Here is a 115343-nt window from a genome sequence, read left to right on the forward strand (position 1 = left end):
AAGGCGAAAGATTGGGATTACTGTCTTTGTTCATGATTTTATTGTAGAAGAATTCATACCGGACAGAAATAAAAAAAGGCTTCCCGAAGGAAGCCGGTAATTGTGAATTTATGCTTCTGTTTTCCAGAGACCGTGCAGATTGCAGTATTCGTAGACGGCGATGACCTTTTCGTTTTCGAAGAACTTGACCTGAGGCTTGTCACCCGGTTTCAGCTCTGCGACGCGGAATCCGTTTTCCGTCTCGAGTACGATCCACTGAATATAGTGCTCCGGCAGCATCGGATGTTCTACGGAGCCAACCGTTACAGTAATGGTGTTGCCTTCACGGGTTACGACCGGAACGTGCTTCTCCTGTGCAGCATCCGTGGTGTTGGGCTCAAGTACGGTCATTTCCTTTCCGCAGCACATCGTAGGGCACGGGCTGTCCTTGAGTACGACGGCAATCTTGCCGCAGGTGTCGCAGCGAACGAACTTTAATGATTTCATGATTATGTCCTCCTAACCAAACTATAGATGGTGGGAGGGATCCTGTACAGAACTTTGCCCCGGCAAATTTGAAAACAGGCAAAATAAAACTCAGCTTACGCTGAGGAATCGATGTATATACAACCAGTGAGATTAACTCACTGATACTTGTAAATGGTGGTTCCTGAGGGGCTCGAACCCTCGACCCACTGATTAAGAGTCAGTTGCTCTACCAACTGAGCTAAGGAACCATGCTCTCTTTCGAGTGCTTCAATATACTAGCGCCACCTATGCCCAAATGCAATAGAAATTTTAAAAAAATCTTGACCAAAATTTGAAAATGGACAAATAGGATGACGACACTGCCGAGCTTTGAGGACAGAAGGCAATTCACTTTCTTATTCATGTATGTCGACGGAACATTCTGCTTTGGAATCACGTTTCAGTTCTGTTTCACGCAGAATGAAAATCCGGCTCGATGACAGGTATCATAGAGGCAGGAAACCATTGTGGTCTGCTATGATTTTAGAATTAATGGAAGAATGATAGAGAGGACAGGGATATGGAAGATCTTGAACTGGAAAACGCAATACACGCAGAAGAAGTGCGGCAGAGTCATAATATCGAGCTGATTGCGTCGGAGAACTTTGTTTCGAAGGAAGTACGGGAAGCCGCCGGGTCTGTTCTGACCAATAAATATGCGGAAGGCTATCCGGGCCATCGCTATTACGGTGGCTGCGCCAATGTTGATGTCGTCGAGAATCTGGCACGTGACAGGGCCTGCCGGCTGTTTGGGGCGGATCATGCGAATGTGCAGCCTCACTCCGGATCACAGGCCAACATGGCTGCCTATTTCTCCCTTCTCAAGACGGGAGATACGATTCTCGGCATGGATCTTGCGGCAGGCGGACATCTGACGCATGGCGCCAAGGTATCATTCTCGGGCAAGTTCTTCAACAGTGTTTCCTATGGCGTTGATCGTGAGACGGAGCGGATCGATTACGATGCGGTCCGTAAGATCGCAAACGAGGTTCATCCGCAGATGATCGTCGCCGGTGCTTCGGCGTATGCGCGTGAAATCGACTTCGCCGAGTTCCGCAGGATTGCGGATGAATGCGGCGCGTACCTGATGGTGGACATGGCGCATATCGCCGGCCTTGTCGCGGCAGGATACCATATGAACCCGGTGCCTTATGCGGATATCGTGACAACGACGACGCATAAGACGCTCCGCGGTCCGCGCGGGGGCATGATCCTTTGCCGTGAGCAGTATGCAAAGGCGGTGGACCATGCTGTGTTCCCGATGCTGCAGGGTGGGCCGCTGTGCCATATCGTTGCGGCCAAGGCGGCATGTCTCTATGAGGCGCTGCAGCCGGAATTCAAGACCTATATCGGCAATGTCGTAGCCAATGCAAAGGCTCTGGGCGGGGCCCTGGAAGAAGAGGGTATGCGTCTTGTAACAGGAGGGACGGACAATCATCTGGTCCTCGTCGATGTACTCAATTCGATCGGTGTCACCGGCGTTGAGGCGGAGAAGGCACTGGATGAAGTGAACATTACGGTAAATAAGAACGCGATTCCGTTTGATACGACGAAGCCGACGGTCGATTCGGGTATTCGCCTTGGTTCGGCGGCGATGACAACCAAAGGCTACAGTGCAGATGATTTCCGCACCATCGGCCATTGGATCGGAACGGTTCTTAAGAATAAGGATAATGCTGGAGTGAAGGCAAAAGTGAAGGAACAGGTGCTGGCCATGACGGCTGCCCATCCCTTTGAATAAGCCGGAAGGAGTCAATTTATGTTCAATTTCAGAAGGAAGGCTGCGCCCAACATCAATGCGATGCTTGAAACCGTTCATCAGACACCGGGTGCTGTGCTGATTGATGTGCGGGAGGTGGATGAATATCAGGAGGGCCATATTCCCGGGGCAGTGAATATTCCTCTTTCGTCGATCGGTGCGATCGAAACAAAGGTCCCGGACCATGATGCGCCGTTGTTCGTCTATTGTCACAGCGGTGCGCGCAGCGAGAAGGCAAAGCAGTATCTGGAGCAGGCAGGGTATCGTTCGGTGGTCAATATCGGCGGTATCATGGCCTATACAGGAAATCTGGAGTGAAGTGTATGGAATTCAAGGCACATCTGATGGATGAGGCGCAGCTGCGTCGTTCCGTTGCCCGCATTTCGCATGAAATCATTGAGAAAAACAACGGCGTGGACGGACTGTGTCTTCTTGGAATCCGGCGGCGCGGCGTTCCGCTTGCCCATATGATTGCGGATAACATTCACGCCTTTGAGGGAAAGGATGTTCCGGTTGGGACGATCGATATTTCCCTTTACCGCGACGATCTTTCCGAGATGGGCGACCAGGCGAGGACCGGCAGCTGCGAAATCCCGATCGATCTGAAGGATCATACGATCATCCTGGTGGATGATGTGATCTATACGGGACGGACAGTTCGTGCCGGCATTGAGGCGGTATTTGCCCATGGGCGGCCGAAGTCGATTCAGCTGGCAGTGCTGGTGGACCGGGGACATCGGGAGCTGCCGCTGCGTCCGGACTATGTTGGCAAGAATGTTCCGACATCGCGTTCGGAACTGGTTGCCGTATGCCTGCCGGAATTCGACGGAAAAATGTGCGTGGATCTGTATTCAATGTAAAACGGGAAAGCAATGTGGTTTTCCCGTTTTTTTTTCTTTGTCCTGTGTGTTTTACAATTTCTTTACATGGATTTGATCGCGGTGCGATGACACTGATTTCACAAGGACTTTACAATGAAAGTGAAATAAGAATATGTAAAACGATGGGGAAGGTGAGAAGATGATTTACATTGTTGAAGATGATGAAGATATTCAGCAGATTGAGCTGTATACCCTGCAGAATACAGGTTTTGAGGCAAAGGGCTTTTCGGATGGGGCAGAGTTCTGGGCCGCAATGCAGGCGAATAAGCCGGATCTTGTGATTCTCGATGTGATGCTGCCGGATGAGGACGGGGTTCAGATTCTGAAGAAGCTCAAGGGAGATACTCAGACCGCCGGCATTCCGGTGATCTTTGCTTCGGCAAAGGGAACGGAGTTTGACAAGATCAAGGGACTCGATCTGGGAGCGGATGATTATCTTGTCAAGCCGTTCGGCATGATGGAAATGGTTTCACGGGTCAAGGCGGTCATGCGCCGTTCTTCGGCACCGGTTTCTCAGGCCCCGGTAAGCGGGCCGATCGAGATCCGTCTTGATCAGCACAAGGTATTCGTCTATGGCAAGGAAGTGGAACTGACGCTGAAGGAGTTTGAGCTGCTTAATCTTCTGCTGTCGCATCCGGGCATTGTCTTTACCCGGGAACAGATGCTGGAGCAGATCTGGGGCTTTCTGTATGATGGCGAAACACGGACGGTGGATGTCCATATCGGAACGCTGCGGCAGAAGCTCGGTGAAGCCGGCAAGCAGATTGAAACGGTACGCGGCGTAGGCTACCGCTATCGGAGGTGATGTTATGAAAAAACGGATCTTTCGCTCTGTATTCATTTCAATGGTTCTGGTTCTGGCGGCGTCGCTTGCGTTGATCACGGTTGTTCTGAACCAGCATTTCATTTCCCTGGAAGAGGAGAGGATGAAGACACAGGCGGATCTCGCTGCCGCCGGCATCGAGACCGAAGGAATGGATTATCTCTCGGCTCTTGACCTCTCCGACTACCGGGTTACCTGGATTGCAAGAGACGGTACGGTGCTCTACGATTCGCAAAGCGATGCGAGTCAGATGGAGAATCATGCGGACCGTGCAGAGTTTCAGGGGGCGGTAGTCAATGGCAGCGCCTATGCGACCCGCAGCTCACATACGTTAATGACGGCGACCATCTATTATGCACAGCTGCTGTCAGATGGCACGGTGGTGCGGATTGCGATTGCGCGCAGTTCCCTGCTGGCAACATTTCTGCAGCTGATCTCGGCATTCCTGTGGATTCTGATCGCGGCGGCATGCGTCAGTGCACTGGTGGCGGTGTACATGAGCCGGAAGCTTGTGAAGCCGATCAATGAAATTGATCTGGATCATCCGCTTGACATGCAGGAATATCCGGAGATGCGGCCGCTGCTGGTGCGGATTGATGATCAGAACAAGGAAATCGCTGCCCAGCTCGAGACGGTGCACCGCCAGGAGAAGGAGTTTTTGACGGTTTCACAGGCAATCCAGGAAGGCCTGGTGCTTGCGGATGCCAATGGAAAGATTCTGAGCATCAATCTTGCCGCAAAGATGCTGCTGGCTCCGGATGGTAGAAATACGGAAAATATCAGTGATCTTGCCTATCCGGATCTGATCGGAAAGCTGTTTGCAAAGGCGAAGAGCTTCAGCCATGCCGAGAATTCCGTCACGATGCCGGATGGACGAATCTTCAATATCAGCTTTGATCCGGTGACGTCGCACAAGCAGCTGACCGGTGTCAGTATTCTTAGCTATGATGCGACGGAAACCTATCAGGCGCAGCAGATGCGGCAGGAATTTACGGCCAATGTTTCGCATGAGCTCAAGACGCCGCTGCAGTCCATCATGGGATCGGCGGAGCTATTGGAAAACGGGATGGTCAAGAAACAGGATGTTCCGGTGTTCCTGAAGCGGATTCATAAGGAAGCGGCCCGGATGCTGCAGCTGATCGATGATATTCTGAGACTTTCGCAGCTCGATGAGCTGGAAGATGCGCGGGAAGAAAAGATGGATCTTGCGCAGTCGGTGAACGAGGCTCTGGAGGCGCTGTCTTCCAGCTTTGCGGAACACGGTATTCACCTGGAAAAACATATTGAGACCGCCACGATCAAGGGTTCGCCGCAGCTGGTCTATGAGATTGCCTACAACCTGATCGATAATGCGATCCGCTACAACAAACCGGATGGATCGCTGACTGTATCGGTATATCCGCACCATGCCTTTGCGGTGCTGCAGGTGGCGGATACGGGCATCGGTATTCCCGAAGCTTCGCAGGAAAGAATCTTTGAACGCTTCTATCGCGTGGATAAGTCGCGCTCCCGCAAAACGGGCGGCACCGGTCTTGGCTTAAGCATCGTGAAGCATGCCGTTGCTCTGTGCGGAGGAACGATCCGCCTTGAAAGCAAGGAAGGCGTGGGCAGTACGTTTACGGTTAACTTCCCTTTGCTTGAGGACGCGAAACAATAACAGAAACATGCCGATCAGGCACAAGAAAGGGCCGCCAGTTCAGGAGCGGCCCTTTCACGGGATTGTACTCATGCAGCCTTTGGAGAACATATTCGAAGGAGTGGTTAGACTGTCATAAGTAGTTAGCTCTAACTAACTGCTTATAGGTTACCGGACAGAGCGACGGGTGTCAAGAGAATTGTTATAATTTTTTTCGTGAATCGGATCGAATGGAACGGTTATCCACTGGAATATGAGGCGCGGAGGATGCGCAGCTTTCGTCTTACCGTGCGCAATGACGGTACCATCGTTCTGCATTATCCTCATGGCTGTTCGCGTCAGGATGCGTTCCGGTTTCTCGAAGAGAAGAAAGACTGGGTCCTGAAGCAGGAGCAGGCGGTCTCCATGCGGGGGCAGAGTGATCGGGAAGATCAAAGTTCCGATGTCATCTACTGGCTTGGGGAAGCAAAGCATGTGCGGACAGAAACATCTGTACGCAGCCATTGTCGGCTGGAGGGGGATACGATTGTCTTTGCGCTGCGGGATCCTGAAGATACGGCAACCGGGGAAGCTGCGTTCCGCCGTCTTGCGGCGAGAAAGCTGATGGAACTGCTGAATGAGGAACGGCCCGTCTGGGACCGGGAAATCTGTGCAGCAAACGGTTTTCCCTATCCTGAGATTCGTCTACGCTGGATGCGTTCCGAGTGGGGCAGCTGTACCTACGGGCGGGGAAGGATTACGATGAATCTGCGGCTGATCCATTATCCGCAGATTTGTCTGCATTATGTTCTGCTGCATGAATATACGCATTTTCTGGTTCATGGCCACGGTCCGGCCTTCTGGCGGGAAGTGGCTGGGCGAATGGCCGATTACAGGGATGCTGAAATGATACTGAAGGAAGGGGTTCAAGATGGAAAATATCTTTGATTTTGGATCGACGGTATTTGATGATGGATTCATTCTGTTTCTGGTGAGAGCCGGTCTGATTCTTCTGTTCTGCAAGATTCTTACCAAAATCATTCATCGCAGCCTCAACCGGACGGCGGAAACACTGACTGCTGAAAAGGTGAATGCAACATCGATGGGCTATCTGGAACAGATCCTGAAGTTCATCCTCTATGTGGTTGCGCTGGTTACGATTCTCAATTCCGTGAAGCCTCTGAAGGGGGCAGGTACGGCGCTGCTTGGCGCGACCGGCGTCATTACGGTATTTGTAGGTCTTGCGGCCCAGGAGACGTTCGGCAACTTCATTGCCGGCCTGACGCTGGCAATCATTCAGCCGATCCATGTGGGTGATGTCATCTACATTCCGGAGAAAAACGTGACCGGTGTCGTGAAGCAGATCACCTTCCGGCATACGGTGCTGACGTCGTGGGACAACCATGCGGAGCTTCTGATTCCAAACAATATGATGAACACTGTGATCGTTCAGAACTATGCGGGGGACGGTTCCTATTACAATACGATGCTCAAGGTCGGGGTGGCATATGATACGGACATCGATCTGGCGCGCCGCATCATTCAGGAGCGTGCCGCTTCCGTTAAGGGTGTTGTTGACCCGCGCAGCGAAAAGGAGAAGGAGGCAGGTGTTCCGATGATTCCGGTACGTCTGACGGATTTCGGGGACAGTGCGCTGATGCTGTCGTTCCGGGTGAGCAGCGAGAATCTTGCAGAGTCGTATGATGTGTGCTCCAGAGTTCGTGAAGAGGTACTGAAGGGATTCCGTGAGAATAACATTTCGATTCCGTATACGACAATTACGATCGATCATTGAAACTGATTACAGAAAGATGTGAAAATAAAAACCTGATTGTTGATTTCTTCGGCTCGTTTATTGAAATGAGACCTTTGGGACGTTAGAATAGGGGTGCAAAGTTTCGATACAGGATTTCTCATTAGAAAGCGAGCACGGTCATGAACAGAATGGGTGGAGTATCCGTTGTTTTCATTGTCATTTCTGAAGTGAATGGCGTGCGTGAGTGTGGGTTTTAAGGTGGACATTATGTGTTCGCCTTTTTTTGAAAATTTGATCTGTTCAATAATGGGAGGTAATCAGATATGGATCAGGTGAATCAGGAATTCTTTGATGCAGCAGCACGCGGTGACTTTGCCAAGGTCTGCGCCATGGTATCCAAGGGTGCCAATGTCAACGTTACCAACGGTGACGGGCGTACGGCACTGATGCGCAGCGCCAAGCGGGGCTATGCGGACATTGTCCGTTATCTGCTCGATAATGGTGCAGATGCACGGGCACGTGACAAGAACAACAAGACAGCTTTGATGGGTGCAGCCAAGAAGGGGCATCTGGATATTGTCAAGATGCTGGTTCATGCAGGTTCAAACATCAACGCTCATGATAATAAGGGACGTACGTCGCTGATGCGCGCAGCATTGCTTGGCGAGACGGATGTAGTGAAGTATCTCATTGAAAAGGGTGCGGATGTCAATGCCCGTGATGAAGAGGGACGTACGGCGTTGATGGAAGCAGTCAATGCCTACAAGGTGGATTCGATTGAGGCGCTGCTGGATGCCGGCGCTGATGTCAATGCGGAGGATCAGCGCGGATGCACGGCTCTGATGCGGGCGGCATATATCGGCTATCCGGAACTCGTGAAGTATCTGCTTTCCAAGGGCGCAGACAAGAACCATACGGACTATGAAGGAAATCTTCCGATTCACTATGTCCGCAAGGAATGCTTTGAGGATCTGAAGACCCTGCTCGCCTGATCACATAATTGAGAAAAAAGAAAAAGGAAAGGAAAACGTGCTTTCAGCAGGCACGAAACACATGGAATGAAAGACTATCTTGCGAATGAAGTACGGAACGTAACCGTTCTGGGCAATAACGGGGCAGGAAAAACGAGTGTCATTGAAGCCTGCCTGTATCATGCCGGTCAGCTGGACCGCTTTGGAAAAGCGGGCGACGGTACGACGGCGCTGAACTTTGATCCGGAGGAGGGCAAGCGCGGCATGAGCTGCTATACCCACCTTGCGCCGGTCGAGTGGAAGAACCATAAGGTCAACTTCATCGATACGCCGGGTTATGTTGACTACGAAGGCGAGGAAACGACGGGCCTGATCGTTGGTGATAATGCGCTGATCGTGGTTTCGGCTAAGGATGGCGTTGAAGCGGGTACGGAACGTGCCTGGAAGACGGCCGTTGTGCAGCGGAAAATGCCGACGATCTTCTTTATCAACAAACTGGATGATGAGAATGCGGATTTCTCGAAGACGGTGGATGAGCTGCGTGAGAAATTCGGCAAGTCGGTATTCCTTTTTGAGCTTCCGATCATTGATGGACGTAAGGTGATCGGATCTGTAAACATTCTGCGCAAGCGGGCATGGTACTACGATAAGCCGGGTGAGCCGCAGCCGGTTCCGGAAGTGATTCAGCCGAAGGTGGATGAATACTACAGTGAGCTGGCAGAAGCGATCGCCATGACGGACGACGATCTGATGGAGAAGTTCTTCTCCGGTGAAGAGTTTGATGAACATGAGATTGCGAAGGGTCTGCGTCTTGGTGTTCGCTCCGGTGAGATTCGTCCGGTATACTGCGGCAGTGCTGCGCTGCAGACAGGCATTGAGCGTCTGCTGGATCTGATTACGGAATACTTCCCGTCCTATGCGGAGAAGGGCCATGTGGATGCGCTGAATGCCAAGGGTCAGGTGATCCAGATGGAGACCAACGAGGAAGAGTCGCTTTCGGCATTTGTCTTCAAGACGATCATCGATCCGTATGTCGGTAAGATTTCCTATCTGAAGGTAATGAGCGGCGTCCTGAATTCGGATTCCCAGGTTTACAATGCTCAGAAGCAGGTGAACGAAAAGGTCGGTCAGGTATATGTCATCAATGGCAAGTATCAGATCGGCGTCGGCAAGCTGTTTACGGGTGATATCGGTGCCGTCGTCAAGCTGGCGGTGACGCAGACGAATGATACGCTGTGCACGCTGAGCAAGGTGGTGCACTATCCGGAAATAAACTTCCCGCGTCCGATGCTTGGCTATGCCATCTGGCCGAAGACAAAGGCAGATGAGGACAAGATGTCGGTCGGTATCCGCAACATGATGGAGGAGGATCGTACGATCCGCTTCGAGCGCAATGCGGAGACCGGGGAACAGGTTCTCTATGGACTTGGTGATCAGCACATCGATCTGATCCTTTCCAAGCTCAAGAGCAAGTACAAGGTGGAAGTCAACACGACTGTTCCGACGGTGCAGTATCGTGAAACCATCAAGGGCAAGGCGGAGGCACAGGGCCGCTACAAGAAGCAGAACGGCGGTGCCGGTCAGTATGGCGATGTTTGGGTACGCTTTGAGCCGTGCGACAGTGAGGATATGGTGTTTGCTGAAGAGGTGTTCGGCGGCGCGGTTCCGAAGCAGTTCTTCCCGCCGACGGAGCAGGGTCTGCGCGACTGCATGAAACACGGTCCGCTGGCCGGCTTCAAGGTCGTCGGTGTTAAGGCGACGCTGTACGATGGCTCCTATCATCCGGTCGATTCGAAGGAAGTTGCCTTCAAGGAAGCGGCATGGCTTGCCTACAATGCCGCGATGCCGAAGGCGAATCCGGTTCTGCTGGAGCCGATCGGCAAGGCTGTCATCACCGTTCCGGAAGCCTATACGGGAACGATCATGGGCGATTTGACGAAGCGCCGCGGCATGATTCTGGACATGACCACCAACGAGTATGGTGATCAGGTGATCACTGCTGAAGTCCCGATGGCCGAGATGCTGACATATGCGATCGACCTTCGTGCAATGAGCCAGGGCCGCGGAAGCTATATCATGGATTTTGACCGCTACCAGCAGGCGCCGAAGGATGTCGAAGCCAAAGTCGTAGCACAGGCAAAGGCAAAGAAAGAAGCGGAACAAAAGTAAAGAACGGAAGTTCGGAAGTATTCAGAACAAAGAAAACCGGAGTGTTTGTACATGATCCGTACAAACGCTCCGGCTTTTTAAGAATCCACCCGAGAATTCTCCCTTACTTGTATGGGAGATGAATCGGGCATATTTTATACTATGTGTAATTGGAAATAATGGCTCTATATACAGATATAAATTCATATATGTGATATACTATATGTATGAGCGATAACTACATTCATGCAAGGACGTGTGTATACAACGTCCATTACCATATTGTTTGGTGTGTCAAATACCGTCGTAAAGTACTGACTCCGGAAATTGAGACCTCTTTGCAAGAACTGCTGAAGGCTGTCGGCGAAGAAAACGGCTTTTCTGTCGATCAGTGCGAAGTTGGTGAAGCGGATCAGGTACATTGTTTTGTGTCTGCACCGCCGAAGCTCTCGATTACGTTTATTGTCAAGCACCTGAAAGGTGTTTCCGGGCTTCGGCTGTTCCGTGAATATCCGGAGTTAAGACAGTCTTTATGGCACGGGCAGTTGTGGAACGGGTCTTATTTTGTTGAAACCATCGGTTCTACAAGCGAAGAAAACGTACGCCGTTACATTGATCGGCAGAAAAATGTTCAGAGGTAACTGCCATGCCGCTCAGAAGGACAAAGCATACATCGAAAACAAAGGACCGCATTGCTTATAAGTTCCGTCTTGGGGCTCTTTCGCCTGCGCAGGAAGGATACTTTGCAAAGACATTCGGTGCAGTTCGCTGGCTTTATAATCGCATGCTGGCTGACAAAATCAATGCCTGGCAGAACTTTGGCGAGAATCTTCAGCTCACGCCGGCATGGTATAAAAAATTGTCCTGCTGTCCATGGCTCAAAGACGTAGACAGTCTTGCCCTTGCAAATGTGCAGCTCAATCTGGATCAGGCGTTTCGTCGCTTCTTCAATAAAGAAGGCGGATATCCGAAATTCAAGAAGAAGGCGGATCATCGTGATTCGTATACAACGAATCATGTGACTGCGCATTGGAAAGATGGAAAGTTATATTTGCCTCTTCCGAAGATGAAAGAAGAAGTGTGCGTCATTAACCATCGCTCCATTAAGAAAGGCGGCGTGCTGAAGAGTGCAACGATTTCACGTGATCCTAGTGGGAAATACTATGTTTCCCTGCTCTATGAGTATGCAAAAGAACCTGTCGCGCATGACATTGATCCTGACAATGCAATCGGACTGGATATGTCAATGCATGGACTGTATGTTGACTCAGAACAGCGTCATGTCGATGCGCCGGAATGGTATAGCAAAGCAGAAGCACGGTTAGCCAGAGAGCAGCGAAAGCTTTCGCACATGAAAAAAGGATCTTCCAATTATCAGAAGCAGCGGCTGAAGGTCGCAAAGCTGTATTCGAAAACCAAGAATCAGCGGACCGACTTTCTGCATAAGCTGTCAAATGATCTGACGAATGCGTATGACATCATCGGAATTGAGGATCTGAATATGCGTGCGATGGCACAGTCGCTGAACTATGGCAAATCGGTTGGTGACAAGGGATGGGGAGCTTTTGCAGTGATGCTCGCATACAAAGCGGAGCGGAAAGGCAAAAAGCTGATCCGCATTGACAAATGGTTCCCCAGCTCTCAGATGTGTCATGAATGCGGAAGCCTCAATAAGAAGACAAAGGACACTTCCATTCGTGACTGGACATGCCCCGTCTGCGGGCATCATCATGATCGTGATGAAAACGCAGCACGGAATATCAAAACTGAAGCAGTGCGAATCTACTGCACATGCTAAACAAGGCATTACAGAACCTCCGGGCCGGAGGGGTTAGCTCGAAATCACTATGCAGGCAAAAGTGCAAGGCTGCATAGAACAACTCCAGCGTGATGGAACGGCATATCCTTCATGGATCTGCAGCGCATCCCTGACAGTCTGGCAACACGAGAAAAGAGAGGAGCGGATGCTCCGAAGCTCGGTTACTTGTAGCCGAGTAGGTCACATCCGAATCGTTACAGGTTGTCTTTCCGATCGCTAATTCCGGCAGTTTCTCTGATACAGGCTTCCAGGTTTTCAGGCATGGAGCGGATTCCGCGCACTGAAGTGATACCGAATGTGCGAAGCAGAGGCCGTGGAAAGAGATCGGAAGAGAACCGGTCGAGAATGGTCATTTCCATTTTTTCGTTCCCATCATTCATTACGGAATGCGCTTTTTCTACACGGCAGCGATAGGTGATCGCACCGACCGGCATGCCAACGTAGATGTAGATGAGATCTCCATCCCGTACAGAAGAGAAGCAGTGCCAGCTGACGTGGATCCTGTTTTTCCAGTGTTCGTCAAGACTGTACATCGTCGGATTGGAGGGAATGATCCAGGAAACAGGCTGATTGAAAGGCCGTACTTTGCCGTGCTGTGACGTCAAAGTACGAGACAGGGCGGCGAGATCGAGGATCACGCCGTCGGCGAGCGTATCATCGAGGACGATCGAGATCCAGTGTTTCCTGTTCATGTGATAGCAGGGGTAGAAGCCGTTTGTTTTAAGGAGGACCGGGATGTCTTCTTCGTTGACTTTGAGGTTGAGGATATCGGCTGTATCTGTTTTTTCCCCGCTTCTTTCTGCTGCGTTGTTCTTTTCCGGGTTCATCCGGTCTTTATCTATCCGCAGGAATACGGCATACCACTTCTGATTTGCGGGATTGCGAAAGACAAGACCCTCATCTTTTTTGAAGGGGCAGGTGAGCGTGTCACCATAGGTTTCCTGAATCTTTTCGGCAATCCGGTTGGCCTGATCACTTACGAAGGGGACGTTCCTGAAACAGGCATCACGGATGGAATACAGAAGGGAAAGGTAGGCTTCCTTTACAGATGCCGCAAAGGCACCGGAACTTTGTTCAAGCCGCAGAGGTGCGTATTCATCCCCTGTTTGAGGATCGACGACATGTCCGTCCACCCTCTTTTCTTTCCCGACTGTAATAGTCGCAAGAAAGACGCCGTCAAGCAAAGGAGCCTGATAGATCAGCGTTCCATTCTCGGCGCGGAATCCGAAGTCTCTAAGACGCTCGGGGATCGGGCGGTATTTTTGGAAGACAGCTTCTTCGATCGTCATAGTCTGGAACCTGTCATTTCTCCCGCCGGCGGCTTTTCATTTCGTACATTTTCTGATCAGCGTCTTGAAAGACATCTTCCACGGTCTGCTTACTTCCGGCTGTATAGACGGTGGTGCCCCAGGAAAGGGAGACATTGCGCAGCTTTGACAGCTGCTCGATTTTTTCTGCGATGGCCGGCATCAGTTTCACTGCTTTTTTTCCAATGAGGACGAAGACAAATTCGTCGCCTTCGATATGTCCTTTTTCATCATTGATCATTTTCAGGTGGTTGAGATCGATGGATACGACGAAAACCTTTTTCAGGGTTTCTTCCTTCATCTGGGCGACAAGAGAGTCGTGCGATGTGCGCCAGGAGGTGCGGTTGCCAAGCCCCGTCAGAGGATCTGTATAGGCCTGGTGGCGGTAGATCTCGGCCTTCATGGATGTAGTGAGACGCCACTTGATCTCATTGACATACTGAATCGTCAGAAGGATCATCAGGAAGATGTATCCGGTGCGGGAGAATGCGGCAGTGTCCTGGAAGCGGATGCCCATAATGTTGTGGCGGAAGTAATCGACGAAGCCGGTACCCATGAAGGTCGCCAGGCCGACGATCATTCAGATGTAGCGCTCCAGAAACTTGGGCTCGGAAGGAAGATCCTTTACAGATACATAGATGAAGTGCACAAAGGATGCGATCAGAATGCTCATGATCAGCGGGCCGCAGTCATGCACGTCATATCCAAACACATTCCAGAGCAGCTGGCTGACGATCGGGATGGTGGTGTAGATCACCGCCAACGGTTCATTGCGTCCATGCGTCTGTACGGCAAGCTGATCCAGCTGCGCCGGCGTTCCATCCTTGAACGTCCAGTCCGAGGAACAGTCGATCAGCTGATCCTGCGTGGAAAAATGAAAGACCTGGGAAAGAAAGGCATTCTTTCGGGTAAAGCCGGCATTTTCCGCAGCCATTACAACAAGAAAAACAGTTGTAAGAATACAGAGGTAAATGGCAGGGGATCGCAATGTGTGGAGCGGTTTCTTCATGGACATATCTCTGCGATTGGTATTATCCTACTTGTCTTATTCTATAGCAGAAATTCCATCCAAATTTTAACCGGTACAATTGATTCCGGGAGGCAATTCTGGAAGAAGAAAAGCGTTTATAATGATAGAAGAAAGCGGAATTTATGGCGTTTACTCTTCCATTTTCAAGAATTCATAAATACAGCGGAAGTGCAGTTGACCTGGTCATAGAACAGGCAATTCCTTTTTTTGGGAACAGTGACGATGTGCGCTCACTGAATTTTGATATCTACCTGCACGATACGGGGATCCGCGCGGGGCTGTGCGATCTTCGCCTTGGGATGAATGAGGAGCTGTATTATGCGGGCAATATCGGCTACCGCATCTTTCCGGGGGAGCGGGGACACGGCTATGCCTATGAGGCGTGCCGGATTCTGTTTGATATTGCCCGTTCACGGGGAATGACGGAGCTGATCATTACCTGTTCGCCAGACAATATTCCTTCGCGCCGTACGCTTGAAAAACTGGGCGGGACCCTGCTGGAAACGGCCAATGTGCCGGAAGACCACTGGCTGTATCAGCGCGGGGAAAAGGTAAAGAACATCTATCGCTATGACCTTCTGGCGCCGGATTCTCCTTCGGCGGAAGCTTTCTGAGGGTACAGTTTTGAAAAATCGTCGAAATGGGGCAGGCGCATGTCTGCAGGTATTTTCAGAATGCCTATAATGGGAATATGCTGCGGAAGGCGCTGAAAATTCTGACGAGCCGGCTGGTTCTGGTCGTTGCACTGATTGCGATCCAGGTTGCTTTCATTGTTTCCTGGTTTTACAGCAGAGTTTCCCAGACGCTGATGCCGTTTATCAATGCGGCGGCCATTGTTCTGATGGTTTATATCATCAATTCCAAGGAGGATCCTGCCTATAAGCTCGGCTGGTGCATTGTGATCCTGGCATTTCCGGTCTTCGGAATTGTGATGTATGTGCTTTGCTTCGGACGCAAGATGCCGGCGAAGCTTGCCCATGGAACAACCGATGCCAACAGCCGGATGGCCAATCTTCTGAGCCAGGATCCTGCGGTGATGGAACGGCTGGCGAAGGAGGATCCGGACGGAGTTCCCATGTTCCGCAATGGACTTAGGATGTCGCGGTTTCCGGTATATCAGAATACCTGTGCGCAGTACTTCGGGTCGGGTGAAGAGTGGTTTCCGGTGTTTCTTGCGAAGCTGAAAGGGGCGAAGCGTTTTATTTTTCTTGAGTACTTCATCATCAATCCCGGCACGATGTGGGATGAAGTTCTTGGCGTACTGAAGCAGAAGGTTGCTGAGGGCGTGCAGGTGAAGCTGATCTATGATGATCTGGGATGTCTAGATTCGGGCCGTAACTTTGCCAGGAAGATGAATGAACTTGGCATTGAGACGTACTGCTTCAATCGGCTGCGGCCGGCCCTTGCCATTCAGATGAACAACCGTGATCACCGCAAGATCTGTGTCATCGATAATACGGTCGGATTTACGGGCGGCGTCAACATTTCGGATGAATATGCCAACCGGATCGTGCGCTTCGGCTACTGGCGGGATTCGGCAATCATGATCGAAGGGGAGGCTGTGTGGTCGCTCACCGTCATGTTCCTGGGAATGTATACCTATCTCAAGAAGGATGATGAGGGCATTGATTATTCAAGATACAAGCTGCCGTATGTGATGCCTGAACAGCCCTCCGGTTATTTTCAGCCGTTTTCAGATACGCCGACGGATGCGGCCAATGCCGGTCTTTCAGTGCATATGAATCTCGTGCTTCAGGCGCGGAAATATGTTTATATTGATACGCCGTATCTGATCCTTGCAGAGCCGATGAAGAATGCGCTGTGTCTGGCGGGGGATAACGGAATCGATGTCCGAATCCTTACGCCGCACATTCCGGACAAGAAGATCGCCTTCACCATGACCCGCAGCAACTATCAGGTTCTTTTGGAACACGGAGTGAAGATCTATGAGTATACGCCGGGCTTCAACCATACCAAGAACATTGTGTCGGATGATCTGCGCGGTACGGTCGGTACGGTAAATACGGACTATCGAAGCTATTATCTGCACTTTGAGAACGGTGTTCTCTTTGAAGACAGTGCGACGGCTGTTGTGCTGCGGGATGCCTTCTTAAAGGGGCTGGAACAGGCGCAGGAAGTGACGCTGGAAGATACGAGGCACATCAATATCTTTGTGCGCATCTTTTCGGCGGTTGCCAATCTGTTTGCGCCGCTATTCTGATGATGAACAGGAATTCAAGAAAGAAAACGAAACCTTCAACGGTTTCGAAACTGCGGAACAAAGGAAAGCACAGGCACAGAAAAGGACCGGTCAGTCTGCTTACGGTGCTGTTGGCGATGATTGCGCTGGTGCTGGCACTTTTTATTATTGCCCTTGCGGAACATGACTGGAATGTGCAGGATGTATTTACGTTTCCGACACCGTCGCCGACTCCTTCCGAGCCCGGCGTGACGGTGAACAGGGAGTTTGATGAGGCCGGCGGCATTGCGGTGGTACAGAACTATATTCCTTACGATTCCCCGCGTCGTCCGGGTGAAATCCGCGAGATCAAGTATGTGACAATCCATGAGACGGACAATCGCAGTGCGGATGCGGACGCTGCGCAGCATGCCCTGTTTCTGACGTCGAATACGACGGATATTACGGCCTGGCACTATACGGTGGACGATCATTCGATCTATCACCATATTCCGGATAATGAGATTGCCTGGAATGCAGGAGATTCCCGGACGGAAGACGGTGGCAATATGAACGGCATCGGCATCGAGATGTGCGTCAACTACGGCAGCGACTTCGAGCAGACGATGAAAAACACCGCCTGGCTGGCGGCGAAGCTGCTGGTGACCTATGATCTGACGCCGGATGATGTGCGGCTTCATGCGGACTTCATGGACAAGGAGTGTCCGCACCGGCTGATCAGTGAGGGCAGGGTGCCGGAGTTTTATCAGATGATCCGGGATTGCTATCACATCCTGAAGGAACAGTCGGGATCCTGATCATTCGTAGTAGGTATAGGTGCTGCTTGAAAGAGAGTAGAGCAGCTCATAGTCTTCGATGAAGTAATGGCGCTTTTCCCTGCGGAGGGCGCCTTTTTCTACGAAATCATTCATGATCCGGATGAGCTGGCGGGTGCTGATGCACAGCTCGGCGGCACATTCTTTCAAGGTGATGGTAAGGCGGCCGTCTCGGCAGTTTTCCAGAAGAAAGGCTGCGGTCCGCTTACTGCTGGAAACGGAGGCGGACAGAGCTTTGTCATTCTGCAGAACCAGGCGATAGGACAGCAGGCTGCAGAGATACTGCAGAAATACTACGTCATTGAGAAGCTGGCTTCGATGTTCCGGCAGGGAAATAGCAAGCACCAGTCCGTCACTGACGGCACGCACGTCATTGGCGGGATTCTTTTTCCAGAGGGAGCTGACTTCTCCAAGGACCGAAAACGAACGTACGGCACCGAGATAGATCGTTCGCCCGGTCTCGGAAGTGGTACAGAAGCACAGTTCGCCGCGCACGAGGAAATAGAGATAGGCAGACGCGGTTCCGGACCGGATCAGAATATCGCCGCAAGAAAAGGACCATAGCTCCGTAATCGGCAGCGGATCGAAGCCGAAGCAGCTGCGGTAGGGGACGGAATCAATGGCCTTTTCAAGTTCTTCTCTGCGTTTGATCTGTTTCATATCCTGTATTTTAGACCGGGAAAGTGACACGTGTCACTTCGTTGGAAAATCCTTTCCATGTATTTTATGTTCGTACCTTATGATTGCCGTATGAAGGAGGATCCGTTTGTTCAAACGGACGATGAGGAAATGAAAACTCTTGGGAAATCGCTTCTGGCATTCAGCATGATTCTTCTTGCGGCATGTGGATCTTCTTCGGGTTCAGCCGCCGCAGCATCTGCGTCTTCTGAAGCTTCCGCTTCTGCACTGACACCTTTGACGGTGCAGTTCGTTCCGACGAACAATGATGGATCCATGGAGGCGAAGGCAAAGCCGTTTGCGGATTATCTGAGCGAGAAACTGGGTCGGGAAGTCACGGTTACGCTGGCAACGGATTATTCGACGATTGTCGAGGCAATGGAATCGGGCAAGGTCGATATCGGCATCATGCCGCCGGCAGCGTATGTACAGGCGAAAAACGCCGGTGCCGCCAAGGCTCTGCTTTCTTCGACACTGGTCGACTACGATCAGACGACGGAACTGCCGATTGAAGGTTCAACTATCGGTACCTTCAAGGGTGAAGTGATCTGCCGCGCGGACAGTGACATGACGCAGCTTTCGGATCTTAAGGGCAGGAAAATTGCGACGCTGAGCCCAAATTCAGCTTCCGGCTATATCTATCCGGTTGCGGAGATGAAGGATATCGGCATTGATCCGACAACGGACTGCACGTTGGTTACGGTCAACGATATTCCTTCGGAAATTACGGCGGTTCTCAATGGACAGGTTGATGCGGCATTTGTCTTTGAGGGGGCGCGCTATGTCTTCAACAGCAAGTTTGAGGATAATGATCTGCTTACGGATCTCAAGGTTCTGTATCTGACAAAGGGCGATATTCCCAATGATGCGATTGCTGTTCTGCCGACGATGGATGAAGCGACCCAGCAGCAGGTCAAGGAAGTCTTCCTGAACATGCCGAATGATGAGGAAGGCAAGGATGCGATGACCCTGTGGGGACATACGGGATATGTTGAGGCAGATGAGTCTGCCTATGACACGATGCAGTCCTACATCGACAAGGCTTCGGAATAACGGTCATGATCGAGTTCCGGGATGTAACGAAAGTATACGGGAACGGGACCGTCGGCCTGGACCATGTCAATCTGACCATCGGTGACGGTGAGTTTGTGGCTGTGATCGGCCTGAGCGGAGCGGGGAAAAGTACCCTGCTCCGTTCTGTTAACCGTCTGATTGATGTGACGACGGGTGAGATCATCGTTGACGATGTTTCGATCACAAAGGCGGACCGGCGGCAGCTGCGGCAGATGCGTACGCGGATCGGCATGATCTCACAGACGTTCAATCTCGTGAAGCGGAATACGGTGCAGCGCAATGTGCTTTCGGGAAAGCTTGGCAGCTACAGTACGCTGAAAAGCGTGTTCGGTCTGTTTTCACAGGAGGACTATGATCTGTGCTCTGAGATGCTGGCGAAGGTTGGTCTGGAAAATAAGCTGCATTCGCGCTGCGATGAACTTTCAGGCGGTCAGCAGCAGCGTGTTTCCATTGCCCGTACACTGTTTCAGGAGGCGGACATCATTCTTGCGGATGAGCCGGTGGCTTCACTGGATCCGGTAACGTCGCAGGCGATTATGGGCGATCTGAAGCGGATCAATACCGAGATGCACAAGACGGTTCTGATCAATATTCATTCCGTTCCGCTGGCGAAGCAGTATGCGTCGAGAATCATCGGCATGCGTGCAGGAAAGATCGTGTTTGACGGCGGCGCGAAAGATCTTACGGAAGAGCAGCTGCAGATGATCTATCAGGGGGAGGCGAAATGATTCTTTCCCGTCAGCGTTCCTTTATAGCGCAGTCGATTCATTACCAGTGGTACAAGCACTTCTTTACGATTGTGCTCATTGTGCTGGTGCTGTATACCTCGATGCATGTTTCTGAGACAAACTTCACTGAGCTGCTGGCGAATACGGATCAGATGGAGGCGTTTCTGCAGAAACTGATTCATCCGGATTTCAGCTATGTGCCGAGCCTGATTGATCCGCTGATCCGTACGTTTCAGATGTCGGTGCTGGCGACGACGGTCGGTGTTCTGCTTGCGATTCCGCTGGCATTTCTCGCGACGACGGTGGCGACGCAGAATGGTATCGTGTCCGGGATTGTGCGCTTTCTTCTGAATGTGATCCGTACGATTCCCAATACGCTGCTTGCGGCAATTCTGGTTTCGATGATCGGTATCGGGGAAGGTACCGGTACGCTGACGCTGACCATCTTTACGGCAGGCATGGTGTCACAGCTTCTGTACGAGTCGATCGAAACGATTGACCGGCAGCCTTTGGAAGCGGCCGAGTCGGTCGGTGCCAATAAGCTGAAGACAGCTGTGTGGGCGATCTGGCCGCAGATCATCCGACCGGTGCTGAGCTACAGCTTCTATGCGCTGGAAGTAAACATCCGTTCTTCGACGGTGCTTGGCTATGTGGGAGCCGGCGGTATCGGCATCATTCTGAATTCGTCGCTGGCTTTGTTCAAATATGATCGGGTTTCGATCATTCTGATCGCGATCTTTCTGATGGTTGTTCTGGTGGACGCTCTGAGTGAATATTTCCGGAGGAAGCTGGCATGAGGAAGACATTTGAGCGTCATCCGGGAATTCCGGTATTCTGTGCGATCGTTCTATTAATCGTAGTGTCACGGTGGGGCCTGGATTTTTCGGCTTTCCATACGTTTACCATGTCGATGATGAAAGAGACGGTTTCGGGTCTTCTGCATCCGGACTGGTCGTATTTCTATGACGGCAGTTCGGAAGACGTCTTCTCCATGATGCTGATGACGATTGCGATCGCGTTGAGCGGTACGGCGATCGGTACGGTGATTGCGTTTCCGCTGAGTCTGCTTTCGGCCGCGAATCTTTGGCCGAAGCATTCGCCTGTTCCGCGGATCGGGAAGGTGATTCTTGATATTCTGCGCAGCTTTCCGGAGCTTGTGTATGCGATCATCTTCGTCAAGATGGTTGGCCCAGGGCCGTTTGCGGGTGTGATGGCAATCGGTGTGCATCAGATCGGCATGCTCGGCAAGCTGTTTGCGGAAGAAATGGAGCGTCTTGATACGGCGCCGGTGGAGGCGATGAAGTCGGTCGGTGCCAATGCGGTTGAGACATTCTTCTATGCGCGTCTTCCGCAGTTGAGTCCGATCTATGTATCATTGATCCTGAACCACTTTGAAATCGGTGTTCGCAGTGCTTCGACGCTGGGTCTTGTCGGCGCCGGCGGCATCGGTGCGCCGCTGATCTTTGCGATCCAGGCACGCAGCTGGGACAAGGTCGGCATCATTCTGCTTGCTGTAATAGTTACGGTATACCTGTTGGATATTTTTACCGGCTGGGTTAGAAAGCAACTTAGATGAAAAAATCGGTCCGTGTTCTGCATTTGTCAGATCTGCATTACTGCAGCTGCTTTGATCGTGGCGGTGCCTATGCAGAGATGCTCGCAAGAGTCAGTGATCCGCTGGCAAAGGCATGCGGTATCATCCGGAAGGAACAGGCCGATGTCATTGTGATTAGCGGGGATCTTACGGATGGCGGCAGTGCGGAAGACTATGCGCATGTGAAACGGGTTCTTTCGGATGCGGCCGGTGATGCGGTAATTCTACCGGTGCTGGGCAATCATGATCGTATTGACAGCTTCCGGAAGGGATGGCTGAGGGAGGCGCAAACGGATGCGCCCTGGCATTGGCGGAAGGAGATCGGGGGCTTTACCTTCATCGGCATCGATAATTCGGTGTTCGGGGTGGAAGATGGATACATCTCTGATCGGGAGATCCTGTGGCTGCAGGATGCTCTGGATGATGCACGGGATGTTATTCTGTGCATGCACCATCCGCTGCGGGGGAAACCCGGCATTCCGCCTCTTGCAAATAAGGAAAAGCTGCTGGAGGTGCTTGGTCCGTACCGCTTTGGGGTCCGGATGGTACTGTGCGGTCATACGCACTGGAGCGATTCCTGTATGGTGGAAGGTGTTGCGTGTTCTACGGCGCCTTCGCTGTCGTTTCGCGGTGTGGATGAGGGGAGTCGTATTCTGTTTTACGACACATGCGGATTCCGTGAGTATCTGCTGGAAGATCATTCGGTTTCCATGTTGAAAGATGTGTCTGAGGGCGGAGCGCTGATCGGTGCGGTGGATTTGGGTCAGCTTCAAAACGAACTGGGGAAGGAAACTGCGTGAAGGGGTTCCTTCCCTTTTTATAGTGACAAAATTGCGACGTTGTGTGGGTTTGGTCGGGAAAGCGTTGCCGGCGGTTTGACGGTGGCTTAAGATAATGCTTGTGAGAAGGAGCGGTCTTTGATGGAGAAGTACGGATTGGTTCTGGAAGGCGGCGGGATGCGCGGCGCCTATACGGCAGGTGCGCTGGCATGGCTGAACGATCAGCATCTGACATTTGATTACGGTGTCGGTGTTTCTTCCGGTGCAGCGTATTTGGCCTGTTATTGGGAGGGCGATAAGCATACGCCTTACAATATGTCGGTCAATTATGCGGCGGATCCGAACAATGTTGGTCTCAAGGCATTCAAGCACTGCGGCTATTATGTGGATTACCAGCAGATCTTTGATAAGGATATTCTTGGCAAAGAACATATGACGATCCGTCCGCTGGTGGAGATGAAGGCGCCGATCGAAATTGGGTGCTATGACATGGAACTGGGCGATACGGTGTTCTTCAACTGGCAGGACCTGGATGATAATCTGACGGTGCTGCGGGCATCGGCGGCGCTGCCGGTCGCTTCGGCCATGGTGAATTACAAGGGACGTGACTATATGGATGGCGGTATCTGTCGTCTCATTCCGATTGAGCGTTCGATTCAGCAGGGTGTTACGAAGCATCTGGTGATTACGACAAAGCCTGCGAGCTATCACCGCAAGCCTGCGAACAAAATCGTCATTCAGCTGATGAAGATGTGCTACAAGAAGTATCCGAAGATCGTGGATAACTATAAGATCCGTCATATTCGCTACTATGAGCAGGTCGGCATCATCGATGAACTGTGCAAGGAAGGCAAGGCCATCAACATTCTTCCTTCAAAGTCGGTCAAGATGGGCCGTTTCAAGGGCTCTGCAGAAAACTGCGATGTCCTTTACAAGCTTGGCTATCAGGATATGGAGGACCGCAAGGAAGAAATCTACCATTTCCTTGGCAGGGAAGTACCGAAGGATGATGACAAACAGTGAGATGCCAGCGATGGTGTCTCTTTTTTTGATTTTCGTTTCGGAACATCTCTCTTTTTTGTCTATGAAAAGGCAGGAGGGAGAATTTATGGAACTCGAAGAAATACTTTCACGCATCGAAGAAAGGGCAGGAAAGTTCGGTGGATCATCGTCTGATGTACATGCCTACTTTGATGCCCGCCGTCGGGTGTATGCAGAACTTGCGCCGCATCTGAAGGATGCCGGTCTCATTTCGGAAGCCAACTGGCTTACGCGGCGAACACTTGGCTCTTCGCAGGAACTTGGCATTCACGTCAGGGCAGGCGACATCTGCTATGTAGATTTCGGAGCGTCTGCCTATCTCTTTGAGTGCGGATTTCAGCACTTCGCGCTGATCGTAAAACTGGTTCAATATAAGGCACTCGTCATTCCAATGACCAGCAATCCGGTCCAGTATGCGCAGGCCTATGACCCTGTCGCTAACCCACATGGCCGCCGTCATCTTTGTTCCATTGGGCAGCCGGAAGGAATGCTCAAGCCATCGGTGCTTTTTCTCAACGATCTTCGCTTCATCAATACGGCGCGAATCATCGAAGTACGCTCACATCTTGACGGTGATGAATTGCAGCGGGTAAGAAAACGGCTGCAGGAGCTGCTGGATTTTTCCAGCAGCCTTGAGGCAGTCAAAGGATGAATGATAAGGGACGGAATATAATTGAATATGGGAAAAATTACATGTAAAGGAGATGTACAGGCATGCTGCTGTATTCAACGATCATTGATATTAAACCGGCCCTGACCGCGGAACAATTCATTCAGCTGGTCATTGAATGGAATCAGACAAGTACCCATAGGGACAATGTGATTCCGAACCTTGTCTGGAATGGTGAACACAATATCCGCTATGGTAATGACAGCCTTTCGCTGGATATTGAGGAGTACCCTGGTCACAATATCATCGCTGTACGCTATGAGAAGAAGGCAGAGGATGGTGCTGTATGGGATACGGACTATGTCATGAATCTTTCTGAAAGTAAGATGGCGATTCGGCTTGATCGAAGCTATTCCCCGGATGCGATGATGGTGAGTATGAAGTTTTCAACGCCGCATTTCATCACTCTGCTGATTGAAAAGGGATATGTCGCGGATGATGGCGATCTTCCCGTTCTGCGCAGGCCGGTTCTGATGGGCCATGAAAATGCTTCTCTGCTGTCCGATGCGATCAGCGGACGAAAGAAATATCGTTTTCCTCTCATCTACATATCGAAGACAAAGAAGAATCGTGATCCGCTGGACTGTGACTTTTTGTGCAGCCGGCTGAAGGGAGTGTCACACATTCTTGTCGAAAGGAGTAAAGACGGATGCTCGGATCTTTGCGATGACAGGATCGAACATCTTGGTGAAGTCGGTATCTATTTTCCCAACGGCAGACATCTCAAATACAAATACAGAGATTACAAAGGCTATGGCGAAGCTCTGTTGACCAGGGTTGTAAATGTGGTTCTGCGCTATATGAACGTTCAGCAGGTTCCGCTTCTCTATACGTGGGCAGGGGTAAATAATCAATTGCTCAAAGAACGCTGGGAAAGCGATCGTAAGGAAAAGCTGCAGGCAGAAGCCAATGTTAGGAAAAAGGAAGATGAACTGACCAGGTTTATTGAAACATTCGACAAAGATAATAAAGATCTGAGGCAGCGGAACGATGAGCTGACCAGAGAGAACAATTCACTTTCTCAGGAAGTTCAGCAGCTGCAGCTGAAGCTGAGCGAAGCAGAGGATGTACCGCTGCTGTTTGAAGGTGACGAGGATGATTTCTATCCGGGTGAGATCCGCGAGATGGTGCTGGATGCGGTTGCAGAAAAGCTGAAAAGCACCAAAGAAGGCTCACGCAGATACGATGTGTACAGCGATATTCTCGCGAAGAATCATTACCGGAAGCTGACCAGGCAGCGGATCGAAGAAATCAAGAATCTTCTCAACGACTACCGGACAATGACTGCGCCATTGCGCAATGCATTGGCTGATCTTGGCTTCAAGATCACGGAAGTTGGTAAGCATTATCGAATGACTTATTATGGCGATGAACGGTATATGACGACCCTGTCCAAGACGGGCTCTGATTTCCGCGAAGGAAAGAATCAGGCGGCCAATATTGCCAGGAATATGTTTTAGAAAGAAAGGTGCTTCGTGCTAGGATACAGCCAATGAGTGAACGCAGAAACTCTGAGACATGGCTGATCGGTGTTTCTGGGGGGCCGGATTCCATGGCCCTTCTTTCCATGTGCCTGGAAGAGGGCGTGCCTGTCGCAGCGGCCCATGTCAATTACCACCATCGGCCAGAAGCAGATCAGGAAGAAGAATATGTGCGCACGTTCTGTGCGGAACATGGCATTGCCTGCTATGTCAGAAATGAGCCGTTTGTTTACAGCGGAAATTTTGAGGCGGCTGCACGGAAGTGGCGCTACGACTTTTTTGGTGAAACTGTGAAGAAGAATGGATACTGCGGCATTCTGATTGCGCATCAGGAAGATGATCTTCTGGAAACCTATCTGATGCAGAGTGAAAAGAAGCTGGAGCCTGACTATTTCGGGCTGCGATCGGACATGATGTACCAGGGGGTGCTTGTAAGGCGGCCTCTTCTTTCCTATACAAAGGCGCAGCTGCAGGCGTATTGCGACTCGCATCAGATCCGATACTTTATCGATGCGACCAACCAGGATGAAACCTATGCGCGTAACCGTATCCGCCATGAGGTGGTTGAGAAGCTGACGCCCATGGAACGGAAAATGCTTCGAGGGGAAATTGATCAGCAGAATGCCGTGTTGCAGGAGCGGCGCTGCCGCGTCAACGCATGGGCCGCCCAAAGCGAATTTCCTCTATCGGCTTATCGGAGCCTTGGAGAAGAAGATCGTATCGCGCTGTTACGGGCAATGATCCCGGGCGGCAACCATCTGCGCCGCCGCCATCTGATTGAAGTGGATGTCATTCTTCTTAAACATGATGATTTCGTCATTTCTCTTGGTGCGCAGCAGATGGCACAGAGTGATGGCCGCTTCTTTTGCATGGATGTTCCGTCGCCTTATTCCTGTTCCTTTTCTTCTCTGGATGAGATGCAGTGCGGTTCTGTATATGAGTGGTTCCGCATTTCTCGAGGAAAACCAGGCGTCAATGCTATCACCTTTCATTCATCGGATTTTCCTGTCACTATCCGCAATGCGATGCCTGGTGATGCGATCTCGATGTGCTTTGGGACAAAAAAGGTAAATCGCTGGATGATTGATCGCAAGATTCCGAAATGGAAGCGGAATGTGTGGCCGGTGGTTGTAAATCATCAGGGAACTGTGATTCTGGTGCCAGGGATCGGCTGTGACGTGGATCATTATTCTTTGGCTCCGGATCTGAATATCGTCGCCGGGAAGCGGGATGGGCAATGGAGTCAATAATGGGCTGTGTATAGGTTCTGCGCCAATTGCTGTTGTGGTACAATGTGAAACTATCAGAAATGATTGGAGAAAGAACCCATGAATAAGGACATGAAGAAGATTCTCTTTTCGGAAGATCAGATTCGTTCGCGCTGTATCGAGCTTGGCAGGCAGATTTCAGATGACTATACGGCTATGGGGAGTTCTCCTCTTCTGGTCGGTCTTCTGCGGGGATCGGTGCCGTTTATGGCGGAGCTGATCAAGCATCTGGATCTGGATGCGCAGTATGACTTTATGGATGTGACAAGCTACGCCGGCACGAAGTCGACCGGTGATATCAAGATCATCAAGGATCTGGATACGTCGATCGAGGGCAAGGATATTCTTTTGGTTGAGGATATCGTTGATACGGGACGTACGATCAAGGCAGTCAAGGAACTGATGCACAACAAGGGTGCCCGTTCGGTCAAAGTTGTGACGCTGCTGGACAAGCCGGAACGTCGCGAGGTTGAGGAAGTGGCTGAATACGTTGGCTTTGAGATCGCCAACGAGTTTGTTGTCGGCTTCGGCATGGACTTTGATCAGAGATATCGCTGCCTGCCGTATGTCGGTGTATTGAAAGATGAAATGTACCAGTAATGTTTCTGACTGGAAGGAGTTAATTCATTAATGCAGAGAAGAAGTTTTCTCGGATATCTTCCGTATCTGTTTCTGCTGGCTGCGGTGCTGGCGCTTCTGGTGATGAATCCTTCATCGTCTTCGGCGCATACGCTTTCCTATACGGAGCTGCAGAGTACGCTCAAAAATCAGGATGTTACGGAAGCGGTTCTAAGGATCGGTACGAATGCAGTCAATGTGCAGGGTACCTACGTCGACGATGATGGCAATACGGTGACCTTTACTTCGACGGCGCCGGCGACGGAAGAGTCGATTCAGGATCTGACGGATCAGCTGGAAGACGGTCGGCTGACCATCGTGGATGCGGAATCCGGCAATGCATTCATGCAGGCGATGTACGAGCTGGTTCCGCTGGTCATTGTTCTGCTGCTGGGCGTGTGGATGATGAACCGGATGGGCGGAAACAATTCTGCCAATGCGAAGGCATTTGATTTCGGCAAATCGCGGGCACGTCTGGAGACCAAGTCGAAGGTACGCTTCAGCGATGTGGCGGGCTGCGATGAGGAAAAGGCAGAGATGGAGGAGATCATCGGATATTTGAAATCTCCTGCCAAATACAAGCGGATGGGTGCGCGGATTCCGAAGGGAATTCTGCTGTGCGGTCATCCGGGCACCGGCAAGACGCTGCTTGCGAAGGCAGTCGCCGGTGAGGCAAATGTTCCGTTCTATTCCATTTCGGGTTCGGACTTCGTTGAGATGTTTGTCGGTGTCGGTGCGAGCCGTGTACGTGACATGTTCAAGAAGGCGCAGGCAACTGCTCCGTGCATCATCTTCATTGATGAAATCGATGCGGTTGGTCGTCAGCGTGGTGCCGGCTTCGGCGGCGGCCATGATGAGCGTGAACAGACGCTGAACCAGCTGCTCGTTGAGATGGACGGTATGGAAGACAACAGCGGCATCGTCGTGATTGCGGCGACGAACCGTCCGGATGTTCTGGATCCGGCTCTGCTGCGTGCGGGCCGTTTCGATCGTCAGATTACGGTTTCGCTTCCGGACCGCAAGGGCAGAGAGGCGATTCTCAATGTTCATGCGCGGAACAAGCGGATGGCGCCGGATGTGGATCTGGGTGCGCTGGCGAAGCGTACGCCGGGATTCTCGGGTGCGGATCTTGAGAATGTTCTGAATGAAGCGGCGATTCTGGCAGTGCGTGATAACAAGGATCAGATCGATACGGGCGAGGTTGATGAGGCCATTGACCGTGTCATGATGGGACCGGCAAAGAAGAGCCGTACCTATGATGAGAAGACGAAGAAGCTTGTCGCCTATCACGAGAGTGGACACGCAATCATCGGTCTCTTCTATGATGGTGCGGAGGTTGTACAGAAGGTGACGATCATTCCGCGCGGTGAAGCGGGCGGATATAACCTGATGACGCCGAAGGAAGAGAAGCTGATGCCGACGAAGAAGGATCTGCTGGGGCAGATTACGTCCTATATGGGCGGCCGTGTGGCAGAGGAGCTGTTCTTCGATGATGTTACGACCGGTGCGAGCAACGATATTGAGCGGGCAACAAACATTGCCAAGGATATGGTTACTCTGTACGGTATGAGCGATCTGGGTCCGATCAAGTACAACTCCGGTTCGACGGAGAATGTGTTCCTTGGACGTGACTACAATTCGCCGAATAACGTGTCGGGTCAGGTTGCCTTTGAAATCGATCAGGAAGTCCGCAAGATCGTCAATGAGTGCCATGATCAGGCGGTTGCGGTGATCAAGGCGCACAAGGATCAGCTTATCAAGATTGCGACAGCCCTGATGGAAGAAGAAACACTAACGGGTGAGCAGATTCAGAAGCTGGTTGAACCGGAGGCAGTAAGTACTCCCGCATTGCCTGAGTAAATGAGAGAAAAGCGGAATTCTATATGAGTTCTGCTTTTTTTGTGCGCCGATAGTCAAATTCCTTCATGGCGAGGGGAAACAGTTTGGCTTTGAAAAGGAAAATAGCGTCACCTATCATACAAGTATGGAAATGACGGAGCTGAATCAGCGACAGATTCAACTGATCCGTCATCTGATGGATCAGAATACATATGTGACGGTGCCTTCGCTGGCATCCAGGTTTTCCGTGAGCACGCGAACCATTCGCAATGATCTGGAAACTGTGCGATTGTTTCTGAACAGTTTTGATGCGGATTTGAAAAGAGAACAACATAAAGGCGTACGGATTGTATGCGTCGAAGAAGAAAAGGCAGCTGTACTCAATGCGCTCAGCGGCCGCAATCTCATTGGACGCCAGTCCCGGGCAGCACGCATCATACTGGAGTTGCTCAGTCGGGATCTGAGCACATACGAATCACTTGCGGGCGTCTGCGGTGTAAGCAGACAGACGGTCATCACATGTTTTCCAGTAGTAGAAACGTATATGAAAGACCAGGGCCTGACTGTCGTGAAAGAAAAAGGGAGCGGCGTTTTCGCAACTGGAAAGGAATGCGCGTTCCGCGAGACATTTGCCAAAGTGATCAGCAGCGGACTGGTGCCTGTGGAAACCGTGGAAGAAATGGAATGGGCACGTAGCCCCTCAGCATCGCTGGCAATCACGCTGCTGAAAAAAGCTCAGGATACTCTGCACGTTTCATATTACGATCCAGAAGAAACCTGTTTGATTTTGAACTACAGCCTGATGCGGATTGCGAATGACCACCGGATTGGGAAGGAAAGGCTTCCCCGGAAGGTTGCGGATCTGGCTGCGCAGGAAGGCTTCTCTGAAGCGTTTGGACTGATTGACCGAGATATTCCTGAACGGGACAGGATCTGGCTTGCGTCAATTCTGATTTCCGGCAATGCACGCTGGTGCGGCGGCACGCACACAACTTCACAGGCAGGTGAACTTGCCCGCGACCTGATGGAACGGCTTCAGGTCCTTCATCCATTAAGCGGGGAAGAACAGAAAAAATTTCTGGACGGCCTGAGTGTACATCTGGAGACGGCACTGTACCGGCTACGCAATCATATCCCGGTCCAAAACAGTATGACTTCGCAGATTCAAATCAGTATTCCATTGATCTATGAATATACCCGCCAGCAGCTGGTGAATTGCGAAAAGAAGTATGATGTGACCTTTGATGAAAATGAGACAGCATATATCTCGATGTATGTTGCCAGTGCCTATGAATCCTCCAGCAAAATGGATCACCGGGTTCAGATCATGGTCGTGTGCTCGTTCGGGACGGCGACCAGCGCGATTCTGGCGGCACGGCTGCGCCAGGTGATGCCGGACTGCTCCATTATCGGTCCCTGTTCCAAAGAGGAAGCGGTGCGGTATCTGCAGGATCATGCGGTCGACATGATTATCTCTACGGATAATGAAAGTTCACTGGAAGGACATCCGGTCGTCACCGTCAGCCCATTGCTGTATCACGACAACGTTGACAGTATCCGTTCACAGGCCTACCAGATTGCCTACGAGAAGATGTGCAACGACTTTCTGAGCAGCTACAGAAATATCCCCGATACAGGGTCCGGAAAGCCGGCGCGAATCAGTGATCTGATGCAGGAAGATGAGATTCAGATTCTTGACGAATGTTCATCCTGGGAAAAAGCGATTCAGATTGCAGCACAGCCGCTGCTGAAGAAAGGAAAACTGGAGCAACGCTATGTTAACCGCATGATCGAAGCGGTGGCCCAGTTGGGAACGTATATGGTCATTGTCCCGGAGACGGCATTTGTACATGCCGGCACGCAGGATGGAATCCGGGAAGAATGCTATGCACTGCTGGTGCTGAAGAAGCCAGTCATTTTTGGCGACCGTGACTGCAAGCGGGTTTCCAGCATTGTGGTGACCGGAATCAAAAACAGGGAAAAATCGTCGCTGCTGGATCTGGTTTATATCTTTTCGAAAGAATCGAACCGGCGGCTTTTGCACGCAAAGGATGTGAGTAAAGAAATTATTTTGAATATGGACAACAGGAAGGAGATTCACAGTGAATCTGATTGAGAAAAGAAATCTGCAGGCACATGTTCATGCGGGTGATTGGCAGCAGGCCATCAGCAAAGCGGGACAGCTTCTGGTCGCAAGCGACGAAATCAAACCTTCATATATTGACCGCATGATCAGCGGTGTAAAGGAACTGGGGCCCTATATTGTGCTTACTCCGCGGTTTGCCCTGGCCCATTCGGCTCCCGGTGATGATGTACTGCAGACTTCGGTATCATTGATAACGCTGGATGAACCGATCGATTTCAACAGTACAAAGGGGCCTGTTGATGTGGTAATGGCCCTTGCCTGCAGAGATAAGGATTCACATATGGCCTATCTGCAGAAAATTGCGGAAATGCTCATGCGGCAGGATATGCTCAGCAGAATTGAAAGCTGCCGCGATGCGGATGAGTTGTATCAACTGATAAACGGGACCGAACAAGAAAGGGGATGATTCCAAATGGTACCTAAGATTCAGTGTGTATGCGGTTTTGGCTGCGGGTCATCATTAATGCTGCGAATGGCGATTGATGATGTCCTCAAAAAGAACAATCTGGAGGCGGACACGTTCACCGGCGACGTGGGGACATGTCTGAGCAACGATTGTGACGTGATCTTCATTTCCCATGAGCTGGCTGACCGGATTCAGGACAGAGCATCTATGCCAATCGTGACAATTGATGACTTTCTCAACTCGAAGGAAATCGAAGAAAAGACACTTGCGTTCATGAAGCAGTATTCGGAAAAGCATTAAGCAGAAATGAAAGGGGATAATTATGGCTGTTTTAAACTTTATTATCAATGAGATTTTTGGCCAGGGTGCGATCTTCCTGGCACTGGTCGCAATGATCGGCCTGATCTTGCAGAAAAAGTCGGCTTCCGAAGTGATTCGCGGAACGCTGATGACGGCGATCGGGTTCTTTGTTCTTAATGCAGGTACCGGACTCATTACCGGAAAATCCATTGACGGTATCTCGGCTGCGTTCAACGCAATTCTGCCTGAGGCGGCTGCACCGGCACAGACCGTGGATATCGGTGGACAGTATGGTACGCAGATCGGCATCGTTATGCTCATTGGGTTTGCGTTCAACCTGCTGATTGCCCGTCTCACGAAATGGAAGTCTATTTTCCTGACCGGCCATATGCTGTACTGGTTCCCGTATGTATTCATTGCAGCGGGCGTAGATGCCGGTCTGACAGGCGGAAAGCTGATTGGTCTGGCAGCCGTGTTTACCGGGCTTTATATGGTCATTGCGCCGAATCTGATGCATCCGCTGGTCAAGAAGGTGACCGGAAAAGATGATTTCACCATCGGCCATCCGACCACGACGCTTTCCGTTCTTTCGGCAGGTATTGCGAAGCTTACCGGAGATCCTTCCCAAAGCTGTGAGGATGTCAAAGTTCCTAAGTCGCTCGGCTTCCTGCGGGAAGTTTCGATTACGGGATCGATTACAATTGCAGTGGTTTATATTGTCCTTTATTTCATCCTCCTGGCAAACGGTCTGACTCCGGGCGAAGTATGGGGCTATGCCGGCGGATCAACGGGGTTCTTTACCTACTGCTTTACGCATGCGATCTACTTCGGTGTCGGCATGACGATCATGCTGCAGGGCGTTCGTATGCTGATTGGTGAAATAGTTCCGGCTTTCAAGGGCATTGCGGAAAAGGTCGTCCCGGGAGCGATTCCGGCGCTGGACTGCCCGGTCATCTTCAACTACGGACCGAATTCATTGATCATCGGCTTCATTACGGCAATGATTACGTCAACAATTACGATTCTTCTGACGGCCGGCCGGTTCCCGACGGTTGTGATTCCACTGGTTGTTACCTGCTTCTTTGAAAACGGCTGCGCTGCCATCATTGCCAACGCCTATGGCGGACGCCGCGGTACGATCATTGCCTGCGCCGTCAACGGTATTGTGATGGTGCTGCTGGTCGGCTTCGGTGCATATTTCTTCAACAATACGATTCAGCCGTGGATGCTGGTGTACGGCGGTCAGGATTTCTCGCTCTGGGGTATTGTTGAAGGCGCGATTGCGCATCTGATCAAGTGATGGAATTTGCCTATTTTGATAAGATCAACGCGCTGATCGACCAGGTCGAAAAAGAGGAGCGTCCGCACATGGAACAGTGCGTTCATTTGCTGGCGGATGCAGTCATCTCGAAACATGCCATCTATGCCTTCGGCGCAAGCCATGCAGGCATATTAAGCCAGGAGCTGTATTATCGGGCGGGTGGACTGATGACGATTACACCGATCTTTGCGCGGGAGGTGCTTGTTGACCGTTCGCCGATTACTTTTACTAGCCGGATGGAACGCTGTGTTGGCTATGGTACTGTCGTTGGTGAAACTGTCGGTTTCCAGCCGGGAGATGTTCTGATAATTCATTCGGTATCGGGGCGCAATCCGGTTACGATTGAGATCGCAATGTGCGCGAAGAAGAACCGTGCTTCCGTAATCGGCATAACGAATCTTGCCTACTCGCACGCGGTATCTTCCAGGCATCCGTCGGGTAAGAAGCTGTATGATTTCTGCGATGTGATTCTCGATAATCATGGTGAAGTGGGCGACGCCTGCGTACCAATTGAGGGGACGGATCAGAAAAGCGGCCCGACGTCGACGGTCATCGGTGCAATCATGCTGGATGCGATTGTGGCAGAAACTGCCAATGAGCTTGTGCGGCGTGGATTGAAACGTCCACCGGTCTTCTACAGTGCAAACATTGACGGCGGCGATGATCTTAACCGTCAGCTGTATGAAGAGTACAAGGATGTGATCCATTACTCGTATTGAGAAAGCTGAAACGGAATTCAGATATCTGGGTTCCGTTTTTCTTGTATCCTTGCCTGGTTTGAGAAAAGTATATGAAAACTGCGGAAAGAAACTGTATTCGTTCTTTCCGCAGCAGTGTTGGTATTTTTGTTTGGGATTGTCTTCCATTACTTCTGATCGAACGAATGATAGAAGGTGATGATGTCGCGGAACCACTTATTGCGGGTCGCATCGTCGGCGGCATACAGCTCATGCTTGGCGCCGGGGTATTTGATCATGGTTGCGTTTCCGGCTTTTTCCATGAATTCGAGCTGGCCCTGGTTGTCGACCATGGTATCGGCGCCGGCCTGAAGAATGAGTACCGGTGTCTTGATTCTGGCGGCGTTATCGATGGCGCGCTGACCGCCTTCGAGCGAAGCCTTGACCCAGCCCCAGGTGCCGCTCCAGGTCTGATAGTTCCTGTTTTCCAGGCGCATCGAGAACTGGTAGTTGTAACGGTCCTCGTCCATGGCGGAGCTGTTTTCGAAGTCGTATTCGCCGGTGAACGGTCCGTTCTTCGGCGCAAATTCGTCGTCGTTCTTGACGATCTTGGAGTAAACCTTGAGAAGGTTGACGGCCGGATCAGGGATGCCGCGGAAATCGATCTTCAGCATCGGCGAAGACAGTACGGCGCAGCGGAAGGTATCCGGATACTTTTCAAGATAAAGAGCTGAGACGCATCCGCCAAGGGAATGGGAGAAGAGATAGAGGCGGCCGGTCCTGGACTGTACCTTGGCTCCCTGTTCGACGAAGGCGGTCAGATCGTCGACATATTCGTCAAGATTCTTGACGCCGACGCGGGAGTCGCTGTAGTTGGTGGCACGTTCGCTGTCGCCATGTCCGCGCAGTTCGCCGAAGAAGATGGAATAGCCTTCCTGATAGAGGCGGTATGCGGTTTCGTGGTATTTGCCGAAGAATTCGCAGAAGCCGTGAACCATGACGATGGCTGCCTTTTCATTCGGATTGACGGCGGAATAAAGACGCAGGCGCAGTCCCTGGGCATTGGTGATGTCCTGTGACTTGACGCAGTTGTTGATCCACGGCTGTACGTCATTCAGAATGAAGTTCTGGAAGATATTGGACTGGTTGACGCCGTTGACAAGGCGGCGTACATAGTCCGGATAGTTGGTGATAATGGCATGAACGCCGGCCTGGACGCAGGCCATGACTTCTTCCTTGGTGTTGACGGTCCAGACGTTGACTTCAAGACCTTTCTGATTGCATTCCTGCATGAAGTCCGGGTAGCGCAGGTTGTATACCCATGGGTGAAGGGCGTTGACGCCGTTCTTTTCGCCATAGGCAGGCATATCCAGGGTTCCGTCACTGTAGAGAAAGGCGGTCTTTGCGGAAGGATCGAGCTGCTGGATCTTCTTGATCGAATAGTGGTTGAAGGAGGAGTAGATGACGCGATCCTCCATTCCCTCTTCTTTGGTGAGAGCAAGGATCTTTTCTTCGATGCCGTCATAGTCATACTGGCCGGTCTTCAGTTCAATGTTGATGGTGAGGGGGCTTGGCTTGATGAGTTCAAATACCTCCTTCATCGTCGGAATGGAGGCGTGGGCATATTCGGGATGTGTCTTGTTGAAGTTGAATTTCTTCAGCTCTGCCAGCGTATAGTCTTTGACGTTGCCGATGCCGTTGGAGGTGCGGTCAATGGTTTCGTCGTGGCAGACGACGATTTCACCGTCCTTTGTCAGCTGGATGTCGAGTTCGACGCCGTCGGCTTTCATGTCGATGGCTTTCTGAAATGCTTCGAGGGTGTTTTCGGGCGCGTGTCCCGAGGCTCCCCGATGGGCCCAGATCAGTGGTTTCATAACCTCTTCCTTTCGTTTCCGCTATTATTCTAGCTGTATTGGGCGCGGAAAACAGACAGGCATATTGTAAAAAATACTGGTTCATGCAGGAAAGGGCATATTATACTGTTTGTAACGGATTTTTCTTTTTTCTTACTTCGTTAATACAAAGGCACGGGATAATAGAGAAAAAGAGGGTAATGTATGTTCAAACAGTTCAATAAGGTGGAGAAGTCGTGGATTTACTATGACATTGGCAACTCTGCCTTTACGATGATGGTCTCGACGCTGATCCCGATCTGGTTTGATACGCTGGCGGGACAGGCCGGATTTACGCAGGCACAGTATCTTCAGTACTGGAGCTATGCAACTTCAATTACGACAATCATTGCGGCCCTCCTGGGACCGATCTGCGGAACAATCGCTGACAACAAAGGATTCAAGAAGCCGATGTTTGTGACTGTGCTGATCATCGGCGTTGTGGGATGTGCGTTTTTGGGCATTGCGCCGAACTGGCTGCTGTATCTTGTGACCTATGTCATTGCCAAAGTGTGCTATCAGGCTTCACTGGTGTTCTATGATTCGATGTTGACGGACGTCACGACGCAGGAGCGGATGGATCTGGTATCGGCACAGGGCTATGCCTGGGGCTATATCGGCTCGTGTATCCCGTTTATCGCGGCGCTGCTTTTCTATCTGATGGGAGATGAGTATCTTGGCATTCTTCCGACGCGCATCGGCATCCTGGTCGGATTTCTGATCGTGGCCGTCTGGTGGCTGTGTGTTTCGCTTCCGCTGATCAGGAACTATGAACAGAAATATTATGTCGAGCAGGCGACGGGGCGGATCAAGGCATCGTTTGCGCGTCTTGGCAATACGCTGAAGGAAATGGTGAAAACGGACAAGAAGGTGTTCTACTTCCTGCTGGCGTTCTTCTTCTATATTGATGGCGTGTATACGATCATTGATGAGTCGGTGGCGATTGGTACGGCACTGGGACTGGATACCGTCGGCCTTTTGGTCATTCTTCTGCTGACGCAGGTTGTTGCGTTTGCGTTTGCGACGCTGTTCGGAAAGCTGTCAGAAAAGTACAGCTCGATTTCGCTGATCTCGGTATGCATTTTGGGCTATCTCTTTGTGGCGATCTTCGCGCTGTTCCTGGATTCGCTGTGGAAATTCGGTATTATGGCCTTCGTTGTCGGCATGTTCCAGGGGGCGATTCAGGCGATTTCCCGTTCCTATTTCGGCAAGATTATTCCTCCGGAGAAGTCGGGCGAATACTTCGGTCTCTATGATATCTGCGGTAAAGGTGCCGCCTTCATGGGAACGACACTGGTTGGCGTTACGGTCGGCCTGACCAATTCGGTCAATATTGCGGTTGCGACGCTTGGCATTCTCTTTGTGGTCGGCTTCATCCTGCTGCGCAAGGCTGCGACGATTCCGGCAAGTCATCATTTGGAAGACTGAATTCATGCAGGTATCAGCGGTGCTGTGGATTTTCCATGACACTGCTTTTTTGATACAAAAAGGGCGGCACAGTGGCCGCCTGCAATTTGTCAGTTTGTTTCGAAGTCTTTTCCCGGGACCATATAGCGGTCGGGGCTTGTGGAATAGGAACCGTCTTTGTTAATGGTGACATAGAGCGTATCCGAACCATCCACCAGCGTCAGATACGCATAACCGTCTTCGCCAAAGTCATTGGTGACGTCAACCTTTTTGTCATGCCAGTACAGGATATACTTCCCGTCACGTTCATCCAGAGTGATACGGTTCGCAATTTCTTCCGCCATCTCACCGGTTGTTAAAGGACGCTCATGGTTCAGCAGACCTTCATATGCGACACCTCCGCCGCTTTCCACTTCGTTGCCTGAAGAATCATGGATTGTGTAACTGCCTTCGTCGCTGAGATCTACGGTCGCAGTGGTTAATTCGCCATCGAGCCAGATCTGCATCTTTCTCTGAATGCCTCCGATATTCTGCGCATATACCGTGGTTCCTGCAAGCAGGACGGCGGCAGCGGCAGGTACCACCAGCCAGCGCCTGTTACGGTTTACTTGTTTGTTGGTCATTGTTTCCTCCTGTGCATGTAAATTGAATTCGTGATCTGTACGAATGGATGAGAACGCGCTCTGATATCTTTTTCTGAACTCTTCTTCACGCATGGACCGGTTCCTCCTTAGTCTCTTTTTCCAGTTGCTCTCTGAGTTTTTCTCTGCCCTTCTGCAGCCGGTGCTTGACGGCACTTTCCGAGATGGACAGGATGCTCGCTATTTCTTTTACGGAATAGTCTTCGTAGTAGTAAAGATGAATCACGGAGCTGTAGTTTCGGGGCAGCTTCAGGACGGCCTCTGCAAGGCATCTGTCTTCCGCGGTCGCAAAAGGAATGTCATTCATCCAGTCTTCCAGAGATGTGCGGCTGCGGTGCCAGAATGCTTTGACGATGTCCTTCGCCTTGTTGGACACGGTTCGAAACAGCCATGCCCTGAGATGATCTTCGCTGTCGAACTGCTGTGTACTTTTGACATACTGCAGATAGGTGTTTTGAACAGCATCTTCCGCATCTGAAACATTGTGCGTAATCGACAGCGCCGCTCTGAACAGGTTCTGCTGATAAACAGCGGCGATATATTCTGGTTCGTATCTCATCGTGTTTCGCTTTCCTTGAGGGATCCTTCACCTATACTACGATTTAACGGACGATTTGGTTCCTGCCCAGAAAAAAATTTGAATCATCCTTCTTCTTCACGGGCAGGCACGCACAGCCTTACGGCGCAAAATGATATGATGGGTGCGTTGACACGGAGGTACATATGAGTGAATTAAAGGAACGCAAGGCAATGGATCCTGCCTTTGAATGGGATCTGAGCACATTGTTTAAAAACGATGAGGAATGGGAAGCCGCATTCGCCGCCCTGGATCCAAAGATTGACGCGGCGGCAGCTTACAAAGGTACACTGAAGGATTCGAAGCATATTCTTGCCTTTCTGAAGGCGGAGATGGATGCGAAGCTTGCGATGGAAAACTGCTTTGCGTATGCCGAGCTGCGCAACAGCGAAGATACGCGTGACCCGAAGGCACAGTCCATGCTTGCAAGGGCGATGAGCCGCTATGCCAAGGCGTCGGCGGCGCTGGCGTTTGCGCAGCCGGAGATGCTGGCTCTGGATGAAGATACGCTGCGTAAGGCTGCGGATGATCCTTCGCTGAAGGATTTCTCCTTCTATCTACATGATCTGCTGCGTCAGAAGCCGCATATGCTGAGCAGCGGTGAGGAGGCGATTCTCGCCAAGCTCTCGGATGCGCTTGGCTCCTGCGGACAGGCGGCAGAAAACCTGATGGATGCGGACATGGTATTTGAACCTGCCGCAGATTCGGAAGGAAAGACGCATGAAGTCAGCGGCTCAAGTTATATTCCGCTGCAGATGAGTACGGACCGGGTGCTGCGCAAGAATGCGTTTGATTCTTATTACAAGTCGTTCCAGCAGCACATTATGACCTTTGCCAGCACCTACAGTGGAACCGTGAAGGCGCATACGGCCGAGGCGGAGATTCGTCACTATGGAAGTTCGCGGGAAATGTCGATGGCTGTCGATAATATTCCTGTTTCGGTTTATGACAATCTGATTGATAGCGTTCACCGCAACATGGACAAGATGTACCGCTATGTGCGTCTGCGCAAGCGGATCCTCGGCATTGATGAGCTTCACTACTACGATGTCTATGCGCCGCTGGCAGGGGATGTGTCAAAGACCTACACCTATGCGGAAGCGCAGCAGATGGTACTTGACGCGGTGAAGCCGCTGGGTGAGGCGTATGTGAACCGTGTGAAGGAAGCCTACGAGAACCACTGGATCGACGTATATCCCAATAAGGGCAAGCGCGGCGGCGCCTTCTCGAGCGGTACCTATACGAGTAATCCGGTGATTTTGACCAACTTCTCGGGGACGCTGGATTCGGTTTCAACGATTGCCCACGAAATGGGGCACAGCCAGCATACATGGCTTACCAATCATACGCAGCCGTATCAGTACAGCGGCTATACGATGTTCGTTGCCGAAATTGCTTCGACCGTCAATGAGAATCTTCTGATTGAGCAGCTTTTGGCAAAGGAGACGGATCCGAAGAACCGTCTGGCTCTGCTGAATGAGTATCTGGAAGGCTTCAAGGGAACCGTCTACCGTCAGACGATGTTTGCGGAATTTGAGAAGGAAGCACATGCGATGGCAGAACGCGGTGAGTCGCTGGACAGTGCGTCGCTCAATGCGCTGTACAAGAAACTGATTCAGCTTTATTTCGGCCCGGAACTGGTATGGGATGATGCGGTGCAGTATGAGTGGGCACGCATCCCGCACTTCTACAATCCGTTCTATGTCTATGTATATGCGACGGGCTATTCCAGCGCTTCGGCTCTTTCTTCGATGATTCTCAGCGAAGGTCAGCCGGCAGTGAAGCGGTATCTGGAATTCCTTTCCATGGGCAGTTCGCAGTATCCGCTCGATGAGCTGAAACATGCGGGCGTCGATCTGACGACGCCGAAGCCGATCGATGAGGCGCTGAAGAAATTTGAATCCGTTCTGGTCGATGCCGAGAAGACGGCGGATCAGCTTGGACTGTAATGAAAAGGGCTGGGGAATTGTTATCCTCAGTCCTTTTTGTACTTTGTTTTGTTTTCTGCGTTATATGAGTCAGGTCATCTGACCTGTTCCTGGAGCTTCTCTTTGTAGGTATCGACAATAATATTCAGCTCATTCAGACTGGTGATGCGTGACAGGCCAGCCTTTACTCTGGCCGAATCAGGCATGCCGGTCAGATACCATGCGGCCATGCCGCGCATCATGGCGATGCCGGTATGTTCCCCTTCGTAGACCGTCAGCTTTTTGGCGTAGTCTTTGAGCTGATCGAGCCGTTCCATATAAGAAGGCTCTTGGAACGGTGTGCCTTCCATGGCACATTTCAATTCCTGCATGAACCATGGCCGCCCCAGCAGTCCCCGTCCGATCATGAGTCCGTCACAGCCTGTTTCCTGCTTCATGCGGAAGGCATCTTCAACGGTCTGAATGTCTCCGTTGCCGATGACGGGGATTTTAACGGCTTCCTTTACCGCTTTGATGTAGAGATTACTGGATCTGCCGCTGTACATCTGTGCTTTCGTGCGGCCGTGGACGGCGATGGCACTGGCACCGGCTGCTTCAAGCTGCTGCGCAAGTTCGGCGCAGTTGATGTGTTCACTGTCCCAGCCGGCCCGCATCTTGACGGTGACCGGTTTTTTCGTATTGTCCACCGCAGCTTTGACGAGATCCACAGCCACATCGGGATGGGCCATGAGCCAGCTGCCACTGTGGGCTTTTAGTACCTTTGTTACGGGGCAGCCCATGTTGATGTCAATCATGTCGCAGTCTGTGTTCTGATCCAGAAAGCGGACGGCTTCTGCCATCGTGACGGGATCTCCTGAAAACAACTGCAGCGAAACCGGATGTTCGTCGGGAAATACGCGGCACATCTCTTTGGTTTTGGCGTTGTTGTAGTGCAGCGCCTTGTCTGAGATCATCTCCGATACACAAAGATCCGCACCGTACTGGTGCATGATGGTGCGGTAGACAGGATTGGAGATGCCGGCCAGAGGAGCGGCAATCAGACCGTTTTTCAGGGTGACGTTTCCAATGTTAAGCACGGTGCTTGCCCTCGAGAATCTGCTGCAGCTCTGCTTCGGTAAATTGATAGGCTTTGTGGCAATAGTCGCAGACGATCTCGGCGCCGTGATCTTCTTCGATCATGTCCTTGAGATCCTTGTCATGAAGCGTTGCCAGCGCATCGGCGAAGTGATCCTTGGAGCAGTCGCAGTGCCACTGAACCGGCTTATGGGAAAGAATCGCGGCATCGGGGAACAGCTCCTTGACAATGTCGTCGACACTTCTTTCTTCCTTCATGTATTCCGATACATGCTTCATTTCGCGGGCGACTTTTTCAACGGCTTCAATGACTTCTTCTTCGGCGTTCGGAAGCAGCTGGAAGATCAGTCCGCCGGCTGAGTTCACGGAAAGATCCGTGTCGATCAGAACACCGACGGCTACGACCGAAGGCGTCTGCTCACTGACTGCGTAGTAATAGGCGAAGTCATCCCCGATTTCACCGGTCTGAAGGGGGACGATGCCGGTGAAGGGCTCCTTGAGGCCCATATCGCGGCTGACGGTCAATGAACCGTTGATGCCGACCGCCTGTCCGACCGCAAGATGGCCGTCACTGCGTACCATGTGGACGCCAGGATTGCCGATCAGGCCGCGCACATTGCCGGCTCCGTCTGCCTGTACATTGATGGCGCCGCAGGGACCCTTGCCGTCGATGCGTACCTTTACATGTTCATTGGGATTTTTGAGATCGCTTGCCATCAGGGCGGCGACCGTCATCGTGCGTCCAAGTGCTGCGGCACTGGTCGGTGCGCAGTTATGGATCTTCTGTGCTTCCGATACCATGGCAGTGGTGCGGGCAGCGTGGATGCGTACCTGACCCTGCAGTGCTTCTGCAATTACAATTTCATCATTCATCAGTTTCTGACTCTCCGTATACATTTTTCATTCATGCGGCGCATCCGCTTCTCGTCAATCTTGACGATTTCGCGGTCGGCAGTGAACAGTCCGTTGCATTCGTCTTCAACGTCCGCTAGCTGCGTGTAGATACAGCCGGACAGGCCTTTGGAAATGTTCTGATACACCATGTGTTCATAGAGCCGGAAGACGGCGTCGTTCATCTGCAGCTTGTCCTTGAACTTTTTATACCCGTAGGGACGGGATGGGAAGCTGTGGCCGAATTCTACATAGGTATAGCCGCCGAATTCGCTCAGAAGGACGATGCGGCCATCCGACGAAGGCACATGGAGGGGGAAGAAGTAGTCATGGATGCTCAAAAAATCGCCGGCCCCCTGATCGAACCATCCCGATGCGCTGTCGACGAGGCGCGTATTGTCATAATCCTTGATCTTTTCCGTGATCTCTTTGGAATCGAACTGGCCCCATCCTTCGTTGAACGGTACCCAGGCAAAGATGCAGGGGCAGTTGTAAAGCGTATCGAGCATTGCATACAGTTCTTCCATGTACATGTCTCTGGAAGCCTGGCCGGCGCGCCCATTGAGGGCATAGCTTTCTTTGCCATCGGACATTTTTCTTCGGCCCAGGGTCGGCCATAGACCGACCCGCTTGAAATTATACGGTCCTCCGCCGCTCGGCATGTCCTGCATGACCAGAATTCCCAGCTCGTCGCACAGGGAGTACCACCGGCGGTTTTCAACCTTGACATGCTTGCGGATCATGTTGAAGCCCATGCCCTTGATCTTTTTCAGTTCAAACTCCATCGCTTCCTGGGATGGATAGGTCAGCAGGCCGTCCATCGTATAGCCCTGATCCAGCAGGCCGCTGAGAAAGAGCGGTTTTCCATTGAGGGCGAAGCGCAGATGGCCGCTGCTGTCCGGCAGACTGGAGAAGCTGCGCATCGCGAAGTAGGAGCGTACTGTTTCATCTTCCGTCTGCAGATAGAGGCGGTAAAGGAACGGATCCGATGGTGACCAGAGATGGAGATCATTTTCCGACAGTGTGATCGTGTAGTCCATTTCATTGGTGATGCCGCGATGGACCAGCTTATTTCCGGCAAAGACGGTGATGACGGTCTGGGTCATCTGACCGGCGAAGCGGAGATAGACGCTGCCGTGCTGCGGGTCGGGTGTGATCTTGAGATCCTCGATCGCATATTCGGGGAGACTTTCCATCCATACGGTGCCATAGATACCGCTGGAGGGTGTATACCACATGCCGCCGTGTTTCAGAACCTGCTTGCCATAGGCATAGATGCCCTGATCCGAGGCGTCTTTGATTTTGACAAGCAGTTCGTTTTCTTCCTTGACGGCGTTTGTGACATTCAGCGAGAAAGGGGAATAGCCGCCTTCATGGTGGCCGACGTTCAGGCCGTTGAGAAACACTTCGCATTCCTGGTCGACGGCTTCGAAGTTGAGCATGATCCGACGCTGAGAGTCGACGGGATAGGTGAAACTGCGCCGGCACCAGAGAATCTGATGGGGCAGCAGCCGGTCGTCGCTGCCGGACAGCAGGCTGCCCAGGGCAAAGGGGACGAGGATGGTTTTCCAGCCGGATTTGAGGGCCGGCTCCTCATTTTCTTTGGTGATCTGATATTCCCATGGGCCGTTGAGGTTGAGCCAGTTGTCCCTTACGAGCATGGGGCGTGGATATTCCGGAAGGATGTGCTGATAGTCCAGCTTTTTTCCAAAACGTGTGAGCGGAGTCATTGGCTGTCTCCTTTCCCGTGACGCAGGGCATTGATTATGGCACCGGCCATTGCCGCAATTGTCATCAGCAGGAATGCGATGCCCATGGAGAAGAGCGTAGCCTGGCTGCGGGCGGTCGTGAATGCATAGAGCGCTTCAACAAGGGCGCTGACAATGCACATGGTGATGCCGGCGTAAAGAAGGGGTTTCCGCTGGCTGTAGAGGATGTTCAGCAGCCAGGAGAAAAAGAAGCTGATCAGAAGAAAGAGAATCAACGATGCGTTAAAGATCTGATAGCTGCGGCTGCGCAGCAGAACAATCACCAGCAGGGACATGCCAAAACCCAACGCGGCGCCGGTTAAAACGATGCTGACGATGTTCCGGTTGTTTTTGTTTTCTGCGTTCTTCTGCCTCATTCTGCTATTCTAGCATCATTCCATGCAGGCACGAAAAGGCATAGAATGGTGAGAAAAAGAGGGAAGCGAAGATGACAGTAAGAAGAGCAGAGGCAAAGGATATTCCGGTTTTGAAGACACTGCTGATGGAGGTGCTCAACATCCATGCCCAGGGGCGACCGGATATTTTTGTGCCGAATACGACGAAGTATACGGATGAAGAACTGGTGAAAATGATCAGTGATCCAAGGACGCCGATCTTTGTCTATGACGAAGATGGAACGGTTCTTGGCTATGCCTTCTGCATTTATAAGGAGCGTGCGCATTCCAACAACATGACGGACATCAGGACGCTGTTCATTGATGATCTGTGCGTGGACGCGGCTGCGCGTGGGAAACATGTCGGTGAATCGCTGTATCACTATGTAAAGGACTATGCCCGTGCCAATGGCTTCTATCATGTGACGCTCAATGTGTGGTCCTTCAACGAAAAAGCCATCGGCTTTTATGAGGCCATGGGCCTGAAGCCGATGGAATATGTGATGGAAGAAGTTCTGAAGTAATTATTCTGCATTTGAATCCGATCACTGGTCATATTGGACAGAGGTAATCCGGATTTATCCCGGCTTCCATGCTGCAGGTTTTCATGAACGGGCTGCAATAATTCACATCATTTGAATCAAACTCTTATGATTGGTCCCGGAACGCAAATGGTTTCCGGACACATCTTTTACATTTCTGTTTTTTCAAATGAGACGTGATTTTCAGCGGGCCTAGTCGAGAGAAAATGACAAGCAAAAATAACACAATGATGAATGAAAAGTGGTATTTTTAATGGGAATAAAAAGGTACCAAAAAATACCTAGAGGTATACTATGGCAAAACAGGTTCATATCAGGATGGAAGATGCAGTTTATTCTGATCTGCAGGATTATTCGAAAGCAACCAGACAGTCAATGCAGGATGCCATCAACTCTGCAATTATGGAAATGCTGGTGAAATATAATCGGGAAAAAGCTGAGCATAGACATTATAAGTTCACTTTTATTGATCTTTTTGCCGGCATTGGCGGAATGCGTCTAGCATATGAGAGCGTGGGCGGCAAATGTGTTTATTCAAATGAATGGAATAAGTTCTGCCAGCAGACCTACTATGCAAATTTTGGCGAGACTCCGGATGGAGATATTACCAAAGTCAATGCGGAGGATATCCCGGATCATGATATTCTTGTTGCAGGTTTTCCGTGCCAGCCGTTTTCCATCGCAGGTGTTTCCAAGAAGAACAGCCTTGGCAGAGCAACAGGATTTGAAGACAAGACGCAGGGTACCTTGTTTTTTGATGTATGCCGTGTACTCAAAGCAAAGCGTCCGAAAGCGTTCATGCTGGAAAATGTTAAGAACTTGAAATCTCATGATCACGGCAGAACGTTCCAGGTCATTTTGGAGTCTTTGGAGGAACTTGATTATGAGGTTTTCTGCCAGGTGATTGATGGGCAGAACTATGTGCCGCAACATCGTGAACGTATCCTGATCGTCGGTTTTGATCGCAAAAGATACGGGAAGGATATCAGTTTCGAATTTTCAATTACTCCGAAGAAACCTAAGCCTGTATTGAAAGATATTCTTGAAGAAAACGTTGATGAGAAATTTACGCTTTCCGACAAGCTGTGGAATTACCTGCAGGCATATGCTCAGAAACATAAAGCAGAGGGAAATGGCTTCGGATATGGTCTTGCCAGTCCGGAAGGGATTTCCCGCACATTAAGTGCCAGGTATTATAAAGACGGGTCTGAAATACTGATTCCCCAGGAGGGAAAAAATCCAAGAAGATTAACTCCGAGAGAATGTGCCCGTCTTCAGGGTTTTCCTGACACATTCCGAATTGTGGTTTCTGATACGCAGGCATACAGGCAGTTTGGCAATTCGGTTGTTGTTCCGTTGATGGCGGATGTAGCTTCATTGGTTTTTAAAAAGGTAAATTATCTGGATCAAATCAAAGAAAGGAATTGTGAATAATGAGAGATCTGGTAGGGGAAGCAGCTTTAATTGCGAAAAGTGCCGGGCGAGTCTACTGCAAGTTTCTGGCAGCAAATGATACGGGCAAAACGGGCGGTCATCAGTCTGGTATTTACATTGCCAAGAAAAGCGCGTCAATTTTGATGGGGAAAGAAGGACAGCGCGGAGATAATAAAGACCTTGATGTGAAGATTACATGGCACGGTAACCCTGACATAACAACTGAGTCGAAATTCCGCTACTATGGGAACAAGACTCGAAATGAATACCGAATTACAGCTTTTGGCCGCGGATTTCCTTATCTTCAGGAAGAGTATACAGGCGCATTGTTTGTTCTGTTTCAAATGACGATGGAGCAATACGATGCGTTTGTATTCAATGATGAAGAAACAATTAATGAATTTCTGGATATTTTCAATATCAGTTCAACTGAAACAAACGAACTCATCGACAATGACAAGCTTACGGCGGCAGGGGCAGAGCATGATGAGATCATGAATTTTATTCATTCTCTCGATGTTGAATTCCCGACGTCTGAAGACATGTCTGCAGAAGCTCGAAGAATTGAGGATGAGATTCATGACCCGACCGGGAAGGGCGACAAGGATGTGGATCGAAAACTGATTCAGTGGACCAATGAGGAGTATCGGATCTTCAGAGCGTTGGAGAAAGAAAGATACGGTGCAAAAATCAGCAATGGTTTTTCAAACTTTGAAGATTTCATTCTGACAGCCAATAAAGTACTGAACAGGCGGAAAAGCAGAGCGGGAAAGAGTCTGGAGAATCACCTGGAAGCCTTGTTCAAACGTAACAACCTGCAATTTACACCTCAGGGAGAAACCGAAGGACATAAGAGACCGGATTTCATTTTCCCTTCTGTGGAAGCTTACCATAATCCTGACTTTCCGGCCGATAAACTGATAACTCTGGCGGCAAAGACAACGTGTAAGGACCGGTGGCGGCAGATTTTGAATGAAGCAGACAGAAGAAAAGGAAAGGATATTTTTCTATGTACGCTCCAGCAGAGTATTTCTGCTGATCAGCTGAAAGAGATGGAAGAGGAACATGTGATTCTTGTTGTACCTGAGCCTTATATCCGCAAATATCCCTCAGAATACAAGGAGAAAATCTGGTCTCTTGAAAAGTTTATTTCTTATGTGAAAAACATAGAAAGTCTTTGTGATCAGTGATGGTAAGGCAGGGTTATGGATGTTCTGACTTCTGAACAGCGCAGAAAAAACATGCAGAACATTCGATCAAAGAACACTGAGATCGAATTGATACTGCGAAAGGCGTTGTGGGCAAAAGGGTATCGATATCGTTTGAATGTCAAGAGCCTGCCCGGGAAACCGGATATCGTGCTTCCCCGGTATAAACTCGCCATTTTCTGCGACAGCGAATTCTTTCATGGGAAGGACTGGGATATGCTGAAGGTCCATCTGCAGAATTCGAACAATTCGAAATTCTGGATCGAAAAGATCTACGGAAACATTAAACACGATAAAATCGTTAATGAGGAATTAAAGCAGGCGGGATGGACAGTGATCCGTTTTTGGGGAGAAGATATCAGGAAGAAAACGTCGCAATGCGTTGAAACAATTGAATGCGAAATAAAAAAACAATCAGCATCTGAATTGCAGAAATAACGGTCACAGACGGACGGGGAGAGGCTGCTGAAATGAATCATCAGGTCGATCATTGGTGATTTCTTCAGGGAGCCCCTGCTGGAAGTTTGTGCCGTTTTTTGGGCTGCAGCAAAGCACAACGTGCAGTTACGTAAATGGTGAAAAGGATCATGAAACCGAGAGGAGAAACTTTTCATGATCCGGGGTGGAATTGATAAAAGCGGATGGATGCGGGGGATTTGATGGTTTTGCCGTTTATTTCCTGTTCTTTGGCCGGTTGACGCAGGTTCATTTCGGCGTTAAATTCATTTTGAAATTGATTGGATTTCCAACTAATCGCACAAGGATGCGGGAAAGGAGCTGTTCGATGGGGGACAAAAGTCTGATGCTCGGTCTGTCGGTTCTGACCCGTAATCTGCAGAAATATTACGATCATGCACTGGAGCAGTATGGGATCGGTTCGGGTCAGCTGCAGTATCTGTTTGCCATTTATGAGCAGGAAGGCATCACGATGCAGGAAGTGTCGAGACTTGGCGAAGTAGACAAGGGGACGACGACCAAAAGCATTCAGAAACTGATGGAACAGGGCTACGCCGAACAGAGAACGGATGAAAATGATCGCCGCGTCAAGCGGCTGTATACGACGAAGAAGGCGGCGGACATCATGAATGATCTCTACGATATCCGCAATACGGCGCAGAAAAGTCTGTCACAGAATGTGGATATGGATGCCTTCACGGCGATGCTTGACAAGGTCTGCGATAATTCACGAAGCATTGATCCGGGTTCGGCATATGAGAGTCTGAGAATCGGCGGTCTGCAGAAGGTGACGCTGCTGGATTATCCGGACAAGGTTGCCTGCACGGTATTCACCTGCGGCTGCAATCTGAAGTGTCCGTTCTGCCACAATCGGGAGCTTGTCTTTGTGCCGGAGGGCTATGAGTTCATTTCTCCGGATGCGGTGCTGGAATATCTTTCGCACCGGAAAGGAATCCTCGATGGCGTGTGCATCAGCGGCGGGGAACCGCTGTTACAGGATGGGCTTGAGGAATTCATGCGCGAGATCCGGAGAATGGGATTTGCGATCAAGCTGGATACCAACGGCCTTTCGCCCGAGCGTCTGGAAAATCTTCTGAGCGAGAAGCTGCTGGATTATGTGGCGATGGACGTAAAAAATACGCTGGCGAAATATCCGGTGACGACAGGCTTGAATCCGGAAGTGTTCGATTGTGAGGCGATTGAGCGGTCCGTCGAGCTGCTGAAGGAGTCGGATATTGACTACGAATTCCGTACGACGGTGGTCAAGCCGCTGCATACGGAAGAAGACCTGAAAGAAATCGCAAAATGGCTGCAGGGAGCGAAGCACTACTATCTGCAGCAGTATCAGAATTCGGGAAATGTGATCGCTCCGGCGGGACTGGCATCTTATTCCGCCAGTGAGATGGCTACATTATTAAAAGCTGTACAGGAATTTATTCCGCAGGCAGAGCTGCGGGGAGTGAAATAAGGGGAAGGTGAAGCAGATGTACAAGGTAGTCAAGAGAGATGGGAAAATCGCGGATTTCGACATTCATAAGATTTCTTCCGCGATTCAGAAGGCATTTGATGCGTGCGGCCGCAACTATGATTCTTCGGTTCTGGATCTGATTGCGCTGCGGGTGACGAGTGACTTTGAGCCGAAGGCGAAGGATGGCTTCATTGGTGTTGAGGACATTCAGGATTCGGCGGAGAAGGTGCTTTCGGAAGCGGGTTACTCTGATGTGGCGAAGGCCTATATTCTTTATCGCAAGCAGCGGGAGAATCTGCGCAATATTAAGGCGACGACGCTGGACTACAAGAAGCTGGTCGACAACTATCTGAAGGCTCTGGACTGGCGTGTGAAGGAGAATTCGACGGTTACCTATTCGATCGGCGGCCTGATTCTTTCCAACTCCGGCGCAATTACGGCCAACTACTGGCTGAGTGAAGTGTACGATCAGGAGATTGCGGATGCGCATCGCTCGGGTGACATTCACATTCATGATCTGAGCATGCTCAGCGGGTATTGTGCGGGATGGTCTTTGAAACAGCTGATCCAGGAGGGCCTGGGCGGTGTGGAAGGAAAAATCTCTTCGGCGCCGGCAAAGCATCTGAGCACGCTGTGCAATCAGATGGTCAACTTTCTCGGCATCATGCAGAATGAGTGGGCTGGTGCGCAGGCTTTCTCGTCGTTTGATACGTATCTGGCTCCGTTCGTGAAGGTGGACAACCTTTCCTATAAGGAAGTGAAGCAGTGCATCCAGAGCTTTGTGTATGGCGTCAATACGCCGAGCCGCTGGGGTACGCAGGCTCCGTTCACCAACATTACGCTGGACTGGACGGTTCCGGAGGATCTGGCGGAGCTGCCGGCAATCGTTGGCGGCAGGAACATGGACTTCAAGTACAAGGACTGCAAGAAGGAAATGGACATGGTCAACAAGGCGTTCATCGAGACCATGATCGAGGGCGACTGCAACGGCCGCGGGTTCCAGTATCCGATTCCAACGTACTCGATTACGAAGGACTTTGACTGGTCTGATACGGAAAACAACCGTCTTCTGTTTGAGATGACGGCCAAGTACGGTACGCCGTATTTCTCCAACTATGTGAATTCCGATATGAAGCCGAGCGACGTACGTTCAATGTGCTGCCGTCTGCGTCTGGATCTTCGTGAGCTGCGCAAGAAGAGCGGCGGCTACTTCGGATCCGGTGAGTCGACGGGTTCGGTCGGCGTTGTGACGATCAATCTGCCGCGGATTGCCTATCTTTCCAAGACGCCGGAAGAGTTCTATCAGCGCCTCGACAGGATCATGGACATCTCGGCACGTTCGCTGAAGATCAAGCGTGACGTGATTACGCGTCTTCTGGATGCGGGCCTCTATCCGTATACGAAGCGCTATCTTGGCACGTTCAACAATCATTTCAGCACGATCGGTCTCATCGGCATGAATGAGGTATGTCTGAATGCGAACTGGATCCGCAAGGATCTTTCGGCTCCGGAGTCGCAGAAGTTTGCCGTCGAGGTTCTGAATCATATGCGCAGCCGTCTGGCGGACTATCAGGAACAGTATGGAGATCTCTACAACTTGGAGGCGACGCCGGCGGAAAGCACGACCTATCGTCTTGCCAAGCATGATGTGGAACGTTATCCGGACATCATTACGGCGAACCGCAACGGTACGCCGTACTACACCAACAGCAGCCATCTGCCGGTCGGCTATACGGATGATATCTTCACGGCGCTTGACATCGAGGATCCGATGCAGGTGCTCTATACGTCGGGAACGGTTTTCCATGCCTTCCTTGGCGAGCGGTTGAGCAACTGGAAGGCCGCGGCAACACTGGTACGCAAGATTGCCGAGAACTACAGACTGCCGTACTATACGATTTCGCCGACCTATTCGGTATGCCCGAATGATGGATATATTTCCGGCGAAGTATGGAAGTGCCCGAAGTGCGGTGCTGCGACTGAGGTGTATTCCCGTATCACCGGCTATTATCGTCCGGTAAAGAACTGGAACGCCGGCAAGGCACAGGAATTCAAGGATCGCAAGACCTATCGCGTTGACGGTCTTGCATCGCAGCCGGTGTCCGCATTCCATGAGGAGAAGAAGGAGGCGGTGCCTGTGAGTGATGCGGTTTCGCCGTCTGCTCCGGAAGGCGAGGCACGTGCCCTGCTCTTCACTACCAAGACATGCCCCAACTGCAAGATGATTGAAGGGATGCTGGATCGGGCAGGATTCCATTATGAGGTGATTGATGCCGAGGAGAATCCGGATCTTTCCAGAAAGTATGACATCATGCAGGCGCCGACGCTTGTGATGGTGCATGGCAATGCGGCGGACAGCTACGTCAATGCAAGCAATATTCTGAAGTATGTGAACCGTGACGGAGCGGCAGCCTGATATGCAGACATGGGCGATCGTTGCGATCATTGCGGTCATTGCGGCGGATGTGATTTTTGAACTGTATTCCCGCAATCGGCAGAACAGCCTTTCAAAGAAGGCGATGGAACTGATGATGGAGGGAAAGTACAGCGAAGTGGAGGAACTGGCGGATTCGAAGGAGATGATGCGCAGCTTTCCTCCCTACAACCGTCTGTATCTGAAGCTGAACTGCGCCATGATGCAGCAGAAGAACAAGGAGACGGAAGCGCTTCTCAAAGAGTTTGAAACGATCCGTATGAATGACAGCCAGAGGACGGCTCTCTACAGCATGGCGTTTCAGTACTATCTTCCTTTGGAGGAACAGTCGCTCTGTGCCGATTACAAGCTCAAGATCGACGGCCTCAAGGGCAGCGAGAAGCTGAAGAAGTATGCGGATCGTGCCTATGACGTTGTGTATAAGAAAGATACATCGCATCTTGAGGAACTGAAGGCGGAAACGGCGGCACTGCCGATTGAGCAGCGCGGCTCAAATGATTATCTGATTGCCCAGATCTATAAGAATCTGGGGGATCAGGACAATCAGCAGGCATGGATGATGCAGATGCAGAAAGATCTTGCGGCGGCTGTGGATTCGAGCCGGAATCAGTCGCAGCAGCAGAATCAATAAATAGTACAGGAAGAGGATCTGTCCGCGGGCAGGTCCTTTCGTTTTGAACGGGAAGAAGAAATATAAGAAAAGCCCGGGAATTCGATTACTCCCGGGCAGAATTGCAGTGTGTGATCAGTCGCTGTTTCCGCTTACCTGTCCGAAGTCGGGTAGGGGGTTGCCAGGATCGTCGGCAGACAGTTTTCCTTCAATGAAATGCTTGCGGCACAGGGCAATGTAGCTGTCATTGGCGCCGAGCATAATCTGCTGGCCGGCACGAACGATGCCGCGTTCATTGTAGCGGGCGTTGCAGATGGCTTTCTTTCCGCACCAGCATACGGTTTTGACTTCGCGGATTTCGTCGGCGATTTCCATCAGCCGCAGAGAACCGGGGAAGAAATGGAGCTGAAAGTCTGTGCGCAGACCGTAGCACAGTACAGGAACATTAAGCTGATCAACGATGCGGGCAAGAAAGTCGATTTCTTCCGGCCTGGCAAACTGGATTTCATCGACGATGATCGCATCATAGGTGGAAAGCTCCGCGTCACTTTTGGCGCATACATCCGTTAAGAGGAGGCACTCTTTCTGTAAGCCGATGCGGGAGCGGATGATGTTCTGTCCGTCGCGTGAGTCGATGTTGGTTTTGGCGAGCAGAACCTTCTGCCCGCGTTCGCGGTAATTATATTCGGCCATGAGGGCGTTGGCACTTTTGCTGGAGCCCATGGCGCCATAATAAAAATAGAGTTTTGCCATATGATGAATCCTTCCTGTTTTCGCTGGAAAGATTCTACCATGCCGTAAGCCGCCAGACACATGGAGATGGAAACAATCGATCCAACTCAATTCCTGATGGTGCTGCCTGATAAGGATTGCGGTTCTCTTTGCGTCTTGACAAGGGTCTTCTGCGCGGCTGAGAAATACCTAAACTATTCAAAACAAGGTGCTTATACTTTTGACCTCCATGCATAGCGGATGAAATAACAGGGGCGACGTATGGATGATAAATGGAATGGATTTGAGTTGCTGGACTGCGATTTTGCTCAGTGGTATTTTGTCCGTCAGTGCCGTGCTGAAAATGATGATGAAGGAGGTTCTGAGGGTATCACATCCTGATTATGGATACGTTTATGATCTGCCTCCGGCGATAAAAGAGTACCTTGCCGAGATCCAGGGAAAAGCCGGTAAATAAACTTCACAGATACAAAAATGCACCGTGTACCTGCATCAGAGATGGGTGTACACGGTGCATGGAAACGCGGGTCAGCCGATCTTGCGGGCAAGCCAGATAACGAGGCAGGCACCGGTAATGGAAATCAGTACGGAACCGATGATATTGATGGATTTGATGCCGATCAGGGTGCCGAGAAAACCGCCGAGAAAAGAGCCGGCGACTCCGAGCAGAAGATTCTTCTTCCAGTCGGATGTGTCCATGTGATTGAGCTTTGCGGCTGCGTAGCCGGCAAGCAGGCCGACAATCAGTGTACGGATGATAAACCAGAGCATTGTTATTTCCTCCATTCATTTTTGTTTATGCGTAAACTATAGCACCTGTGAGAGCGCGTGTTGATTTTCGGCAGGTGTATTGAATTTGAGGCATAAGTCCGTTAAAATGAGGCCGCTTGACAGTGATGGAGAAGGGAATGTTTCATGAGCCCGGGTAGCGAGTCCGGATGGTGAAAGCGGACGGGGCGGGAAGCGTTCAGAAGGCCTCCGGAGTTGGCCGCAGTCCTGCGATAGAGGCGCAATGAGGCGGATGGATTGAGCATCCGTAAATAAGGGTGGTACCACGACGAGCGCTCGTCCCTTTGGGAGGCGCTTTTTTGTGAGGAGAGAGATCATGAGTGAAGAAGAAATGACCAAGGAAGAAAAGCAGCGTTTGAAGGAAGAACGGCGCAAGGCATTCGAAGCGGCGCATCCGGAACTTGCCGCAAAGCGCAAGGAAGCGGCCGAGAAGCGTGACAAGGTAAAGGAAAAGATTACGGCTGCGGTGCAGAATGCGCATGAAATGGATCTGTCGGATCAGGAGGCGGCACGCCGTCAGAAGATGGAGCAGCTGCGTGCCCAGGGAATTGATCCGTTTGGACAGGCCTATGATCAGACGGACCATGCAGCAGATCTGCGTGCAAAGTATGGCGATGATTCTGCGGAAGATCTGGTGAAGGAAGATGTTCATGTTTCGATCGCCGGCCGCATCATGACGAAGCGGCGGATGGGCAAGCTTGGCTTTGTGACGCTGCTGGACCGTTCGGGCCGCATTCAGGTTGTAATCAATCAGCGGATTGTCGGTGATGCGGTATATGAGCTGTTCAAGTCGGCAGACCTGGGCGATATCATCGGCGTCAAGGGTGTCGTGATCAAGACGCAGACCGGAGAGCTTTCGGTGGAGGCGCATGATTATACGCATCTTTGCAAGGCGCTGCGTCCGCTGCCGGAGAAGTTCCATGGTCTACAGGATAAGGAAGAACGCTACCGCCGCCGTTACCTCGATCTGATCATGAACGATCGTTCGCGTGAGATCGCAATGCTGAGGCCGCGGATCATTCGTGCCATTCAGCACTATATGGACAGCCAGGGCTATATTGAAGTTGAGACGCCGGTGCTGCAGCCGATTCTAGGCGGTGCCAATGCGCGTCCGTTTGTGACGCATCATAATGCGCTGGACAAGGATTTCTATCTGCGAATTGCGACGGAGCTTCCTTTGAAGCGTCTGGTTGTCGGTGATCTGGAACGTGTCTATGAAATTGGCCGCGTGTTCCGCAATGAGGGCATGGATCTGAAGCATAATCCGGAATTTACGACGATGGAGGCATACTGTGCCTATTCGGATCTGGAAGGGATGATGAAGCTGAACGAAGGTCTCTTCGAGAGCGTTGCCAATGAAGTGTTCCATCGTACAACATTCGAGTTCATGGGTAAGACCGTGAACCTGGCGGGACCTTACAAGCGCTGGAACATGGTCGATGCGGTCAAGGAAGTGACGGGTGTTGACTTCTGGCAGCCGATGAGTGTCGAAGATGCGCTGAAGCTGGCAAAGGAGCATAACGTTGAGGTTGCGCCGCATCAGCATACGGTTGGCAACATCATTTCGCTGTTCTTTGATCAGTTCTGCGAGGACAAGATCGAGCAGCCGACCTTTGTCTGGGGTCATCCGATTGAGATTTCGCCGCTGGCCAAGAAGAATCCAAAGGATCCGCGGTTTACGCAGCGCTTTGAGCTTGAGATCATGGGCGTCGAATTCGATAACGCGTTCTCGGAGCTCAATGATCCGATTGACCAGCGCAAGCGGTTTGAAGATCAGCTGAAGGCAAAGGCAATGGGCGATGAAGAAGCTGCCGAAATGGATGAGGATTACGTCGAAGCTCTGGAGTATGGTCTGGCGCCGACGGGCGGTATCGGTTTCGGCATTGACCGGCTTGTGATGTTACTGTGCGGATGCGACAGTATCCGTGATGTTCTCCTGTTCCCGACGATGAAGCCAAGAAGCGAATAAACCGCATAACAAAGCCTGTTTTCTAAGATAATTGTAAAGATTTACCAATTATTTACCAATTACTTGAAGAAGAGGTGTTGACGGAGATGATCTACAAGTGGTCATCTTCGTTTTTGTGTGGGATACATGGTAGCTTCGGTTATGGTATTTCGTCTGCTTGGGTTTGCTAGCAGTTGCGATTTGTAGGAAAATAAAAAATAATGTTGTATTAATGCGATCAATGGATGGAGATGGGGGAATTCAAATGGCAGTGTTGGATGATCTAATAAATCAGATAGAAGATAAGAAGCTGCGAGATCGTATCCGGTACGAAGTTGCCAGAGTGACAAAACAGAGAAAATTCGGCCTTGTTTTCGAAAATCATATTCCTGAATGTACACCGTTGTATGGAACTGAAATCAAAAAAGGACGGACTGTTGCCCTGAAAAACGGAGAACTTAATGATTTGTATAACGTTGTCAGCATAGATGGCGACAATGTTCTGTGTCAGAACAGAAAGAGCGGTGAAACAAGGCTGATGTCGGCTAACGACATTGTTGCTGTTGCAAAATTTGGTGATCCGATCTATCCATATTTACAGAAAATTGACAGTGTTGAAAATGCACCGGATAGCGATCTATGGCATACGCTGATCGAAGCAGACAACTACCATGCTCTGCAACTACTGGAGTATCTGTATGCCGGAAAGGTTGACTGTATTTATATTGATCCTCCATATAACACTGGAGCTCGCGACTGGAAATATAACAACAACTATGTGGATAGTAATGATGCTTACAGACACAGTAAGTGGCTGTCGTTCATGGAAAAGCGTTTGAAGTTGGCGAAGAAGCTGTTGAATCCGAAAGACTCCGTGCTGATTGTTACAATCGATGAAAAGGAATATCTGCATCTAGGAATGCTGCTGGAACAAATGTTTCCGGAAGCAAGGATTCAGATGATTTCAAGTGTCATTAACCCTAAAGGGACTGCAAGAAAGAATGAATTCAGTCGTGTAAACGAGTTCATTTATTTTGTGATGATCGGCAATTGTGAAATCTGCAAGACTGGTTCAGATATGCTCACCAAGGATATTTCTAATGATACCAATGTGCGCTGGAGAGGCTTTTTGAGAAACGGAAAAAAAGGTATCAGATCAGCAAATCCTGGATCATGGTATCCAATATATTTCAATGTCAGCGACGATACGTTTAATTCTGTCGGTGATACTGTTTATGAAAATGATCCTGTCCCAAAAGCGCCTGACGGAACATATGCTGTTTGGCCGCCTGTAAGACACGGTCAGGAATATAGCTGGGCAATGGTTCCGTCTACTTTTAGAGAACTATATAGGATCGGAGCTATCAAATTCGGTAAACCTGGTAAAGGCAAAGGTTGTTCGATTTCATATCTTACAAGTAATCAGCTTCAAGCAATAAAAGATGGGAAAATTATAGTTGCAGGTCATGATAATAACGGTTCGATGATCGTTAAATATTCTGATACATCGAAGACGACGGCACCAAAGACTATATGGAATTTATCGACACATGACGCCGGAACATTTGGTACTAATGTTGTAAATGATATTATTTCTTCGAGAAATTTCACATTTCCGAAGTCATTATATGCAGTGCACGATTGCATAAGGTTTTATACAGCAAATAAGCCCGACGCGTTGATTGTTGATTTCTTTGCCGGTAGTGGTACGACGCTTCATGCTGTCAACTTGCTGAACGCAGAAGATGGAGGCCATCGCAGGTGTATTATGGTGACAAATAATGAAGTCTCTGACGCAGAAGCTAAGGTGCTTACAAATAATGGCTATCACCCGGGCGACGAAGAATGGGAAAAGCTTGGTATTGCGAGATATGTTACATGGCCTCGCACGGTCTGCTCCATTAGAGGCCATAATGTAGACGGGAATCCGTTGAAAGGCAATTATATTGGTCTAGACGGTCAGAAAGTTTCCGGGCAACCTATGTCTGATGGTTTCAAAGCTAACTGCATTTACTTCAAGCTTGGCTTCCTTGATAAGAACACTGTTGCTCTTGGAAGGCAGTTCTGTGAACTTGTTCCGATTCTCTGGATGAAGGCTGGTGCTATCGGACCATGTCCAGAACTAGACCCCAAGACGGTTCCTTCTATGCTGATGAGGCCAGGAAATCATTTTGCAATTCTTGTCAGGACTTCACATTTTGCGGATTTCAAAGAAAAATTGGCAGAACACCCTGAGATCAATACGGTATTTATTGTCACTGATTCACACGAGGAATATAGGGCGATCACATGCAATCTGAATGTTCCTCATATCTATCAGCTGTACAGAGACTATCTTGATAATTTCAAGATCAATGGAAGGATTGATGAAGAATGAAAAATGTAAATCTATTTGATTTTCAGCTCAGTGCAGTTGATAACCTCCGCACGAAGATTGATATGGCTCATGCTGCGTGGACGATAGGACAGACACCGCAGGTTATTTCGTTCTCCGCACCGACAGGTTCGGGTAAAACAATAATCATGACAGCCTTGTTTGAGCAGATTCTGTTTGGCGATGCAACCCACGAAGCGGATCCTGCAGCCCGGTTCCTCTGGCTTTCCGATAGTCCTGATCTGAATGAACAGACAAGACTGAAAATTGAAAGCAAGTCTGATATGATCCGCATCAATCAGCTGGTTGATGTGGATCCCAGCTTTGCCGAGGACGAACTGGAAGCTGGGTGCGTGTATTTCATCAACACGCAGAAGCTCGGCAAGGATAAGCAACTTACGACGGTATCCGATATGCGTCAGCACACGTTCTGGGAGATTGTTGATCATACGGCAAAGGAACACCCTGGGCACTTGTATCTTGTCATTGATGAAGCACATAAAGGCACGAAGAATGACCGTGAAGCAAAGCAGGCCCAGTCTATTATGCAGAAGTTTGTGCTTGGCAGTGACGAAGACGGGATCGATGCACTTCCACTTATTATCGGCATATCGGCAACATCACGGCGCTTTGAACGTCTTGTCAACAATTCACTGTCCACGCTGAGCCGTGTGACTGTTTCGGCCGCAGAAGTCAGAGAATCCGGGTTGCTGAAGGATGATGTCGTCATGAATTATCCTGATCTTGCTTTCACTCCGGATATGGCAATGATGGAAGCCGCTGCGGATGACTGGGCGGAGAAGAGATATCACTGGTATATCCATAACAAGAATAATAATGAACCGTATGTTGAACCGATTCTGATTGTGCAGGTTGAAGACGGCGATAAGATGAATCCAACAGACACGCCTCTTGACGAATGCCTGAAAATCATTGAAAAGCATTCCGGTCTTAAGTTCCAGCCTGGGAATGTTGCACATACCTTCAATGGCTTTGGCACCCTTACTGTCAATGGGCTTCCGATCTATTACATTGATCCGGCACGTATTGAAGAAAACAAGTCGATTAAGGTTGTGTTCTTCAAAATGAATCTTTCCACTGGGTGGGACTGCCCTCGAGCAGAGTCCATTATGTCTTTCCGCAGAGCAACAGATGCTACATACATCGCTCAGCTTCTCGGGCGGATGGAACGCACACCAATGGCAAAACGGATTCCCGGTGATATGGTTCTTAACAATGTTCAGTTGTTCCTGCCGCATTTTGATGATAATACCGTCGAATCTGTCATTGCCGCATTAAAGGATAACGATGATGACGGTGAAACAGTAGCGAATATCACAACGGCGAAAGCAACAAGCGTTTATTACGCTGAAGACCCACAGACTGAAGACGGCACAGGAACTCCAAAAAAGCCCGAATCAGAGCAAACCGTATCTACCGCTATGAATCAGCCACATGAACAGGAAAAGCCTCAGAACATGACTGGAAATGAGCCATACAACGTCATGAGTGATGACTTTGGCAATCAGGATAAGAAAGATGACAAACATGATCCAGAAAGAACAGAAACGGCACCTGATATTCCTGCTGATCCGAAGACATTGCCGCATGTACAGCATACTTCACCTGTTCCAAACGGGAAGACAGAAGGAGTGCGAAGCGGAAGCAGTGCAGAGACAACATCGGTTATGGTACCGGGCGGCGCTTCTTTCCAGGCAGTATCTGCACCAGCAGGGAAGACGATCAATCGGAAAGAGATTCTCAAAGCTGTCGCTAATGCAAACCTCACTTCTTACAGTGTTACGGTATCTAGAAAGAGACCATATCTGAAATCTCTACTCATGCTGGCCCGAATGCTTATGATGTCGAAAATCTATACGGAGGCTTCTGTAGACGCCCGGACTATGGTTATAGAGGAAATCCATAGCTTCGTTGAAAAGCTGAAGGCAGAAGGAAGCTATGATGAAGCGGCAAACAAGTTCCGCACGTTTGAGCTGAAGTCTACCGTTATTGATGCATTCGGTGAAAAGCATGACGATACTATAAACACGAAGTCAATGCTTACAACGGATGCGGATATTGAAAAACAGTTTGATATTGCAAACAGCAAACTCGGTGAAGGGCTTGGGCATGCATATCTGGCAAAATATGCTGACTTCGATGATATCAATGCTTCCAGGCTTGAAGTTGTCGTGTTTGTAAACAACGTTGCTGGAATGACAGAACTTGAGAAAAAAGCCGAAAACATGTTCAACTCAATGTTCAACACGTATCGCCCGGCTATCGTATCCTCTCATAACGAAAAACTGATCGGTGAGTTCAACAGTATCAGCATCCAGTCTTCATACGCTGCTCCGACCGTATTTATGCTGCCGGAATCAGCAGACTTCCCTGAGAGCCATAATGGGAAAATATACACTGATCACCTTTACGGAAAGAACGGTGTGATTCGTATTGATCTGAATCCATGGGAAGCCGGAGTAGTTGCTGAAGAGGAAAAGCGCTCGGACTTTGTCGGCTGGCTTCGCAATGTGGACCGCAAATCCTGGGCATTGTGCATCCCTTACAAGATGGATGGTGTTGCGCATGCTTCATACCCGGACATCATTGTATTCCGCAAAAATGGTTTTTCTGACTACCTGATTGATATTCTTGAACCGCATCTTGCTTCAGATAAAGACAACGTGTATAAAGCAATCGGATTTGCTGAGTACGCTGATCTCCATTGGAATTCTGCGTTGGGTCGCATGCAGCTGATTCGCCAGGACAAGGCGGTAGACGGAAAAAACCACTTCAAGCGTCTGGATATGGGGGATATCGGTGTTCGCAACAAGGTGCTGCAGATTACGACTAATGCAGAGTTAGATAATCTTTTTGACCAATATGGGTATTTTGAAAATTGATTGTTTTTTGCTTGTTGCATCATGAAGATAAAATACAAAATGCAGCTATCTGTGGGAATTCTTGCAGGGTTTGTAATTATGATATAATTAAGATGTCTGATAAAGGCGATGCTGAAAACAGACGATTGGGGCATATTCAAATTTTTGATTTCTGAATTCTATTGTAGTGTGTTGTAAGAGCAGAGCCCCTGCACATCCGAGTGCCTGCCAGCACATGATATCTGGTGAACGGATTCCTCATCAGTGTTCTAGAGACCACACTCGTTCCCGATTACGGAGATCGGTAATAGAGAGGGCGGTATTTACTACAGAGTTCCGACCTGGCAATCTATTTTTAACGGAGACAGCATATGCTGTCTTTTTGTGTTCTCGGGTCAGTAAATGTTCCGAGAAGACCTAATAAATGGAATTCCTGCCGGAGCGATGTCATTTGCATGCATGTATTATAGGAAGGAGGGATTGTATGAAGTTTAGTATTGCTTCAACTTGCATCACTGACTGCTTCGCTTCATATCCAACTTGTTCAATCCATCATCCTTCCGCGCAGGAGCATCCTTTTTAGTCGATCGACATGAGCAGACAGCGGCCAGAAATGACGCCGCAGCTCAGGATTGAATTGAAAAATATCATGGATCAACATACAGCACAGTATGTCCGAATGAATATGTTGTTCGAAACATTGAAATCTGCTGGCTTTACGCAGCAGTATATTGCAAATCAGAGCGGTGTATCTAAGCAATCCATTTCACGGCTAAAAATCCCCTGCGGAATTTCTGGTAACCCTAAGGTTGATACTCTTGTTTATATTGCTGAGGCACTTCAGTTTGATAAGGATTTGACCAGATCGTTAGTCAATATGTACTATCCGTCTGTTATTGATTCATTGGAGAAAATCGAAAGAAACAGGTTTGCAGATTAAGAAGTTGTAGTCCTATTTTCTCTAAATTGTAATGACTATGTTTTCGCCTATTATTGAATGTGCAGATAGTGATTGATTAATGCGCTATCAGTGAAGAATGCTGATGGCGCTTTTATTTTGCTTTTTCCTTCCCTGATGAGTCTAAGAAAAGTCCCGTGCATTGGACAAATGGCCTTTCTGGCAGTGGTGAAATATAAGCAGAAAGGAGGTAATCCTATGGAAATCAGAAAAGTGTTGAAGGATCCGGCTGAGATGGGTGAGATGTGGCTGACCCGCGTGCGTGGGGTCTACTCGTATGAGAATGGCAGTCGTACGGATAAGGTTATCGGCTACAAGTATACCATCGTCTTCATTGATCAGGATGGCGATGCAGCAGATTTCAAGATCCTGGGCGAGAAGCAGATGGAGAATCCCGATGGGCACGTCGAGGTTGAGCTGATCGAGCCGGAGTGGGTTCCGTACACCATGAACAATCGGGTTCAGCTCGCTGCGCGGGCCAAAGGCATCAGGCCTGTCAAGGGCTGATCAATAACCGCCGGGCCGCCAGGATTAGGAATCAACCCGTTCAAGGGTTATTCCCCTGGCGATGCCCAGGCGGCTTTTCTTCAGGGGGCTAGTATTACCCCCTGAAGATGTTATGTAGCATGTAGCGGAAATGAAGAGAGGAGATAAATGGGAAACAATACACAGTCTAGAAAATATCTGCTGACGATTAATAATCCGGTGGATCATCATGTGACGCATGAGACGCTGAAGGATACCCTGAATGCCATGAACTGCACCTACTGGGCTATGTGTGATGAGGTTGGGGAAAAAGGGACACCGCATACGCATGTATATCTGGTAAGAAAGTCACCGATTCGGTTTGATACGATGAAGAGAAAATTTCCGGCAGCACACATTGATACTGCCTACGGAACTTCAACGGAAAACCGCGATTACCTTTTGAAGCAGGGAAAGTGGACTGAAACGAAGAAGAGTGAAACATCTGTTGAGGGGTCGTTCGAAGAATTTGGGGAGCTTCCTAATGAAGCACTTGATGATCTTAGCGTTCATGAAAAGTTGATTGACTTGATCGATCAGGGAAGGTCAAATGCGGAGATCATTAAGGAGCTGCCGCAGAGTGTATATCACGTCAAGGATATGGATATGATCCGTCAGTCGTTGCTTGCTGAAAAGTATCGTAGGGAATTCCGGGAGCTGAACGTTACGTACATCTTTGGGCCGTCAACTGTGGATATCACTGGTTTGATCTATAGCAGGCATGATCCAGGGGGAATTTTCCGAATCACAAACTACCGCAACGGGCATGGGTTGAGCTTTGACCAGTATTTTGGCGAGGATGTGGTTGTCTTCGAAGAATTCCATAGTGAAGTGCCGATCACTACGATGCTGCCGATGATTGACAGGTATCCGCTTTATCTTCCAGCGCGGTATGCAGATAAGGTCGCCTGTTACTCATATGTGTATTTTGCGTCTGATATTCCGCCGGAGCTCCAGTATCAGGATCAGGCGTTTCGCAATACCGAGATGTATCAGCTCTTCCTGGCAAGGATTAACAATATCGTCAAGATTGATAAAGAAGGAGAGATGCAGGTTCTGAAGGGAACATGGGAGGTAAAAAATGAGTAGATTTTTGATTTGGGCATGGCATGGCTTGCTGAAAGCTACCCATGATATTAAAAAAGCCGGAGGGCTGGCTGGGTACCTTACCCTCATGGCTTGGCTTGTGACACACTCGGATAAAGTGTTCCACATCGACAATCATAACACGATCGAGCTGACCGGTCTCCTCATTGTGGAGTATCGGCTTATGCTTATCATGGCAATGATCATCGGCGCATTTGTGATTTTGATCCTGTATGGGATGCCAATACAAGCAATCGGAAAGACGAAAGCACTGGAACGAATTGGAATGAAAAATCACAGAGGCGAGATTCCGTGTTTAGTTGGATATAAACGAGAAGGAAGAATCGAGCAGTACGAGTTCACATCGTGTGGAATTCCACTTGAAGACTGGGAAAAACATCAGGTTGACTTGGAAGCGATTCTGAACTTGATGATTGATCAGTTCAAATATACTCATGGTACACGGCACGTAGTAATCACCGCTGTATCTGCGGTAAATGCCCTCCCCGATATGATCAGATGGACTGACTGGAATATTCCGCCTGGAGACTTCTTACTTGCCCTTGGAGAGGGAATTGCAGGAAAGAAAACAGTAGACCTAGCTATTTCTAATTCAATCTTAATCGGAGGCAGCACCGGCTCTGGAAAATCAGTACTTCTGAGATCGCTGCTATATCAGGCTTATCGAAAGGGTGCAGATATCATATTAGCGGATTTCAAGGGAGGCGTAGATTATACAGACGTATGGAGCAAGATCTGTACGATCATCGTTGATCCTGACACGTTGGAAACGCAACTCCAGTTGATGGTAAAAGAGCTTGAAGAACGCAAGATACTGTTCAAAAAGGAACAGGTCAGAAATATCAGAGAATACAATAAAGTGCACCCTGAGAAACGAATAAAGCGTGTAATCTTCGCTTGTGATGAGGTAGCTGAGCTTCTAGACAAAACCGGAGCAGATAAATCAAGGAAAGAACAGATCACACGCATTGAAGGATATTTGTCAACAATTGCTCGCCAGGGTCGTGCGTTTGGCCTGCATCTGATACTAGCAACACAGAGACCGGATGCGAACATTCTGACCGGCCAGATCAAAAACAACATCGACTGCCGCATTTGCGGGACAGCGGATAATGTCCTCTCCATGATCATTCTAGACAATACTGAAGCTGCGGATAAAGTTCCGAGAGACGTTCAGGGACGATTTATTACCCGAGAGGGGATTATCTTCCAGGGATATTATCTGACTGATGAGGACGTCGAAAACGGGTCCTACTGAGGTCTGGAGGCACTAAATGGCGCAGGATGAACTTGAGAATATTGATCGGATCATTGAAGCGCTGGATCGTTCCTGTTATGTTCCACCATGGCGGAAAATGAATCTGACTATCGAGGAAGCGGCTGAATACTCTGGAATTGGCCGCAATAAACTTCGCGAGTTGACGGATGATGAAAGCTGTGATTTCGTGCTCTGGGTTGGATCGAAGCGAATGATCAAGCGTGTGCAATTCGAAGAATACATGCGCAAGCAATACTCAATTTAACGGTAAAGAGAAGAGGAATGTACTCACTATGTTATCATATGGGTACACCTCTTCTTCTGTTAGAAAGGAGAAATATGAATCGAAAAGAAAGAAGAAGAGATAGTAAAAACCGTGTACTGAAAACCGGTGAGTATCAGCGTGCAAATGGAACATATGAGTATCGGTGGACAGATAAGATTGGACGTAGACATGCTGTCTATGCCCCATCATTGACAGAACTGCGGGATAAAGAAGAAGAGATCGTTAAGAGCAGCATCGAAGGTAAGAGAGTTGATGCAAATAAGCTGACTGTCGATGATGTATATCAGATGTGGTGTGATCTTAAGCGGGGGCTGAAAGAAAATACCTTTTCAAACTACCGCTATATGTATGAGATGTTTGTTAAGGATACGCTGGGGAGGTGCAGAATCGTCGACCTGAAGCGTTCCGATATCAGAGGATTCTACAATTCCTTGCATGATGTGAGAGGACTGAAGCCGGCAACTATCGATTGTGTGCATACGGTTCTGCATCAGGTCTTAGACATCGCAGTAGATGATGAGTATATCCGTTACAACCCTTGTGACAAAGCACTGAAAGAGCTTAAAAAGGCGTATTCAAACGAGAACGGAAAAAAAACTGCACTGACCGTTCCCCAGATGACATTGCTGCTAAGATACCTGAAGAACAGCAATCAGTACCGCCATTGGTATCCAATCATCGTTACCATGATCTACACGGGTATGCGGATTGGAGAAATCACCGGCTTGCGTTGGGAAGATGTTGACATGGAAAACGGGCTGATCCATGTAACACATACCCTGGTATATTACAGCAAGCGAGAGAAAGGAAAAGACAATCACCAGATATTTGCCATCAATTCCCCGAAGACACCAGCTGGATATCGCACTATTCCGATGCTTCCGATTGTAAAGGAGGCGTTGAATATGCAACGGGAATATCTGGATGAAGCAGGCATTTCGTGTAAGGTTACAATCGATGGATACACCAACTTTGTCTTCTTGAATAGATTCGGTGAAACATTGCACCAGGGCACGGTAAATAAGGCGCTGAGAAGGATTATTCGTGACTGCAATTTTGAAGTAATGGATAAAGAGGAACTTTGCGACAAGACAGTACTGCTCCCACAATTTTCATGTCATACGCTAAGACATACAATGTCGACCAGAATGAATGAAGCGGGAATTAACGACAAGGTACGAATGGCTGTAATGGGGCATACGGATATCAAAGTGACGCAAGATATTTATACTGATGTATTCGATGATTATGCAGCGTCGGAGCTGGCAAAGATGGATAAGTTTGCTAAAGAATAGTGGTTTACCACAACCTTACCAAATAAATATGACACATATGGAAACATATAAGAAGATATAAATGTGTGCATGTTTAGAAAGGGCAGAGATAATAACCTATAACAGTATATAATAAGTTATGGGAAAGGGAATTGTTATTCCCGACAATGAAGCCAAGAGAAGGCGACAAGAAGGCGGCTTCGGCAGAACCGGCTGAAAGCAATGTTGCTGCAGAAACTGAGAGCGCCGAAGAAAAGACGCAGGAGAATTGCTTCTTTACGCCGAACGAGAAGATTGACTTCTCCGGTGTGACGATTGAACCGCTGTTTGCGGATCAGGTGGATTTCGATACCTTCAGCAGGTCGGATTTCCGGGCTGTGAAGGTCAAGGAATGCACAGCAGTACCGAAGTCAAAGAAGCTGCTGAAGTTTGTGCTCGATGATGGTACGGGGACAGACCGTGTCATTCTCTCTGGCATTCATGCATATTATGAGCCGGAGGAACTGGTGGGGAAGACATTGATTGCGATCGTCAACCTGCCGGCGCGTTCCATGATGGGCATCGACTCCTGCGGCATGCTCCTGTCTGCGGTGAACGAGAAAAACGGTGAGGAAGAGCTCCATCTTCTGATGGTGGACAACCACATCCCGGCAGGCGCGAAGCTGTATTGATCCAAAAAATAAAGAGGTGCTTCTTTCCCGGTGCTGATGGGAAAGAGGCACTTCTTTTATTGTTGGCCGGTATTGTTTCTGCTTCGGTTTCTGTATTCCTTAGAAGGCGATGTGCAGCAGCTCAAACAGCAGTCCCCAGGCTGCGCCGAGGACATACAGCATGATGACGATCTTGATGTTTTCTTTCGGGTGACGGTTTGTACGGAACAGGACGAGGAGGCCGACGCCTGCGCTGACCAGAAGGCCGGACATCATCTGACCGGGTGTGATCATTCCGTCAAGGTACAGCTGTGTAATGGCTACGGAGGCGCCGCAGTTGGGAATCAGGCCGATCAGAGATGTCAGAAAGACGCCGATGATCTTTCGCCTGGAAAGAAAGGCAGTGATATAGGCTTCGCCGACATTTTCGACAATGATTCCGAGAACCAGGGAAATGATGAAAACGAAGAGGGCGATATGGATCGTATGAATGAGGGCGGAGAGGAAGATACTGTCTTCTTCATCTTCGCAATGGCAGTGCTCGGCTTCACAAAGGTCGTGTATGCGCTTCTGCGTCTTGTATTTGTATTTTGTAAAGCGCAGGAAGAAGTCGATGGCGATGCCCGTGACGATGCCGATGGCGGCCTTGGTGAATACGATCTTCAGGATTGTATTCATGTTTGTCTGGCTCGAAATCAGCAGCGGCAGCATTTCATCGCTGGTTGAAAAGAAGACGGAAATCAGTGTTCCGATTGTCAGAAGTCCTCCGGCATACAGAGATGCGGCGGCGGCAGAGAAGCCGCATTGCGGAACCATGCCTACGATGCCTCCGAAGAGAGGTCCAAGTCTGCCGACTTTTGAGAGGACGCTGATCTGCTTTTCCTGCGTCTTTCGCTCGAGCCATTCCATGACCAGGTATGTGATAAACAGGAACGGGAGCAGTTTAGCTGTATCGATTGCGGCATCAACAATGCCATCCAGTAACCAGTTCATTTGATTTCTCCTTCTTCTTTGGCACACGTTTCACACAGGCCCACGAGCATACTGTGGGCGCATTCGAGCCGGAATCCATGCGTTTTGATGAGAAAGCTGCTCAGATCCTGCATCTCACTGTCACTGAGGTGGATGATGCGTCCGCACCGGCGGCAGTAGAGATGAATGTGATTCATGCATGCGTGATCTTTGCGGGCATACTGATAAAGAGCTTCTTCGCCTGTGATGTCCATGGTCTTGATGAGGGCATTTTCTTCGCACAGTTTTTCAAGATTTCTGTATACCGTGACGAGATTGATATTGATCTGATCGTTCTGCATCTGCTGGTAGATCCGGGAGGCGCTGAAGCGTTGATCCCTATCTTCTTCGAAGTAATGCAGAATCTGCTGTTTGTATTTCGAGCTTTTCATAGTTCTATCCTGCAAATAATTTGCGTTATCAAGTATACACTGCATGAAGGGTAATGCAAATAATTTGCACATAAGTATTCTCCGGTTCCGTTGTGTCTGCGGGTCTCTATCACTCGCCCGCCGGCATATCGGCTGAATCAGATAAGGTGCTACAATGACTGAAAAACAGGGGCAGCAGCCATGATGGAAAAAGACAGAGCGACAATTGAGTATTACAACGCCAACGCCGGCGCATTTGCGGCTTCTACGAAGGATGTTGCCTTTGCGTCGATGCAACAGAGATTTCTGAAGCATATTCCACAGCATGGAAGAATACTTGACTTTGGAGGCGGATCCGGAAGAGATACGAAGTATTTTCTGGAACATGGATATTCTGTGGATGCGATCGATGGCTCTGAAGAAATGTGTCGCAATGCCTCTGCCTATACAGGCATCACCGTCAGACATATGTACTTTGAGGAACTGAATGAAACCGGTGTCTATGATGGGATCTGGGCCTGTGCTTCGATTCTGCATGTACATAAAGAAGATCTGCCGGACATCTTTCAAAAGATGTGCAGAGCACTGAAAGAAAACGGAACCCTGTATGTTTCGTTTAAATATGGAACGTTTGAAGGGGAAAGGAACGGAAGATACTTCACAGATCTCAATGAAGACGGTTTGAGGAAAGTGATCAGGGAGATTCCTGAACTTGTCATTGCCGAGACATGGGTCACGGGTGATGCGCGTCCCGGAAGAGAAAACGAGAAGTGGCTCAATGCTTTGCTGGTGCGGAGATAATTGATATAGTGGCGGCGCATACCCCGTCTATAGCAGCTCAAGCTGTTTAGGCGGGGTTAGCCGCCTTTCTTCTTCCTGCCTGACGGCGATATCCTTCGTTATCGCGTTTTCCCTGTTCCTGGATATAGATTCTGACAGCCTCTTCGGTGGTTTCAGATACGGTGCTCAGGAAGTAGCTGTCAGACCAGAAAAGGTCTTTCCAGTAATACTTTTCCAATGCAGAAGAAAACTCTTTCCTCAGCAGCCGGGAAGTAACCGTTTTATAATTGTTCACCAGTTTAGAGAGCTGCGTCTGTGGAGAGGCTTCGAAAAGAAGATGCACATGATCTTTGTCAGTAGTAATCTCCAGAATTCGGCACTTCCAGTCGCCTTCTATCACTTCGCGACTGATCTGAATCAGCCGATTGGCGAGCTCCCCTGTAAGCACCGGATGTCTGTATTTAGTGACTACAACCAAATTGTACTGAAGCTTATAAATAGAATGCCTGTTCCTATGATATTCAGCGTAATAGTCCATATCTATGCCTCCATCTATTTAATCGTACCACTAAAAATGTTATACTGTATTTAGGAGATAGGAAATGCAGGTTGTTGGAAGCTATGGTATACGCATTCGAGACAGCCATGATGCGCTGAAAAGAACAGCGGATCTCTTTTCAGATGCCGTCGCCCATCTTGTCCGCCCTGCACTTGAAAACTGGGATGCCTTATGCGAAGCAGGGGGAGCACAAATGCGGCAGAGAATGCTTGAGCGCATGATCCATTCTGCTAAGGGTTTCTCTTCATCTGACGCCTTCGATCAGAAGTTTCCAAAATTTCCTTCCTATTATCGCAGAGCCGCTATTATGCAGGCTCTTGGTATCGTTTCTGCTTATCAGTCATCTCTGAAGAACTGGAAGGCGAACGGCTGTACGGGAGAACCACCAAAGCTGGATTCCTGTAAGCACCGGATGCCTGCACTGTATCGCGGCAACACTTATAAGCCTGTGATCGATGAACAGACAGGCAAAGTGCTGCCTTATGCGGCAAAGATCAAGGTGCTCCGCAAAAACGATTGGGTATGGGATACCGTTCGCCTATCTAAGACGGATGTTGACTACCTTGACAAGAGAGGCAGAAACGGAGATATCTCTGCTCCCGTGCTGGAGAAGAAGCACGGATGCTGGAAGCTGAGATTTGCAGTAACGGAAACTGTAGAATTGTCCGCAAAACCTGTATCGGAGCAGAAGATCTGTGCTGTCGACCTGGGGATTCGTACAGATGCGGTATGCAGTATCATGGACTCGAAGGGTACTGTCCTGGCGCGTAAGTTCATTATGCGCGGAAGAGAAGACTCTTTGAGCAATGCCCTGCATCGGGTGTCTGTATTCCAGTCTCTGCATGGATCACATGACTCCGGACGGCTCTGGAATATTGCAAAGCGAAGAAACAGGAATCTTGCACATCAGATTGCGCGGGAGATTGTGAACTTTGCCATTGCGAATGAGTGCGATGCCATTGTCATGGAGCATCTTGATACGAAAGGCAGAAAGTGCGGCAGTAAGAAGCAGAAACTTGCCATGTGGAAGCACGCTGACATTCAGAAAACCGTAGAAAGCCTTGCCCATCATTATGGGATTCGCATCTCACGTGTCAATGCATGGGGAACCAGCCGTCTTGCGTATGACGGAACCGGACGTGTCAGACGGGGAAGAGAAGTGTCCGAAGACACGCCTTATGACGTCTGTGTATTCAAAAGCGGAAAGATCTACAATTGCGACCTTTCCGCCAGCTACAACATCGGTGCCCGTTATTTTATCCGCGGGCTGTTAATGGAATCACCCGATCTTATGACAAAAGTCTCTGGGATCGGGAGTGGAACCCAAAGGACGTTAGCTGACCTATGGAAGATCAACAGGGTTTTGTACCCTCTGCTTCCAGCGGCAGTCTGACGATCCCGACATAAGTCTGAGAAACGTTAGTACAGATGGGTGCATAAGCTTCGGCTTGTGTGCTGTGCTGTTACCGTATCGTTTGTGCAGACGGAAGTCTGAGGGCACACAAGCCCTTGGAAGCCCCGTCTATAGTGCGTTAGCACTTAGGAGGGGAGGTTCACCTTTCGATTGCCCAGGAAAATATGTGGCTGCGCGCGGACGAGCTTGGACTTGGCGGCGTGTGGCTGGCCATCGCTCCGGAGCAGGAGCGGATGGACAATGTTCGCAGGATTCTGAATCTTCCGGACAATGTTGAGGCTTTTTCGCTGTTCCCGCTGGGCTGGCCTGGGGAATCACGGCCGCAGCAGAACCGTTTCCACGAAGAACGGATTCATTGGGTTGACTGAGAGAAATACAGGAGGCAGACATGCGGCGCGAAATTGTAAAGGATGAACTGTTTCTGCGGCAGAAGGCTGAGCCGGCGGGGGAATCAGATCTCTGGATTGCGCAGGATCTGAAAGATACGCTGGACGCGAACCACAGCATCTGTGCAGGCATGGCTGCGAATATGATCGGTTTTGCCAGAGCAATCATCATCGTTGCGATCGGTGATTTTGACCTTGTGATGATCAATCCAAAGATTGTCAAAAAAAGCGGCCCTTATACGGCCAAAGAGGGATGTCTGAGTCTTGATGGTGTGCGGAGTGCGAAGCGGTGGCAGAAGATCACGGTGCGCTATCAGGATCTCTCACTGCAGTGGCATACGGAGGATTTTTCTTCGATGACGGCTGAAGTCATTCAGCATGAGTGCGATCATCTGCAGGGCATCCTCATATAAAAAAGACGGGCAGGAACTGCCTGCCCGTCAGTCATCGAGAATCTGATACAGAATGCGGTAGAGGGAGCGTGCATCTTCCTGATTCAGGTGGATGCAGGCTCCTATTTTCGCTGGAATATCCTCTGCCTGTTTCTTTAATGCTTTGCCTTTTTCGGTGAGCTGAATCGTTACCCTGCGCTCATCTTCCTTACTGCGAAGGCGTTTAACAATACCTTCTGTCTCCATCTTCTTGAGTAGGGGCGTCAGGGTACCGTTATCGAGATGAAGCAGATCGCCGATCGCTCCGACCGTCTGACCGTCCTTTTCCCACAGAACAAGAAGAACAATGTACTGGGTATAGGTGATGCCAAGCGGCTTCAGAAGCGGCGTATAGGCGCCGGTAACTTTGCGTGCCGCAGCATAGAGAGGAAAGCACAGCTGATTCTCCAGTTTCAGTGCATCCTCCGGTTTCATGGTTTCGACGCTCATCAGATCAGTGCCGCAACTGCGTCACGGACCGCCTTCATGTCTGCCGTCGGCTCGAAGCGTGCAACGACATTGCCCTGCCGGTCGATCAGGAACTTGGTGAAGTTCCACTTGATCTCGGAGTTGTGCTCGTAGTCCTTGTCAATCTTCTTGAGCATGACATTCATCGCAAGTGCCTTGGGACCCTTGCCGAATCCTTCAAACGTCTTCTGGCTCTTCAGATACTTGTAGAGATCCAGCGCGTTTTCACCATTGACTTCGCTCTTCTTCATCTGATCGAACTGCGTATTGTACTTGAGTGTGCAGAACTCATGGACCTCTTCATCGGTACCCGGTGTCTGACCTGCAAACTGGTTGCACGGAATATCGAGAATCTCCAGTCCTTTGTCATGGAACTCTTCATAGATGCTTTCGAGATCCTTGTACTGCGGCGTAAATCCGCAGCCGGTTGCGGTATTGACGACAAGAACGACCTTGCCCTCGAATTCTTTCATCGACAGTTCAGAACCATCACGCTTTGTTACAGAATAATCATAGAAAGTGCTCATCACTTTAACCTCCGTTCATTTATATTTGAAGCAATTAGATTGTATCAAATATAAAATTGGAATCAATAGTCACGCGCACCGAAAATTGCCGTGCCGATCCGAACCATCGTCGCACCTTCCTTGATCGCGGCTTCATAGTCCTGCGTCATCCCCATGGACAGTTCATGGACCGGAGCGTCCGGAATCTCAATCTCCAGACGATCCCTCAGCCTGCGCAGCTGTTCAAAATAGGGACGGTTGGCCTGTGGATCGTCTGACTTTGGCGCCGAGGTCATCAGGCCGCAGATCCGGATGTGGCTCAGTCGGCTGATTTCCCCGGCGATGGCGGGTACATCTTCTGCTTTGAAACCGAACTTTGTATCTTCTTCTGCAACATTGACTTCCAGAAGAATGTTCATGGTTGTATCGGCTTTGGCCGCCTGCCTGTCGATTTCCTCTGCTAGAGCGAGCGAGTCGACAGAATGAATCATCACTGTTTTGCCAATGAGGTACTTCACTTTGTTGCGCTGCAGGTGACCGATCATGTGCCAGGCAGTTGTTTCGGGAAGCTGACTGTACTTCTCCATGAGCTCCTGAACATAGTTTTCTCCAAAGGAGGTCTGGCCAAGCTCCTGCAGGGTCTCAATATCCCTCACCGGTTTCTTCTTACTGACGGCGATGAGCCGGACGTCCTGAGGGTTTCTGCCCGCCTGCCGGCAGGCTTGTGTGATCTTATCCTTCACTGTCTGATAGTTATCCTTTAATTGTTCTGCACTCAGCTGCATTTTTTTCTGCCTCTTCCACTATCTTACGCATTTTTTCTGCCGATGATCAGGCACAGCGAAGCTAAGATAATGAATAGGATTACTGCAATATCACTTGAATAGCAATGACTGCAGGGGGATGAAATTGACGCTCTTGGCAGCCAGGAGGGGAATGCGCTGGCGGATGCGGTGCTGAGTGCTGTCAAATACAATCGGACAGGATCCGGGATGGGCGATGCCTATGGCCTTTCGATCTACTTTCCGTATCAGAATCTGAACCGGGTTAATACGATGACTTCGACCTATGCCGATATCGGCATGGATGATTCCTACAGTGACTGCGTCAGGGCGTTTGCCAAGATGGAGGCATCGGGTCAGGCGGCTTCCGGAGGAATCAGTTCGCCATTCTCCATGCTCAGTTCGGGTTCCTATTCTTCACTGGACGCAGATGCCATCAATGATCTGCTCAATGTGTTCCTGGGTGGCGATCTTTCCTCGATTGGTCTTTCATCCGGACGCTTTATGGAAGAGGCACCGCTGTCGGATGATGCGGTACGAACAGCGGTCCTGGACAACCGCTTCGATCCATCACAGCTGGTCTGGGATCAGGGGGAAGATGGATCCTGCCTCCTTTCGCTGAGCGAAGAAACATGGAAGAATGTTACACGTCTTGAGAAAAACCTCTATGTCGATGATGGTGGCGGCTATATCGATCTCGGCCTGGATAACCAGTTTGATTTCGATGATTCCGGCGCTCTGGTGGTGGACGGGGAAGGAACGTGCCTCGCGGTTAATAATCAGCCGGTCGCCTACTATCACATTTCAACGACGGAAACTTCAGGGGAAACCGTGATCCGCGGCCGCATTCCTGCATTGCTCAACGTGGAATATGTGAATCTCATGGTTGTCTTTGACAAAATTTCCGCCGCCGCAAGCCAACGTATTTCAATCGTTGGCCAGGTGGCATAAAAAATGTTGAAAATTTAGCCTTCGATAAAATATTACAGCTACATGGTATGCTATACTGCGTATATGGAAAAAGACGCATACAGACGCACAAATACGACGGTTTCGCTGCTGAATTATCATTTCGTTTTCTGCCCCCGCTACCGCAGAAAAATATTCGACGTTCTGGGCGTAGATGAATACTTCAAAAAACTGGTGGAAGAAGTGTGCGGGCAGCACGATCTTCAGATCCTTGCGATGGAGTGCGATCACGATCATGTGCATCTGTTTGTTTCTGCTCCGCCCACAACGGCGCCTTATGAAATCATGAAATGGATCAAGGGTGCGACTTCCCGTAAAATCAGAATGCAGTTTTCTGCATTGAACTCGATGTCCGCCTTATGGACGCGAAGCTATTTTGTCTCAACGGCAGGGAAGGTGAGTTCTGCCACGATACGGCATTATGTAGAGACGCAGAAGACAAGACCTTAAGAGAAAGGTGAAAGCATTTATGTTCACGGTACGGCTTCCAATTGATACAGATAAATCTGCAGAAGCGTATTTCAATAAATGCTTTTTCTATGCCTGGAAATCCAGCAATCTCATGGTCTGTTGTGCGCAGCAGAGGATGAATGCGCTGAATTGTGATCGTGCCTATCGGAATGCAAGAGAAGAATACGGGCGCAGATTCTCAGGGAAGAAGACAGAAGACCTGAACAAAGATCAGAAACGCCGGAAGAAAGAACTTTCTGCGCTAATGCAGGAGAAGCAGAAAGCCTATGGCCTCTCCAAAACGGATTTTGAAAAATACCTTTCTGTTCAGCAGCACAAATACCGTGCATGGCTTACTTCCCATCAGATGCAGGCGATTGCCGATCAGGTATGGAAAGGGGCTGAATCCGTTCTCTATGGCAAAGGCAGATCTCTGCATTTTAAGAGGCTTACGGAGATGGATACCATTCCCCAGAAAGACAATAATGGGATTCGCCTGAACGGATGGAATGATCTTGTGTTTATGAAACGTCACTATGCACTGAAGACTCCGGATTCTGCATATATGCAGTCTGTCAGGGACGGAGATGCCCGTGTGCGCTACTGTTATCTGAAGCGGATCGAGTTCAGCAGCGGATGGAAATATTATGCCGTCATTGTATTGGAAGGTGACCCTCCGCATAATGAAAAATCCAGACAAGGGCACAGAGTCGGCATTGACCTTGGGACTTCAACGGTTGCCGCAGAATCGGAAGACCAGGTGATGCTGGAAAATCTGGCACCGGATTCCATCCGCTATGAGAAAGCGGTCCGGCATCTGCAGGCTCTTCTTGATCATAAGATGCGAATGGCAAATCCGGATAACTATGCAGAAGACGGGACAGTCCGAAAAGGTAAAAAGAAACAGGCCGGATTTGCACACGGGTGCTATCGGCCCCCTGATCTTGCCTTTTTTCCGGCAAACAATGTTCTGTATCTAAGCGTTTCAGGCGTTTCAAATCCTAGATTTAACAGAAAGTCGATCTTTTCGTAGATGTCATTTGGTGCGTTATAGATCAGTGCGAACAAGTTCAGATAGTCTGGCAGATCGTCCCTCTCGAAACCACTGTGGGCTTTCAAGAATTTTTGGAGGAGGTTGTGTACCCAATGGCGTTAAGTTAAGGGCTTGAAAAGCCCTGATATCTGTTGCAGTTGGCATTCTGAGCCACACTGATGATTGAGATGATCAACGGTGTGGCTTTTCTTCCGGATCGTGTGATCAAAACTGACACATTTTGCCAAAACGAAAAGGACAGAGCGATTGCCTGTCACGAAAATCGGTGGATTTAGGTTTGCGGATGTTTTATACTCTGATCGTTAGGCAGATCTATACGTAAACAACTTTGCGGATTGAGAACGTATATTTCTAACAAACGATCTTCCTGGTCTGATTGGGATCAGGAACTTTTTTATTCTGAGTATCAGCTTCTCCTCATCAATATGGCCTGCAAGATACTGCCTGATATTTGTCACAGCAGAGCTGAAATTGAATCTGTACTCATGTATGGTGGCTGACTTTTCTGACGGCACGGCTGCCACAATGAACTGGCAGAGGTTATACAGAATTGTCCGCGCATAGATTTCCTGATAAAGAAACTGTATGTTTCTGCCATGAAATTCGGTAAGCCCGATAGTATATTTCAACTCGCGAAAACTTCCTTCAATGCCCCATCTTTGGTGATACAGCTCTTTCATTACGCTGATCGGGAACTGATCTCCTGGCAGGTTGGTAATCAGGCATTCATAAGTATCGTCGGTGATTTTGAATCGTACTGCCCGAAAATTCAGATAATACGATTCTTCTTCGATGGGAAGAAATCGGAAGAGCTGATTATTCATGATACGGACATATTTTTCCGGATGCCGCTTTACTTCATTGGTCTGCAGTCTGGTAATTTCTTTTCCCAGATCAAGGTCGAACTCCTCATCCTTCAAATTCATGGTGCTGAGAATCCCATTGCTTGAGATATCTTTGACGCGAATGATGTATTTTATCTGGTTCTCAGTGAGAAATGCCAGCAGCTGATATTTCTCATAACCGCGATCGGCAATATAAATGAACTTTCCATATTTCTCTGCATTCTTTTCAAGCATTTCTTCTGCGGCATTGGGCTCATTTGATTTGGCTGCTGTATCAATCTCAATGTCGGCATAACAGCGATTCAAAACATCGTATAACGCATTCAGATGAAGCTGATTAAAGCCTCGTGCCATTCCGTTCTGGATATGATAAGTCTCACTGTCTTCCGGATTATATGGAATATTGATATCGGATCCGTCGGAAGCCAGAAGTCGATATCCCTGAAACCGATTGTTGACGTTAATACTGTCAGTGAATAAAGTGAATACCCGATACAGCGCCCGGGGATCCAATTTCCGCCGCTGTTGAATGACAGCAGAAACAGATGGAGGGACCTCCATATCAGTGAAATAATCTCCGATCTCAGAAGATAATGATTTGGATTGGAACTGGATCAGGAATTTCATGAGCTCTTCCGGCGGCAGTTTACGCTTGCGGGTGAAATCAAACCCGGGAGATTTGCAGTAGCAGCCAATAGAAGAAGACACATAGTTGATCGCATCATTGAGATGCTTATGAACAGCGCCCAGCGAATAGAGATAGGAAACCATAGTCGAAAAATACCCCCTACAATTTCCTTCGGATTGTCTAAAAATTCCTGTGCTCAGCCTGTCAAGTGCCTTTTTGAAAAAAGTGCATGTTTATGCATTTTCTGATGCTTTTATGTAAGTGGTGAAAACGTCTTGGCATAGCACTTTGCAAAATAAAAAACACTCGCCATATTTTGAAACGAGTGTTTCTTGTCAGAAGTCAGTGTTTCCTGTTAACTTACTGACATTGGTTGTGTACCTGGTTAATTTCATTTAACGGGTTCTTGTTATCCGGGAGTTTTTTTATCTTCTTGGAGTCGTACTCAATGTTTTCTAAATCGAGCTTTCGAACCAGCATTTTGTGACAAACATCTTTATCGGTGATTAATGTTGATTCCGGCTTAATATGATCCTTCAAAACTTCATATACATCCTTCTGCGTTGGCTGTCCAAGGCCAATGAATTTGACGAATACAGGTTCGCCGTCCGTAATTGTCTCAATGCACATCTGGTTTCTGGAATGCCCACGCAGCTTATGATTATTTTCTTTGCGAATGATATCTTCACTGCGTACAGGGAGATAGGTTTCATCACAGTAGATATTCCCGTCTAAGAGTATAGGATCCTGAATGTTCCGCAGCAGCAGGCAAGTCTTCTTGAACCAGTATTTTGCGGTTGTAAAAGCGTTTCTGTTATTCCATGAGTCTGCCGTCAGGCTAAGATATTCAAGAAGATTTCGCCAGTATTCGATCCACTCGGTAATTGATATCTTATGGTCGGCAAAAATCGTTCCTGTAATTACAGTGAACTTTCGATGGCAAGCATTGCAGCGATAGATCTGAATGCCGTTTGAAGAATGACCATCTTTCTTAAAATCAGTAGAACCGCAGTACCTGCATGAATGCGGTTGATAGGAGTTAACAAGACGTATCTCATCAGAACTGCTAATTTGCGGATGACGCTGGCTGTAATGGGTTATGACGTCATTCCGAATAAAGTCTTCGGAAGAAGTGCGGACAGGTAAAAAATCCCAGGGCGTTTTACGCCGGGATTTAAAACGATTCGACTTTGATTTCATTAAGGTGGTGGCCCTAGACTTAGGCAGACAGCAGTGCAGGGCCACCACGCACCAAGTACACAGCTGCCTGCCTAAGCATACTTTCTAAGTTCCTTTCGGAACTGCCTCAATCGTATGCCAATTAGCACCCGTGTGCAAATCCGGCCTTAAAAGAAATGGCACATCTCCCGGCAGGCAAAGCGTCTGAAAAAGAGAATTCGTGTTCTGCACAGAAAAGAAGCCGCTTATGTTCTCTGTTCTCATCGGCGGCAGATCAACCGCATCCTGAGCAGCGCGGACGAAGTGATCGTTGAACCGGTCCGTCTGAAGGCAATGCAGAAAAGATCAAAAAAGACCGAACGGAGCGGCAAGGAAACTGTAATCAACGGAAAGATTGTCCATAAGTACAAGCGGAAGAAGCGATACGGTCATTCGATTAAGAATCACGCTCCGGGCAGATTCCTTCTGGAGCTGAAGAGAAAAGCAGAAGTGATGGATATACCATACTTTGAGATACAGACTTCTGCATACAAAGCATCTCAATTCCATCACGACACCGGAGAATACATTCCGTCCAGGGTGAACGAGCGATACAAAGTAATTTCCAATATCACGGTACAGAGGGATCTGTACTCTGCATTCCTGATCCGGCATACGCTTGATACGCTGAATGCGCCGGACATCGATGCATGTATTAATGATTTTGAGAAGTTCGCAGACATTTCCAACCGTGAGCTGGCGGCTATGAAAGCGGCCGGCATCAGCAATCAAGCCTGCTGGGGCTTCTGAATCCAGAAAGATCAACCGTTCCAGACATCGGACGGGCCATACGAAAGTACGCACAGTGTGCGGAAATCCGGCGAAGCCGACTGTCTGCGGAGCCTATATGCGACCGGGCGAATGCGAGGTATCAAGTGCATACAAGCGGCGCTGAATACTCTGTAAGACAAGACTGTGCAATCTTCATCTGCACAGCAGGAATCCCACGAATTCTATTCGTGGGAGGATGTCAAACGTGGACCGTCAGTGATGTGATCGTTCCCGAAAAGCTGTCGCTGTCCTATCAGTTTACGGACCTTTACGGCAATGTTTCCTGGGCCCCGGCACTGGAAATTGACAACGATTGAAAAACACCTCACCTGAGAGGGTGAAAAAGAAAAGATGGTGATTGACGGCAGGTGATTTATAGTAATCCCACGATGTCTGAAGTCTCCTATGATCGCAGGGAATTGTTGAAGGAAAGTATCTCCATTGCCTGGCCGGCGGTACTGGAGTCTTTCTTTGTGGCTCTTGCCGGAATGATCGATACATTGATGGTTTCGTCGCTGGGTACGTATGCTGTGGCGGCGGTCGGTCTGACAGTGCAGCCAAAATACATCTGTCTCTCGGTATTCTTTGCGATCAACGTTGCCGTATCCGCACTGGTGGCACGCCGCCGCGGTCAGGACGATTCCAAAGGTGCCAACCGCGTTCTGGTGACGGCAGTGGTACTGTCCGTTCTTGTATGTGCTTTGATCAGCGTCCTTTCGGTGGCACTGGCGGATCCGATCATTCGTCTTTGCGGATCGGCGGCAGATACACATACGCCCGCCGTGGAATACTTTACAGTCATACAGGGCGGCATGATCTTCAATGTACTGACGATGCTGATCAACGCTGCCCAGAGAGGAGCGGGAAATACATTGATCGCGATGCAGACGAATGTCGTCTCGTCACTGGTCAACATCTGCTTCAACTATCTTCTGATCGGAGGAAACTTTGGGTTTCCGGCACTGGGACTGTATGGCGCAGCGATTGCGACCGTACTTGGCACCGCCGTATCGGCCATCATGGCAATCATCTCCCTGTTACGGAAGAACGGCTATCTGTCCCTTGGGCGGATCGTGAAGGAAAAGATTGCTCCGTCTGTCGAGGTTCTGAAGTCCATTTATCACCTGGCAGGGAATCTTCTTGTTGAAAATGTTGCGATGCGGGTTGGCTTCATGGCAACTTCGATCATGGCGGCACGCCTGGGGACGGACGCCTTTGCGGCCCATCAGGTCGGCATGAACTTTCTGAGTCTTGGTTTTTCGTTCGGCGATGGTATGCAGGCGGCGGCCGTTGCCCTGATCGGAAGGTCGCTTGGGGAACAGAAGCCGGATAAGGCAAAGGTATACGGTTCTATCTGCCAGCATGTCGGCCTTGCGCTGTCGATAGCGCTTGGCCTGGTATGTCTGATCTTCGGCAGAGATCTATTCAGGATCTTCTTCAGCGCCGATGATGTGCTTGCAATGGGCGTCATCATCATGCGCTATACCAGCGTCATCGTTCTCTTCCAGATTTCCCAGGTCATTTACAGCGGCTGCCTGCGGGGCGCGGGAGATGTGCGCTATTGTCTCTATGTGGCACTGATCAGTGTGACATTGATCCGGACGATTGTGACCTGGCTGCTGACCGGTGTATTCTCGTTTGGCCTTCACGGGATCTGGACCGGCGTTCTGTCAGATCAGTTGTCGCGCCTGATTCTGCTGCGGATCCGGTTTGCGCAGGGAAACTGGACAAAGATCCGGATCTGAGTATGTTGAAGAGGGAGGTGAGACAATGATCTATCGAACAATGGGTGACACGGTTGTGGTGCGGCTTCAGCCGGGTGAGGAAATTCTTGACAGTATCAAGGCAATTGCCGCAAAGGAACATATTACGGCCGGCTATATCAATGGACTTGGGGCAAGCGATGACTTTGATGTCTGCGTCTATGACCTGAAAGAGAAGAAGTATTTCCCGGTTCATGTCGGTGTGCAGAGCGAGATTACCAGTCTTTTCGGCATCGTGTCGAAGAAGGACGGCAGTCCGTTTCTGCATGTACATATGCAGGCAATGACAAAGGACGGTACGGCGGCAGGAGGACATCTGCAGCGCTGCGTCATCAATGCGACCGCCGAGATTGTGATTCATGTTCTGCCGGGAGAAATCGGCAGAATGGTGGATCCGGCGACGGGATTGACGGTCATGGAGCTTTGATCGCAGTTACATCTGCAAAGTAAAACGCAGTGCCGGCACAGATCTGTGTCTGACACTGCGTTTTTCTGATCATTGAATCTTTGCTTTCTTTTCGTTGGCGGAGGCGATGATGTCGTAATCCTGTACGAAGTTGAGATCGAACTCCTTGACGATGCTGAGAGCCCGGTTGAGATACTCATCTGTCAGGAACATCCTGGGATCATGAATGTCCATGCCGATGATGACAGGGACATGGCGCTCTGAAAACACCTTAAAGAAGGGCTTCGAAGGGTAGGCATAACGCTCTCCGTCTTCATATTTGTGGAAGCCGTAGTCACGCACGCCGCTGCCGCAGTTGAGTTCGACAGGAACGCCGTATTTGAGCGCCGTGTCGGCAATCCGACGGGCCGTTTCCGTGACCGCCTCATCATAGCGGGGATAACTCCAGAGACATACATCCGGATGGCAGATGTAATCAACGAGATTTTCACTGCACGCCTGTTCGATGCGGTCGCAATAGCGCATCAGTGCGTCCGGCGTCCTGATCTCGTAGGTGTTTTCATCTTCGAGCGTGATCCAGTGCTGCCCGAGAATCATATAATCCAGTTCCTTGCGTACTTTGCGGAGATAATCGATCTGTTCGGGGTAGTATTCTGCTTCGATGCCGGTATAGATCGTTATCTGATCGCGGTATTTTTCTTTCAGCCGGCGGATCGAGGCGACATAGCCCGGGTACTCCTCCATGCTCATATGGAGGGTTGGGGCCGGCTTTTCAAAAGGAATATGGTCCGAAAAGCCAAGGACTTCGACGCCTGCCTGAATTGCGGCCTGAACGTACTCTTCATCTTCCCCAACCGCGTGGCCGCAGCGCTTGGTGTGGGTGTGCCAGTTTTTCCTGATCATAACGAAATGGGTTATACCACGGAAACGTAAATTCCGCATCACAATCACGTCAGCATTTTCCATGGGAAAAATCAAGACTGGAATGCGGCGAAGGTTTTGGCTAGGATACACATCAGAATCAGGAGAGCGGTATGGCAAAGAAGACGGAATCACTGGATGAACTTGTAAAGCGGCTTGATGAAGCCGAGAAGGAATATGCCGAGAAGGCGAGCCGGATAGATCTTGATAAGCTTCTTGAAGAAACGAAAAAGATGACCGGAATCAACTGATTCATGGATCCTGCTGAGAGGCAGGATTTTTTTTGCATTCGGGATATTGACGTTGGAAAGGTACGGGCATATATTATACATGTACATTTGAGCAACTGTTCATATGTTAAAGGGAGAAGCTATGACCTATACATATAAAATCTCAAGCATTGACTGCGCTGCCTGCGCCAAGGAGCTTGAGGAAGAAATCGGAAAGCTCGACGGCGTATCCAACTGCCACATCGAATTCGGCGTCGCCTCGGTTTTGTCCTATGATTGCGACCCCGCAAAGGCGGAAGAAGTAGGAAAGCAGGCTGCCAGGATCATCCGTGAAGATCAGGGCGAAGGAACACAGATCAATGAAGTACGGGATGATGTTCATTCCGTTGCCTATTCCGTTGAATCGATCGACTGTGCCGCCTGTGCTCAGGAGCTGGAGGAAGAGATCGGAAAGCTCGACGGCGTATCCAACTGTCACATCGAGTTCGGCATCAAGAGCCGTCTTACCTATGATGTCCTCGCGTCCCGTGAAAAAGCCGTGGAAGAAGCGATGCGCAACATCATCATCGAAGATCAGGGTGCCGGTACAAAGATTACGCCGGTGTCCCAGTCCCTGAAGGGCTATGTGTATACGGTCCATGGCCTTGCGGACGGGGAGGAGGCTTCACGTCTGCGCAATCAGGTTGCTAAAATTTCCGGCGTCCAGGATTGTGCGATTGATTTTGGCATGACATCTTCGCTGCGCTTTCGCTCTTCTCCGCAGGATGCGGCCAGGATTGAGCAGGAAATCCGTTCGCTGCTGAGCAGAGACCAGACCCTGAAACGGGTGTATGAGAAAAAAGAGGCTTCCGTCGATGACGAAGACAGAGAGAAAAAGGAAGCCGCTCTGATGCTCGGCCGGATCATTGCCGGTGCTGTTCTGTTTGTGCTCGGCATGGTCCTGGAGGGGACAGGAAGCGTCATCTTTGCGCTGGCGGCTTATATCGTGCTTGGCTATGACGTCATTGGCAAGGCATTCCGCAGTATCGGCCACGGTCAGCTGTTTGATGAACATTTCCTGATGATGGTTGCGACCTTTGCGGCGCTGTACATGCGCGACTTCAAGGAAGCGGCCGGGGTTATGCTGTTCTATCAGATCGGTGAATATTTCCAGGACCGGGCGGTTGCCCGCTCGCGCCGCTCAATCGGCGATCTGATGAATCTGCGTGCTGACTATGCCGAAGTGGAGCGTGATGGCGAATTCGTCAAGGTGGATCCGGAAGAAGTTCTGGTTCATGAGCGTGTACGTGTCAAGCCGGGCGAGAGGATTCCGCTGGATGGCGTCGTGGTGGAAGGCGCTTCTTCGCTGGATACTTCTTCATTAACCGGTGAATCAAAGGTTCAGGATGTGGACGCTGGCGACGAGGTGCTCAGCGGCTGCGTCAACCAGACCGGCGTCATCATCATTGAAGTAACGAAGGAATATGGTGATTCTACGGCAGCACGGATTCTTGATCTTGTGGAAAACAGCGAGTCGAAGAAGGCTTCGCCCGAGAAGTTCATAACGAAATTCAGCCGCTGGTATACGCCGGCCGTCGTGTTTGCGGCCATTGTGACTGCCATCATTACGGCGATTGTGCTGGGTGATGTCAATGAAGGCATTCGTCGTGCCTGCACGTTCCTTGTCATTTCGTGCCCGTGTGCTCTGGTCATTTCGATTCCGCTGAGCTTCTTTGCCGGCATCGGCGGCCTCTCGTCGCGCGGTGTTCTTGTTAAGGGAGCTTCCGTTGTTGAGACACTGTCAAAGGTGAAGAATGTTGTTTTCGACAAGACCGGTACGCTGACCAACGGTACCTTTGCAGTGGAGCATGTCTGCTCGCCGCAGGTGACTGAGAAGCAGCTCATTCACGATGCGGCGGCTGCGGAGCACTTTTCCAATCATCCGATTGCGCAGGGAATCCGGGCAAAGGATGGTGGAACGGTGGATGAAACTCTTCTCAGCGATGCTCAGGAAATCGCCGGCCGCGGTATTTCGATCAAGGAAAACGGCGTTGAGATTCTTGCCGGCAACTATAAGCTGATGCAGGAACACGGCATTACCTGCAGGGAAGAAACAGAGGCAGGTACGCTTGTCTATGTGGCACGGGGAGGAAAGTATGAAGGATGCCTGGTTCTTCTTGATCAGGTGAAGAACGGTGCCGAAGCTGCTGTCAATGGACTGAAGAAGGCCGGCTGTGCCATGACGATCGTATCCGGAGACAATCAGCAGCTGGTACGCAAGGTTGCGGATGATCTGGGCATTGAACACGCCATCGGTCAGTGCCTGCCGGAAGACAAGGTCGCAGCCGTCAGGAAAATCTGTGAGGCAGGGACGACCGCCTTTGTTGGCGACGGCGTTAACGACGCGCCGGTACTTGCGATGGCAGATGTGGGCTTTGCGATGGGCGCCCTTGGATCGGATGCGGCCATCGAGGCGGCAGACGTTGTCCTGATGGATGACGATCTGGCCAAGATTCCGCTGGCCATTTCGAGCAGTCAGAGAATTCAGAGAGTCGCCAGTGAGAACATCTGGTTTGCAATTGCGATCAAGCTGATTACGCTGGTGCTTGGTGCGATGGGCATTGCGAATATGTGGATGGCAATCTTCGCCGATACCGGTGTCGCCATGCTGTGTGTCTTAAATTCGCTGCGGCTGCTCAGAATCCGCAGAAAATAAGCATTGAATGTTTCAGGGGACAGATGCTTGGCATCTGTCCTTTTGCGTTTTTGACCGCTCATCCCGCGTTTTGTATTTCTGTATAATAAGGAGTATGTTCAGACGGATAGTTACGGTAGGTCTGGCTGTATGTTTCCTGGTGTGCGGGAATGTTCCGGTACAGGCGGAAGAGACGGCAGGGGCCGATGAAACTGCGGATTCCACTCCTGTATTGCAGGGTCCGGAAGCGGTGCTGGTCGATCAGGACAGCGGCAATGTTCTGTATGATTTCAACAGCGCTGTGCATCGGGATCCTTCTTCGCTGAGCGATCTGATGACGGTCTATCTTGCGGCTTCGTCGCTGAACCAGAATCAGTCGCTGACGATGAGTGAAACAGCCTCTGCAACCTATGATCACAGCAGCGGTGTCCTGTGGATTGAGACCGGTGAGACGCTGAGCGCCCTTGACTGCATGGCGGCGACTTTACTGGCCGGGGCCAACGATACGGCTGCGATGCTTGCGGAAGGTGTGTCCGGCAGCAACGATGCGTTTCTTTCGGCAATGAATAAGCAGGTAGAAGACTGGAACCTTGCGGATACGCATTTTGACAATCTCTTCGGCCTTGCGTCGGATAACAATTATTCTTCGGCGGCCGATATCGCTGAAATTACGCGGCGTGCTCTTTCGAATGCGTCCTTTTCCAGCGTCTTCTCTTTGACTTCCTATACGATTGCGGCCAATAACAAGCATGTGCAGGTACGTGATATTCCCAATGACTGCCAGCTGGTGCGCAGCGGTGACAATTTCTATGAAGGCATTACCGGCGGCAAGCTTGGCTACAGCGAAAGCGGCGGCTACGGTATCAGCGCAAGTGCCGAGAAGGACGGGACACGTCTGATTGCGGTCGTGCTTGGTGAGGAAAGTGCGGATGCGGCCTACGCTGATATCAAGGCACTGTTTGATTACGGCTTCAGCAGCTACCAGACGGTTACGATCCGGAAGGATGACATTCCTTCGCAGACGATTGCGATCCGTGATGGTACGCGCAAGTCGGCAGATGTCATTCTGTCGGCGGACAGCGATTTCTCGATTCTGATGAAAGTAACTGATACAACCCCGGAGCTGACGGCGGAAATTCAGGTGGAAAACTCCGACAGCAACGATCCGGATGCGATAACGGGAAAGGTTGTGTTCTATCTCAACGGACAGGAAGCCGGATCCGTCGATGCGGCGAAGGAAGTCGTTACCTATGAGCGCAATACCCAATCAGGCATTGACAGTATGACGATCTATGACTGGGTATGTATCGTTGTGCTGGCGCTGACGATGCTGTATCCGGTATTGAAGCGGTTCTCGGATTTCCTGAAGCCGCCGGGAGAATAAAAAACAAGGAGAAGAGAAAATGAAACGACTGTTTAGTGGCTGGCTGATCAATGTAATCTGCCTGTGGGTTCTGGACCTGCTGTTTGATTCGATCGCCTTTCCTTCGACGGGGCCGCTGTTGTTGGCGGCTCTGGTACTCGGTATTCTGAATGCGACCCTGAAGCCTTTGCTGAAGCTGCTGTCGCTGCCGGCGACGATTTTGACGCTGGGCCTGTTTTCGATTGTCATTGATGGTCTGATTCTTCATATTGCCCTGCGTCTTGGCGGGGCAGCTTCGGTTCCGGGGTTCTGGACGACGCTGCTGGCGGCGGTGTTTCTGAGCATTCTCAATGGCGCCGTGTCGCGCCTGATTAAGGACGAGTGATGGCAGACCATATTTGTTTCTTTGATCTGGATGGGACGCTGTTTTCCCATGCGTCGGACTCGATTCCTTCTTCGACGCTGCGTTCGCTTTCACTGCTGCAGAAAAACGGGATTCCGATTGTTCTGGCAACGGGCCGTCACTTTGCGGAGCTTGGGCAGCTGGAGCCGTCGGCTTCGATTCCCTTTGATGCATGGATCATGTTGACGGGGGCATATATCACCGATGCAGGTAAACGCTGCATCGCGTCGGCGGAAATCGGTGAAGAAAACATGGTTGTTCTGACTGACTGGCTCAACGGTCATGGCTATTCCTATATCGTTGTTGAGGAAGAGGTGAACTACATGAATTCGCACTCTGCGCTTGCCAGGCAGGTTCAGGCTTCGATTCATACGGCACTGTTTCCGGTGATGGATGTGAGCCGGATCCATTCGCATCCCGTCTATCAGCTGACGGTTTTTGCGCCATGGAGTGTGGCGGAGGAACTGATGCGGCTGGTGCCTTCGGTGCGTGCGAGTCAATGGCATTCCAGCGCGTTCGACCTGTCTTCCGTAAAAGCGGGCAAGGGCGATGCGCTGCGGAAGGTGTGTGATTATTTCCATGTGCCGGTTTCAGGGTCCTTTGCCTTTGGCGATAACAACAATGATCTCGACATGCTCAGAGCGGCCGGTACCGGGATTGCGATGGGTAATGGTTCACCTGGTGCCAAGCAGGCTGCGGATTATGTGACGGATGATATTGATGCAGACGGCATTGAGCATGCGCTGCTGCATTTTGGTTTGATATGAGAGGATGATGAACGATGCGTACAGTAATTCAAAGGGTATCTGAGGCTTCGGTGACGATTGATGGCCATGTGCATGGCGATATCGGCAGGGGTTATATGATTCTGGTCGGCTTTGAGGATGCGGATACGGAAGAAATCGTACGTGCCATGTGTGCCAAGATATCGAAGCTGCGCATTTTTGATGATGATGCTGGAAAGATGAACCGTTCGATTCTTGATGTGCAGGGGGCGATTCTTTCGATTTCGCAGTTTACGCTCTACGCCGACTGCCGCAAAGGCAACCGCCCGAGCTTTTCCGGTTCCGGATCCCCTGTGCATGCCGAGGCGCTGTATCATTACTTCAATGATCAGCTGCGGTATCTGACAATTCCGGTGGAAGAAGGCATCTTCGGGGCGGATATGAAGGTGCGGCTGCTGAATGATGGGCCGGTGACGATCGTACTCGACTCGAAGGAGATTGTGCATGGGTGAAATTATTTACGGAGACGAGCTTTCCCGTGAACTGAAAGCCGCAATGAAAGTGAAGATTGAAGGCCTGGTGAAGGATGGAAAACGGGTTCCGTGTCTTGCCGTGATCCTGGTTGGCGATAATCCTGCTTCACTTTCCTATGTGCGGGGCAAGGAGAAGGCGTGCCGGGAAGTCGGCATTGAAAGCCGCATGCTTCATCTTCCGCAAACGGCGAGCCAGCAGGAAGTGGAAGAGGCAGTATTGTCCTGCAGTGAAGATCCCGGTGTGGACGGGATTCTGGTTCAACTGCCGTTACCGAAGGGGCTGAATCCGCAGGCGGTCATTCATAAAGTGGACCCGAGCAAGGATGTGGATGGGCTTCATCCCCTCAATCTCGCGGCACTTTACGATAATGAACGGGGCTTTCGGCCCTGTACGCCGCTTGGCGTGATGGAGCTGCTGAAACGGATGGGCTGCGATCCCGATGGGAAACATGCCGTCGTTCTGGGACGCAGCAGTCTGGTCGGTACACCGGTTGCGCGGCTGCTGCTGAATGCCAATGCGACGGTAACGATGTGCCACAGTCATACGCATGATCTTGCCGCAATTACGCGCCAGGCCGATATTCTTGTCGCGGCCATCGGGAGAGAAAAGTTCGTGAAGGCGGACATGGTCAAGGAAGGTGCATACGTCATTGATGTGGGCATCAATCGGATGGCCGACGGACATCTGTGCGGCGATGTTGACTTTGATGCGGTGCTTCCGAAAGCGGCGGCCATTACGCCGGTTCCCAGGGGCGTAGGTCCGATGACGATTGCGATGCTGCTGCACAATACGCTGCAGGCATATCAGTGGAGGTTGGCTGATGAATACGTGGGATTATGATCTTGGCTCCATTGTTGAAATGAAAAAGGAACATCCCTGCCACAAGTCTAAATACTGGAAGGTGATCCGCATGGGCGGCGACATCAAGATCAAATGCGAAGGCTGCGGCGCCATCGTCATGTTTCCGAGACATGAGTTTGAACATAAGCTGAAGAAGGTTATTATCAAAGGCGATGCTTCAAATCAAAGTGATATATAATAGGCCGGGTTTGAGAGAGGAAGAAGTATGTCATTAACTGCAGGTATTGTCGGACTTCCGAATGTCGGCAAGTCGACGCTGTTCAACGCGATTACAAACAGTCAGGTTCTGGCGGAAAACTATCCGTTTGCGACGATCCAGCCGAACGTCGGTGTCGTTGAAGTTCCGGATGAGCGGATGACGAATCTGGTGAAGATTTTTCAGCCGCAGAGAACGATCTATACGACATTTGAATTTACAGATATCGCCGGCCTTGTCAAAGGTGCGTCCAAGGGTGAGGGTCTTGGCAACCAGTTCCTTGCCAATATCCGTGAGACGAATGCGATCATCCATGTTGTCCGCTGCTTCGATGATCCGGACATTGAGCACGTCGAGGGATCGGTCGATCCGGTCCGCGACATTGAGGAAATCAATCTGGAGCTGTGTCTGGCCGATCTGGAGACGGTAGAGAACCGGATTGCCAAGGTCATGCGCAAGGCGCAGACCAAGGAAAAGGATGCGGTCAGTGAGTATGAGACGCTGAAGAAGCTGAAGACGGCTCTGGAAGCCGGTACGCCGGTCCGTCTGCTGGAACTCAGCGACAAGGATCGGGAATATATCCGCAACTATTCGCTGCTGACAGCGAAGCCGGTTATCTACGTTGCCAATATGAGCGATGAAGAGGTTACGGATCCCTCCAGCAACAAATACTTCAATGCCGTCAAGGCATTTGCGGACAAGGAAGGCAGCGCCTGCATCGCGATCTGTGCCAAGATGGAAGAAGAACTTTCTGGCATGAGCCGCGAAGAGAAGGAAGCATTCCTGGAGGATCTTGGCGTCAAGACTTCGGGCCTGGATCAGATCATTCAGGCAGCCTACCATCTGCTCGGTCTGCGTACGTTCTTTACGGTCGGCGGGCCGGAGTGCAGAGCCTGGACATTCCATGAAGGAATGAAGGCGCCGCAGTGTGCCGGCATTATTCATACCGACTTTGAGAAGGGGTTCATCCGGGCCGAAGTGTACAGCTATGACGATCTGATGCAGTACGGTACGGAGCAGAGCGTCAAGGAGCACGGAAAGATGCGTCTGGAAGGCAAGGACTATCTGATGCAGGATGGCGATATTGTGTTCTTCCGTTTCAATGTCTGAGCGACAATTTGAGCCATTTGCCTGTATTGTGAAAGACGGATGATGCTACAATAAAATCAGAAAAGCAGTGACGGAGGCATAATTTATGAAATTGATTCTTGCCATTGTTTCCAATGATGACGCATCCAATGTTTCCTCGGCTCTGACGGCGGAGAACTTCTCGGTGACGCGTCTGGCGACGACCGGCGGCTTCCTGCGTGCAGGAAATACGACGATGATTGTCGGTACCGATGACGATAAGGTGGATCATTGCATTGAGCTGATCGGTTCGGAATCTAAGCGCCGGACGGAAATCGTTCCATCTACTGCCAGCTACGATATCGGCCGCTATGCAAGCTTCCCCGTAGAAGTTCAGGTTGGCGGTGCGACGATCTTCGTTCTGGATGTGGAACAGTTCCGCAAGTTATAAGACACCAGTCAAAAACACAAGCAATAAAGAATTGAACAAAAAAGATGCCTTCCTGCAGGTTCGGGAAGGCATTTGTTATTCACGGGGAAGCGCGTTGATCAGCAGCGGCAGTGCCCTTTCAAACTCGGTGCCAAACAGAGGCTCACCATGATCCAGAAGTGTAATATGAATCGCTTCCTTCACGAACCGGCTCGCAAGATTCATGGCATCCATTGCCGGCATGCCGCGCATGCAGGCACCGATGAAGGCTGATGCCCAAAGGTCCCCGGTCCCGTGAAAGGATGCCGGTTCCTTTGCTATGGCACACTTTTCATATCCGCCATCCCCGGAAGATAGAAGGGTCGCGATTTCACCGTTTTCCGTATCGATGCCGGTAAGAATCACTGTGCCGTCGCAGATGGAAGCGAGCTTTTTCAGAAGCTGCTGATACTGCGGATCACTGAAATCTTCGCGATAGGACGTACCGGTAAGAAAGCACGCCTCCGTGAGGTTGGGACAGATGATCGTCGCTTTTGTAAGAATGGTGCAGAGTGTTTTCGGAAAGTCTTCATCAATGCCCCGGTACAGCCTTCCATGATCGCCGAAGGCCGGGTCAATGAGGATTGGGATCTTGTTTCCAAAGGCAACGATGACTTCCTGCGCAACGTTGACTGCGGCTGTGCTGCCAAGATACCCAATGTAGATGGCATCGAAAGTGATGCCGTTTTCTTTCCAGCTGCGAAGGATCTCACGGTCCATATCGAGCAGATCCGTGCCGTAGACATTCTTGAATGCGGTATGAGAAGAGAGAACGGCGGTCGGAAGAACAGCTGCCTCCAGTCCCATGGCTGAAAGAACCGGCAGCGCCTCGGTCAAAGAACATCTGCCTGCACAGGAAAGATCCTGCATCGTAAGTATTCGTTTCATGACTTTACTTTAAGACAGATCTGGTCCTGAGAAAAGTCGGAAATACAGTAAAATGACAGGGTCAGATGAAGAAAGAAGAAGAAAAAGCGTATCTCAGAGTGTACCGCCAGCTGAAGCAGGCCATCGTTTCCGGCGTATACAAAGAAGAGGAACGTCTGCCGGGGAAACGGGTGCTGAGCGATCAGGAAGGCGTATCCCTGATCACCATCGAACATGCCCTTCGCATTCTGCAGGAAGAAGGCTATGTCGAAAGCAGGCAGCGCAGCGGAAGCTTCGTAATCTATCGTGCCGATGACTTCTACGGTACACAGGATGAGGAACCTCTGCCCAGCTGGCATGAAGTTCCCTTCCGGAAGGAAGTGTTTCCGCAGTCCGCCTACAATCAGACGCTGCGGCGGGTACTGGCAGATGATCCCGGCTTTCTTCTTCGCAAGCCGGAGGGACAGGGTCTCATTGAGCTGCGCCAGGAGCTGGTGCGCTATCTTGCCCGCAGCCGCGGCATGCATGTGACGATGGATCAGATCGTGATCGGCTCGGGTGCCGAGTATCTTTATGCGCTGATCGTTCAGCTGCTTGGAAGAGACAGGATCTATGCCATCGAGGATCCTTCCTATGAAAAGATAGCGAAAATCTATGAAGCCAACGGCGTCACGATCGAGCGGCTTCCGATGGGAAGAGACGGCATCGTCTCGGAAGCTCTGAAAAACGCAAAGGCATCCGTTCTTCATATCACTCCGTATGACAGCTATCCCTCAGGCGTTACGGCACTGGCGGGAAAACGGCAGGAATATGTGCGCTGGGCAATGGAACGTGGCGGCTATCTTGTCGAGGATGACTATGAAAGTGAATTTACCATCTCCTCGAAGCCGGTCGATACGCTGTTTTCCATGGAGCCGGAACACTCGGTGATCTACATCAATACGTTCAATCGGACCATTTCCCCGTCTCTTCGTGTCGGCTATATGATTCTTCCGCATGACATGGTGGACGAGTTTCAAAAAAAAGCAGGCTTTTATGCCTGCACGGTTTCCACATTGTCGCAGCTTGTCATTGCCCGGCTGTTAAGCAGCGGTGCCTTTGAGCGTCATATCAATCGCGTGCGGCGGGAGCGTCGGAAGAACCAGAAGGTTCCGGAATCATCTGAAGCCACTTTCCCCGCAGCAGCCGGATCAGAAACAGGACGCCGCGGGCACTGATTTCCGCCGCCATCGCATACCATGCGCCGGGCAGCCCCATCCACTGCACCAGGAACCAGGCCAGCGTCAGACGGATTCCCCACATCGATACCAGGTTCATAAGGAACGGCACCATCGTATCGCCGACACCGCGCAGAGCACCTGCCGTAACGATGCTTGCCGCAAAGAGCGCTTCCACATGAAGCTCAATGCGCAGACACTGAACACCCAGTGCCTGTACTTCCGGATCCTGGGTCAGGAATGCAAATACCTGAGGAGCCGCCGCGTACATTACCAGTCCACACGCCGCCATCAGTGCCATTCCGAGAATGGCTGCTGTCCAGGCAAAGCGCTTGGCAAGATCACGCCGCCTTGCCCCGGCTGCCTGACCGACGAGTGTCGTCGCCGCGGATCCGATGCCGTAGCCCGGCAGATAGCAGAAACTTTCCGCCGTGACGGCAAAGCTGTGAGCCGCGATCGAGGCAGCTCCGAGTGGCGATATGATTCTTGTATAGAGAATTTGGGCAAAGGAGAGCACCGCCTGTTCCGCCGCCATGGGAACGCCGATATCGAGTGCTTTCTTCAGCGTCTTCTTTTCTACCTTCCAGGAACCTTTTTCTCTGAGATTCAGAAGCGGCGATTTCACGGCAGCCGCATAGAACATCCCAACTGCCGCAGTGAGATACGCCAGGGCCGTGCCCAGGGCGGCGCCGGTGACGCCAAGCCCTGCGCCCGGAAGGCGAAGGGAGCCGATCGAAAAACCGGGGAAGATCAGGAACGCATTGAAGACAACGTCGAGGGCACACATCAGGATGCCGAGGAACGAAGGCGTCTTCATATTTCCTGAGCATTCCAGCATGCTGGCGGCGAGCAGGTACAGCAGACGAACCGGAATGAAGAGTGAAAAGATCAGAAAGTAGCGGGTCGCATCGGGACGGATGTCCATGTCAGCCTTCATCCATGCCGGAAGATAAAAGGCACACAGGCAGCCGATCGCCGTAAGAATGACGGCAAACAGCATGGAGGCGGCAATCGACTGGCGGAAGATGTTTTTGGCACGCTGCGTATCTTTTGCGCCGATGCTCTGGGCAACCTGCACTGAGAAACCAAAGCAGCAGGCGGTCATCAGACCGCCGAACAGCCAGGTGGAACTTGCGACCAGACCAATGGATGCGGACGCATTGCGCCCCATCTGTCCGACCATGGCACTGTCAATGTACTGCATCACGGTTTCTGCGATCTGGGCCAGAATGGCTGGAAGCGCGAGGCGGAAGACAGCGCTCAGCACTTCTTTTTCGGATGGATTTTCAACGTCGAGGAGTTCGGCAGCAGATTTTTTCATGGATTGCATTATAGTAGGAATAAAGACAAAAAGGGAGGTTATCCTTTCGATGAATCTAAGAATCATTACCCCGGAAGGCAGAGAATATTTCCGCACAGATACGGGAAGTGCAAGGCTCAAGGACATTGCCGATTCGCTGCAGAGCGAGTGCAGATACGAGATCCTTTGCGCAAGAGTCAATCACGAAACACGCCGTCTTACCGACAGCGTTGAGAGTGACTGCACGATCGAACTGCTGGATCTGAGAACCAATGAAGCCAATCTGATCTACCAGTTTTCTTTGACGCTGCTGTTTACGCTCGCCGTGCACGAGGTGCTTGGTCGCGACGTTTCCGTCATCGTGCATAACAGTCTTTCCAAGGGGCTGTTCATTACGCTGAAGCCCGCAGTATTTACGGAAGAGGACTGTCAGAAAATAGAGGCGGCGATGCGCGATGCCGTAAAGAAGGAGCTTCCGTTTACCGATCTTTCGCTGAACCGCGAACAGATGATCGATTATGCCAAAACAATGAACAGGCAGGATCAGGTACGTCTGCTATCTTCCAGTCCTGACATTCAGCAGGCTCACCTGTTTCAGGTAGGGCAGGAGGCGGAGATCTTCTATGATGAACTTCTTCCGGACACATCCTATCTGAAGTACTTTGAAGTGCGCCGCTATAAGAACGGCATCCTGCTGCGGTTTCCGCATCCTTCCAGGCCGGATGAAGTACCCGCCTTTGAGAATCAGCCGCTGCTGTACTCTGCTTTTTCCGAAGAGACACGCTGGGATCGTCTGATGGGCATCGAGACGGCTGCCGACCTTAATGAAATCATGGAAGATTCCGAAGCCACCAGGGAACTTGTGCTGCTGTCGGAAGCGCTGCATGAAAAGAAGATTTCGCAGCTGGCACAGCGCATTCATGATGAAAAAAAGCGGATCATCCTGATTGCCGGTCCCTCGTCTTCGGGCAAGACAACCTTTGCCAAGCGGCTGTGCATTCAGCTGCGGGTGACGGGATTACGGCCGGTATACCTGGGGACAGACGATTATTTCCTTGAGCGCAGCGAGACGCCGCTGCTGGAAAACGGGAAGCCGGACTTCGAGTCGCTGCGGGCACTGGATCGGGAACTGTTCAATACGCAGATGAATGACCTGCTGGCGGGGAAGAAGGTTGATATTCCGTATTTCAACTTTGTCAGCGGGAAAAAGGAATACGGGAAACGGATCATCCGGATCACGGACACGCAGCCGCTGGTCATTGAAGGTCTGCACTGTCTCAATCCGGCTCTGACCGAACAAATTCCGGATGATGTGAAGTTCCGCATCTACATTTCGCCTTTGACCCAGCTGAACATCGATGCGCATAACCGCATTCCCACGACGGATGCACGCATGCTCAGAAGGATTGTCCGCGATGCCCAGTTCCGCAGCCGGGATGCGCGGCTGACCATCAATACCTGGGAAGAAGTGCGCCAGGGTGAGGATCAGAATATTTTTCCGTTCTGTGATGAAGCAGATGCCTTCTTCAACAGCACCTGTCTATATGAGCTGAGCGTGCTCAAGAAGTATGCCCGGCCGCAGTTGGAGGCGATTGACTCTTCGATGCCCGAGTATCCGGAGGCACAGCGGATGCTGCGGTTTCTTGCCTTCTTCAAGACGATGCATGATGATTCGATTATTCCGAACAATTCGATCCTGCGGGAATTTATCGGCGGATCGGTCATTGCCCTTTGAAAACTGATTGACAGATTTCAAAAGAGTGATATTATCAGTGCGTTATCAAATACCAGAGACAGTAACGGCGCAAGCTCAATAAGGTTACCGAGGTAGAAAAGGTAGAAAAAGATTTGAACCTTTCGGCCCTTGTTTTGCGCAGGGGCCTTTTTATAAACAGGTAGGCGATAACAGAAAGGTGAAGGTGAATCAATGAATCAGGCGGTTTTAGAGTCAAAAAAGAACGTTGTTTCTGAAATTCAGAACAAGTTCACCGGCTCTTCTTCCACGGTTGTCGCTGAGTACCGCGGCCTGAGCGTTGCTGAAGTCACCGAGCTGCGCAGAGCGCTGATGAAGGAGAATGTAGAGCTCAAGGTCTACAAGAACACTCTCGCTTCAAAGGCTGCTGACGCTGCAGGCTATGGTGAACTGAGCAATGTCCTGACAGGCCCGAACGCAATGGCATTCGGTGGAGATGAGACGGGGGCAGCCCGCGTCATGGCAAAGTTTGCCAAGAAGCACAAGAATCTGGTTCTCAAGGGCGGCATTGTTGAAGGAAAGGTTGTTGACCTGGATACCATCAATGCATTAGCTGCTCTGCCGAACAGAGAAGGAATGCTTTCGATGCTGCTGTCTGTCCTGCAGGCTCCGGTTTCTTCGTTCGCACGTGTCGTCAAGGCAGTTGCAGATGCGAAGCCGGCGGATGGTGCTGCGGCACCGGCAGAAAGTGCTCCGGCAGCAGAAGCTGCAGAAGCGAAGTGAGTTTCAAAGCCAGAAATAGGAAAAAACTAGAAAAGGAGAAAACATATCATGGCTATTACAAAGGAAGATATTCTTGCTTATCTTGATACTGCTACAATTCTTGATCTCAACGATCTCGTAAAGTCCATTGAGGAGAAGTACGGCGTTACGGCTGCTGCTCCGGTTGCGGCTGCTGCTGCTCCGGCTGAGGATGCCGCTGCTGCTGCTCCGAAGAACGTTACGGTTGTTATGACGAGCTTCGGCGAGTCCAAGGTTGCTGTCATCAAGGTCGTTCGTACAATCACGGGTCTTGGCCTGGTTGAGGCTAAGAAGCTGGTTGATACGGTTCCGGCTGAGATCAAGAAGGATGTACCGGCTGAAGAGGCTGAGAACATCAAGAAGCAGCTGACCGATGCTGGCGCTACTGTTGAACTGAAGTAATTTCATTCAACACAGGCTTCAGGCAATTGAAAAATACAAGGAAAAGCCGAGGAGAAGGTTCCTCGGCCTTTCGCCCCTGAAAGGAAAGGAGGAGGGTTCCATGGAGGACAGGCATTATTTTACGGATAATTCCGATCTGCCTGCAGACCGTCGTGAACACTCCTTCTTTTTTTCAAATCAGGTCTTCACATTTACAACCGACCTGGGTGTCTTTTCCAAGAGCGGCGTAGATCAGGGTACGGAACTGCTGTTGAATGCAGTATGCCGGAATCCTGTTTCCGGATCCGTACTGGATCTTGGCTGCGGCTATGGGACGGTTGGCGTTGTTGTAAAAACTCTGTTTCCGGAATGTGCAGTGACGTGCGTGGACATTAATCCGCGTGCCGTTGAGCTGGCGCAGCTGAATGCGCAGAGGGCTCATGTGGAAGTCGATGCTCTGGTATCCGATGGATTCAGCGCCATCGGGGACAGGAGCTTTGATCTTGTCATTACCAATCCCCCGATCCGGGCCGGAAAGATGATCGTATATACATTCTTCGAAGATGCATATATGCATCTGCATGAAGGCGGGCGGCTGTATGCCGTTGTACGCCGCAAGCAGGGAGCTGACAGCGCGCAGAAAAAACTGTCCAGTCTGTTCGGAAACTGTGAAATCGCTCTGAGCAAGAAGGGATATCGGATTTTTTGCTGTGTGAAGCATTGACGGGGTAAAAAGTCAATGCTAAAATTTTTGATTGCTTAAATACATTTGGGAAGGGGTCAGTGTACCCTTTTCGGCATTTCCTGACATGACAGGCGAAAGGATGGCATACATGGAAAACAAGCAGCAGGCATACCGCTTAACGAATTTCGGCCCAAAGAGTGTCCGGCGCGACTATTCCAAGGTCTCGGCCGGCCTTGATCTTCCGGATCTTACGGAAATTCAGACGGCCTCATTCGAGTGGTTCGTGAAAGAGGGAATTCAGGAGGTTTTTGACGATGTTTTCCCGATTTCTAACTATGCCGGCAATATCAAGCTGAAATTTCTGAATTACGAGTTCGGTGAGCCGAAGTACGACATTGCTGAGTGCAAGTATCGTGAAGTGAACTACTGTGCACCGCTCAAGGCGAATATGGAACTCGAGATCGTCGATCAGGAGACCGGCGAAATCATTCAGAAACACGATGAAATCTTCCTCGGCGACTTCCCGATGATGACGCCGGGCGGAACTTTCATCATCAATGGTGCAGAACGGGTTATCGTTTCTCAGATCGTCCGTTCTCCGGGTGCCTACTTCTCGATTGAGAATGAGGAGCACACGGGTGCAGATACCTACGCATGCGAACTGATTCCGAGCCGCGGCACGTGGCTGGAGTTCATGACCGATGAAAAGAAGGCTGCCCTCGGCCGCCTGGTCAACGTTTCCATCGACCGGCGCCGGAAGATCCTTTCGACGATTCTTTTCAAGGCCATTGGTATGTCGCTTGATAAGATTTCCGGCGACAATGCATTTGATACGACAGAGATTCAGAAGTTCCTTAAGGCTCTGCGTTTTGAACTGTATCCGGATGTTGTCGTTGACGACGAGCAGCGTGAATATCTGAATGATTATATGCTGCTGTATACCAGCGTCTTCGGAAACTACGAAGAGATCCGTAACACGCTGGCAGCTGATAAGACTGCTACGACGCGTGATGCTCTGCTGACGGTTTATGAGAACCAGCGTGCAGATGACATTGCGACGATCGATGGCGCCATTACGACGATGGATCAGAAGTTCTTTGACTATCGCCGCTATGACATGCTCAAGGTCGGCCGCTACAAGGTCAACAAGAAGCTCGGTGTTCTTGATCGTCTGGTCGGATACCGTCTGAAGTCGGATCTGGCCGGTGCCGACGGCAGTGTTGTCTTCAAGAAGAACCGCAAGATCACCAAGGCAGATCGTTCTCTGCTCCGTGATGAGTTCAACAAGGGCATTTCCTGCCGCGCACTGCCGTTCAAGCATGAATTCTCGCATCCTACGGTTGCCGAGATGCAGACGTCCTGGACGAAGGCTCTGGTCGGCCGTGTTCTTGCCGAAGATGTGGAAGGCAAGAAGCACTCCTGGCAGAAGGGGACGGTCATTACGCCGGAAGATGCCAAGCTGCTTGCCAAGGAAGCAGACAGCGTCAAGGTATGGTCCTGCGTATACGCAGACGGCATCGAAGTTACCAATGACAATGTCAGCGCTGTTCTCAACTACGGCAGCCGTCTCTATGTAATCGGCCGTGCAACCGTCGGCGGCGAAGATATCACCCGTGAAGACGGTACGGTTCTGGTTGGCCGTTACATCGTTGATGAGCCGGTCATGACGCTGACCGCGGATGATAAGAGTGCGATCGTCAATGCCGTCATGGATGGCAGAAAGGTTACGATCTGGCTTGTTGGCGCCTGTGTTCAGGAAGTGACGATCCTCAATGACGACGATACTCCTGTCAAGGTGATCGGCACCGATCCGCTGGGCGACAAGCACACGATCACGATGAGCGATATGTATGCGCTCTATGACTATCAGCTGACAATGCTGGACGGCATCGGTTCCGTTGATGATATTGATATGCTGGGCAACCGTCGTATTCGTACGGTTGGCGAACTGCTGCAGAACCAGTTCCGTGTCGGTCTTTCCCGCATGGAGCGCAACGTCAAGGAAAAGATGTCCATTGCGGATGCGTCCGGCATGACACCGAAGCAACTGACCAATACCAATCCGCTGAAGGCAGCGATGAAGGAATTCTTCTCTTCTTCGCAGCTGTCCCAGTTCATGGATCAGGAAAATCCGCTGGCCATGCTGTCGAACAAGCGCCGTATCTCTGCACTTGGTCCGGGCGGTCTGACGCGTGAGCGTGCAGGCTTCGAAGTCCGTGATATTCATAACTCGCACTATGGCCGTATCTGCCCGATTGAGACACCGGAAGGTCCGAACATCGGTCTGATCAACTATCTGGCAAGCTATGCCCGCATTGATGAGTACGGCTTCATCGAGACGCCGTACCGCCGTGTCGTCAATGGCTGCGTTACGAATGACATCGTGTACATGCCGGCTGATGAAGAGGCGGATCACGTTATTGCCCAGGCAATCAAGCTGGATGGTGATAAGATCGTCCCGGATGAAAACGGTACTGTTGTTGCCCGTATTGCCGGTGAAACCGTGAACGCAGATCTCAAGGATGTTGACTTCTGCGACGTTACGCCTATGCAGGTTGTTTCAGTCGCTACGGCCTGCGTTCCGTTCCTCGAAAACGATGATGGTCACCGTGCCCTCATGGGCGCGAACATGCAGCGGCAGGCAGTTCCTCTGCTGGATCCGCACTCCCCGTATGTCGGAACGGGTGTTGAGTACCGGATCGCACACGATTCCGGTGCCGCATGCCTCTCCACGACGGATGGTACCGTCACCTACGTCGATGCGGGCAAGATTGTCGTTACGGATGATCAGGGTGTGGAGCATACGTACGATCTGACGAAGTTCCGCCGCTCCAATGCAAGCACCTGCATCAATCAGCGTCCGATTGTTGAAGATGGCGAACATGTGACCCGCGGCGAGATTCTCGCCGATGGTCCGGCCATGAACAACGGTGAACTGGCGCTTGGTCAGAACGTTCTCGTCGCCTTCATGACATGGCATGGCTACAACTACGAGGATGCCATCATCATGAGTGAGCGCATGGTCCGTGATGATATCTATACGTCGGTTCATATTGAAGAATATGATCTGGAGTGCCGTGATACGAAGCTCGGCGCCGAAGAGATTACCCGTGATATTCCGAATGTCGCTGAGTCGGCATGCCGCAACCTGGATACGCGCGGCATCGTCATGGTCGGTGCGGAAGTCAAGGAAGGCGATATTCTCGTCGGTAAGGTGACGCCGAAGGGACAGAGCGAAGTGACGCCGGAAGAGAAGCTGCTGCTGGCGATCTTCGGTGAGAAGAGCCGCGAAGTCCGCGACAATTCCCTCAAGGTTCCGCACGGCGGCGCCGGCATTGTCCACAGTGTCCGCGTCTTCAACCGCAAGGAAGATCATGAGCTGGCTCCGGGTGTCAACGAGGTCGTCAAGGTATATGTCGCTCAGAAGCGTAAGATTACTGAGGGCGATAAGATGGCCGGCCGTCATGGCAACAAGGGTGTCATTTCAAGAATCAATCCGATCGAGGATATGCCGTTCATGGAAGACGGTACGCCGATCGACATTATGCTGAACCCGTTCGGTGTTCCTTCCCGTATGAACATTGGACAGGTGCTTGAGCTGCATCTGGGAATGGCTGCTTCGCGTCTTGGTGTGAAGTTTGCCGGTCCGGTCTTTGATGGCATCACAAGTGATGAACTGGATGACGTTATGAAGGAAGCAGGCGTCAAGTACAAGTATCTGCTCCGCGATGGTCAGACTGGTGAAGTGTTCGATGAGCCGATTTCCGTCGGTGTCATGTACATGATCAAGCTGGCGCACATGGTTGACGATAAGCTCCATGCACGTGCGACGGGTCCGTACTCTCTGGTTACGCAGCAGCCTCTCGGCGGTAAGGCGCAGAACGGCGGCCAGCGTTTCGGTGAAATGGAAGTCTGGGCTCTGGAAGCCTATGGCGCTGCCCATACGCTGCAGGAAATGATGACGGTCAAGTCCGACGATATCATGGGCCGTACAAAGACCTATGAAGCAATTGAAAAGGGCAGGGATCTGCCGGAGCCGGGTGTTCCGGAGTCGTTCCGTGTCATGGTCCATGAGCTGCAGGCTTTGGCTCTCGATGTTGAGATGATGGATGACGAAGGCAACATGATGGATCTGAAGCATCTGGAACAGGAAGAGCTCAAGGAAGAGACGACGCTTGATATGAGTCATCAGCGCATTGTAAACGATGTTCAGGAAAATCCGGGTGACCTTACGGTTCAGGATCAGAAGAATATCGAAGACAATCCGGAGGAAGCGGCTGTCGTCGGTTTAGGAGAAGAGGAATCCAGCAAGGAGGATAACGAATGAATATCAATAACTTCAGTGCGATTCGGATTGGCCTCGCTTCCCCGGAAAAAATCCGGGAATGGTCCTATGGCGAAGTAAAGAAGCCTGAGACGATTAACTATCGTACGCAGAAGCCGGAGCGTGACGGTCTGTTCTGCGAGCGCATCTTCGGTCCGACAAAGGACTGGGAGTGCGCCTGCGGCAAGTACAAGAAGATCCGCTATCAGGGTGTTGTCTGCGATCGCTGCGGCGTCGAAGTCACGAAGGCTTCCGTTCGCCGTGAAAGAATGGGCCACATTGAGCTGGCAGCTCCGGTTGCGCATATCTGGTATCTGCGCGGTACACCGAGCCGTATTTCTCTGCTGCTGAATGTTCCTCCCAAGCAGCTGGAAGAAGTTGTTTACTTTGTCAGCTGGATCGTTACAGACAAGGGCAGCACCAAGTTGGCTGACAAGCAGATTCTTTCCGAGAAGGAGTTCCGTGAAAATACAGCTCTCTATGGTCCGGATGCCTTTACGGCAAAGACCGGCGCAGAGGCGCTGAAGGATCTTCTCGAAAAGGTTGACATTGAGAAGGAATACAAGGAGATCAAGGATGAGCTGGAGAAGGCTTCTGGCGATAAGCGCAAGAAGCTGATCAAACGCCTTGAGACCGTTGAAGCGTTCCGTGATTCCGGCAACAAGCCGGAGTGGATGATTCTAACTGCTCTGCCGGTTATTCCGCCTGATCTGCGTCCGATGCTGCAGCTGGATGGCGGCCGCTTTGCGACCAGCGATCTGAATGATCTGTATCGCCGTGTCATTACGCGTAACAATCGTCTCAAGAAGTTGCTGGAGCTCGGTACGCCGGCAATCATCGTGCAGAATGAGAAGCGTATGCTGCAGGAAGCTGTGGATGCGCTCATTGATAACGGCCGCCGTTCGAAGCCGATTACAGGTGCGGGCGGACGTGCTCTGAAGTCTCTGTCGCATTCCCTCAAGGGTAAGCAGGGACGTTTCCGTCAGAACCTCCTTGGTAAGCGTGTCGACTTCTCGGGCCGTTCCGTTATTGCAATCGGACCGACGCTGAAGATGTGGCAGTGCGGTCTTCCGAAGGAAATGGCAGTCAATCTGTACAAGCCGTTTGTAATCAACGAACTTGTCAATGAGCAGATTGCCAGCAATCCGAGGATGGCTGAAAAGCTTATTGATCGTCAGGATGCGCGTGTATGGGATGCGGTTGATAAGGTCATTGAGAATCATCCGGTATTCCTGAACCGTGCGCCGACACTGCACCGTCTGGGTATTCAGTCGTTCTTCCCGCGTCTGGTTGAGGGGCATGCGATCCGTGTCCATCCGCTGGTATGTCCGGCATTCAACGCGGACTTCGATGGTGACCAGATGGCTGTCCATCTGCCGCTGTCGGAAGAAGCACGTGCTGAGACCGAAGTGCTGATGCTCGGGGCCAACAGTATTCTTGGCCCGAAGGATGGTAAGCCGATTGTTACGCCTGGCCAGGACCTTGTGCTTGGCAACTTCTATCTGAACATGGAAGAGACGGCAGAAGAGTTCTATGCACAGGCGGATGCGCTGGAAGCCATGGGCTACAGTGCAGAAGCGGACCGCTGGAGAAGATACGGCGACAATGAGGGCCATGTCTTCATGAGCCCGGAGGAAGTGCTGGTTGCGGAACAGATGGGCATGGTTCATCTGCATACGCGTATTGCGCTTCCGGGTGCTTCGCTGCACAAGACATGCCTGACGGAACATCAGAAGGAATGCTATCTGCTGACGTCGGTCGGCAAGATCATCTTCAACAATGCGTTCCCGGAAGATTTCCCGTACATGAACGAGTTTGACGGGACGAAGATGAAGGTGACGCCGGATGATGACTTTGTTCCGGCAGGTACGGATATCAAGAAGGAGATTGCGTCGCGTCCGGTAACCAAGGAATTCAAGAAGAAGGACCTTGGCAACCTGATTGCCGCGGTCTTCGACAAGTATCACACAACCGGTTCATCGGATATTCTTGATGAACTGAAGGACATGGGCTACTACTACTCGACGGTTGCCGGTATGACCGTTGCGCTGTCGGATATTCCGATTGCACCGGGTAAGGATGAAAAGGTTGCCGAAGGCAAGAAGAAGGCCGATGTTCTGAACAACCTGCGTGACCGCGGTATGCTGACGGGACCGGAGTGGGAAGCTGCGTTCTCGCGTCTGTGGGACAATGTGAAGAACGACGTCGGTGATACACTGATGGCTTCGTTCCCGCGCAAGAACCCGCTGAACATGATGTTTGTCTCGGGTGCTCGTGGTAACAAGAACCACTTTACACAGCTGTCCGGTATGCGTGGTGTCATGGCGCGTCCGACGCAGATCAAGTCGCGTACATATCAGCCTTCCATCATTGAGGTACCTATCTATTCGTGCTTCCGTGAAGGAATGACTGTATCGGAGTTCTTTAACGCCTCCCATGGTGTTCGTAAGGGTCTGACCGATACGGCTCTGAAGACGGCTGAATCCGGTTATCTGACAAGACGTCTCGTTGATGTCAGCCATGAGGTTGTCATTACCGAGGATGACTGCGGAACGGATCGCGGCTACATGGTTGAGGAGCTGCGCGATGAGAAGGACAACTCGATCATCGAGTCGCTCTATGAGCGTATTGAAGGTCGTTATACGGCACGGGCAGTGACGAATCCGGAAACGGGTGAAATCATTGTCGGCGAGAATACCTATGTTACGGAGGATCTTGCGGAGGCGGTCATCAAGGCCGGTGTGAAGCAGGTCTGGATCCGCAACATCTTCACCTGCGACAGCACAAAGGGTATCTGCGCAAAGTGCTATGGCAAGAACATGGCAACAGGCAATCCGGTTGAAGCAGGCGAAGCCATCGGTGTTATGGCGGCACAGGCAATCGGTGAACCGGGCACACAGCTGACCATGCGTAACTTCCATGCCGGCGGTGCTGCTACCCAGAGCGGTGATATTACACAGGGTCTTCCGCGTGTTGAGGAGCTCTTTGAAGCCCGTACGCCGAAGCGTGTCGCTGTCATCGCAAAGATTGACGGTGAAATTACAGATATCAAGGGTGCGGATAACCATGCAGGAAACATCATCACGGTTTCCAATGCCAAGGAATCCATCGAGCATAAGTGTGATTTGACGCAGCCGCTTCTGGGCTGGATCAAGGTCGGTGTCAAGGTCACAGCCGGCCAGGCAATGACCGAAGGCTCCATCGCTCCGAAGGAACTGCTGCAGGTTGCCGGTGTACGTGCCGTTGAAGAGTACATCCTCAAGGAAGTCAAGAAGGTGTATGCTTCGCAGTCCATCGATATTTCCGATAAGCATCTGGAAGTTATGATTCGTCAGATGCTGCGGAAGGTCATGATCACCGATGGCGGCGATTCCGGCTATGTTGCTGGACAGTCGCTGTCCATTGCCCGCATGAACGAAATCAACAACGATCTGCTGGATGAGGGCAAGACGCCGGCACAGTATGCGCCGATTCTGCTCGGTATTTCGAAGGCAGCCGTCGAGACGGATTCGTTCCTGTCCGCTGCATCGTTCCAGGAGACGACACGTGTTCTCACAGATGCGGCCGTTCATGGAAAGGTCGACCATCTGGAAGGTCTGAAGGAGAATGTCATTATCGGCAAGCTCATTCCGGCCGGTACCGGACGTCCTTCCTACAACCGTGAAACGACGAAGCGTATTCTCGCCAAGGCGGAATATCTCAAGGAACATCGCCGTGAGCGTCAGGCAGCAGCTGCTGAAGCAGCCCGCCCGCAGCTCCCTGAGAGTATGACGCGCGGTGGCGAAAGTGACGATGACGACTTCAACACAGAAGCTGCACCGGCACCGGAGACACCGGCAGAAAACACTTCCACGGAAGAGTAAGCATCAAAGGGAATCAATTAAAAATGCGGCACGTATGAAACGTGACCGCATTTTTTTGATTCTGATTGTAAAGGATTACTGCTGTTCGTCTTCGTTGATGTTCATGTGCATGATGTTCCGGTACTTGGAGCCGATGGTACGTTCCAGTTTGAACGGCTCTCCATCCAGCGTGGGATAGGCGCTGATGAAGTCATCCAGCTGCTTCTTTTCCTCATCACTCAGATCAAAGGAGAAAATCCGGGCATTGTCATAGACGTGACGGCTGTTGCGAACGCCGATGATGACGGCTGCTACCGCTGGTCTGTCCAGTACCCAGCGGGAGGAGATCTGTGATAGACCGACACTATGATGATCGGCCATTGTCTTCATCATTTTCAAAAGCTTCTGATAGCCATCCCATCCAAGCGAATCTTCAATGACCTGCAGATACTTGACCTGCGACCGTGTTTCGGGCCTGATCGCTTCCCGGGGAACACCGATATAGCGCTCGGCGAAGAATCCGCCCGCAAGCGTTCCATAGCAGATCAGGGAAATGCCATGATCAAGGCAGTACTTCTCCATCTGCTTTTCCGGACGGCGGTCAAAGAGGGAATACTGCGTCTGCATGGATACGATGGGAATGCCCGCATCCACGAGCATCGCAAGATGCTTTGTGTCGAAATTGGTTCCTGAAACGCAGCGGATCTTTCCCTTTCTACGCAGTTCATCGAGATAGCCGGCGGTACGGATCATTCCGTCCACATCGTAATCCCACCAGTGAAACTGAACGACGTCGAGAATGTCCTTGTGCAGCCGCATCAGGGAGCGGTCGATGATCTTTTCGGTGAATGCGAAGTCGACCTTGTCCAGATATTCAAGATCGGGAACGAATTTGGTATGGACCTGGATGTCTTCCTCATGGAAGGCCGGGTCCTTTTTCAGTTCAGCGATGAAGCTACCGATGAATTCTTCGGCACCGGTATAGATGTCGGCGCAGTCAAAAGTTGTAAATCCAAGATCCTTCAGCTCATAAAATGCCTTCTTTACATCGCTCATGTCGAGAGGGCCGTTGAGGCTGTGACCCTGCGACAGCTGCCAGCAGCCGTTCAGTACGCGGCTGATCGAATAATCCGGCGCAAGTTCAAAGCGCTGTGCTTTTGGTTCCATTGTTCTCTTCCTCCATTTTTACGACGGTTGTTTCGCTGTGATGAAAGGTGCGGATTCCGATCCGCGTAATGCGGAAGCGGGCACCGCAATTTGGATCCGGGCAGGCGATTTCGCTGTCCGTATACATCCAGTCATTATGGTCCGTGACTCTTTGTTTCGCCGGCAATATTGGAATCAGGGCAGCCAGTGCATACATGGAAAAAGAAGGGTTTGCGGGGAAGATGAGATTCTCTCCCTGAACCAGGAAATAATCCCCGGCATGATGGCTGCACACCATCGGCTTATCGCCTGCGACAACTTCCACCTTGAGGTCATAAAGCTGAAACGTATCGTCCATTGCGGTTCTCCTGTGTTCTGCGTTTTCGTAATTTTAGCACTGCGATGAAATACTGCATCAGAAGAGATCGAGCGTATTGCTCAGATAGATTTCCTCCCGGACATTGATCTGATATTCAGGCCTGGTGAGATAGTACAGAAGGAATTCAAGAATCAGTGCCGATCCGAGACTTCTTCCTTCGATCTTGAAGTGGGAAAACCCCAGCGGGAGGTAGACATTCAAAATGTCATCAACACTGATGAAGGAGGGATTGTGCATCGCGCGTGAAAAACGGTAGCCTTCTGCACCATGAGGAGCATGGCACACATGCACAGGACCATCGATGCCCAGTACGTCGCGGCTGACAGCTTCGTAGCATTCTCGTCTCTGGCGGCAATGGATGTCACAGCATTCGTTGACAAGAAAAGCGGTTTTATCTTTCTGTATCTGTGTCAATGTCTGCAGGTCGGCAATGTCTTTGTTAAGACGAAAATCAGGAACGACAAAGGAAAACGCGGGAAGGTTCAGCTCTTCCTTAAACTGAGAAAACTGGGTTAGCACCTTCGTGGTGGATGATACGAGATAAAGAGAGGGATAGCTTCTATGAAGATACTCCGTCAGAAGATCAGAGGATACGATGACGCCGCTGCCCGGGCAGGCGCTTGAGAAAAGACAGCAGAGATCGTTGCAGAGAGGATCCTTCAGATGCTCGGGTGTTAAAAGAGAGTTGCTGAAGGTAAGGCAGGCAGAGATGCAATATCGCCCGGTTAATTGAAGAACTTCTTCGGGATTGCAGGTTTCGGCACCGGTGCGTCCGCCGCCCCAGATACAGGCGGCCGGGGCTCCATAGATGGATCCGATCCGGCACCAGTCATGAAAATACTCCCGATGATCATGAAACAGCGGCAGGAACACCCGATAAAGATCATAGTATTCAAACAGACCGGGAAGATGAAAGACGGCGGTTTTCATTCGCTGTACTGTCCTTTCACTGTGGTTTATCAGTCTTCGGCATCATCCAGCAGGCCCAGATGCATGCAGGCATAGAGAATGCCGTCATCCGCCGCATCTTTTGTGACAAAGTCAGCTTTTGCCTTTAACTGCGGGACGGCGTTTCCCATGGCAACACAGGTCCATTCCTTTGTGAACATGGAAAGATCATTGAGGCCATCACCGAAGACGATAACATCCTTCGTCTCTGCGCCAATCATTGTTACCATCCTGCGGATGCCGTATGCCTTATCCGTCGGCTCGACAAAGAAATAGGAATCGTGGTAGCGGCAGTAGGGCAGATTCTGCAAAGAGACAAGTGTATTTTCAACCGGGTAGGGACCGGCAACGAAGAGCTTGTAAATATCCTTGTACTGGTGGGGATCCAGGCCTTTGACGACTTTCGTCTCCATATAGATATCATGGCTTACTTCCGAGAATTGATTATCCGGAGCCAGACGTACCTTCGAGTCATCCACCTGGATGGCCCAGGGAATATTCTTTGCCTTGCATTCTTCAACAAGCGCAAGACACGCCTCATAGGGAAGGGGACGCAGCTCACGCAGAACGCCGTCAATCGTGAGGCCGTAGCCGCCGTCGCTGACCATGTTTTCAAAGCCAAGCTTCCTGCGGTAGTCTTCTGCCATGGCGTGAGCACGGCCGGTGGCAATGGCGGTAAAGTGGCCGGACCTGCGAAGTCCATTAATCGCTCTGACGGCGGAGTCGGGGATATACTGTCTGCCTGGCGTACCAACAGCCAGGGTGTTGTCGATATCGAAAAAGATATAGCGTTTTCTGTTTTTCATCCCGTTTTTCATATCCACAAAAGGATAGCACAAACATCCCTGAGCATGATTCAGATTACGGAATCCGGGGCGATTTATAATGAGACCGGTGAAGGAGAAAATGATTATGGTTACAGTCTATGGAATGCCTACCTGCCCTCATTGCAGCTTCGTTGAAAAGCAGATCGAAGGAAATGAGAACTTCCGTTTCGTCGATATCGGTGCCCATGTTAAGAATCTGAAGGAATTCCTTCGGATCCGCGATAATTCACCGGTTTTCGATGATGCTAAGAAGAACGGTTATGCCGGAATTCCGTGCTTTGTTCTGGAAGACGGAACTGTGACGCTGAAGCCGGAAGATGCCGGACTCAAGTCAGGACTCGAAGAAGTGAAAGAAGTGAAAGCCTGCCGGATTGACGGTTCCGGCTGCTGAACAGGGATGCGGCTTCCAATGGAGCCGTTTTCTTTTGGAAATGTTGGCTGCGCAACCGCATTGTATCTGTGCAATGTCTACGATAGGTGTTGTAAGGACTGGTCAATCGAATGAACCTGTTTACATTAAGTGCCTATGAGACAACAGCTGAGCAGTTTTTCGAAACGCTGAAGAAACAGAATGCAGATCTTGTACTCGATGTGCGGCTGCGCAATACGAATCAGCTGTGCGGATTTACGAAGGAAAAGGATCTTGCCTATTTCGTACATAACATCGTTGGTGCTCAGTATGTGCATGATCTGCGGTTTGCGCCTGACTCGGATCTCTTGGATGCCTATACGAAACATGTCGTTGACTGGAACGGATACCGTCAGGCGTACCTGAGCGAGATGGAAGAGCGCAATGCGCGCCGCATCTTCACAGAGGATTATCGCAGATATGCGAGCATATGTATTCTCGGGACCGCTACCGTCCACCGCCGCAGTCACAGCGAAGCACTGCTGGAGTATCTGAATAAGGAAGCAGGGTAATCCCTTCACTCGTCCCGTTTGGGCGGGACGCGAAGATAGAAGTGGTTCTTCTGATAATCGATGATTCCTTCAGACTTGAGCCTGGAAAGTTCGCTGGACAGTGCGCTGCGATCGGCATTGAGATAGTCTGCCAGCTGCTGGCGGTCGAAGGGAATATCAAAATAGGAACGGTGCTGGCGTAGGGATTCTGCCGAAAGATAGGACAGAATCTTGTCACGAAGCGAATGCTGCGTGATGTACGTCAGCTTTTCGTTAAGGTGCAGATTCCGCTGGGCCAGCAGGGCAACAAGATTCTCAATCAGACGTGTATGGAAGGGACAGGCGGATGCGCACATCTGCAGCATTTTTTTGAGATCAAGCCGCAGAATGGATGTTTCTTCATCGGCCTGTACGCTGACATTCAGGACACTGTCATTGACGGCCGCATAGCTTTCACCGAAGAGATCACCCGGCTCCAGAGCGGAAACGATGTGACGCGTACCCCAGTAATCCCAGCGCTCCACATGGGCGCTTCCGGAAAGGATGAGGCCGGAGGAATCAATCGGATTGCCTGCCCGTAAGATCCAGTCCCCCTTGTCATAGAACTGTTTGTGGGCATTGAGACAGGGCAGAAGAGTCTCGAGCTGTGCTTCTGTGATGCCTTTAAAGAGGCGGGACTGATGAAGAACCGCAATATCCCGCTTGGTGATTGTCTTTGGATCCTCGTGGACTGTGTCGTTCTTCTTCATCGCTGTCAGCTTTCGTCTTTCTTTATGCATTATAGCCGATGACCCTGGTGGTGGCTGCTACACAAGCAGAGACGGGAAACCAAAACGGCGGGGAGTATTTGCCGCAATGAAGATGTTATTGATGCGATGGTGGATGCTAAGATGAGGAAAATTCAAAAGAATGCGGGAGGCTGAATATGGCTAGAGAATTTCTTGTTCCGGGACACATCATCACGGGGGCGGGAGCGCTGGATGCGGCAGAGAAGATCTTCCCAACGATGGGGAAGAAGGCACTGGTTGTCACAGATCCGGTAATGATCAAGCTTGGCAACTGTGCAAAGGTGGAAGCGGCACTGAAGCAGAAACACGTTCCGTATGCTGTTTATTCCGATATCGTCGGTGAACCGAACAATATCATGATTGAAAACGGACTCCGGAAGTATCGGGAAGAAGGCTGCGACTTCCTCATTGCGATCGGTGGAGGCAGCTGCCTGGATTCGATGAAGGCCATCGGTGCCCTGGCTGTGAACGGCGGGGATATCGCTGACTTCTTTGGGAAGACGATCGATGTTGAGATGCCGCCGATGGCTGCGATCCCGACGACGGCAGGAACCGGGTCGGAAGCGACGCAGTTCACGATCATCACCGATACGCGCAAAGATATAAAGATGCTGCTGAAGGGACCGAAGCTGATACCTTCGCTGGCTGTCATTGATCCGCAGTTTACGATGACCGCGCCGCCCGCGGTGACGGCCAATACGGGCCTGGATGCGCTGTGCCATTGTGTTGAGGCCTATACGTCGCGCAAGGCGCAGACACTGTCTGATACCTTCGCTGTTTCGGCGGTAAAGCGTATCTTCGCCAATCTTCCGACAGCCTATCATGACGGCTCCAACCAGGAGGCACGCATTCAGATGTCGGTTGCGGCTTTGGAGGCGGGCATTGCCTTCAACAATTCTTCCGTTACTCTCATTCATGGCATGAGCCGTCCGATCGGAGCCCTCTTCCATGTGGCACACGGACTTTCCAATGCGATGCTGATGAACGTATGTCTGACATTTGCTCTGCCGGGTACGTATGATCGCTTCGGTGATCTTGGCCGTGCAATCGGTGTGGCCGATGCTTCGGATACGGATCAGGCGGCAGCGGAAAAGTTCCTGGATGCGTTGAAGAAGCTGGTCGCCGAGATGGAAATTCCGACGCCGGAAGCGTATGGCATTGATCGTGAAACCTTCATGAATGCCATCCCGAAGATGGCACATGATGCGATGGAAAGCGGCAGTCCGCAGAATACGATCCGTGATATCACAGTTGAGCAGGTCTCAGATCTCTACCGTCAGCTGTGGTAGGATTGGTTTATGCAGGAAGAGATCAAAGTTACGGGCACGGTGCTGAAGACGCCGCGCCTGATCCTGCGGCCCTTTGAACAGGGGGACCTGCAGGATTTTTATTCCTATGCCAGCGTTGACGGTGTGGGACAGCCGGCCGGCTGGAGTCCGCATCAGAGTCTGGAAGAAACCCGCCGCATTTTGGATATTTTTCTTGCGCAGAAAATTGATTTTGCGATTGAGGAGAAGGGCAGAGTGATCGGCTCCTTTGGACTTCATTCGTATCCGGAGGATAAGTTTCCGCAATTCGATGCTCTGCGTGTAACCAGTATCGGCTATGTGCTGGCAAAGGACCGCTGGGGAAACGGGCTGATGACCGAAGCTGGCAGAGCCGTGCTGCAGTGGCTGTTTGAAGAAAAGAATATCGATGTGGTTGTTTGTGGCCATTTCCTGTCGAACCCGCGCTCAGGAAGAGTGAAAGAAAAACTCGGATTTCGTCCGGCCGTAACCTATCCGATGCATACACGTGCAGGACGGGATGAGATGTGCGAAGAGGGAATTTTGACCCGCGACGAATGGGAGAAGGCGAACCACTGATGGCGGAAAAAGGGAAAACAAGCCGCCAGCTGCAGGCGGAGCCAGTCTTGCAGCTGCGGTATCCGCGGTTCAAAGTGGTGCAGAGTCGGTCATCATCGTTGAAAAACGGATATTCTTGGCGGCGATACCAACGTCAATGGCGGCATCTACAATACACTGGATGAAGATCTGCAGTCGAAGGCGGAAATGACGGATGGCAACAAGCAGCTGATTGAAACTGCTCTTGCAGAGACACCGGGCATCGATGAGCATGCGGCTCAGCAGGCAAAGGTAAAGGAAGAGTATGAAGATTACCTTGCCAGCGGTGATACGGGCATCTTCGATTCGGCAGACTGGTATGCGCAGCAGACATAGAATGGCGGCGACAAGGTAGCCAGCCTGTCGCTGGTGGAGTATCTTGCGAACAATGCCTATGCCGGCTATCAGTGGCTGGAGGATCTCGGTGCGACGTTCAAGGATGCGATTTCCCAGGGCCCGGGTTCCCTGTATCCGCGTACGCATGATACGACGACCGGTCTTGGTGCGGAGTTCGTCGATACCTATGCGTATCTGCAGAACAACTATGGAGACAACTGGAAAGTCTACTACGGTGTGACGGCCGATGAGCTGATCGTTGATACGGTCGTCTATGGCAAGACGGCAGGGGAACAGGCGTCGGCCTATAACCGCGACTGAGTTTCTGTTGACAAAGTAAATATGAATGGAGCTGTTGACTACTATTACGTTGCGGCTCCATTTTGTTTTGGGTCTGATATAATCGAGTGCGAGTTTGTGAAAAAAGGAGGAGATTATGCGTAAATCGGAAACGATGGATATGGTACACGGACCATTGCTCAAGAATCTGTTTATCTTCTCCCTTCCATTGATCGCAAGCTATACGCTTCAGATTGCGTTCAACGCAGCCGATACCATAGTCGTTGGAAAGTTCAGCGGTGCTGACGGACTGGCTGCCGTCGGCGCGACAACGCCGCTGGTAAATCTGCTGATTTCTTTGTTTAACGGCATCGCGGTAGGAGCGAATATTGTGATTGCCAATATGATCGGCCGCCAGGATCAGAACAATATCCCGCGGGCAGTTCATACCTCATACTGGCTTGCGCTTGCCGGGGGCATTCTTTTGACGGCGCTGGGCTTTTTTTTGAGCGAACCGATGCTCGCAGCAATTTCCACCCCGGCCGATATCATTGACCAGAGCGTGCTGTATATGCGTATTTACTTTGCCGGTTCGCTTCCGCTGCTGATCTATGATTTTGGTTCGGCAATTCTGCGTTCCAAAGGTGATACCGTCAGACCGACCGTCTATCTGACGGTAGCCGGAATCCTGAATATCATCCTGAATCTGTACACCGTCATTGTGCTGAAGATGGGCGTTGCCGGCGTAGCGA

Annotated in this window: 116 protein-coding genes, 1 tRNA gene, 1 pseudogene and 1 other annotated feature (2 of these 119 only partly in view); of the genes and pseudogenes, 86 read left to right on the top strand and 32 right to left on the bottom strand. The window is 50.6% G+C overall.

Annotated features, from left to right (window positions below):
• From tsaA to C1714_RS06875, 3 genes are all read right to left on the bottom strand, one after another.
• Window positions 1-34 carry the 5' portion of a tRNA (N6-threonylcarbamoyladenosine(37)-N6)-methyltransferase TrmO gene (tsaA, locus tag C1714_RS06865; protein WP_102342487.1) on the bottom strand. 677 nt of this gene lie to the left of the window's left edge, so 34 of the gene's 711 nt are visible here — the first part of the coding sequence; the start codon lies at window positions 32-34; its stop codon lies off the left edge, out of view.
• A gap of 74 nt (window positions 35-108) precedes the next feature.
• The gene (locus tag C1714_RS06870) at window positions 109-486 is read right to left on the bottom strand and encodes a desulfoferrodoxin family protein (protein ID WP_102342488.1); all 378 of its coding nucleotides are present in this window, start codon (window positions 484-486) and stop codon (window positions 109-111) included.
• 154 nt (window positions 487-640) lie between these two features.
• Window positions 641-716 (bottom strand) — tRNA-Lys (locus C1714_RS06875).
• A 311-nt stretch (window positions 717-1027) separates the two neighbouring features.
• Between C1714_RS06875 and C1714_RS06880 the strand changes: the two genes are divergently transcribed.
• The 11 genes from C1714_RS06880 (at window position 1028) to C1714_RS06930 (ending at window position 12258) form a co-directional block, all read left to right on the top strand.
• A complete protein-coding gene (locus tag C1714_RS06880) occupies window positions 1028-2248 on the top strand; it encodes a serine hydroxymethyltransferase (RefSeq protein ID WP_102342489.1) in 1221 nt (406 codons plus the stop codon).
• A gap of 18 nt (window positions 2249-2266) precedes the next feature.
• The gene (locus C1714_RS06885; RefSeq protein WP_102342490.1) at window positions 2267-2584 is read left to right on the top strand and encodes a rhodanese-like domain-containing protein; all 318 of its coding nucleotides are present in this window, start codon (window positions 2267-2269) and stop codon (window positions 2582-2584) included.
• Between the two features lie 5 nt (window positions 2585-2589).
• On the top strand, window positions 2590-3126 hold the full coding sequence (gene pyrR, locus C1714_RS06890) for a bifunctional pyr operon transcriptional regulator/uracil phosphoribosyltransferase PyrR (RefSeq protein WP_102342491.1): 537 nt from the start codon (window positions 2590-2592) through the stop codon (window positions 3124-3126).
• 160 nt (window positions 3127-3286) lie between these two features.
• Entirely contained in the window at window positions 3287-3952 is a 666-nt protein-coding gene (locus C1714_RS06895) for a response regulator transcription factor (protein ID WP_102342492.1), read from the top strand.
• Between the two features lie 4 nt (window positions 3953-3956).
• A complete protein-coding gene (locus C1714_RS06900; RefSeq protein WP_102342493.1) occupies window positions 3957-5627 on the top strand; it encodes an ATP-binding protein in 1671 nt (556 codons plus the stop codon).
• A 195-nt stretch (window positions 5628-5822) separates the two neighbouring features.
• Complete coding sequence (locus tag C1714_RS06905) at window positions 5823-6533, top strand: M48 family metallopeptidase (RefSeq protein ID WP_135567912.1); 711 nt, start codon at window positions 5823-5825, stop codon at window positions 6531-6533.
• Window positions 6517-7380 carry a mechanosensitive ion channel family protein gene (locus tag C1714_RS06910; protein ID WP_102342495.1) on the top strand — a complete coding sequence of 288 codons (864 nt, stop codon included), beginning with the start codon at window positions 6517-6519 and terminating at the stop codon, window positions 7378-7380. Before C1714_RS06905 ends, C1714_RS06910 begins: the two co-directional genes overlap by 17 nt.
• A 284-nt stretch (window positions 7381-7664) precedes the next feature.
• Entirely contained in the window at window positions 7665-8333 is a 669-nt protein-coding gene (locus tag C1714_RS06915; RefSeq protein WP_102342496.1) for an ankyrin repeat domain-containing protein, read from the top strand.
• 66 nt (window positions 8334-8399) lie between these two features.
• Window positions 8400-10481 carry an elongation factor G gene (locus C1714_RS06920; protein WP_102342497.1) on the top strand — a complete coding sequence of 694 codons (2082 nt, stop codon included), beginning with the start codon at window positions 8400-8402 and terminating at the stop codon, window positions 10479-10481.
• Between the two features lie 206 nt (window positions 10482-10687).
• Window positions 10688-11101, top strand: coding sequence for an IS200/IS605 family transposase (gene tnpA, locus C1714_RS06925; protein WP_102342498.1), 414 nt, complete (start codon window positions 10688-10690; stop codon window positions 11099-11101).
• Window positions 11102-11106: 5 nt separating this feature from the next.
• On the top strand, window positions 11107-12258 hold the full coding sequence (locus tag C1714_RS06930) for an RNA-guided endonuclease TnpB family protein (protein ID WP_102342499.1): 1152 nt from the start codon (window positions 11107-11109) through the stop codon (window positions 12256-12258).
• Window positions 12259-12473: 215 nt separating this feature from the next.
• On the opposite strand, the gene C1714_RS06935 is transcribed toward C1714_RS06930, so the two are convergent.
• Genes C1714_RS06935 through C1714_RS06945 form a run of 3 tightly spaced genes read right to left on the bottom strand, consistent with a single transcriptional unit; the run spans window position 12474 to window position 14595 of the window.
• Complete coding sequence (locus C1714_RS06935; RefSeq protein ID WP_102342500.1) at window positions 12474-13568, bottom strand: MmcQ/YjbR family DNA-binding protein; 1095 nt, start codon at window positions 13566-13568, stop codon at window positions 12474-12476.
• 13 nt (window positions 13569-13581) lie between these two features.
• Window positions 13582-14166, bottom strand: a complete 585-nt coding sequence (locus tag C1714_RS06940) for a GGDEF domain-containing protein (protein WP_102342501.1) — start codon at window positions 14164-14166, stop codon at window positions 13582-13584.
• Window positions 14167-14595, bottom strand: a complete 429-nt coding sequence (locus C1714_RS06945) for a hypothetical protein (protein WP_102342502.1) — start codon at window positions 14593-14595, stop codon at window positions 14167-14169.
• Between the two features lie 143 nt (window positions 14596-14738).
• On the opposite strand from C1714_RS06945, the gene C1714_RS06950 reads away from it, so the two are divergent.
• The 3 genes from C1714_RS06950 to C1714_RS06960 all read left to right on the top strand — a co-directional run bounded on the left by C1714_RS06950 (window position 14739) and on the right by C1714_RS06960 (window position 17613).
• Entirely contained in the window at window positions 14739-15230 is a 492-nt protein-coding gene (locus tag C1714_RS06950) for a GNAT family N-acetyltransferase (protein ID WP_102342503.1), read from the top strand.
• 77 nt (window positions 15231-15307) lie between these two features.
• Complete coding sequence (gene cls, locus C1714_RS06955) at window positions 15308-16837, top strand: cardiolipin synthase (RefSeq protein WP_245305070.1); 1530 nt, start codon at window positions 15308-15310, stop codon at window positions 16835-16837.
• Window positions 16838-16839: 2 nt separating this feature from the next.
• Entirely contained in the window at window positions 16840-17613 is a 774-nt protein-coding gene (locus C1714_RS06960) for a peptidoglycan recognition protein family protein (RefSeq protein ID WP_167849963.1), read from the top strand.
• Here the strand turns inward: C1714_RS06960 and C1714_RS06965 are convergent, their stop codons facing one another.
• Complete coding sequence (locus C1714_RS06965; RefSeq protein WP_102342505.1) at window positions 17614-18291, bottom strand: cyclic nucleotide-binding domain-containing protein; 678 nt, start codon at window positions 18289-18291, stop codon at window positions 17614-17616.
• Between the two features lie 90 nt (window positions 18292-18381).
• On the opposite strand from C1714_RS06965, the gene C1714_RS06970 reads away from it, so the two are divergent.
• From C1714_RS06970 to C1714_RS07045, 16 genes are all read left to right on the top strand, one after another.
• Window positions 18382-19362, top strand: a complete 981-nt coding sequence (locus C1714_RS06970; RefSeq protein WP_245305071.1) for a phosphate/phosphite/phosphonate ABC transporter substrate-binding protein — start codon at window positions 18382-18384, stop codon at window positions 19360-19362.
• Between the two features lie 5 nt (window positions 19363-19367).
• A complete protein-coding gene (gene phnC, locus C1714_RS06975) occupies window positions 19368-20111 on the top strand; it encodes a phosphonate ABC transporter ATP-binding protein (RefSeq protein WP_102342506.1) in 744 nt (247 codons plus the stop codon).
• A complete protein-coding gene (gene phnE, locus C1714_RS06980; RefSeq protein ID WP_102342507.1) occupies window positions 20108-20908 on the top strand; it encodes a phosphonate ABC transporter, permease protein PhnE in 801 nt (266 codons plus the stop codon). Before phnC ends, phnE (C1714_RS06980) begins: the two co-directional genes overlap by 4 nt.
• Window positions 20905-21687: a phosphonate ABC transporter, permease protein PhnE gene (gene phnE, locus C1714_RS06985; RefSeq protein WP_102342508.1), complete on the top strand. Its 783-nt coding sequence runs from the start codon at window positions 20905-20907 to the stop codon at window positions 21685-21687. Before phnE (C1714_RS06980) ends, phnE (C1714_RS06985) begins: the two co-directional genes overlap by 4 nt.
• Window positions 21684-22505, top strand: coding sequence for a metallophosphoesterase family protein (locus tag C1714_RS06990; protein ID WP_102342509.1), 822 nt, complete (start codon window positions 21684-21686; stop codon window positions 22503-22505). Before phnE (C1714_RS06985) ends, C1714_RS06990 begins: the two co-directional genes overlap by 4 nt.
• 120 nt (window positions 22506-22625) lie before the next feature.
• Window positions 22626-23507, top strand: coding sequence for a patatin-like phospholipase family protein (locus C1714_RS06995; RefSeq protein ID WP_102342510.1), 882 nt, complete (start codon window positions 22626-22628; stop codon window positions 23505-23507).
• An 85-nt stretch (window positions 23508-23592) separates the two neighbouring features.
• The gene (locus C1714_RS07000; protein WP_102342511.1) at window positions 23593-24177 is read left to right on the top strand and encodes a type II toxin-antitoxin system PemK/MazF family toxin; all 585 of its coding nucleotides are present in this window, start codon (window positions 23593-23595) and stop codon (window positions 24175-24177) included.
• Between the two features lie 62 nt (window positions 24178-24239).
• Window positions 24240-25655 carry a coiled-coil domain-containing protein gene (locus tag C1714_RS07005; RefSeq protein WP_102342512.1) on the top strand — a complete coding sequence of 472 codons (1416 nt, stop codon included), beginning with the start codon at window positions 24240-24242 and terminating at the stop codon, window positions 25653-25655.
• A gap of 32 nt (window positions 25656-25687) precedes the next feature.
• Complete coding sequence (tilS, locus tag C1714_RS07010; RefSeq protein WP_102342513.1) at window positions 25688-26926, top strand: tRNA lysidine(34) synthetase TilS; 1239 nt, start codon at window positions 25688-25690, stop codon at window positions 26924-26926.
• A gap of 78 nt (window positions 26927-27004) precedes the next feature.
• Window positions 27005-27544, top strand: coding sequence for a hypoxanthine phosphoribosyltransferase (gene hpt / locus C1714_RS07015; RefSeq protein ID WP_102342514.1), 540 nt, complete (start codon window positions 27005-27007; stop codon window positions 27542-27544).
• Window positions 27545-27574: 30 nt separating this feature from the next.
• Entirely contained in the window at window positions 27575-29422 is a 1848-nt protein-coding gene (ftsH, locus tag C1714_RS07020; RefSeq protein ID WP_102342515.1) for an ATP-dependent zinc metalloprotease FtsH, read from the top strand.
• Between the two features lie 124 nt (window positions 29423-29546).
• A complete protein-coding gene (locus tag C1714_RS07025; RefSeq protein ID WP_102342516.1) occupies window positions 29547-31517 on the top strand; it encodes a BglG family transcription antiterminator in 1971 nt (656 codons plus the stop codon).
• On the top strand, window positions 31504-31953 hold the full coding sequence (locus C1714_RS07030) for a PTS sugar transporter subunit IIA (protein ID WP_167849964.1): 450 nt from the start codon (window positions 31504-31506) through the stop codon (window positions 31951-31953). The genes C1714_RS07025 and C1714_RS07030 overlap by 14 nt, the downstream gene beginning before the upstream one ends.
• A gap of 6 nt (window positions 31954-31959) precedes the next feature.
• Window positions 31960-32253, top strand: coding sequence for a PTS sugar transporter subunit IIB (locus C1714_RS07035; protein WP_102342518.1), 294 nt, complete (start codon window positions 31960-31962; stop codon window positions 32251-32253).
• Between the two features lie 22 nt (window positions 32254-32275).
• Window positions 32276-33553, top strand: a complete 1278-nt coding sequence (locus C1714_RS07040; protein ID WP_102342519.1) for a PTS ascorbate transporter subunit IIC — start codon at window positions 32276-32278, stop codon at window positions 33551-33553.
• The gene (locus C1714_RS07045) at window positions 33553-34293 is read left to right on the top strand and encodes a sugar isomerase domain-containing protein (protein ID WP_102342520.1); all 741 of its coding nucleotides are present in this window, start codon (window positions 33553-33555) and stop codon (window positions 34291-34293) included. Before C1714_RS07040 ends, C1714_RS07045 begins: the two co-directional genes overlap by 1 nt.
• Window positions 34294-34439: 146 nt before the next feature.
• On the opposite strand, the gene C1714_RS07050 is transcribed toward C1714_RS07045, so the two are convergent.
• Window positions 34440-36125, bottom strand: a complete 1686-nt coding sequence (locus C1714_RS07050; RefSeq protein WP_102342521.1) for an alpha/beta fold hydrolase — start codon at window positions 36123-36125, stop codon at window positions 34440-34442.
• 183 nt (window positions 36126-36308) lie between these two features.
• Between C1714_RS07050 and C1714_RS07055 the strand changes: the two genes are divergently transcribed.
• Complete coding sequence (locus C1714_RS07055; RefSeq protein WP_102342522.1) at window positions 36309-37571, top strand: MFS transporter; 1263 nt, start codon at window positions 36309-36311, stop codon at window positions 37569-37571.
• Window positions 37572-37660: 89 nt separating this feature from the next.
• Here C1714_RS07055 and C1714_RS07060 read toward each other — a convergent pair whose 3' ends face one another.
• Window positions 37661-38173, bottom strand: coding sequence for a hypothetical protein (locus C1714_RS07060; RefSeq protein WP_135567914.1), 513 nt, complete (start codon window positions 38171-38173; stop codon window positions 37661-37663).
• Window positions 38174-38258: 85 nt separating this feature from the next.
• Window positions 38259-38750: an RNA polymerase sigma factor gene (locus C1714_RS07065; protein ID WP_102342524.1), complete on the bottom strand. Its 492-nt coding sequence runs from the start codon at window positions 38748-38750 to the stop codon at window positions 38259-38261.
• A gap of 164 nt (window positions 38751-38914) precedes the next feature.
• On the opposite strand from C1714_RS07065, the gene pepF reads away from it, so the two are divergent.
• Entirely contained in the window at window positions 38915-40717 is a 1803-nt protein-coding gene (gene pepF, locus C1714_RS07070) for an oligoendopeptidase F (RefSeq protein ID WP_102342525.1), read from the top strand.
• Window positions 40718-40791: 74 nt separating this feature from the next.
• Here pepF and dusB read toward each other — a convergent pair whose 3' ends face one another.
• Genes dusB through C1714_RS07090 form a run of 4 tightly spaced genes read right to left on the bottom strand, consistent with a single transcriptional unit; the run spans window position 40792 to window position 44786 of the window.
• Window positions 40792-41772, bottom strand: coding sequence for a tRNA dihydrouridine synthase DusB (dusB, locus tag C1714_RS07075; protein WP_102342526.1), 981 nt, complete (start codon window positions 41770-41772; stop codon window positions 40792-40794).
• The gene (gene hslO / locus C1714_RS07080; protein WP_102342527.1) at window positions 41765-42643 is read right to left on the bottom strand and encodes an Hsp33 family molecular chaperone HslO; all 879 of its coding nucleotides are present in this window, start codon (window positions 42641-42643) and stop codon (window positions 41765-41767) included. The genes dusB and hslO overlap by 8 nt, the downstream gene beginning before the upstream one ends.
• Window positions 42643-44391 carry a glycoside hydrolase family 2 protein gene (locus tag C1714_RS07085; protein ID WP_102342528.1) on the bottom strand — a complete coding sequence of 583 codons (1749 nt, stop codon included), beginning with the start codon at window positions 44389-44391 and terminating at the stop codon, window positions 42643-42645. The genes hslO and C1714_RS07085 overlap by 1 nt, the downstream gene beginning before the upstream one ends.
• On the bottom strand, window positions 44388-44786 hold the full coding sequence (locus C1714_RS07090) for a hypothetical protein (RefSeq protein WP_102342529.1): 399 nt from the start codon (window positions 44784-44786) through the stop codon (window positions 44388-44390). The genes C1714_RS07085 and C1714_RS07090 overlap by 4 nt, the downstream gene beginning before the upstream one ends.
• A 71-nt stretch (window positions 44787-44857) precedes the next feature.
• Here C1714_RS07090 and C1714_RS07095 point away from each other — a divergent pair, with 71 nt between their 5' ends.
• The 7 genes from C1714_RS07095 (at window position 44858) to C1714_RS07125 (ending at window position 52977) form a co-directional block, all read left to right on the top strand.
• Window positions 44858-45328, top strand: a complete 471-nt coding sequence (locus tag C1714_RS07095) for a GNAT family N-acetyltransferase (RefSeq protein ID WP_102342530.1) — start codon at window positions 44858-44860, stop codon at window positions 45326-45328.
• A gap of 312 nt (window positions 45329-45640) precedes the next feature.
• Complete coding sequence (dcm, locus tag C1714_RS07100; RefSeq protein ID WP_102342531.1) at window positions 45641-46780, top strand: DNA (cytosine-5-)-methyltransferase; 1140 nt, start codon at window positions 45641-45643, stop codon at window positions 46778-46780.
• Window positions 46780-47970 (top strand): type II restriction endonuclease, encoded by a 1191-nt coding sequence (locus C1714_RS07105; protein WP_102342532.1) that lies wholly within the window; start codon window positions 46780-46782, stop codon window positions 47968-47970. The genes dcm and C1714_RS07105 overlap by 1 nt, the downstream gene beginning before the upstream one ends.
• Before the next feature lie 15 nt (window positions 47971-47985).
• On the top strand, window positions 47986-48426 hold the full coding sequence (locus C1714_RS07110) for a very short patch repair endonuclease (protein WP_102342533.1): 441 nt from the start codon (window positions 47986-47988) through the stop codon (window positions 48424-48426).
• 346 nt (window positions 48427-48772) lie between these two features.
• A complete protein-coding gene (locus C1714_RS07115) occupies window positions 48773-49912 on the top strand; it encodes an anaerobic ribonucleoside-triphosphate reductase activating protein (RefSeq protein WP_167849965.1) in 1140 nt (379 codons plus the stop codon).
• A 16-nt stretch (window positions 49913-49928) separates the two neighbouring features.
• The gene (locus tag C1714_RS07120; protein ID WP_102342535.1) at window positions 49929-52328 is read left to right on the top strand and encodes a ribonucleoside triphosphate reductase; all 2400 of its coding nucleotides are present in this window, start codon (window positions 49929-49931) and stop codon (window positions 52326-52328) included.
• A 1-nt stretch (window position 52329) separates the two neighbouring features.
• The gene (locus C1714_RS07125; RefSeq protein ID WP_102342536.1) at window positions 52330-52977 is read left to right on the top strand and encodes a hypothetical protein; all 648 of its coding nucleotides are present in this window, start codon (window positions 52330-52332) and stop codon (window positions 52975-52977) included.
• A 114-nt stretch (window positions 52978-53091) separates the two neighbouring features.
• Here C1714_RS07125 and C1714_RS07130 read toward each other — a convergent pair whose 3' ends face one another.
• Complete coding sequence (locus tag C1714_RS07130) at window positions 53092-53709, bottom strand: thymidine kinase (protein WP_102342537.1); 618 nt, start codon at window positions 53707-53709, stop codon at window positions 53092-53094.
• Window positions 53710-53953: 244 nt separating this feature from the next.
• Here C1714_RS07130 and C1714_RS07135 point away from each other — a divergent pair, with 244 nt between their 5' ends.
• Complete coding sequence (locus C1714_RS07135) at window positions 53954-54145, top strand: hypothetical protein (protein ID WP_102342538.1); 192 nt, start codon at window positions 53954-53956, stop codon at window positions 54143-54145.
• Window positions 54146-54216: 71 nt separating this feature from the next.
• On the opposite strand, the gene C1714_RS07140 is transcribed toward C1714_RS07135, so the two are convergent.
• Window positions 54217-54459: a GlsB/YeaQ/YmgE family stress response membrane protein gene (locus C1714_RS07140; protein WP_167849966.1), complete on the bottom strand. Its 243-nt coding sequence runs from the start codon at window positions 54457-54459 to the stop codon at window positions 54217-54219.
• Window positions 54460-54961: 502 nt separating this feature from the next.
• On the opposite strand from C1714_RS07140, the gene lysS reads away from it, so the two are divergent.
• From lysS to C1714_RS07190, 11 genes and pseudogenes are all read left to right on the top strand, one after another.
• Window positions 54962-56446, top strand: coding sequence for a lysine--tRNA ligase (gene lysS / locus C1714_RS07145; protein WP_102343171.1), 1485 nt, complete (start codon window positions 54962-54964; stop codon window positions 56444-56446).
• A gap of 244 nt (window positions 56447-56690) precedes the next feature.
• A complete protein-coding gene (locus C1714_RS07150) occupies window positions 56691-58802 on the top strand; it encodes a site-specific DNA-methyltransferase (RefSeq protein ID WP_102343172.1) in 2112 nt (703 codons plus the stop codon).
• Between the two features lie 62 nt (window positions 58803-58864).
• Window positions 58865-59362, top strand: a pseudogene (locus C1714_RS14665) (DEAD/DEAH box helicase family protein); the annotation flags it as partial.
• A gap of 165 nt (window positions 59363-59527) precedes the next feature.
• On the top strand, window positions 59528-61702 hold the full coding sequence (locus C1714_RS07155; protein WP_245305074.1) for a hypothetical protein: 2175 nt from the start codon (window positions 59528-59530) through the stop codon (window positions 61700-61702).
• A 571-nt stretch (window positions 61703-62273) separates the two neighbouring features.
• On the top strand, window positions 62274-62621 hold the full coding sequence (locus C1714_RS07160) for a helix-turn-helix domain-containing protein (protein ID WP_135567916.1): 348 nt from the start codon (window positions 62274-62276) through the stop codon (window positions 62619-62621).
• Between the two features lie 216 nt (window positions 62622-62837).
• Window positions 62838-63146 carry a hypothetical protein gene (locus C1714_RS07165; protein WP_102342542.1) on the top strand — a complete coding sequence of 103 codons (309 nt, stop codon included), beginning with the start codon at window positions 62838-62840 and terminating at the stop codon, window positions 63144-63146.
• 147 nt (window positions 63147-63293) lie between these two features.
• The gene (locus tag C1714_RS07170; protein WP_102342543.1) at window positions 63294-64253 is read left to right on the top strand and encodes a viral replication protein; all 960 of its coding nucleotides are present in this window, start codon (window positions 63294-63296) and stop codon (window positions 64251-64253) included.
• Window positions 64246-65529 carry an FtsK/SpoIIIE domain-containing protein gene (locus C1714_RS07175; RefSeq protein WP_102342544.1) on the top strand — a complete coding sequence of 428 codons (1284 nt, stop codon included), beginning with the start codon at window positions 64246-64248 and terminating at the stop codon, window positions 65527-65529. The genes C1714_RS07170 and C1714_RS07175 overlap by 8 nt, the downstream gene beginning before the upstream one ends.
• Window positions 65530-65545: 16 nt before the next feature.
• Window positions 65546-65794: an excisionase gene (locus C1714_RS07180; protein ID WP_210115268.1), complete on the top strand. Its 249-nt coding sequence runs from the start codon at window positions 65546-65548 to the stop codon at window positions 65792-65794.
• 74 nt (window positions 65795-65868) lie between these two features.
• A complete protein-coding gene (locus C1714_RS07185; RefSeq protein WP_102342545.1) occupies window positions 65869-67110 on the top strand; it encodes a tyrosine-type recombinase/integrase in 1242 nt (413 codons plus the stop codon).
• Window positions 67111-67256: 146 nt separating this feature from the next.
• Window positions 67257-67760, top strand: coding sequence for a methionine--tRNA ligase (locus tag C1714_RS07190; RefSeq protein ID WP_102342546.1), 504 nt, complete (start codon window positions 67257-67259; stop codon window positions 67758-67760).
• Between the two features lie 99 nt (window positions 67761-67859).
• On the opposite strand, the gene C1714_RS07195 is transcribed toward C1714_RS07190, so the two are convergent.
• Both C1714_RS07195 and C1714_RS14015 read right to left on the bottom strand, forming a co-directional pair.
• Window positions 67860-68732, bottom strand: coding sequence for a putative manganese transporter (locus C1714_RS07195; protein WP_102342547.1), 873 nt, complete (start codon window positions 68730-68732; stop codon window positions 67860-67862).
• Window positions 68729-69142, bottom strand: a complete 414-nt coding sequence (locus tag C1714_RS14015) for a Fur family transcriptional regulator (protein WP_167849967.1) — start codon at window positions 69140-69142, stop codon at window positions 68729-68731. The genes C1714_RS07195 and C1714_RS14015 overlap by 4 nt, the downstream gene beginning before the upstream one ends.
• 183 nt (window positions 69143-69325) lie before the next feature.
• On the opposite strand from C1714_RS14015, the gene C1714_RS07205 reads away from it, so the two are divergent.
• Window positions 69326-69922 carry a class I SAM-dependent methyltransferase gene (locus C1714_RS07205; RefSeq protein WP_210115269.1) on the top strand — a complete coding sequence of 199 codons (597 nt, stop codon included), beginning with the start codon at window positions 69326-69328 and terminating at the stop codon, window positions 69920-69922.
• A gap of 46 nt (window positions 69923-69968) precedes the next feature.
• On the opposite strand, the gene tnpA (C1714_RS07210) is transcribed toward C1714_RS07205, so the two are convergent.
• Window positions 69969-70439, bottom strand: coding sequence for an IS200/IS605 family transposase (gene tnpA, locus C1714_RS07210; RefSeq protein ID WP_102342549.1), 471 nt, complete (start codon window positions 70437-70439; stop codon window positions 69969-69971).
• Between the two features lie 64 nt (window positions 70440-70503).
• Between tnpA (C1714_RS07210) and C1714_RS07215 the strand changes: the two genes are divergently transcribed.
• From C1714_RS07215 to C1714_RS07225, 3 genes are all read left to right on the top strand, one after another.
• Window positions 70504-71853 (top strand): IS200/IS605 family accessory protein TnpB-related protein, encoded by a 1350-nt coding sequence (locus C1714_RS07215; RefSeq protein WP_102342550.1) that lies wholly within the window; start codon window positions 70504-70506, stop codon window positions 71851-71853.
• 170 nt (window positions 71854-72023) lie between these two features.
• Entirely contained in the window at window positions 72024-72242 is a 219-nt protein-coding gene (locus C1714_RS07220; protein WP_276843352.1) for a nitroreductase family protein, read from the top strand.
• A 20-nt stretch (window positions 72243-72262) separates the two neighbouring features.
• Window positions 72263-72673 (top strand): peptide deformylase, encoded by a 411-nt coding sequence (locus C1714_RS07225; protein ID WP_102342552.1) that lies wholly within the window; start codon window positions 72263-72265, stop codon window positions 72671-72673.
• Window positions 72674-72700: 27 nt separating this feature from the next.
• Here the strand turns inward: C1714_RS07225 and C1714_RS07230 are convergent, their stop codons facing one another.
• The 3 genes from C1714_RS07230 to C1714_RS07240 form a co-directional block, all read right to left on the bottom strand.
• Window positions 72701-73141 (bottom strand): MarR family winged helix-turn-helix transcriptional regulator, encoded by a 441-nt coding sequence (locus tag C1714_RS07230; RefSeq protein WP_245305075.1) that lies wholly within the window; start codon window positions 73139-73141, stop codon window positions 72701-72703.
• Window positions 73141-73686, bottom strand: a complete 546-nt coding sequence (locus tag C1714_RS07235; RefSeq protein WP_102342553.1) for a glutathione peroxidase — start codon at window positions 73684-73686, stop codon at window positions 73141-73143. The genes C1714_RS07230 and C1714_RS07235 overlap by 1 nt, the downstream gene beginning before the upstream one ends.
• Before the next feature lie 62 nt (window positions 73687-73748).
• Window positions 73749-74450: a YggS family pyridoxal phosphate-dependent enzyme gene (locus C1714_RS07240; protein WP_102342554.1), complete on the bottom strand. Its 702-nt coding sequence runs from the start codon at window positions 74448-74450 to the stop codon at window positions 73749-73751.
• Between the two features lie 207 nt (window positions 74451-74657).
• Between C1714_RS07240 and C1714_RS07245 the strand changes: the two genes are divergently transcribed.
• From C1714_RS07245 to C1714_RS07255, 3 genes are all read left to right on the top strand, one after another.
• A complete protein-coding gene (locus C1714_RS07245) occupies window positions 74658-75398 on the top strand; it encodes a hypothetical protein (RefSeq protein ID WP_167849968.1) in 741 nt (246 codons plus the stop codon).
• A gap of 63 nt (window positions 75399-75461) precedes the next feature.
• Window positions 75462-75866, top strand: a complete 405-nt coding sequence (gene tnpA, locus C1714_RS07250) for an IS200/IS605 family transposase (protein WP_102343176.1) — start codon at window positions 75462-75464, stop codon at window positions 75864-75866.
• 19 nt (window positions 75867-75885) lie between these two features.
• Complete coding sequence (locus tag C1714_RS07255) at window positions 75886-76899, top strand: hypothetical protein (protein ID WP_102342556.1); 1014 nt, start codon at window positions 75886-75888, stop codon at window positions 76897-76899.
• 323 nt (window positions 76900-77222) lie between these two features.
• Here the strand turns inward: C1714_RS07255 and C1714_RS07260 are convergent, their stop codons facing one another.
• Together C1714_RS07260 and C1714_RS07265 are read right to left on the bottom strand one after the other, a co-directional pair.
• Window positions 77223-78536, bottom strand: coding sequence for an IS4 family transposase (locus C1714_RS07260; protein ID WP_102342557.1), 1314 nt, complete (start codon window positions 78534-78536; stop codon window positions 77223-77225).
• A gap of 217 nt (window positions 78537-78753) precedes the next feature.
• Complete coding sequence (locus tag C1714_RS07265; RefSeq protein ID WP_102342558.1) at window positions 78754-79593, bottom strand: IS1/IS1595 family N-terminal zinc-binding domain-containing protein; 840 nt, start codon at window positions 79591-79593, stop codon at window positions 78754-78756.
• 282 nt (window positions 79594-79875) lie between these two features.
• Between C1714_RS07265 and C1714_RS07270 the strand changes: the two genes are divergently transcribed.
• The 4 genes from C1714_RS07270 (at window position 79876) to C1714_RS07280 (ending at window position 82572) form a co-directional block, all read left to right on the top strand.
• Window positions 79876-80361: a hypothetical protein gene (locus C1714_RS07270; RefSeq protein WP_102342559.1), complete on the top strand. Its 486-nt coding sequence runs from the start codon at window positions 79876-79878 to the stop codon at window positions 80359-80361.
• 209 nt (window positions 80362-80570) lie between these two features.
• Complete coding sequence (locus C1714_RS14565) at window positions 80571-80699, top strand: hypothetical protein (RefSeq protein WP_276829445.1); 129 nt, start codon at window positions 80571-80573, stop codon at window positions 80697-80699.
• A gap of 72 nt (window positions 80700-80771) precedes the next feature.
• Window positions 80772-82127 (top strand): MATE family efflux transporter, encoded by a 1356-nt coding sequence (locus tag C1714_RS07275; RefSeq protein ID WP_102342560.1) that lies wholly within the window; start codon window positions 80772-80774, stop codon window positions 82125-82127.
• Between the two features lie 25 nt (window positions 82128-82152).
• Complete coding sequence (locus tag C1714_RS07280) at window positions 82153-82572, top strand: PPC domain-containing DNA-binding protein (RefSeq protein WP_102342561.1); 420 nt, start codon at window positions 82153-82155, stop codon at window positions 82570-82572.
• A 69-nt stretch (window positions 82573-82641) separates the two neighbouring features.
• Here C1714_RS07280 and C1714_RS07285 read toward each other — a convergent pair whose 3' ends face one another.
• Complete coding sequence (locus C1714_RS07285; RefSeq protein WP_167849969.1) at window positions 82642-83454, bottom strand: histidinol-phosphatase; 813 nt, start codon at window positions 83452-83454, stop codon at window positions 82642-82644.
• A 131-nt stretch (window positions 83455-83585) separates the two neighbouring features.
• Between C1714_RS07285 and C1714_RS14020 the strand changes: the two genes are divergently transcribed.
• The 10 genes from C1714_RS14020 to C1714_RS07330 all read left to right on the top strand — a co-directional run bounded on the left by C1714_RS14020 (window position 83586) and on the right by C1714_RS07330 (window position 91977).
• Window positions 83586-83723, top strand: coding sequence for a hypothetical protein (locus C1714_RS14020; RefSeq protein ID WP_167849970.1), 138 nt, complete (start codon window positions 83586-83588; stop codon window positions 83721-83723).
• A gap of 121 nt (window positions 83724-83844) precedes the next feature.
• The gene (locus C1714_RS07290; RefSeq protein WP_245305076.1) at window positions 83845-86397 is read left to right on the top strand and encodes a heavy metal translocating P-type ATPase; all 2553 of its coding nucleotides are present in this window, start codon (window positions 83845-83847) and stop codon (window positions 86395-86397) included.
• Between the two features lie 94 nt (window positions 86398-86491).
• Complete coding sequence (locus C1714_RS07295) at window positions 86492-87760, top strand: D-alanyl-D-alanine carboxypeptidase family protein (RefSeq protein WP_167849971.1); 1269 nt, start codon at window positions 86492-86494, stop codon at window positions 87758-87760.
• A gap of 19 nt (window positions 87761-87779) precedes the next feature.
• Window positions 87780-88124 (top strand): phage holin family protein, encoded by a 345-nt coding sequence (locus C1714_RS07300; RefSeq protein ID WP_102342564.1) that lies wholly within the window; start codon window positions 87780-87782, stop codon window positions 88122-88124.
• Window positions 88124-88909 (top strand): Cof-type HAD-IIB family hydrolase, encoded by a 786-nt coding sequence (locus tag C1714_RS07305; RefSeq protein WP_102342565.1) that lies wholly within the window; start codon window positions 88124-88126, stop codon window positions 88907-88909. Before C1714_RS07300 ends, C1714_RS07305 begins: the two co-directional genes overlap by 1 nt.
• Window positions 88910-88923: 14 nt before the next feature.
• Complete coding sequence (dtd, locus tag C1714_RS07310; RefSeq protein WP_102342566.1) at window positions 88924-89379, top strand: D-aminoacyl-tRNA deacylase; 456 nt, start codon at window positions 88924-88926, stop codon at window positions 89377-89379.
• The gene (folD, locus tag C1714_RS07315) at window positions 89372-90241 is read left to right on the top strand and encodes a bifunctional methylenetetrahydrofolate dehydrogenase/methenyltetrahydrofolate cyclohydrolase FolD (RefSeq protein ID WP_102342567.1); all 870 of its coding nucleotides are present in this window, start codon (window positions 89372-89374) and stop codon (window positions 90239-90241) included. The genes dtd and folD overlap by 8 nt, the downstream gene beginning before the upstream one ends.
• Entirely contained in the window at window positions 90222-90440 is a 219-nt protein-coding gene (locus C1714_RS07320; protein ID WP_102342568.1) for a DUF951 domain-containing protein, read from the top strand. Before folD ends, C1714_RS07320 begins: the two co-directional genes overlap by 20 nt.
• A gap of 27 nt (window positions 90441-90467) precedes the next feature.
• The gene (ychF, locus tag C1714_RS07325) at window positions 90468-91568 is read left to right on the top strand and encodes a redox-regulated ATPase YchF (protein ID WP_102342569.1); all 1101 of its coding nucleotides are present in this window, start codon (window positions 90468-90470) and stop codon (window positions 91566-91568) included.
• 85 nt (window positions 91569-91653) lie between these two features.
• Window positions 91654-91977, top strand: coding sequence for a cyclic-di-AMP receptor (locus C1714_RS07330; protein ID WP_102342570.1), 324 nt, complete (start codon window positions 91654-91656; stop codon window positions 91975-91977).
• Window positions 91978-92052: 75 nt separating this feature from the next.
• Here C1714_RS07330 and C1714_RS07335 read toward each other — a convergent pair whose 3' ends face one another.
• A complete protein-coding gene (locus C1714_RS07335) occupies window positions 92053-92883 on the bottom strand; it encodes a PfkB family carbohydrate kinase (RefSeq protein WP_102342571.1) in 831 nt (276 codons plus the stop codon).
• Window positions 92884-92948: 65 nt separating this feature from the next.
• Between C1714_RS07335 and pdxR the strand changes: the two genes are divergently transcribed.
• Window positions 92949-94079 (top strand): MocR-like pyridoxine biosynthesis transcription factor PdxR, encoded by a 1131-nt coding sequence (gene pdxR, locus C1714_RS07340; RefSeq protein ID WP_102342572.1) that lies wholly within the window; start codon window positions 92949-92951, stop codon window positions 94077-94079.
• Here pdxR and C1714_RS07345 read toward each other — a convergent pair.
• On the bottom strand, window positions 93973-95400 hold the full coding sequence (locus C1714_RS07345) for an MATE family efflux transporter (protein WP_102343178.1): 1428 nt from the start codon (window positions 95398-95400) through the stop codon (window positions 93973-93975). The genes pdxR and C1714_RS07345 overlap by 107 nt on opposite strands.
• A 49-nt stretch (window positions 95401-95449) precedes the next feature.
• Here C1714_RS07345 and C1714_RS07350 point away from each other — a divergent pair, with 49 nt between their 5' ends.
• The 6 genes from C1714_RS07350 (at window position 95450) to rpoC (ending at window position 107126) form a co-directional block, all read left to right on the top strand.
• Window positions 95450-97114: a nucleoside kinase gene (locus tag C1714_RS07350; RefSeq protein WP_167849972.1), complete on the top strand. Its 1665-nt coding sequence runs from the start codon at window positions 95450-95452 to the stop codon at window positions 97112-97114.
• A gap of 34 nt (window positions 97115-97148) precedes the next feature.
• Window positions 97149-97276, top strand: a sequence feature (ribosomal protein L10 leader region).
• 30 nt (window positions 97277-97306) lie between these two features.
• A complete protein-coding gene (gene rplJ, locus C1714_RS07355; RefSeq protein ID WP_102342574.1) occupies window positions 97307-97855 on the top strand; it encodes a 50S ribosomal protein L10 in 549 nt (182 codons plus the stop codon).
• Between the two features lie 48 nt (window positions 97856-97903).
• Window positions 97904-98275 (top strand): 50S ribosomal protein L7/L12, encoded by a 372-nt coding sequence (rplL, locus tag C1714_RS07360; RefSeq protein WP_425349049.1) that lies wholly within the window; start codon window positions 97904-97906, stop codon window positions 98273-98275.
• A gap of 100 nt (window positions 98276-98375) precedes the next feature.
• Window positions 98376-98978 (top strand): class I SAM-dependent methyltransferase, encoded by a 603-nt coding sequence (locus C1714_RS07365; RefSeq protein ID WP_102342576.1) that lies wholly within the window; start codon window positions 98376-98378, stop codon window positions 98976-98978.
• Between the two features lie 100 nt (window positions 98979-99078).
• Entirely contained in the window at window positions 99079-103266 is a 4188-nt protein-coding gene (gene rpoB, locus C1714_RS07370; RefSeq protein ID WP_425349050.1) for a DNA-directed RNA polymerase subunit beta, read from the top strand.
• The gene (gene rpoC / locus C1714_RS07375; RefSeq protein WP_102342577.1) at window positions 103263-107126 is read left to right on the top strand and encodes a DNA-directed RNA polymerase subunit beta'; all 3864 of its coding nucleotides are present in this window, start codon (window positions 103263-103265) and stop codon (window positions 107124-107126) included. The genes rpoB and rpoC overlap by 4 nt, the downstream gene beginning before the upstream one ends.
• A gap of 75 nt (window positions 107127-107201) precedes the next feature.
• Here rpoC and C1714_RS07380 read toward each other — a convergent pair whose 3' ends face one another.
• Genes C1714_RS07380 through C1714_RS07395 form a run of 4 tightly spaced genes read right to left on the bottom strand, consistent with a single transcriptional unit; the run spans window position 107202 to window position 110396 of the window.
• Window positions 107202-108272 carry an aldo/keto reductase gene (locus tag C1714_RS07380; RefSeq protein ID WP_102342578.1) on the bottom strand — a complete coding sequence of 357 codons (1071 nt, stop codon included), beginning with the start codon at window positions 108270-108272 and terminating at the stop codon, window positions 107202-107204.
• Window positions 108247-108609: a TIGR04076 family protein gene (locus tag C1714_RS07385; RefSeq protein ID WP_102342579.1), complete on the bottom strand. Its 363-nt coding sequence runs from the start codon at window positions 108607-108609 to the stop codon at window positions 108247-108249. Before C1714_RS07385 ends, C1714_RS07380 begins: the two co-directional genes overlap by 26 nt.
• Before the next feature lie 57 nt (window positions 108610-108666).
• The gene (locus C1714_RS07390) at window positions 108667-109560 is read right to left on the bottom strand and encodes a hypothetical protein (RefSeq protein ID WP_102342580.1); all 894 of its coding nucleotides are present in this window, start codon (window positions 109558-109560) and stop codon (window positions 108667-108669) included.
• 29 nt (window positions 109561-109589) lie between these two features.
• Window positions 109590-110396: an HAD hydrolase family protein gene (locus C1714_RS07395; protein WP_102342581.1), complete on the bottom strand. Its 807-nt coding sequence runs from the start codon at window positions 110394-110396 to the stop codon at window positions 109590-109592.
• A gap of 94 nt (window positions 110397-110490) precedes the next feature.
• Here C1714_RS07395 and C1714_RS07400 point away from each other — a divergent pair, with 94 nt between their 5' ends.
• Window positions 110491-110796 carry a glutaredoxin-related protein gene (locus C1714_RS07400; RefSeq protein WP_102342582.1) on the top strand — a complete coding sequence of 102 codons (306 nt, stop codon included), beginning with the start codon at window positions 110491-110493 and terminating at the stop codon, window positions 110794-110796.
• A gap of 110 nt (window positions 110797-110906) precedes the next feature.
• Window positions 110907-111326, top strand: a complete 420-nt coding sequence (locus tag C1714_RS07405; RefSeq protein ID WP_102342583.1) for a DUF488 domain-containing protein — start codon at window positions 110907-110909, stop codon at window positions 111324-111326.
• Window positions 111327-111331: 5 nt separating this feature from the next.
• On the opposite strand, the gene C1714_RS07410 is transcribed toward C1714_RS07405, so the two are convergent.
• A complete protein-coding gene (locus tag C1714_RS07410; RefSeq protein ID WP_167849973.1) occupies window positions 111332-112054 on the bottom strand; it encodes a Crp/Fnr family transcriptional regulator in 723 nt (240 codons plus the stop codon).
• 176 nt (window positions 112055-112230) lie between these two features.
• Between C1714_RS07410 and C1714_RS07415 the strand changes: the two genes are divergently transcribed.
• From C1714_RS07415 to C1714_RS07430, 5 genes are all read left to right on the top strand, one after another.
• The gene (locus tag C1714_RS07415; RefSeq protein ID WP_102342585.1) at window positions 112231-113382 is read left to right on the top strand and encodes an iron-containing alcohol dehydrogenase; all 1152 of its coding nucleotides are present in this window, start codon (window positions 112231-112233) and stop codon (window positions 113380-113382) included.
• Window positions 113383-113391: 9 nt separating this feature from the next.
• The gene (locus C1714_RS07420) at window positions 113392-113958 is read left to right on the top strand and encodes a GNAT family N-acetyltransferase (RefSeq protein WP_102342586.1); all 567 of its coding nucleotides are present in this window, start codon (window positions 113392-113394) and stop codon (window positions 113956-113958) included.
• 186 nt (window positions 113959-114144) lie between these two features.
• Window positions 114145-114312, top strand: coding sequence for a hypothetical protein (locus C1714_RS14025; RefSeq protein ID WP_167849974.1), 168 nt, complete (start codon window positions 114145-114147; stop codon window positions 114310-114312).
• Window positions 114313-114345: 33 nt separating this feature from the next.
• Window positions 114346-114633: a hypothetical protein gene (locus C1714_RS07425; RefSeq protein ID WP_102342587.1), complete on the top strand. Its 288-nt coding sequence runs from the start codon at window positions 114346-114348 to the stop codon at window positions 114631-114633.
• A gap of 115 nt (window positions 114634-114748) precedes the next feature.
• Window positions 114749-115343, top strand: partial view of an MATE family efflux transporter gene (locus C1714_RS07430; protein WP_102342588.1) — the start only. 767 nt of this gene lie beyond the right edge of the window; 595 of the gene's 1362 nt are visible here — the first part of the coding sequence; it begins with the start codon at window positions 114749-114751; its stop codon lies off the right edge, out of view.

The sequence above is a fragment of the Galactobacillus timonensis genome (assembly GCF_900240265.1).
Classification (GTDB): Bacteria; Bacillota_I; Bacilli_A; order Erysipelotrichales; family Erysipelotrichaceae; genus Bulleidia; species Bulleidia timonensis.

Coding starts and splice junctions, on each gene's coding strand:
- C1714_RS14025 (WP_167849974.1), top strand. CDS start 114,145: ATGACGGATGGCAACAAGCAGCTGATTGAAACTGCTCTTGCAGAGACA.
- C1714_RS07215 (WP_102342550.1), top strand. CDS start 70,504: ATGCAGGTTGTTGGAAGCTATGGTATACGCATTCGAGACAGCCATGAT.
- C1714_RS07415 (WP_102342585.1), top strand. CDS start 112,231: ATGGCTAGAGAATTTCTTGTTCCGGGACACATCATCACGGGGGCGGGA.
- C1714_RS07150 (WP_102343172.1), top strand. CDS start 56,691: ATGGCAGTGTTGGATGATCTAATAAATCAGATAGAAGATAAGAAGCTG.
- C1714_RS07390 (WP_102342580.1), bottom strand. CDS start 109,560: ATGAAAACCGCCGTCTTTCATCTTCCCGGTCTGTTTGAATACTATGAT.
- C1714_RS07125 (WP_102342536.1), top strand. CDS start 52,330: ATGCAGACATGGGCGATCGTTGCGATCATTGCGGTCATTGCGGCGGAT.
- C1714_RS06885 (WP_102342490.1), top strand. CDS start 2,267: ATGTTCAATTTCAGAAGGAAGGCTGCGCCCAACATCAATGCGATGCTT.
- ftsH (WP_102342515.1), top strand. CDS start 27,575: ATGCAGAGAAGAAGTTTTCTCGGATATCTTCCGTATCTGTTTCTGCTG.
- C1714_RS07265 (WP_102342558.1), bottom strand. CDS start 79,593: ATGAAATCAAAGTCGAATCGTTTTAAATCCCGGCGTAAAACGCCCTGG.
- C1714_RS07295 (WP_167849971.1), top strand. CDS start 86,492: ATGTTCAGACGGATAGTTACGGTAGGTCTGGCTGTATGTTTCCTGGTG.
- C1714_RS07160 (WP_135567916.1), top strand. CDS start 62,274: ATGAGCAGACAGCGGCCAGAAATGACGCCGCAGCTCAGGATTGAATTG.
- C1714_RS07175 (WP_102342544.1), top strand. CDS start 64,246: ATGAGTAGATTTTTGATTTGGGCATGGCATGGCTTGCTGAAAGCTACC.
- C1714_RS07095 (WP_102342530.1), top strand. CDS start 44,858: ATGACAGTAAGAAGAGCAGAGGCAAAGGATATTCCGGTTTTGAAGACA.
- pyrR (WP_102342491.1), top strand. CDS start 2,590: ATGGAATTCAAGGCACATCTGATGGATGAGGCGCAGCTGCGTCGTTCC.
- C1714_RS07110 (WP_102342533.1), top strand. CDS start 47,986: ATGGATGTTCTGACTTCTGAACAGCGCAGAAAAAACATGCAGAACATT.
- C1714_RS07195 (WP_102342547.1), bottom strand. CDS start 68,732: ATGAACTGGTTACTGGATGGCATTGTTGATGCCGCAATCGATACAGCT.
- tnpA (WP_102342549.1), bottom strand. CDS start 70,439: ATGGACTATTACGCTGAATATCATAGGAACAGGCATTCTATTTATAAG.
- C1714_RS06935 (WP_102342500.1), bottom strand. CDS start 13,568: ATGACGATCGAAGAAGCTGTCTTCCAAAAATACCGCCCGATCCCCGAG.
- C1714_RS07305 (WP_102342565.1), top strand. CDS start 88,124: ATGGCAGACCATATTTGTTTCTTTGATCTGGATGGGACGCTGTTTTCC.
- C1714_RS07255 (WP_102342556.1), top strand. CDS start 75,886: ATGTTCACGGTACGGCTTCCAATTGATACAGATAAATCTGCAGAAGCG.
- C1714_RS07230 (WP_245305075.1), bottom strand. CDS start 73,141: ATGAGCGTCGAAACCATGAAACCGGAGGATGCACTGAAACTGGAGAAT.
- C1714_RS07035 (WP_102342518.1), top strand. CDS start 31,960: ATGGTACCTAAGATTCAGTGTGTATGCGGTTTTGGCTGCGGGTCATCA.
- C1714_RS06950 (WP_102342503.1), top strand. CDS start 14,739: ATGGCGTTTACTCTTCCATTTTCAAGAATTCATAAATACAGCGGAAGT.
- C1714_RS07140 (WP_167849966.1), bottom strand. CDS start 54,459: ATGCTCTGGTTTATCATCCGTACACTGATTGTCGGCCTGCTTGCCGGC.
- C1714_RS07380 (WP_102342578.1), bottom strand. CDS start 108,272: ATGGAACCAAAAGCACAGCGCTTTGAACTTGCGCCGGATTATTCGATC.
- C1714_RS07345 (WP_102343178.1), bottom strand. CDS start 95,400: ATGAAAAAATCTGCTGCCGAACTCCTCGACGTTGAAAATCCATCCGAA.
- C1714_RS07055 (WP_102342522.1), top strand. CDS start 36,309: ATGTTCAAACAGTTCAATAAGGTGGAGAAGTCGTGGATTTACTATGAC.
- C1714_RS07330 (WP_102342570.1), top strand. CDS start 91,654: ATGAAATTGATTCTTGCCATTGTTTCCAATGATGACGCATCCAATGTT.
- C1714_RS07130 (WP_102342537.1), bottom strand. CDS start 53,709: ATGGCAAAACTCTATTTTTATTATGGCGCCATGGGCTCCAGCAAAAGT.
- C1714_RS07090 (WP_102342529.1), bottom strand. CDS start 44,786: ATGAGGCAGAAGAACGCAGAAAACAAAAACAACCGGAACATCGTCAGC.
- C1714_RS07155 (WP_245305074.1), top strand. CDS start 59,528: ATGAATTATCCTGATCTTGCTTTCACTCCGGATATGGCAATGATGGAA.
- C1714_RS07410 (WP_167849973.1), bottom strand. CDS start 112,054: ATGAAGAAGAACGACACAGTCCACGAGGATCCAAAGACAATCACCAAG.
- C1714_RS07120 (WP_102342535.1), top strand. CDS start 49,929: ATGTACAAGGTAGTCAAGAGAGATGGGAAAATCGCGGATTTCGACATT.
- tnpA (WP_102342498.1), top strand. CDS start 10,688: ATGAGCGATAACTACATTCATGCAAGGACGTGTGTATACAACGTCCAT.
- C1714_RS07170 (WP_102342543.1), top strand. CDS start 63,294: ATGGGAAACAATACACAGTCTAGAAAATATCTGCTGACGATTAATAAT.
- C1714_RS07165 (WP_102342542.1), top strand. CDS start 62,838: ATGGAAATCAGAAAAGTGTTGAAGGATCCGGCTGAGATGGGTGAGATG.
- tilS (WP_102342513.1), top strand. CDS start 25,688: ATGAGTGAACGCAGAAACTCTGAGACATGGCTGATCGGTGTTTCTGGG.
- C1714_RS07245 (WP_167849968.1), top strand. CDS start 74,658: ATGGGCGATGCCTATGGCCTTTCGATCTACTTTCCGTATCAGAATCTG.
- C1714_RS07115 (WP_167849965.1), top strand. CDS start 48,773: ATGGGGGACAAAAGTCTGATGCTCGGTCTGTCGGTTCTGACCCGTAAT.
- C1714_RS07395 (WP_102342581.1), bottom strand. CDS start 110,396: ATGAAAAACGGGATGAAAAACAGAAAACGCTATATCTTTTTCGATATC.
- hslO (WP_102342527.1), bottom strand. CDS start 42,643: ATGAATGATGAAATTGTAATTGCAGAAGCACTGCAGGGTCAGGTACGC.
- C1714_RS07050 (WP_102342521.1), bottom strand. CDS start 36,125: ATGAAACCACTGATCTGGGCCCATCGGGGAGCCTCGGGACACGCGCCC.
- C1714_RS07280 (WP_102342561.1), top strand. CDS start 82,153: ATGATCTATCGAACAATGGGTGACACGGTTGTGGTGCGGCTTCAGCCG.
- C1714_RS07400 (WP_102342582.1), top strand. CDS start 110,491: ATGGTTACAGTCTATGGAATGCCTACCTGCCCTCATTGCAGCTTCGTT.
- rplJ (WP_102342574.1), top strand. CDS start 97,307: ATGAATCAGGCGGTTTTAGAGTCAAAAAAGAACGTTGTTTCTGAAATT.
- hpt (WP_102342514.1), top strand. CDS start 27,005: ATGAATAAGGACATGAAGAAGATTCTCTTTTCGGAAGATCAGATTCGT.
- C1714_RS06930 (WP_102342499.1), top strand. CDS start 11,107: ATGCCGCTCAGAAGGACAAAGCATACATCGAAAACAAAGGACCGCATT.
- folD (WP_102342567.1), top strand. CDS start 89,372: ATGGGTGAAATTATTTACGGAGACGAGCTTTCCCGTGAACTGAAAGCC.
- C1714_RS07235 (WP_102342553.1), bottom strand. CDS start 73,686: ATGAGCACTTTCTATGATTATTCTGTAACAAAGCGTGATGGTTCTGAA.
- C1714_RS07205 (WP_210115269.1), top strand. CDS start 69,326: ATGGAAAAAGACAGAGCGACAATTGAGTATTACAACGCCAACGCCGGC.
- C1714_RS06900 (WP_102342493.1), top strand. CDS start 3,957: ATGAAAAAACGGATCTTTCGCTCTGTATTCATTTCAATGGTTCTGGTT.
- C1714_RS07385 (WP_102342579.1), bottom strand. CDS start 108,609: ATGGACGATACGTTTCAGCTTTATGACCTCAAGGTGGAAGTTGTCGCA.
- C1714_RS07285 (WP_167849969.1), bottom strand. CDS start 83,454: ATGATCAGGAAAAACTGGCACACCCACACCAAGCGCTGCGGCCACGCG.
- phnC (WP_102342506.1), top strand. CDS start 19,368: ATGATCGAGTTCCGGGATGTAACGAAAGTATACGGGAACGGGACCGTC.
- pepF (WP_102342525.1), top strand. CDS start 38,915: ATGAGTGAATTAAAGGAACGCAAGGCAATGGATCCTGCCTTTGAATGG.
- C1714_RS07240 (WP_102342554.1), bottom strand. CDS start 74,450: ATGCAGCTGAGTGCAGAACAATTAAAGGATAACTATCAGACAGTGAAG.
- rplL (WP_425349049.1), top strand. CDS start 97,904: ATGGCTATTACAAAGGAAGATATTCTTGCTTATCTTGATACTGCTACA.
- C1714_RS07045 (WP_102342520.1), top strand. CDS start 33,553: ATGGAATTTGCCTATTTTGATAAGATCAACGCGCTGATCGACCAGGTC.
- C1714_RS07060 (WP_135567914.1), bottom strand. CDS start 38,173: ATGACCAACAAACAAGTAAACCGTAACAGGCGCTGGCTGGTGGTACCT.
- phnE (WP_102342507.1), top strand. CDS start 20,108: ATGATTCTTTCCCGTCAGCGTTCCTTTATAGCGCAGTCGATTCATTAC.
- cls (WP_245305070.1), top strand. CDS start 15,308: ATGCTGCGGAAGGCGCTGAAAATTCTGACGAGCCGGCTGGTTCTGGTC.
- C1714_RS06945 (WP_102342502.1), bottom strand. CDS start 14,595: ATGAAGAAACCGCTCCACACATTGCGATCCCCTGCCATTTACCTCTGT.
- C1714_RS07025 (WP_102342516.1), top strand. CDS start 29,547: ATGGAAATGACGGAGCTGAATCAGCGACAGATTCAACTGATCCGTCAT.
- C1714_RS07225 (WP_102342552.1), top strand. CDS start 72,263: ATGCGGCGCGAAATTGTAAAGGATGAACTGTTTCTGCGGCAGAAGGCT.
- rpoB (WP_425349050.1), top strand. CDS start 99,079: ATGGCATACATGGAAAACAAGCAGCAGGCATACCGCTTAACGAATTTC.
- C1714_RS07275 (WP_102342560.1), top strand. CDS start 80,772: ATGTCTGAAGTCTCCTATGATCGCAGGGAATTGTTGAAGGAAAGTATC.
- C1714_RS07300 (WP_102342564.1), top strand. CDS start 87,780: ATGAAACGACTGTTTAGTGGCTGGCTGATCAATGTAATCTGCCTGTGG.
- C1714_RS06870 (WP_102342488.1), bottom strand. CDS start 486: ATGAAATCATTAAAGTTCGTTCGCTGCGACACCTGCGGCAAGATTGCC.
- C1714_RS07405 (WP_102342583.1), top strand. CDS start 110,907: ATGAACCTGTTTACATTAAGTGCCTATGAGACAACAGCTGAGCAGTTT.
- C1714_RS06960 (WP_167849963.1), top strand. CDS start 16,840: ATGAACAGGAATTCAAGAAAGAAAACGAAACCTTCAACGGTTTCGAAA.
- dcm (WP_102342531.1), top strand. CDS start 45,641: ATGGCAAAACAGGTTCATATCAGGATGGAAGATGCAGTTTATTCTGAT.
- C1714_RS07105 (WP_102342532.1), top strand. CDS start 46,780: ATGAGAGATCTGGTAGGGGAAGCAGCTTTAATTGCGAAAAGTGCCGGG.
- dtd (WP_102342566.1), top strand. CDS start 88,924: ATGCGTACAGTAATTCAAAGGGTATCTGAGGCTTCGGTGACGATTGAT.
- C1714_RS06915 (WP_102342496.1), top strand. CDS start 7,665: ATGGATCAGGTGAATCAGGAATTCTTTGATGCAGCAGCACGCGGTGAC.
- C1714_RS07365 (WP_102342576.1), top strand. CDS start 98,376: ATGGAGGACAGGCATTATTTTACGGATAATTCCGATCTGCCTGCAGAC.
- C1714_RS07065 (WP_102342524.1), bottom strand. CDS start 38,750: ATGAGATACGAACCAGAATATATCGCCGCTGTTTATCAGCAGAACCTG.
- C1714_RS06965 (WP_102342505.1), bottom strand. CDS start 18,291: ATGAAACAGATCAAACGCAGAGAAGAACTTGAAAAGGCCATTGATTCC.
- phnE (WP_102342508.1), top strand. CDS start 20,905: ATGAGGAAGACATTTGAGCGTCATCCGGGAATTCCGGTATTCTGTGCG.
- C1714_RS06895 (WP_102342492.1), top strand. CDS start 3,287: ATGATTTACATTGTTGAAGATGATGAAGATATTCAGCAGATTGAGCTG.
- C1714_RS07085 (WP_102342528.1), bottom strand. CDS start 44,391: ATGACTCCGCTCACACGTTTTGGAAAAAAGCTGGACTATCAGCACATC.
- C1714_RS06970 (WP_245305071.1), top strand. CDS start 18,382: ATGAAGGAGGATCCGTTTGTTCAAACGGACGATGAGGAAATGAAAACT.
- C1714_RS07420 (WP_102342586.1), top strand. CDS start 113,392: ATGCAGGAAGAGATCAAAGTTACGGGCACGGTGCTGAAGACGCCGCGC.
- C1714_RS07320 (WP_102342568.1), top strand. CDS start 90,222: ATGAATACGTGGGATTATGATCTTGGCTCCATTGTTGAAATGAAAAAG.
- ychF (WP_102342569.1), top strand. CDS start 90,468: ATGTCATTAACTGCAGGTATTGTCGGACTTCCGAATGTCGGCAAGTCG.
- C1714_RS07260 (WP_102342557.1), bottom strand. CDS start 78,536: ATGGTTTCCTATCTCTATTCGCTGGGCGCTGTTCATAAGCATCTCAAT.
- tnpA (WP_102343176.1), top strand. CDS start 75,462: ATGGAAAAAGACGCATACAGACGCACAAATACGACGGTTTCGCTGCTG.
- C1714_RS07000 (WP_102342511.1), top strand. CDS start 23,593: ATGGAACTCGAAGAAATACTTTCACGCATCGAAGAAAGGGCAGGAAAG.
- C1714_RS07350 (WP_167849972.1), top strand. CDS start 95,450: ATGAATCTAAGAATCATTACCCCGGAAGGCAGAGAATATTTCCGCACA.
- rpoC (WP_102342577.1), top strand. CDS start 103,263: ATGAATATCAATAACTTCAGTGCGATTCGGATTGGCCTCGCTTCCCCG.
- C1714_RS07005 (WP_102342512.1), top strand. CDS start 24,240: ATGCTGCTGTATTCAACGATCATTGATATTAAACCGGCCCTGACCGCG.
- C1714_RS07040 (WP_102342519.1), top strand. CDS start 32,276: ATGGCTGTTTTAAACTTTATTATCAATGAGATTTTTGGCCAGGGTGCG.
- C1714_RS07190 (WP_102342546.1), top strand. CDS start 67,257: ATGAAGCCAAGAGAAGGCGACAAGAAGGCGGCTTCGGCAGAACCGGCT.
- C1714_RS06920 (WP_102342497.1), top strand. CDS start 8,400: ATGAAAGACTATCTTGCGAATGAAGTACGGAACGTAACCGTTCTGGGC.
- lysS (WP_102343171.1), top strand. CDS start 54,962: ATGGATCTGTCGGATCAGGAGGCGGCACGCCGTCAGAAGATGGAGCAG.
- C1714_RS06910 (WP_102342495.1), top strand. CDS start 6,517: ATGGAAAATATCTTTGATTTTGGATCGACGGTATTTGATGATGGATTC.
- C1714_RS07185 (WP_102342545.1), top strand. CDS start 65,869: ATGAATCGAAAAGAAAGAAGAAGAGATAGTAAAAACCGTGTACTGAAA.
- C1714_RS07335 (WP_102342571.1), bottom strand. CDS start 92,883: ATGAAACGAATACTTACGATGCAGGATCTTTCCTGTGCAGGCAGATGT.
- C1714_RS06880 (WP_102342489.1), top strand. CDS start 1,028: ATGGAAGATCTTGAACTGGAAAACGCAATACACGCAGAAGAAGTGCGG.
- C1714_RS14020 (WP_167849970.1), top strand. CDS start 83,586: ATGGCAAAGAAGACGGAATCACTGGATGAACTTGTAAAGCGGCTTGAT.
- pdxR (WP_102342572.1), top strand. CDS start 92,949: ATGAAGAAAGAAGAAGAAAAAGCGTATCTCAGAGTGTACCGCCAGCTG.
- C1714_RS06990 (WP_102342509.1), top strand. CDS start 21,684: ATGAAAAAATCGGTCCGTGTTCTGCATTTGTCAGATCTGCATTACTGC.
- C1714_RS07135 (WP_102342538.1), top strand. CDS start 53,954: ATGATAAATGGAATGGATTTGAGTTGCTGGACTGCGATTTTGCTCAGT.
- C1714_RS14015 (WP_167849967.1), bottom strand. CDS start 69,142: ATGAAAAGCTCGAAATACAAACAGCAGATTCTGCATTACTTCGAAGAA.
- C1714_RS07180 (WP_210115268.1), top strand. CDS start 65,546: ATGGCGCAGGATGAACTTGAGAATATTGATCGGATCATTGAAGCGCTG.
- C1714_RS06995 (WP_102342510.1), top strand. CDS start 22,626: ATGGAGAAGTACGGATTGGTTCTGGAAGGCGGCGGGATGCGCGGCGCC.
- C1714_RS07290 (WP_245305076.1), top strand. CDS start 83,845: ATGACCTATACATATAAAATCTCAAGCATTGACTGCGCTGCCTGCGCC.
- C1714_RS06940 (WP_102342501.1), bottom strand. CDS start 14,166: ATGATCGTCGGCCTGGCGACCTTCATGGGTACCGGCTTCGTCGATTAC.